At 41.7% G+C, this 115,343-nt stretch carries 97 protein-coding genes and 7 pseudogenes; 56 read left to right on the top strand and 48 right to left on the bottom strand.

Annotated features, from left to right (window positions below):
- Positions 1–6 precede the first annotated feature (6 nt).
- Positions 7–966 carry a ribonuclease Z gene (locus V7K56_RS06680; protein ID WP_334908787.1) on the bottom strand — a complete coding sequence of 320 codons (960 nt, stop codon included), beginning with the start codon at positions 964–966 and terminating at the stop codon, positions 7–9.
- 480 nt (positions 967–1,446) lie between these two features.
- Between V7K56_RS06680 and V7K56_RS06675 the strand changes: the two genes are divergently transcribed.
- From V7K56_RS06675 to V7K56_RS06660, 4 genes are all read left to right on the top strand, one after another.
- Positions 1,447–1,758: a hypothetical protein gene (locus V7K56_RS06675; protein ID WP_334908785.1), complete on the top strand. Its 312-nt coding sequence runs from the start codon at positions 1,447–1,449 to the stop codon at positions 1,756–1,758.
- Between the two features lie 499 nt (positions 1,759–2,257).
- Positions 2,258–2,596: a hypothetical protein gene (locus tag V7K56_RS06670; protein ID WP_334908783.1), complete on the top strand. Its 339-nt coding sequence runs from the start codon at positions 2,258–2,260 to the stop codon at positions 2,594–2,596.
- A gap of 387 nt (positions 2,597–2,983) precedes the next feature.
- Positions 2,984–5,341, top strand: coding sequence for a two-partner secretion domain-containing protein (locus V7K56_RS06665; RefSeq protein WP_334908781.1), 2,358 nt, complete (start codon positions 2,984–2,986; stop codon positions 5,339–5,341).
- Positions 5,342–5,477: 136 nt separating this feature from the next.
- Complete coding sequence (locus tag V7K56_RS06660; RefSeq protein ID WP_322729880.1) at positions 5,478–5,708, top strand: hypothetical protein; 231 nt, start codon at positions 5,478–5,480, stop codon at positions 5,706–5,708.
- Positions 5,709–6,024: 316 nt separating this feature from the next.
- Here V7K56_RS06660 and V7K56_RS06655 read toward each other — a convergent pair whose 3' ends face one another.
- Entirely contained in the window at positions 6,025–6,741 is a 717-nt protein-coding gene (locus V7K56_RS06655) for a Uma2 family endonuclease (protein WP_334908778.1), read from the bottom strand.
- Between the two features lie 60 nt (positions 6,742–6,801).
- Positions 6,802–7,833, bottom strand: coding sequence for a hypothetical protein (locus V7K56_RS06650; RefSeq protein ID WP_334908776.1), 1,032 nt, complete (start codon positions 7,831–7,833; stop codon positions 6,802–6,804).
- Positions 7,834–7,995: 162 nt separating this feature from the next.
- Here V7K56_RS06650 and moaA point away from each other — a divergent pair, with 162 nt between their 5' ends.
- Entirely contained in the window at positions 7,996–8,982 is a 987-nt protein-coding gene (gene moaA / locus V7K56_RS06645) for a GTP 3',8-cyclase MoaA (RefSeq protein WP_334908774.1), read from the top strand.
- A 597-nt stretch (positions 8,983–9,579) separates the two neighbouring features.
- Here the strand turns inward: moaA and V7K56_RS06640 are convergent.
- Positions 9,580–10,374 (bottom strand): annotated as a pseudogene (locus tag V7K56_RS06640) (IS5 family transposase).
- A gap of 287 nt (positions 10,375–10,661) precedes the next feature.
- Entirely contained in the window at positions 10,662–11,270 is a 609-nt protein-coding gene (gene rpsD, locus V7K56_RS06635; RefSeq protein ID WP_323203028.1) for a 30S ribosomal protein S4, read from the bottom strand.
- Positions 11,271–11,737: 467 nt separating this feature from the next.
- Between rpsD and V7K56_RS06630 the strand changes: the two genes are divergently transcribed.
- From V7K56_RS06630 to V7K56_RS06610, 5 genes and pseudogenes are all read left to right on the top strand, one after another.
- Positions 11,738–12,421, top strand: coding sequence for a hypothetical protein (locus V7K56_RS06630; RefSeq protein ID WP_334908770.1), 684 nt, complete (start codon positions 11,738–11,740; stop codon positions 12,419–12,421).
- A gap of 316 nt (positions 12,422–12,737) precedes the next feature.
- Positions 12,738–12,905 (top strand): annotated as a pseudogene (locus tag V7K56_RS06625) (IS982 family transposase); the annotation flags it as partial.
- Complete coding sequence (locus V7K56_RS06620) at positions 12,901–13,233, top strand: hypothetical protein (RefSeq protein WP_334908768.1); 333 nt, start codon at positions 12,901–12,903, stop codon at positions 13,231–13,233. The pseudogene V7K56_RS06625 and the gene V7K56_RS06620, both read left to right, overlap by 5 nt.
- A 218-nt stretch (positions 13,234–13,451) precedes the next feature.
- Complete coding sequence (locus V7K56_RS06615) at positions 13,452–14,381, top strand: nucleoside hydrolase (protein WP_334908766.1); 930 nt, start codon at positions 13,452–13,454, stop codon at positions 14,379–14,381.
- Positions 14,382–14,641: 260 nt separating this feature from the next.
- The gene (locus V7K56_RS06610; RefSeq protein WP_334908765.1) at positions 14,642–14,980 is read left to right on the top strand and encodes a helix-turn-helix domain-containing protein; all 339 of its coding nucleotides are present in this window, start codon (positions 14,642–14,644) and stop codon (positions 14,978–14,980) included.
- Positions 14,981–15,233: 253 nt separating this feature from the next.
- On the opposite strand, the gene hetR is transcribed toward V7K56_RS06610, so the two are convergent.
- Positions 15,234–16,133, bottom strand: coding sequence for a heterocyst differentiation master regulator HetR (gene hetR, locus V7K56_RS06605; protein ID WP_334908763.1), 900 nt, complete (start codon positions 16,131–16,133; stop codon positions 15,234–15,236).
- 1,978 nt (positions 16,134–18,111) lie between these two features.
- Between hetR and V7K56_RS06600 the strand changes: the two genes are divergently transcribed.
- Positions 18,112–18,234: a hypothetical protein gene (locus V7K56_RS06600; protein ID WP_334908761.1), complete on the top strand. Its 123-nt coding sequence runs from the start codon at positions 18,112–18,114 to the stop codon at positions 18,232–18,234.
- Here V7K56_RS06600 and V7K56_RS06595 read toward each other — a convergent pair.
- The 4 genes from V7K56_RS06595 to V7K56_RS06580 form a co-directional block, all read right to left on the bottom strand.
- Complete coding sequence (locus V7K56_RS06595) at positions 18,231–20,567, bottom strand: EamA family transporter (RefSeq protein ID WP_334908759.1); 2,337 nt, start codon at positions 20,565–20,567, stop codon at positions 18,231–18,233. The two genes, V7K56_RS06600 and V7K56_RS06595, sit on opposite strands and share 4 nt — an antisense overlap.
- Before the next feature lie 478 nt (positions 20,568–21,045).
- Positions 21,046–21,213 carry a hypothetical protein gene (locus V7K56_RS06590; RefSeq protein ID WP_334908757.1) on the bottom strand — a complete coding sequence of 56 codons (168 nt, stop codon included), beginning with the start codon at positions 21,211–21,213 and terminating at the stop codon, positions 21,046–21,048.
- A 438-nt stretch (positions 21,214–21,651) separates the two neighbouring features.
- Positions 21,652–22,932 carry an inorganic phosphate transporter gene (locus tag V7K56_RS06585; RefSeq protein WP_334908755.1) on the bottom strand — a complete coding sequence of 427 codons (1,281 nt, stop codon included), beginning with the start codon at positions 22,930–22,932 and terminating at the stop codon, positions 21,652–21,654.
- Positions 22,933–23,077: 145 nt separating this feature from the next.
- Entirely contained in the window at positions 23,078–24,124 is a 1,047-nt protein-coding gene (locus tag V7K56_RS06580) for a zinc-dependent dehydrogenase (RefSeq protein ID WP_334908754.1), read from the bottom strand.
- A 577-nt stretch (positions 24,125–24,701) separates the two neighbouring features.
- On the opposite strand from V7K56_RS06580, the gene V7K56_RS06575 reads away from it, so the two are divergent.
- The 4 genes from V7K56_RS06575 to patX all read left to right on the top strand — a co-directional run bounded on the left by V7K56_RS06575 (position 24,702) and on the right by patX (position 28,358).
- Positions 24,702–25,433 carry an alpha/beta fold hydrolase gene (locus V7K56_RS06575; protein ID WP_334908752.1) on the top strand — a complete coding sequence of 244 codons (732 nt, stop codon included), beginning with the start codon at positions 24,702–24,704 and terminating at the stop codon, positions 25,431–25,433.
- Positions 25,434–25,530: 97 nt separating this feature from the next.
- On the top strand, positions 25,531–26,109 hold the full coding sequence (locus V7K56_RS06570) for a hemerythrin HHE cation-binding protein (protein WP_334908750.1): 579 nt from the start codon (positions 25,531–25,533) through the stop codon (positions 26,107–26,109).
- Between the two features lie 174 nt (positions 26,110–26,283).
- Positions 26,284–28,053, top strand: coding sequence for an FAD-dependent oxidoreductase (locus V7K56_RS06565; protein ID WP_334908748.1), 1,770 nt, complete (start codon positions 26,284–26,286; stop codon positions 28,051–28,053).
- Positions 28,054–28,160: 107 nt separating this feature from the next.
- Positions 28,161–28,358 (top strand): heterocyst-inhibiting protein PatX, encoded by a 198-nt coding sequence (patX, locus tag V7K56_RS06560; RefSeq protein WP_334908746.1) that lies wholly within the window; start codon positions 28,161–28,163, stop codon positions 28,356–28,358.
- Positions 28,359–28,987: 629 nt separating this feature from the next.
- Here the strand turns inward: patX and V7K56_RS06555 are convergent.
- On the bottom strand, positions 28,988–30,046 hold the full coding sequence (locus V7K56_RS06555) for a class I SAM-dependent methyltransferase (protein WP_334908744.1): 1,059 nt from the start codon (positions 30,044–30,046) through the stop codon (positions 28,988–28,990).
- Positions 30,047–30,345: 299 nt separating this feature from the next.
- On the opposite strand from V7K56_RS06555, the gene V7K56_RS06550 reads away from it, so the two are divergent.
- Entirely contained in the window at positions 30,346–30,546 is a 201-nt protein-coding gene (locus V7K56_RS06550) for a hypothetical protein (protein WP_298911897.1), read from the top strand.
- Positions 30,547–30,669: 123 nt separating this feature from the next.
- On the opposite strand, the gene glnA is transcribed toward V7K56_RS06550, so the two are convergent.
- Positions 30,670–32,094, bottom strand: coding sequence for a type I glutamate--ammonia ligase (glnA, locus tag V7K56_RS06545; RefSeq protein ID WP_334908742.1), 1,425 nt, complete (start codon positions 32,092–32,094; stop codon positions 30,670–30,672).
- A gap of 358 nt (positions 32,095–32,452) precedes the next feature.
- Between glnA and apcB the strand changes: the two genes are divergently transcribed.
- The 5 genes from apcB to V7K56_RS06520 all read left to right on the top strand — a co-directional run bounded on the left by apcB (position 32,453) and on the right by V7K56_RS06520 (position 35,249).
- A complete protein-coding gene (gene apcB, locus V7K56_RS06540) occupies positions 32,453–32,962 on the top strand; it encodes an allophycocyanin subunit beta (protein ID WP_334908740.1) in 510 nt (169 codons plus the stop codon).
- 151 nt (positions 32,963–33,113) lie between these two features.
- On the top strand, positions 33,114–33,533 hold the full coding sequence (locus V7K56_RS06535; RefSeq protein ID WP_334908738.1) for an element excision factor XisH family protein: 420 nt from the start codon (positions 33,114–33,116) through the stop codon (positions 33,531–33,533).
- Complete coding sequence (locus V7K56_RS06530; RefSeq protein WP_334908736.1) at positions 33,521–33,856, top strand: XisI protein; 336 nt, start codon at positions 33,521–33,523, stop codon at positions 33,854–33,856. Before V7K56_RS06535 ends, V7K56_RS06530 begins: the two co-directional genes overlap by 13 nt.
- Positions 33,857–33,995: 139 nt before the next feature.
- Positions 33,996–34,430 carry a DUF29 family protein gene (locus V7K56_RS06525; protein WP_334908935.1) on the top strand — a complete coding sequence of 145 codons (435 nt, stop codon included), beginning with the start codon at positions 33,996–33,998 and terminating at the stop codon, positions 34,428–34,430.
- Complete coding sequence (locus V7K56_RS06520) at positions 34,431–35,249, top strand: TlyA family RNA methyltransferase (RefSeq protein WP_334908734.1); 819 nt, start codon at positions 34,431–34,433, stop codon at positions 35,247–35,249.
- Here V7K56_RS06520 and V7K56_RS06515 read toward each other — a convergent pair.
- Complete coding sequence (locus tag V7K56_RS06515; RefSeq protein WP_334908732.1) at positions 35,246–35,503, bottom strand: Calvin cycle protein CP12; 258 nt, start codon at positions 35,501–35,503, stop codon at positions 35,246–35,248. The genes V7K56_RS06520 and V7K56_RS06515 overlap by 4 nt on opposite strands.
- Before the next feature lie 542 nt (positions 35,504–36,045).
- Between V7K56_RS06515 and V7K56_RS06510 the strand changes: the two genes are divergently transcribed.
- A complete protein-coding gene (locus V7K56_RS06510) occupies positions 36,046–37,290 on the top strand; it encodes a DUF3466 family protein (RefSeq protein WP_334908730.1) in 1,245 nt (414 codons plus the stop codon).
- 167 nt (positions 37,291–37,457) lie between these two features.
- On the opposite strand, the gene V7K56_RS06505 is transcribed toward V7K56_RS06510, so the two are convergent.
- Entirely contained in the window at positions 37,458–38,813 is a 1,356-nt protein-coding gene (locus V7K56_RS06505) for a GTP-binding protein (RefSeq protein ID WP_334908728.1), read from the bottom strand.
- Between the two features lie 870 nt (positions 38,814–39,683).
- On the opposite strand from V7K56_RS06505, the gene V7K56_RS06500 reads away from it, so the two are divergent.
- The 6 genes from V7K56_RS06500 to V7K56_RS06475 all read left to right on the top strand — a co-directional run bounded on the left by V7K56_RS06500 (position 39,684) and on the right by V7K56_RS06475 (position 46,780).
- Entirely contained in the window at positions 39,684–42,320 is a 2,637-nt protein-coding gene (locus V7K56_RS06500) for an EAL domain-containing protein (RefSeq protein ID WP_334908726.1), read from the top strand.
- A gap of 73 nt (positions 42,321–42,393) precedes the next feature.
- Positions 42,394–43,314, top strand: a complete 921-nt coding sequence (locus V7K56_RS06495; RefSeq protein ID WP_334908724.1) for a histone deacetylase family protein — start codon at positions 42,394–42,396, stop codon at positions 43,312–43,314.
- A 689-nt stretch (positions 43,315–44,003) separates the two neighbouring features.
- Entirely contained in the window at positions 44,004–44,141 is a 138-nt protein-coding gene (locus V7K56_RS06490) for a hypothetical protein (RefSeq protein WP_334908722.1), read from the top strand.
- Between the two features lie 177 nt (positions 44,142–44,318).
- Positions 44,319–44,765, top strand: a complete 447-nt coding sequence (locus tag V7K56_RS06485; RefSeq protein WP_334908720.1) for a tellurite resistance TerB family protein — start codon at positions 44,319–44,321, stop codon at positions 44,763–44,765.
- Positions 44,766–45,010: 245 nt separating this feature from the next.
- Positions 45,011–45,172: a hypothetical protein gene (locus V7K56_RS06480; protein WP_334908718.1), complete on the top strand. Its 162-nt coding sequence runs from the start codon at positions 45,011–45,013 to the stop codon at positions 45,170–45,172.
- A gap of 453 nt (positions 45,173–45,625) precedes the next feature.
- The gene (locus tag V7K56_RS06475) at positions 45,626–46,780 is read left to right on the top strand and encodes a pyridoxal-phosphate-dependent aminotransferase family protein (RefSeq protein ID WP_334908716.1); all 1,155 of its coding nucleotides are present in this window, start codon (positions 45,626–45,628) and stop codon (positions 46,778–46,780) included.
- A 341-nt stretch (positions 46,781–47,121) separates the two neighbouring features.
- On the opposite strand, the gene V7K56_RS06470 is transcribed toward V7K56_RS06475, so the two are convergent.
- From V7K56_RS06470 to petM, 6 genes are all read right to left on the bottom strand, one after another.
- Entirely contained in the window at positions 47,122–47,349 is a 228-nt protein-coding gene (locus V7K56_RS06470; protein ID WP_190633019.1) for a DUF2949 domain-containing protein, read from the bottom strand.
- A 510-nt stretch (positions 47,350–47,859) separates the two neighbouring features.
- Positions 47,860–48,366, bottom strand: coding sequence for a DUF192 domain-containing protein (locus V7K56_RS06465; RefSeq protein ID WP_334908714.1), 507 nt, complete (start codon positions 48,364–48,366; stop codon positions 47,860–47,862).
- A 259-nt stretch (positions 48,367–48,625) separates the two neighbouring features.
- Positions 48,626–49,312 carry a response regulator transcription factor NblR gene (nblR, locus tag V7K56_RS06460; RefSeq protein ID WP_334908712.1) on the bottom strand — a complete coding sequence of 229 codons (687 nt, stop codon included), beginning with the start codon at positions 49,310–49,312 and terminating at the stop codon, positions 48,626–48,628.
- A 351-nt stretch (positions 49,313–49,663) separates the two neighbouring features.
- A complete protein-coding gene (locus V7K56_RS06455; protein WP_334908710.1) occupies positions 49,664–50,581 on the bottom strand; it encodes an NAD(+) kinase in 918 nt (305 codons plus the stop codon).
- A 127-nt stretch (positions 50,582–50,708) separates the two neighbouring features.
- Complete coding sequence (locus V7K56_RS06450) at positions 50,709–51,707, bottom strand: SDR family oxidoreductase (protein WP_334908708.1); 999 nt, start codon at positions 51,705–51,707, stop codon at positions 50,709–50,711.
- Between the two features lie 277 nt (positions 51,708–51,984).
- Positions 51,985–52,089 (bottom strand): cytochrome b6-f complex subunit PetM, encoded by a 105-nt coding sequence (gene petM / locus V7K56_RS06445; protein ID WP_094344256.1) that lies wholly within the window; start codon positions 52,087–52,089, stop codon positions 51,985–51,987.
- Positions 52,090–52,293: 204 nt separating this feature from the next.
- Here petM and pdxA point away from each other — a divergent pair, with 204 nt between their 5' ends.
- Entirely contained in the window at positions 52,294–53,385 is a 1,092-nt protein-coding gene (gene pdxA, locus V7K56_RS06440) for a 4-hydroxythreonine-4-phosphate dehydrogenase PdxA (protein WP_334908706.1), read from the top strand.
- A gap of 106 nt (positions 53,386–53,491) precedes the next feature.
- Here the strand turns inward: pdxA and V7K56_RS06435 are convergent, their stop codons facing one another.
- Together V7K56_RS06435 and V7K56_RS06430 are read right to left on the bottom strand one after the other, a co-directional pair.
- Positions 53,492–54,598 (bottom strand): protein rep, encoded by a 1,107-nt coding sequence (locus V7K56_RS06435; protein WP_334908704.1) that lies wholly within the window; start codon positions 54,596–54,598, stop codon positions 53,492–53,494.
- A gap of 148 nt (positions 54,599–54,746) precedes the next feature.
- Positions 54,747–55,466 carry a response regulator transcription factor gene (locus V7K56_RS06430; protein ID WP_334908702.1) on the bottom strand — a complete coding sequence of 240 codons (720 nt, stop codon included), beginning with the start codon at positions 55,464–55,466 and terminating at the stop codon, positions 54,747–54,749.
- Between the two features lie 857 nt (positions 55,467–56,323).
- On the opposite strand from V7K56_RS06430, the gene V7K56_RS06425 reads away from it, so the two are divergent.
- Both V7K56_RS06425 and V7K56_RS06420 read left to right on the top strand, forming a co-directional pair.
- A complete protein-coding gene (locus V7K56_RS06425) occupies positions 56,324–56,656 on the top strand; it encodes a hypothetical protein (protein WP_334908700.1) in 333 nt (110 codons plus the stop codon).
- Positions 56,657–56,915: 259 nt separating this feature from the next.
- A pseudogene (locus V7K56_RS06420) lies at positions 56,916–57,362 on the top strand (rhodanese-like domain-containing protein); the annotation flags it as partial.
- Between the two features lie 536 nt (positions 57,363–57,898).
- Here the strand turns inward: V7K56_RS06420 and V7K56_RS06415 are convergent.
- From V7K56_RS06415 to trpB, 6 genes are all read right to left on the bottom strand, one after another.
- Positions 57,899–58,528, bottom strand: a complete 630-nt coding sequence (locus V7K56_RS06415) for a ribonuclease H-like domain-containing protein (protein WP_334908698.1) — start codon at positions 58,526–58,528, stop codon at positions 57,899–57,901.
- An 86-nt stretch (positions 58,529–58,614) separates the two neighbouring features.
- Positions 58,615–59,163 carry a CAP domain-containing protein gene (locus tag V7K56_RS06410; RefSeq protein ID WP_334908697.1) on the bottom strand — a complete coding sequence of 183 codons (549 nt, stop codon included), beginning with the start codon at positions 59,161–59,163 and terminating at the stop codon, positions 58,615–58,617.
- Between the two features lie 411 nt (positions 59,164–59,574).
- Entirely contained in the window at positions 59,575–60,105 is a 531-nt protein-coding gene (locus V7K56_RS06405; RefSeq protein WP_334908695.1) for a CAP domain-containing protein, read from the bottom strand.
- A 430-nt stretch (positions 60,106–60,535) separates the two neighbouring features.
- A complete protein-coding gene (locus V7K56_RS06400) occupies positions 60,536–60,823 on the bottom strand; it encodes a hypothetical protein (RefSeq protein WP_334908693.1) in 288 nt (95 codons plus the stop codon).
- Between the two features lie 100 nt (positions 60,824–60,923).
- Complete coding sequence (locus tag V7K56_RS06395; RefSeq protein WP_334908691.1) at positions 60,924–62,081, bottom strand: class I SAM-dependent methyltransferase; 1,158 nt, start codon at positions 62,079–62,081, stop codon at positions 60,924–60,926.
- Between the two features lie 28 nt (positions 62,082–62,109).
- The gene (gene trpB, locus V7K56_RS06390; protein WP_334908689.1) at positions 62,110–63,345 is read right to left on the bottom strand and encodes a tryptophan synthase subunit beta; all 1,236 of its coding nucleotides are present in this window, start codon (positions 63,343–63,345) and stop codon (positions 62,110–62,112) included.
- Positions 63,346–63,408: 63 nt separating this feature from the next.
- Here trpB and V7K56_RS06385 point away from each other — a divergent pair, with 63 nt between their 5' ends.
- Positions 63,409–63,546 (top strand): hypothetical protein, encoded by a 138-nt coding sequence (locus V7K56_RS06385; RefSeq protein WP_334908687.1) that lies wholly within the window; start codon positions 63,409–63,411, stop codon positions 63,544–63,546.
- A gap of 229 nt (positions 63,547–63,775) precedes the next feature.
- On the opposite strand, the gene alaS is transcribed toward V7K56_RS06385, so the two are convergent.
- A complete protein-coding gene (gene alaS / locus V7K56_RS06380) occupies positions 63,776–66,418 on the bottom strand; it encodes an alanine--tRNA ligase (protein ID WP_334908685.1) in 2,643 nt (880 codons plus the stop codon).
- 325 nt (positions 66,419–66,743) lie between these two features.
- Between alaS and V7K56_RS06375 the strand changes: the two are divergent.
- The 6 genes and pseudogenes from V7K56_RS06375 (at position 66,744) to V7K56_RS06350 (ending at position 70,489) form a co-directional block, all read left to right on the top strand.
- Positions 66,744–66,924 (top strand): annotated as a pseudogene (locus tag V7K56_RS06375) (heavy-metal-associated domain-containing protein).
- Between the two features lie 945 nt (positions 66,925–67,869).
- Complete coding sequence (locus tag V7K56_RS06370; protein WP_334908683.1) at positions 67,870–68,895, top strand: GGDEF domain-containing protein; 1,026 nt, start codon at positions 67,870–67,872, stop codon at positions 68,893–68,895.
- A 219-nt stretch (positions 68,896–69,114) separates the two neighbouring features.
- Positions 69,115–69,426: a hypothetical protein gene (locus V7K56_RS06365; RefSeq protein WP_334908681.1), complete on the top strand. Its 312-nt coding sequence runs from the start codon at positions 69,115–69,117 to the stop codon at positions 69,424–69,426.
- Positions 69,365–69,727 (top strand): tetratricopeptide repeat protein, encoded by a 363-nt coding sequence (locus V7K56_RS06360; RefSeq protein ID WP_334908679.1) that lies wholly within the window; start codon positions 69,365–69,367, stop codon positions 69,725–69,727. Before V7K56_RS06365 ends, V7K56_RS06360 begins: the two co-directional genes overlap by 62 nt.
- A gap of 131 nt (positions 69,728–69,858) precedes the next feature.
- On the top strand, positions 69,859–70,077 hold the full coding sequence (locus V7K56_RS06355) for a hypothetical protein (protein ID WP_334908678.1): 219 nt from the start codon (positions 69,859–69,861) through the stop codon (positions 70,075–70,077).
- Positions 70,070–70,489 (top strand): hypothetical protein, encoded by a 420-nt coding sequence (locus tag V7K56_RS06350; RefSeq protein WP_334908676.1) that lies wholly within the window; start codon positions 70,070–70,072, stop codon positions 70,487–70,489. The genes V7K56_RS06355 and V7K56_RS06350 overlap by 8 nt, the downstream gene beginning before the upstream one ends.
- Positions 70,490–70,542: 53 nt before the next feature.
- Here V7K56_RS06350 and V7K56_RS06345 read toward each other — a convergent pair whose 3' ends face one another.
- Positions 70,543–71,280: a Ycf66 family protein gene (locus V7K56_RS06345; protein ID WP_334908674.1), complete on the bottom strand. Its 738-nt coding sequence runs from the start codon at positions 71,278–71,280 to the stop codon at positions 70,543–70,545.
- A gap of 216 nt (positions 71,281–71,496) precedes the next feature.
- Here V7K56_RS06345 and gndA point away from each other — a divergent pair, with 216 nt between their 5' ends.
- A complete protein-coding gene (gene gndA / locus V7K56_RS06340) occupies positions 71,497–72,981 on the top strand; it encodes an NADP-dependent phosphogluconate dehydrogenase (RefSeq protein WP_334908672.1) in 1,485 nt (494 codons plus the stop codon).
- 154 nt (positions 72,982–73,135) lie between these two features.
- Here gndA and V7K56_RS06335 read toward each other — a convergent pair whose 3' ends face one another.
- The 3 genes from V7K56_RS06335 to cax all read right to left on the bottom strand — a co-directional run bounded on the left by V7K56_RS06335 (position 73,136) and on the right by cax (position 76,770).
- Complete coding sequence (locus V7K56_RS06335; protein WP_334908670.1) at positions 73,136–74,308, bottom strand: DarT ssDNA thymidine ADP-ribosyltransferase family protein; 1,173 nt, start codon at positions 74,306–74,308, stop codon at positions 73,136–73,138.
- Positions 74,305–75,453 carry a serine/threonine-protein kinase gene (locus tag V7K56_RS06330; protein ID WP_334908668.1) on the bottom strand — a complete coding sequence of 383 codons (1,149 nt, stop codon included), beginning with the start codon at positions 75,451–75,453 and terminating at the stop codon, positions 74,305–74,307. The genes V7K56_RS06335 and V7K56_RS06330 overlap by 4 nt, the downstream gene beginning before the upstream one ends.
- Positions 75,454–75,672: 219 nt before the next feature.
- Positions 75,673–76,770 (bottom strand): calcium/proton exchanger, encoded by a 1,098-nt coding sequence (gene cax, locus V7K56_RS06325; protein ID WP_334908666.1) that lies wholly within the window; start codon positions 76,768–76,770, stop codon positions 75,673–75,675.
- Positions 76,771–77,343: 573 nt separating this feature from the next.
- Here cax and V7K56_RS06320 point away from each other — a divergent pair.
- The 3 genes from V7K56_RS06320 (at position 77,344) to V7K56_RS06310 (ending at position 82,356) form a co-directional block, all read left to right on the top strand.
- On the top strand, positions 77,344–80,061 hold the full coding sequence (locus V7K56_RS06320) for a DUF3536 domain-containing protein (protein WP_334908664.1): 2,718 nt from the start codon (positions 77,344–77,346) through the stop codon (positions 80,059–80,061).
- Between the two features lie 605 nt (positions 80,062–80,666).
- Complete coding sequence (locus V7K56_RS06315) at positions 80,667–81,650, top strand: DUF1517 domain-containing protein (protein ID WP_334908662.1); 984 nt, start codon at positions 80,667–80,669, stop codon at positions 81,648–81,650.
- 325 nt (positions 81,651–81,975) lie between these two features.
- Complete coding sequence (locus tag V7K56_RS06310; protein WP_334908660.1) at positions 81,976–82,356, top strand: calcium-binding protein; 381 nt, start codon at positions 81,976–81,978, stop codon at positions 82,354–82,356.
- Between the two features lie 3 nt (positions 82,357–82,359).
- On the opposite strand, the pseudogene V7K56_RS06305 reads toward V7K56_RS06310, so the two are convergent.
- From V7K56_RS06305 to folB, 3 genes and pseudogenes are all read right to left on the bottom strand, one after another.
- Positions 82,360–82,925 (bottom strand): annotated as a pseudogene (locus V7K56_RS06305) (sugar O-acetyltransferase).
- 69 nt (positions 82,926–82,994) lie between these two features.
- A complete protein-coding gene (locus V7K56_RS06300; protein WP_334908658.1) occupies positions 82,995–84,278 on the bottom strand; it encodes a diguanylate cyclase domain-containing protein in 1,284 nt (427 codons plus the stop codon).
- Positions 84,279–85,630: 1,352 nt separating this feature from the next.
- A complete protein-coding gene (gene folB, locus V7K56_RS06295) occupies positions 85,631–85,999 on the bottom strand; it encodes a dihydroneopterin aldolase (protein WP_334908656.1) in 369 nt (122 codons plus the stop codon).
- A 167-nt stretch (positions 86,000–86,166) separates the two neighbouring features.
- Between folB and menD the strand changes: the two genes are divergently transcribed.
- The gene (menD, locus tag V7K56_RS06290) at positions 86,167–87,966 is read left to right on the top strand and encodes a 2-succinyl-5-enolpyruvyl-6-hydroxy-3-cyclohexene-1-carboxylic-acid synthase (protein WP_334908654.1); all 1,800 of its coding nucleotides are present in this window, start codon (positions 86,167–86,169) and stop codon (positions 87,964–87,966) included.
- A 66-nt stretch (positions 87,967–88,032) separates the two neighbouring features.
- Here the strand turns inward: menD and V7K56_RS06285 are convergent, their stop codons facing one another.
- Positions 88,033–88,683 carry a DUF6615 family protein gene (locus V7K56_RS06285; RefSeq protein ID WP_334908933.1) on the bottom strand — a complete coding sequence of 217 codons (651 nt, stop codon included), beginning with the start codon at positions 88,681–88,683 and terminating at the stop codon, positions 88,033–88,035.
- Between the two features lie 129 nt (positions 88,684–88,812).
- On the opposite strand from V7K56_RS06285, the gene V7K56_RS06280 reads away from it, so the two are divergent.
- The gene (locus tag V7K56_RS06280) at positions 88,813–89,163 is read left to right on the top strand and encodes a hypothetical protein (RefSeq protein ID WP_334908652.1); all 351 of its coding nucleotides are present in this window, start codon (positions 88,813–88,815) and stop codon (positions 89,161–89,163) included.
- On the opposite strand, the gene V7K56_RS06275 is transcribed toward V7K56_RS06280, so the two are convergent.
- Positions 89,114–89,938, bottom strand: a complete 825-nt coding sequence (locus tag V7K56_RS06275; protein WP_334908650.1) for a DUF2887 domain-containing protein — start codon at positions 89,936–89,938, stop codon at positions 89,114–89,116. The two genes, V7K56_RS06280 and V7K56_RS06275, sit on opposite strands and share 50 nt — an antisense overlap.
- Positions 89,939–90,078: 140 nt before the next feature.
- On the opposite strand from V7K56_RS06275, the gene menB reads away from it, so the two are divergent.
- Entirely contained in the window at positions 90,079–90,912 is an 834-nt protein-coding gene (gene menB / locus V7K56_RS06270) for a 1,4-dihydroxy-2-naphthoyl-CoA synthase (protein ID WP_334908648.1), read from the top strand.
- A gap of 127 nt (positions 90,913–91,039) precedes the next feature.
- On the opposite strand, the gene V7K56_RS06265 is transcribed toward menB, so the two are convergent.
- Together V7K56_RS06265 and V7K56_RS06260 are read right to left on the bottom strand one after the other, a co-directional pair.
- Positions 91,040–91,354, bottom strand: coding sequence for a hypothetical protein (locus V7K56_RS06265; protein ID WP_334908646.1), 315 nt, complete (start codon positions 91,352–91,354; stop codon positions 91,040–91,042).
- 425 nt (positions 91,355–91,779) lie between these two features.
- Positions 91,780–92,334, bottom strand: a complete 555-nt coding sequence (locus V7K56_RS06260) for a DUF721 domain-containing protein (RefSeq protein ID WP_334908644.1) — start codon at positions 92,332–92,334, stop codon at positions 91,780–91,782.
- A gap of 206 nt (positions 92,335–92,540) precedes the next feature.
- Here V7K56_RS06260 and V7K56_RS06255 point away from each other — a divergent pair, with 206 nt between their 5' ends.
- The 7 genes from V7K56_RS06255 (at position 92,541) to V7K56_RS06225 (ending at position 100,674) form a co-directional block, all read left to right on the top strand.
- Complete coding sequence (locus tag V7K56_RS06255; RefSeq protein WP_334908642.1) at positions 92,541–93,905, top strand: hypothetical protein; 1,365 nt, start codon at positions 92,541–92,543, stop codon at positions 93,903–93,905.
- 228 nt (positions 93,906–94,133) lie between these two features.
- The gene (locus tag V7K56_RS06250; protein WP_334908640.1) at positions 94,134–94,886 is read left to right on the top strand and encodes a PspA/IM30 family protein; all 753 of its coding nucleotides are present in this window, start codon (positions 94,134–94,136) and stop codon (positions 94,884–94,886) included.
- 162 nt (positions 94,887–95,048) lie between these two features.
- Positions 95,049–95,825: a PspA/IM30 family protein gene (locus V7K56_RS06245; protein ID WP_334908638.1), complete on the top strand. Its 777-nt coding sequence runs from the start codon at positions 95,049–95,051 to the stop codon at positions 95,823–95,825.
- A 175-nt stretch (positions 95,826–96,000) separates the two neighbouring features.
- Positions 96,001–96,336 (top strand): thioredoxin family protein, encoded by a 336-nt coding sequence (locus V7K56_RS06240; RefSeq protein ID WP_334908636.1) that lies wholly within the window; start codon positions 96,001–96,003, stop codon positions 96,334–96,336.
- A gap of 51 nt (positions 96,337–96,387) precedes the next feature.
- On the top strand, positions 96,388–97,641 hold the full coding sequence (locus V7K56_RS06235; RefSeq protein WP_334908634.1) for an LL-diaminopimelate aminotransferase: 1,254 nt from the start codon (positions 96,388–96,390) through the stop codon (positions 97,639–97,641).
- Positions 97,642–98,051: 410 nt separating this feature from the next.
- The gene (locus tag V7K56_RS06230) at positions 98,052–99,680 is read left to right on the top strand and encodes an NF038130 family PEP-CTERM protein (protein ID WP_334908632.1); all 1,629 of its coding nucleotides are present in this window, start codon (positions 98,052–98,054) and stop codon (positions 99,678–99,680) included.
- Positions 99,681–100,251: 571 nt separating this feature from the next.
- On the top strand, positions 100,252–100,674 hold the full coding sequence (locus V7K56_RS06225) for a response regulator (RefSeq protein WP_334908630.1): 423 nt from the start codon (positions 100,252–100,254) through the stop codon (positions 100,672–100,674).
- Positions 100,675–100,695: 21 nt separating this feature from the next.
- On the opposite strand, the gene V7K56_RS06220 is transcribed toward V7K56_RS06225, so the two are convergent.
- On the bottom strand, positions 100,696–100,875 hold the full coding sequence (locus V7K56_RS06220) for a hypothetical protein (RefSeq protein ID WP_334908629.1): 180 nt from the start codon (positions 100,873–100,875) through the stop codon (positions 100,696–100,698).
- Positions 100,876–101,629: 754 nt separating this feature from the next.
- Between V7K56_RS06220 and uvrC the strand changes: the two genes are divergently transcribed.
- Positions 101,630–103,507, top strand: coding sequence for an excinuclease ABC subunit UvrC (gene uvrC / locus V7K56_RS06215; RefSeq protein WP_334908627.1), 1,878 nt, complete (start codon positions 101,630–101,632; stop codon positions 103,505–103,507).
- 898 nt (positions 103,508–104,405) lie between these two features.
- On the opposite strand, the gene V7K56_RS06210 is transcribed toward uvrC, so the two are convergent.
- Positions 104,406–104,588, bottom strand: coding sequence for a hypothetical protein (locus V7K56_RS06210; protein ID WP_334908625.1), 183 nt, complete (start codon positions 104,586–104,588; stop codon positions 104,406–104,408).
- 459 nt (positions 104,589–105,047) lie between these two features.
- Here V7K56_RS06210 and V7K56_RS06205 point away from each other — a divergent pair, with 459 nt between their 5' ends.
- Positions 105,048–105,860, top strand: a complete 813-nt coding sequence (locus V7K56_RS06205) for an SDR family NAD(P)-dependent oxidoreductase (RefSeq protein WP_334908623.1) — start codon at positions 105,048–105,050, stop codon at positions 105,858–105,860.
- Positions 105,861–106,423: 563 nt separating this feature from the next.
- Here V7K56_RS06205 and V7K56_RS06200 read toward each other — a convergent pair.
- The 3 genes from V7K56_RS06200 to V7K56_RS06190 all read right to left on the bottom strand — a co-directional run bounded on the left by V7K56_RS06200 (position 106,424) and on the right by V7K56_RS06190 (position 110,023).
- Entirely contained in the window at positions 106,424–107,503 is a 1,080-nt protein-coding gene (locus tag V7K56_RS06200; RefSeq protein WP_334908621.1) for an L-dopachrome tautomerase-related protein, read from the bottom strand.
- Between the two features lie 582 nt (positions 107,504–108,085).
- Positions 108,086–109,597, bottom strand: coding sequence for a reverse transcriptase domain-containing protein (locus V7K56_RS06195; RefSeq protein ID WP_334908619.1), 1,512 nt, complete (start codon positions 109,595–109,597; stop codon positions 108,086–108,088).
- 198 nt (positions 109,598–109,795) lie between these two features.
- A complete protein-coding gene (locus tag V7K56_RS06190; RefSeq protein ID WP_334908617.1) occupies positions 109,796–110,023 on the bottom strand; it encodes a hypothetical protein in 228 nt (75 codons plus the stop codon).
- Between the two features lie 830 nt (positions 110,024–110,853).
- On the opposite strand from V7K56_RS06190, the gene V7K56_RS06185 reads away from it, so the two are divergent.
- Entirely contained in the window at positions 110,854–111,033 is a 180-nt protein-coding gene (locus V7K56_RS06185; RefSeq protein ID WP_334908615.1) for a replication restart DNA helicase PriA, read from the top strand.
- Between the two features lie 558 nt (positions 111,034–111,591).
- On the opposite strand, the pseudogene V7K56_RS06180 reads toward V7K56_RS06185, so the two are convergent.
- Positions 111,592–111,947 (bottom strand): annotated as a pseudogene (locus V7K56_RS06180) (transposase); the annotation flags it as partial.
- A gap of 149 nt (positions 111,948–112,096) precedes the next feature.
- Between V7K56_RS06180 and V7K56_RS06175 the strand changes: the two are divergent.
- Positions 112,097–112,465, top strand: a complete 369-nt coding sequence (locus V7K56_RS06175) for a transposase (protein ID WP_334908613.1) — start codon at positions 112,097–112,099, stop codon at positions 112,463–112,465.
- On the opposite strand, the gene V7K56_RS06170 is transcribed toward V7K56_RS06175, so the two are convergent.
- On the bottom strand, positions 112,404–113,516 hold the full coding sequence (locus tag V7K56_RS06170; RefSeq protein WP_334908611.1) for a ShlB/FhaC/HecB family hemolysin secretion/activation protein: 1,113 nt from the start codon (positions 113,514–113,516) through the stop codon (positions 112,404–112,406). The genes V7K56_RS06175 and V7K56_RS06170 overlap by 62 nt on opposite strands.
- Positions 113,506–115,343 (bottom strand): annotated as a pseudogene (locus tag V7K56_RS06165) (S-layer family protein); the annotation flags it as partial. The pseudogene V7K56_RS06165 and the gene V7K56_RS06170, both read right to left, overlap by 11 nt.

The following is a 115,343-nucleotide window of genomic DNA, read 5'->3' as shown; positions in this document are numbered from 1 at the left end:
CAAAATTTAAACGCCTACCTTGGTTAACTCTACTTCCCGCCGTCTGGGTACTTCATGAATCATAAAATCGTAAGCCATATCAGTACAGGGAAAAATAGCACGAGCTTCTTTGAGGAGATCCTTCAACTCCAAAGTATTTCCGGGAGCATAGCGAGGACTGAAATGACTCATAATCAGTCGATGCGCCCCAGCGGCTAAGGCTGTTTGCGCTGCCATTGTGGTTGTGGAATGCAACCGCTGGAAAGCCATATCTGCATCTTGATGGGCAAAGGTTGCTTCGTGAATTAATACATCAACATCACGAGCTAATTCCACTGCACCATCACAATAAATTGTATCTGTACAATAGGCAATCTTTCGACCAATTTCTGTAGGACCACACAATTGGGTGCCATCAATCACCCGTCCGTCCGCAAGGGTAACTGTTTCACCGCGCTTGAGTTGACCGTAAACCCGACCAGGAGGAATTTGCAACGCCTTGGCTTTTTCCACATCAAAACGTCCGGCTCGGTCTTTTTCGGCTACGCGGTAGCCGAAAGCTGTAATCCGATGATGCAAATTACCGCAGCTAACGGTAAAGTCATCGTCTTCATAAATTATCCCTGGACGGATGGCGTGAACTTTGATTGGGTAAGAAAAGTGCGTGTAGGAATAACGTGAAGCGGATTGAATGTAATCATTTAATCCAGGTGGGCCATAGATATCAATTCGTTCCACATTACCAGCCAAGCCGCAAGTAGCAAGAAGTCCCATCAAGCCAAAGATGTGGTCGCCGTGCATGTGGGTGATAAAAATTCGAGAGACTTGACTGATTTTCAGTTCACTCCGCATAATTTGATGCTGAGTACCTTCGCCACAGTCGAATAACCACAGTTGTGCCCTTTGGGGTAATCTCAGAGCGACACTGGAAACATTGCGCGATCGCGTGGGTACACCGGAACTCGTCCCTAAGAATGTTATCTGCACAGTGTTCTTTAGTCTTCCTATTGCTCAATTTGCAGCTCTATTTTCTATAGTGGCACGGTTAATGAGCAAAATATTTCGGATTTTGGGGATTGGGCATTGAGCATGGGGCATAGTTAGCGATCGCCTTAATAAAGCTTCTAAGTTTATCCAAACCGTAAGCAGAGTGTGAGACTTGAGGGGATATCAATTACTCAATTCTCTTGAGTAATCAACGGTGAGTAGCCAGATTCATGAATGCTTTAAACAAATCCGGCAGAAATATATGAAGTTTTGTAACACAGTGCGTAATTATAACTAGCCAAGCTGAATTCATAATTATCGGAGTTCACAAGAGCGTTAGAAACTTAATGCTTTCGTACCACTCTAGACTTTGTATTATTGATTTCCTCGTTGTCAAACTGTACTAATCAAACTCACGTTTATTTAGTACATCACAAGATAAGTTTATACATTTACCAATCTACAAGGAGAGTAAAATTTATGGCATCTCAAAATTCACAGGAAGCAGTCGTTGATTCTGAAAATTTAGAGCAGTTAGAAGAAAAAATTCAACAGGAAATTATAGAAATTTTGAAAAACTCTAATTTCCGAACGCTACTCGAAGAAAACGGTATATCAAAAGATAGAGTTCTGAAAATTAAGCTTGAGTGCCATATCGAACTAACTCCAACTTCATCTAATGATGCTGTTGATAATAAGCAACCCCAGGGATTTTTGCCACCAGATTTAGGTCCTGTTGTCTTAAAATTGCAATGCTGCGAGGACTGGAAGGGATATTGCGTTGCCTGCTAGAAAACCGTAGCGGTATTGTTAACTTAACACTTAATCTCGATTAATTGAGAATAAAGGTAAGGAACTTCCAAATAAAAAAATATCTGTAGGGTGGGTGTCTCGCCCGCCCGTAACCAAGGGCAGACAAGATGTCCATCTCACAATATTGGATAATTTGTTTCTGGGTAATCCCTAATAGCGTTGCTCTAAAAAGCCAGTTTTTTTTTGTTGGTAATGTTATAAAACTTCTTTGTTATGCACAATAAGCAACGGGTTCATCTGTAAGCTTACAATAGATACCGTTGCGAATAATAGCAATTTTGAATTAACTGGAATACAGGTTTTTCGGGTAGCTAGCATCGTTGTAATCTTAATTGTGTATTCTTTGCAATGTAAAATACTTAAATTTTTATAAAGAACGAAATATATCTTACAGATTTCAATGTAACCTAATTAAAATTGTTACAGCTTCACGGTTGTTCAATAACTATCTCTTTTATGGAAAGGTGCAATACTAAGTATGAGTAATTTTTTGTGCTCTGTTAAAGCTTTAGGATTTGCAATAGTTGGTGCAATAGCTTTTTCTGGAACTTCTGCTATTGCCCAAATTAACCAAGATAGTACTCTACTTAATAAGTCTTGCATTGCACAAGAAAATAACAGTGAAAGCCAATTTTTAAACAAGAAGCCTGAAAATGATGGTATCTCTGGAAACAATAATCGGAAATTTAATTTCACTATCAACCAAACTAAAGTTAAATTTAGTAATACTGTTGATAGCCAGCAACCAAAGAAGTTTTTGCCAGCAGCGGGCTTGAAGTGCTGCCTAGACTGGCAAGGACGTTGCATTCAATGCTAGAAAACTGTAACACTATATCAACTTAATATCTGTGATTCTAGCTTCTTGAGAATAAAAGTAATAATATTACTATAAAAAACCAAATTAATTTTTAGTAATATCACAAAATTACGTTTTTATTCTTAATCAACAAGCTTGTTGGTAGTTAAGTTAACAATATTGCTTTTAGACAGTTAGAATTAGAAGTTTTTGTAGAGGCATAACATTGTTGTGCCTCTACTAGTATTATTTTTAACAATGAAAATTATCATATTTAGGGAATAGCAAAACGTATATTAACGATTTCAATATTGTACTTGATTGAGATAAATATATTTTACTGAATAGAGGTGCAGTATCACCATTATTTAGCAAATGGTACCTTTTTAGAGGAGTTTATTATTCGTTATGAGTATTTTATATGGCTGGTTTCAAGGGTTAGGAATTGTAATAGGTGGTGCAATAGCTTTCTCTGCTAATTGTGCTTTTGCCCAAATCACCCCGGATGGTACTCTACCTAATAATTCTCAAGTTACAACACAGGGTAATATCACAATTATTGAAGGTGGAACCCAAGTAAAAAGCAACTTGTTCCACAGTTTTAAAGAGTTTTCTGTACTCAATGGGACTACAGCTGAGTTTAAAAATACTGATGGTATTCAGAACATTATTAGCCGGGTAACAGGTAATTCTATTTCTAAGATTGATGGTATCCTTAAAGCTAACGCCCCAGCTAACCTGTTTTTGATCAATCCCAATGGGATTATTTTTGGTACTGATGCTTCTTTAAACATCGGCGGTTCATTTATTGCAAGTACAGCGAGTAGTCTGAACTTTGCCGATGGTACAAAGTTTAGCGCCACAAATCCCCAAACCACAACCCTGCTAACAGTAAGTGTTCCCATTGGCTTACAATTTGGAGCCACTGCGGCTCCTATCTATAATCAATCCCAAGCAAGCCCAGATGGTGCAGTCAATAGTTTGGGTGAACCTGTTGGTTTACAGGTGCCGATAGGCCAAACCTTGGCACTTATAGGCGGTGATCTTTTACTGCAAGGCGGAAGTTTAACAGCAGTATCAGGACGAATTGAGTTAGGAAGCGTTGCTGACAATAGTCTGGTCAGTCTGAACTCAAACAACCAAAATTGGGTCTTGGGATATGAAGGCGTCCAGAATTTCCAGAAAATTCAACTAATCCAGCGAACTGTTGACGGTTCTGGAATTCCATCTCAGGTAGATGTTACTGGCGTGGGTGGTGGTAATATCAAGGTGCAGGGCAAAAGTGTGGAACTAATTGGTCCTTTTGTGATCTTGAAAAATCGGAATAATGGTGTTGGAAATGGTGGAGAATTAAGGATTACTACCAGGAAATTAATTGTTCGAGATGCTGCACAAGTATTGACTTCTACTCGAGGCAGTGGTGCAGGGGGAAATTTGATCGTTAATGCCTTCGACTCAGTAGAGTTAACTGGTGCTTTTACTACGTCCGATAATAGGGTTCTACTTAGTACACTTTCTGGCATAACTATATCTGATGGAAAGGCAGGTGACCTGACACTCAATACTAAGAAATTGCTTATCCAAGGTGGAGCACAAATTTCAACAGAGTCTAGTGGAGCATATCGAACTCAACAAGAATTTGTACCAGCCGTTGGACCAGGAGGGAATTTGACCGTCAATGCCTCAGAGTCTATAAATCTAATTGGAACCGCAGCAAATGGTTCGCCTAGCGGCTTGCTTGCTAGGACTCTAGGCTCTGGAGAAGCTGGAAAAGTGACAATCGCCACAGGACAATTGATTATCTCGGATGGGGCTGCAATAACTGTGAGCAGTCAACTTCCAAAGCTTTCACCAAATGCAATCTCCACAGGAGATGTAAATAATTTAGGATCAGCAGGGGAAATAAATATAACTGCTCGCTCCATCCTGCTCGACAATAAAGGAAAACTCACATCTAATAGTGAATCAGGTCGGGGTGGTGATATTTTGCTACAGGTACGGGACTTATTACTAATGCGCCGCAACAGCCAAATCTCTACTAATGGAGGGGGTGATAAAACTGGCGGTAATATCACCATCAAAGCACCTAATGGCTTCCTAGTCGCCACTCCCTTCGGAAACAACGATATCACCGCCAACGGCTTCTCTGGCTCTGGTGGTAAAATCACAATCACCGCTAAGAATCTCTTTGGTTTTGTGCCTCGCACAGGTGCAGACGTAGAAAGACTCGATCCAACAGGCGAAACAAACCCGAATAATCTCCAAACAAGTGATATCACGGCATTTTCTCAGCAAAACCCTTCATTAAATGGCACTGTACAAATCAACTCACCAGATGCTGACCCCAGTAAAGGATTAGTGGAATTGCCCGTAAATCTGGTTGATCCTTCGCGGCAAATTGTTGCTAGTTGTAGTTCTGGTGGAAAAATAGCAAGAAATTCATTTATTACCACTGGACGTGGAGGACTAATAGCCGATCCCACCCAGCCATTGATAGCTGATGATGCAGTGATGGCAGATTGGATCGCGCTCCCTCCAGAGAGTCAGAATCGTGGTGATGGTATTCAGAAAAGAGCCGTTGTTCAGGCGCAGCGAAACACAGAACAAAAATCACAGAAAGTTAATTCTGTCACTGAACCTACTCAAATTGTAGAAGCCCAAGGCTGGGTAATGGATGCCAATGGGAACGTAGTTCTGGTTGCTCAAGTACCCACACAATCGCCCCATAACTCCTCACTCACCGCTACATCTTGTGCTGCTCATTAAAATTTGAAATATGGCGATATTTCGTAACTTTGTGGTCATGCACAATGCCTTCGGCGGGCTATGCCTACGCAATTGCTGCAATTGCTGCTCTTGTTGCGATCGCTCTGCTTTCCACAAATCATGATGCAATGAGATTATGAAGAATTCACAGGCTTCTGAATTCTGCAACAACGCAGATGATGACTTGCTTCCAGAGTATAACTTTGACTATCACAAAGCCTTACCCAACCGTTTTGCTAGTCAGCAAGAAAAAGCTCCTTTGACAGTTACTCTTGATGCTGATGTCGCTGAGATATTCAAAACATCAGAAGCTGTTAACAACGCTCTCCGTGCCTTACTCTCAGCAATTCCAAAGATTGAAAGATAAACTGCGTACGCCGAAATAGCAAATGCGTACACCGAAATAACAAATGCGTTCGCCGAAATAACAAATGCGTTCGCCGAAATAACAAATGAGTTCGCCGAAATAACAAATGAGTTCGCCGAAATAACAAATGCGTTCGCCGAAATAACAAATGCGTTCGCCGAAATAACAAATGAGTTCGCCGAAATAACAAATGCGTTCGCCAAAGTAACAAATGCGTTCGCAGAAGTAACAAATAAAACCATAGGATAGGGACGCATAGCTAGCTGTGTGCCCCTAGAGGAGATTGTGGTTCAAAAAGAGCATAAAAGGCTATAAGTTAAACTGTCTCTGGATCAATGTTTAATTCTCGTAACTTTGCAGCCATAAGCGATCGCAATTGCTGCTCTTGTTGTAAGCGTTCTGCTCCCCACAGCAGCAATTGACCGGTTTCATCCCACCAGCGCAACCAATATCCAGTCCGATTTACTTTCGCACCCTGCCAAATTCCTAAAAACAGTCCAATGTTAGCAATCCAATACAGTCTATCCTGATTCGGTTGCTGGAGTTCGTATTGCCCTGAAGCACTAAGTTGATAGACTTCCACCCACCCCGCCTCTGGTTCAAAAATTACATAGATGGGGACTTGGAGAATGCGCTCATAGTAGTACCACTTACCAGGTGGGTACTTAGCTTTAATTGAGTATTCACTACCTTCTGTCTCTGACAAAAATTCCATGACGATCGCCGGAATTTCTCCTTCTAGCTTCGGGGTATAACTACGACGGTTTTGGTTTAGTGGAACTGTCGGTAACACAGAAGGGACATAGAACCAATCCGGGGCTTTAATTACCAACTTGCCATCTACAGTTGCACAAATCCCAAAATTTGTACCAATGAGTATCTGAGGCTGAATTAAAAGAGCCAGTTCCAAGCTTTCAGTTAAGGCAAATGCGATCGCTGGCTGACTAATATTATCCACAGGCTCATCGGGTAAAGGAAAGTCATCAGGTAACTTTTCCCAAGTGACAATGGGTTCAATGATAGTTGTTGACATAGAAACCTGGAGTCAGGTAGTTATTGCTATTATGTCGCACAACTCTTAATTCCCCACTCTCTAATTCGTCTCCTGAATTTGCAAACGAACAGTGTGTTCAGTCGCACCACTAAGTTGCAATTCCATGATTTCACCACCCAGAGGTTCCAAGCAAGTGAGGAGCGATCGCAAGTTGGGTGTACTTGCACCAGTATCTACATATAATCGATCTGCTAAATTACCGATTCGTTTCCAAGTCATGTACAGTTTAGCGATCGTTTGTTCAATTTGGGATGCTTGATTTACCAAGTCAGCAGCAATGCTCAAACAGCCGACTCTTTGGGCTTCTTCTAAGGCTATTTCAATGTCAATATTTTCCTGTGTCAGCGCCTGAACTTGAGCCGCTCCTTTAAGATACTTAGCCAAGTTACGCGCTTCGGTAGTTACCTGTTTGAGGGTATCCACATCAGGATTGGCAGCTATTTCCTTTTGGATAAACTTTTGATGCGATTCTGGCAGTTTTTCCATTTCCTTCACCAGTGGGGCGATGTAGCGCGGGGGAAGGGTGTTATCTGCTGCTTTTTCTTTGACTGCTTCAGGTAATAAATCTGAGGACATGGCTGTCCATTCATCATTGAGTTGACGCACTTCCCGCCTAGTGATGCGATCGCCTTTTTGGGCAGCTTCACTCACCATCTGTTGCACTTCTGGGACTGCTTTGGAGGTTTCGACAAATGCCCGTTTGCTGAAGTTGTTCACAGAGCTTGGGTCAAGTTTACCGTCTTCAATCAGAGTATCGGCACTATTTGCCAATTGTATCCAAGAGTATGCTTGACTTTTGCTGATTTCCCGCTCTTTTAGCCATCGCAGAAAGCCAGTACCGCGTCCGTCACCACCCACTTTTTCTCTGTCGCGGATCGCCCGTAAAATTCGCCCCCGCCAGATTTCAGTTTGCAAATCAAAGCGATCGCATACCTGCCAGGCTACTTCTAGCTGCTGTTGAAAATCTGACTCTAGAATCTGTTCATCTTCTGGATCGGGCAGTTCAAAGCTGATATCAGCTGGCTGTTGTAAGGCAGCAGCAAGGTCGTTGATGGAGTCGGTGTCTTGCACGATTGATGACTAACTAGTGGATGCGATCGGCTTATTATGCCATAATCTGTGGACTCTCACTTAAGGGGGAGTACGGTATTTTGAGTTACAACAAAGATAGTAAGAAGGGGTAAACCACCTTTGTAAAGTCTTTAATTAATCTGAAACAATAAAAATAAAACGATGAACCAGGTAGACTACCTCCGGATTAGCTTAATTGATCGCTGCAATTTTCGTTGTCAGTACTGTATGCCAGAGGGAGTAGAACTGGATTATATTCTCAAGCAACAGCTGTTAACTGATGAGGAATTGCTCACCTTAATTCAAGAAGTATTTATTCCAGTAGGCTTTAGCCGATTTCGGTTGACTGGGGGTGAACCTTTATTGCGTCCGCGTGTGGTGGATTTAGTCAGGGCGATCGCAACTCTCCCCCAAACTCAAGACCTCTCAATGACCACCAACGGTTTTTTGCTGGCTCCGATGGCACAAAACCTCTACAATGCTGGTCTGCGACGAATTAATATTAGTCTGGACTCTCTCGATCCCGACATTTTTGATCAAATTATTGGTAATCAGGGGCGTTCTCGTTGGCAACAAGTTTGGCATGGAATTCAAGCTGCCCATCAAGTCGGATTCGACCCCCTGAAGCTGAATGTAGTGGTGATTCCCGGCGTTAACGACCATGAAGTTTTAGATTTAGCTGCCCTGACAATCGATAAACAGTGGCACGTTCGATTTATTGAATTTATGCCCATTGGGAATGTGCATTTGTTTGGTGATCGCGGTTGGGTATCTTCAGCCGAGTTACGAGGACAGATTCGTGATCGCTGGGGCTTGACAGAATCACAAGTTCGTGGTTTTGGTCCTGCTGATGTCTTTCAAATTCCCGGTGCGAAGGGGACACTGGGATTTATTAGTCAAATGTCAGAATGTTTTTGCGATCGTTGTAACCGGATGCGCCTGAGTGCTGATGGTTGGCTGCGTCCGTGTTTATTGAATGAAACAGGTGAACTCGACTTAAAAACCGCTTTGCGTTCTGGCACTAGTACTGCTCACCTACAAGAGCAAGTGAGGCGTTTACTAGCAATCAAGCCAGAAATTAACTTTAAAGCACGCGATTCTGGTAATAAGGGTGTATACACCCGCACGATGTCGCAAATTGGCGGATAGTCATTGGTCATACTGAATCAAAGGCTGAAACTCTCTTCCTGTATGGAATGTCAACCCCTTCTCTGCGAGACGCTACGCGAACGGGGAATTCAAAATTCAAAATTCAAAATTCAAAAATTAGAACCACCAAAATAAATTTAGCGCAAAGTCGAGCCAGTAGCACAGTCAGGGTTTCCCGACTTGGGCGAAGTGGCGTTGAGCGGAGGTTTCCGACGCTCGCGGACTCGCTCTAAGCGAAGCCATGCCGAAGGCTTTACGCTGCGCTATCCGTTGGCGCAGCCCGCCGCAGGCATCAGACGGCAGTTCCTTTAAGCGGGGGAACCCCGCCAACGGACTGCCTCAACTTTGTAAGAGAGGGGCTTGAGTCGACTGACGTAGTATTTCTTGTACTGCGTATCTCGAAATACATTTTTTTTATTTTCCATAAATAAATTTAGGGGCTTGTATCATAAGTCTTTTTTGGTCAATATTGCCAGAATTATTGTTAAAAAAATTTAACTTCTTTGCACAAAGTATAGAAGAGAAAGTACCAACACACGATTTATCCTGTGGTCAGAATGTGAAAGTAATAAATGGTTCTACAGTGACATCTTTACACTAGGGTGTGTCATCAGTTGAGCAAACTACCGTAGCAGCAAGGTAAATTGCACTGAGAAAATTGACTTTGAGTTTGTCGTAGCGGGTGGCGTAGGCGTAGCCCGCCGTAGGCATCGCACGGTACTGCTTGAGTTTGGCAAAGAAGTTTTCAATTAAGTGACGGGCTTTGTACAAGTGTTTGTCATAATCGCGCTTAGTGGTGCGGTTACACTTGGAGGGAATGACAGCAGTCTTGTCTTGTGCTTGGAGAACATTGATTACCCGTGCATCAGCATCGTATCCTTTATCTGCTAACACAGTGTCCGTTCTCAGGTCAGGCAACAGCACATCCGCACCATCTAGAACAGGCTTGTCCAGGTGTGAGGTGAAAGCTGACCGGATTCCCCAACGCATCTACCACCGTATGGAACTTGGTACTCAACCCACCTTTGCTACGTCCAATCGCTTCGCTGTTTGCATCCCCCCCTTTACACCCGCACTGTGTTGATGGGCGCGGACAATCGTGGAATCAATCATTGCGTACTCGTTGTCTGCCTCTTGGTCTAACACTTGAAATACCCCTTGCCACACCCCAGTTTTGCTCCATCGACTGAAGCGGGTGTGTACGATTCGGAAGTCCCCAAACCTTTCGGGTAAGTCCCGCCACGGGATACCGGCTCGATAGCGGTACAACACTGCTTCCACGAACAGCCTATTATCCTTGGCTGTCCCCCCGACATAACCGTCTCGTCCTGGCAACAGGTCTTTGATCCTTTCCCACTGGTCATCCCTTAGAGCATAACGACGGCTTGTCATCGCGAGCAAATCCTTGTAGCTTGGTCATTTCTACTTTATCTTTCTTTACATCAACTGATGACACGCCCTAAATAGCCAACCTCAAAAAAAATAAGGGGTGTGCTTAAACACAGACCCCCATACTAATTATTCTCAATTAAAAAGTGTGAGCAGAGGTTTCGTTTCTTCTGCTCACACTTTGGGACTTGGTCTTTGCAAATAACTAAGAGAAAAGTCTGAGTGGAGGCTTCCTCCGTTCGCGTAGCGTCTCGTAGAGAAGGCATCAAAACTTCAAAGACAAATGACTATTACGCTTGTCGTGAGTAATATTCCACCACAAGTAGTTCGTTAACTTGTAGTGCCACCCATTCCCGCTCAACAACGCCGTTGACTTTACCAACCAACTTATTTTTGTCAAACTCCAAATGACTAGGGAGGTTTGCCAAACCAGGATATTGCAAGTTAGCTTCTACCAACTTCCGTGATTGTGCCCGATCCCTGACTGCAATTACTTCACCAGGACGGCATTGGTAGCTGGCAATATTCACCACACGACCGTTAACAGTTACGTGACCGTGATTTACTAGTTGACGAGCTGCTGGGATAGTCGGGGCTATACCCAAGCGAAAAACGGTATTATCCAAGCGCATTTCTAGCAATTGTAGCAGCACTTGTCCGGTAGAACCAGTAACACGTCTAGCTTTCCGCACATAGCGCAGCAATTGCTTTTCTGTCAAACCGTAGTTGAAGCGGAGCTTTTGCTTTTCCTCTAGACGGATAGCATATTCAGAGCGCTTCTTGCGATTTTGACCATGCTGCCCAGGTGGGTAAGCGCGTCTGGCACTTTTACGAGTTAATCCTGGTAAGTCGCCCAAGCGGCGGACAATTCTGAGGCGGGGCCCTCTATATCGGGACATGAGTTTCCTTAATCTAATCCTGTTTAAACTTTACCCAAACATTCCATTTTGACATTCCACTGAAGATAAATCAGCGGATTCTTGGTTTTTTGAGGGTGCTTACATTGGTATGATGTATCCTACCAATGTAGAGTCATCTTCTTTATGCCAGTTGCTTTAAGTCGGTTTAGCCGACATACTAGCTTCCAAGCTTGAATTCCGACGTGCCCCGTCGTACTAGTGCCAATAGGTTTTTTGTGTTTATTTAGTTTCGTAGGCTACTCAATCATTAGATTGGTTTACGCAGTATTCTTACTCTGAAATACTTTTTACGTTGCCTACTTATCTTTCAAACAGCTATATTAACACAATTTTCGACATAATTAATTATATCTGTACTTTACTACCTCTGAAATTCTTAGATTACAGAGGATTTTTAAGATATTTGAGTTAGCATAACTTTGGGTGTTTGGAGAATGGCAATGTCAATGAGCAAAAAAGTGGTTAGCAGAGTTAAGAACAAACAAGGCAGTTCCACCTCCAGGATTTTAACATTACCAGTTTTGGCTATAGCTGGATGTTTAACAATCTTGCCTAATGTGACTGTTGCTGCTTCCTACAGCAATGATTATAGTGTCTGTGCGGGTCGCCTCTTGAGTGTGGGTGTAAAAGCAGAAGCGGCATCAGAAGGTTGTGCAGCAGCACTGCGTCCAAAAGATTTGGCTGCTTGTGTGGTGAAAATTGATAAGGAAACTCAAATTGCTGCAACGGATGCGCTTTTTTCTTGTGGGAAGGCCCGGCGTCCTGAAGAGTTAGCAACCTGTGTAGTTGGCGTCAGCTTAAGTACTAAGGAAGAAGCTAATCCGACAGTTTTAGATTATTGTGGACGCAGTTTGTTACCCGTGCGCTTTGGCCAATGTGTGGTTGGCTTGCGTAGTCAAATCGACTTTCCTGCTACTCAAGCACTAAATACTTGTATCAGTGCTGATGATAGTGTTATCGGTGCTTCATCTTCGTCCACACCGCCAACAATAATTCCTGCGGGTTCAAGTCCAAGTTTAGAAACTACCCCATTTCCAACCCAACCAATTGTTCCAACCCAACCAGTTATTCCAACCCAACCAGTTGTTCCAACTCAACCAGTTGTTCCAACTCAACCGGGCACTAATTAGATTACAGTGCTTTGTATAATTGATTGAAAATACAGGTTGAATAGAGAGTGGCTATTTGCCAACCTGATTCAGGGACTACCAAAAAATAAATCATCCGATTTTAATTTGTAGGTTGGGTTGAGCAACAGCGAAACCCAACCTTATATATTACAATGCTTCAACCTGACTGGATAATTTCTGTTTGCTGACTATATAACGCGATGTACAACTTATTGTTTCGTTACATAAGGCGGATGTATGAACGATAGAAAAGAAAATTCCCACAATCCTCATCTGGAGAGAGAAAATCGTCACCAGTGACTGAAATGAGGGAAAAATGTTTTCTATTGAAGAGTTTATCATTGCCGTATTTTGTTGTGTTAACGACTTGTTGATTGAAATCACACATACCTACCCGAGCAAGAGACGAGGTTTTGCTCCAAGCTTAAGGGGGAGCGAAGTTTTAACAATGGAAATAGTGGCAGAGTTTTTGGGAATGGATGCAAGAAATTATTGATAAGGAAATAAAAAATCATTGGAATTATATGCAAATTGAATATATAGCTCAAGTAAAATACAGAATTTATGGCTCAAGTTTTCAAGATTTAACGTTTAAACAAAGAGCATATTTTAACGCTATTACAGATGATATAAATTTAGTTAGAAATGAAAAATCAGTAAGACTTTATTATTCATATACAGCAAGATATGTTAATTCAGCTAAAGATATATTAGGAAGCGGCTGTCTCAATTTTTATGCTGATGCTTCTTCAATTTTCATCCGAGTGAAGGACATATTTTTGACAAAAATAGAGCTAGTTTTTAGAAAATAAATATTGATGAAATTTCTGAAATGACAATTCTATTGAGAAGAATTACTAAACAAGAAATCTTTGATATGTTTGGCAAATATGACTCACTTACAAATGACGATATTAGGAACTTAGTGATGAAAAATTCTGAAGCTATTTTGCGATCTAGAGAGTCTGAGCCAAATACGTAAATATCCGATTTATTTTGTTCTTTGACTACAAAAGACGTTACACTTTTTATGCGTAAACTACTAATTGATACAGATACTGCTTCTGATGATGCTGTAGCAATTATGATGGCCCATTCTTGGACAGATGTACAAGTTGTTGCAATAACAATTGTTAATGGAAATGTGTCTGTTGAACAGGGTTTGAAAAATGCACTGTACACTTTAGAAACTTGTAAGGCTACTACACCTGTGTATGTTGGATGTAAAAAACCAATTTTAAGAAAAAGTAATTATGCTGAATGGTTTCATGGCAAAGATGGTATGGGAAATATGTACTATCCCAATTCACATATCAAACCCAAAATGTCACATGCAACTGATGCAATCATAGATTTACTAAAAACTTATCCTGATGAAATTACCCTCGTCACCTTGGGTCCTCTTACAAATATTGCTATTGCATTAAGCCGTGCTCCTGAAATTGCTTCCCTAGTTCCTCGCTGTGTAGTAATGGGTGGATCTGCTAATACAGTTGGTAATGTTACACCTGCTGCTGAATACAATATTTGGGTAGATCCAGAAGCAGCAAAGGTTGTTTTTCATAGTGAAATGCCAATTGAAATGGTTGGTTGGGAACTCAGTCGATATACTGCCGCATTGAGCTCTACTGAAATCGACATGATTGAGGCTTTCGGAACAGATAAATCGCTTTTAGCAGTGAATAGCAATCGATTTTCTTTTGAAGCTTCTAGAAAACTACAAGGAGCTATTGGATTAACACTAGCAGATCCAGTAGCGATGGCAGTTGCGCTTGATCCTACGATTGTAACCCGTAAAGGCAAATATTTTGTAGATATAGAAATAACAAGTGATCTAACTCGCGGTATGACAGTTATTGATGAATTAGATGTCCTTCATAAAGAACCAAACATAACTGTAGTTCGAGAAATTGACATACCAAAATGGAAAGAGATTTTATATAGTTGCTTAAGAAAATAAGCGATTAGTATTGCAGATCGCTACATTTAACTCTCCAATGGCTAGAAGCTGAAATCTAATAGCAAAATAGTTTCCCTAACCCAACACCTTACCAGTTTGGGAAAATGTCGTGAAATAGTAGTTAGGTGACATTGAGGCAGAAGAGGCAGGGAGGAAGCTAACAGCACCAAAATAGCGATCGCCCTCACCCATCCTGACCAATATCGTCAAATGCCGCCACACTGTATGCTAGGATGACGGCGAGATTTGGCGGGAATCCGATGAACAAACTCCAAGCAGCAGACTTTCTTGGCGTGAGTGTCCAGGCGCTTGAGCAGTATGTACAACAGGGGCGAATCAGTGTTAAATACGAAAAAGGCAAAATTCGCCCGACTGCCAACTTTGACTTTTCTGAACTGGAAGCATTCAAGGAAGAATTCAACCAACCGATCGTAAAACCTGCCTTTGAATCTCGTCAAATAACGACAGAGCAACAGCCACTGACAAATAAATTAGTGCATCAATCTGGTGAGGTTACGGAGTTTGACGAGATTGGAGTTAATTTAGAATTTTGCACAGTTTGCACAGTTAGTTGTACTAGTACAGTACGGCGTAAATAAACCACCCCTACCCTTCGGGAACGCCAAGGGCGAACGGGTGACGCTCTCTACGAGACGCTACGCGAACGCAGGCTCGCTAACGCTGCGCTAACAGCAGTTCCTCATGGGGAGCCAGTGCGTTGGGCGGCTCTGCCGACTTGAAGCAACTGGCGTGGAAACCCCCTTTCTGCGGACTGCCTCACCATTCAAAACCAATGAAATGCTTACGCTGTATTAATTTTGAATTTTGAATTTTGAATTCCGCCTTGCGGTACTAGTCTTCTTTTTCACCAAAAGCTGTCTGTAAAATCACTGCAATACCACCGTCTTGGTGATATTTGTCTGCCCAGGCACGGATAACTTCATCTAATTCTTCCATAGCCTGATCTATTTTTTCTGGCAGTATGTCAAGTTCTTCCAGCAAGCGCATGGCGTTTCGTCGCCGTTCTGCCCAATTTTTCATCATGCGGAAATACCGAGCGGTATCTTCCACGGTGATGTGTGTACGTTCTTCATCGTCTGTTGGGGTATAAGAAAGACGAGTAAGCGCGTAGAAGGGCATTCCCCAAGGAGAATCAATCCGTGTCACCGTTCCTGAGTAAAGCAGACGACGCTTGATATGCTCACCCAAAGCTTCACTCAAAGGCATTTGGTGTTCGGGTGGTAAGTCTTCTTGCGATCGCTTGTGTAAAAACTCGATCAAATCCAGAAACTCAAAGGAGCTAACTAACTGAGCATCAGGTAAATTACTGGGCAGTTTCTGCTCAATTTGTCTTTTTTCTTCACTTGTCAGACTGGTACCAGGAACGCGCGATCGCCCCGGTTGCCAAGGATATTTTTCTAGCCAGACATAAGGCAATTGAATTAAATAGCGAGGTTCCTGAGAACCCAGCATTTTTAACAGTTTGCCTTCTGTTAGTGCCTGTCTGACTTCTTCTACAATAATTTTTACTCGTTTCGGCTCCAAGTGATGCAAATGCCCTGTCATTCGCAGGTTTTGTCCCTGCTCTAGATAGGTCATGTAAATTGCACACTTTGCTGCTGTTGCGGCTGCATCTAAAAATGCCCCATGCCTGTGCCCACTCGTCCGCATCGCACTAAAAGCCAGATAAAGCATGATCTGATCCATCGCACTGGGGTCAAGACGTTTGATCAGATCTATGTCGTTACTCATATTACAGACAATTGAATAGCACGTTTACACAGTTTTTAATCGAGTGAAAATAGGTAGTATACACCTGGCTAAAGGCTGTCTTTACTTCAAACTATATTAGTATGCGATAACGATGATATCGGTGGTAGCGCAAACTACCATTTTCGCATAATATTTCCTGGTACAAAAGCAGAGTCGGTAGTTGTGACTATAACTGTCTGAAGCATCTAACCAGAAAATTAGAGACCCACCGAATCCAGCTTAACGGCGGTTTTTGTCCCAACAGTCAACTATGCTGCAATTAATCTACAAAGCCTTTCAGTTTTCTGGTTTTTTTCATCTTTACAAGAGCAACAACGTCAAGCTGCTTACACACTCAGAGTAAAAACTAGTTTGCGCCGTTAATCTGGGATATCTGTTACTAGAAAAGGATGCTTTTTTTCAGCTTTGGCGAATTATTTGTAGTACACAAGTGACTAGAAATAATTGGGAATAGTCTCAAAACAAATCGCTTACCAGGTGTAGCCACATTTAGAGGTTGAGCTATACAGCTCGTTGTGAACTATCATTCCGTTCACAACCTCCAGTGATGTCTCGGCAGTATCAGCCGTTGGCTTGAGAAAAGATCGTAGACATCAAGTAGAGCAAATAATTCCAATTTCAAAATACCTGTTGTTTTTCAAATATTGTTCCTTATCATATCACTATTTTTTAGGTTTTAAATAAAATTATGCATTTTAAATTTTCTAAATTATGAATATTTAAATATTTTATATTCTGCTTAAATCAAGGTTTGATGATATTTTTATATCTACTTCTAAATCCAAGTTTTATTTATGATTTTATATTAATACCTGGACACAAAAAGCCGCGATTACTTCTAACTAAATCGCGTATCTATAAGGCTTTGGCGCTCATGCTAATAACCGAAAGATTAGTTAATAGCCATAAATATAATAAAACATCTTAGATTCCATCCGATGATTGTTTAGAGGTTTTTTTGCTATAAATTTATATTTATTTCATGAAAAAGTTTTAAATTTTCATGATTGAACTAATTTCTTGGCTACTTTCAAGTATGTTTTTACCTCGCTATTTTATATATTTGAGAGACTTAAATTACATAGATGGTTTGTTGCTATAAAAGGATAATAATCCGCAACAAGCTACGATATCAGCTTTTTTTCTGGGTGTCTTGGCGATCGCAGATTAAGTTGACTGGTATAAAACGACAGAAATAAAGATACCATCTTACGAAACACAATTAGCAAGTGGGTGTGAATAATTAAAGATTTATGGTGACTTAGCACCGTCTAGGGTCTTTTCCATAAGCGACAAAGAAAACCGAACTATAAGGGTTTTAGCCCTCACTATAAGGCAATTTGACAAATTTACAGTATTTAACATAAGTTAGTTTATTCTTGCCCACTTATTTAGCTTCCCACACGGAAAAACAAGCAGTCCGGCTGCTTAATATCAACAAAGAGATTATATTCTCAATAAATTCCAAATTAGTCGCATTAAAAACTGCTTATTGATACAGATTTCGCGTAGGTGCAGTCTACCGTAGACATCGCTTTGAGTTTTGGAAACTACCAAACCTAACGAGAAATGCTGATTTTGTCGTTAGTTCTTAACATTGGTTGCGATCAAAAGTAATTAATTTAGATGCGCTTGCCTCAAAAAAACGAGTTACTGTAAACATTTCTGTGACTTCTCCATCTCTTAGTTCCAAAATGTGCTGCAATGGTCTTAACTCCTTGTGAATCTTTTCTTTGAGCAAGTACTCGTGCTCAATTGCTGGAGTCAGTACTACTCATCTTGCTTACATATACGTGTTTTCCCTACCTGTATCAGGTTAAATCTCTAAAAATATATTACAAGTCGATTTCTTCTGAATACTGTTTGCCGATCTATTAAGTGTGATCTGCACCTATACAGCATTCTGAAATCATTCGTAAAAACATAAATCCCCGACTTCCTTGAGAAGTCGGGGATCTTGTTTGTCACAGATGATTTAGAGAAGTTACAAGTGGGTGTATTAGCGTCAAGATTGATGCTGAGAGTGATGGGAGGTAAAGTAGCTCCCATCACACTGAAGCTGATTGAACTCGCCATTTAATTCGTGGGATTAGAGGTTTTAACCTGATTTCGCATTGTTTCAAAGCTGAAAGCAGCCGCGCCAAAAGTTACAAATAACACTCCCAGAATTTGCACAATATCCAAATTTTCTTGAATTATTAACCCAGCAAAAATCACGGTTAAAACTGGGATGCTACCACCGATGAGCGCCGATCGCGAGGCTCCTAGTTTACTAATACCAACATTATTGAGCAAATAGCCAGCAAGAGTCAGCACACCCAAAATAAACGCGCTTAAAACCAGTTCCAGCATTTTAGAGGGGTCAACTATTACCAAGTTCCAGCTGCTTGGCAAAGGTAGCATCAAACAAATAAAGCTCAACAACAACATCGTAGTGAAGTTAATTAAAGTAAAAGTCACCGGATGTAGTTTGCTAGCACAGACTCGCGTCAGAATTATGTAGGCAGCAAAAGCCACACCCGAAAGAATGGCAGTGCTGCTTCCCATTGAAGTATTACCGATACCGATGCTGGGAGAACCCCCTAAAACTAACAATTCACCGCAGCAAATCGCGGCGATCGCACCGATGCGGAATAGAGTGGGGCGATCGCGAAACAGAAACCACGAAAACAGACCACTAACCATTGGATAGATAAAGAACAGTGCGATCGCCATTCCAGTTGTGACTTGAGCGATCGCAATATAGATTAGTACCTGAGATAAAAACAAAAAGCACCCACTCACAATTGACAACACCAAAATCTGCTTGGTAGCTGCATTGGCAGGTGTAGCATTTCCTCGGACTGAAGCAGACAAGTTTTCCAAGTCTTGCCATAGTCTTGGATGCAATATCGGAGATAAAAGTACCATCAATGGTACGACTACCATAAACCGTAGCGTCAAAATTAACAGAGTATTGCCCAAAGTCGGCGGTAGCAACTGCTCTACCTCTAATACTCCAAAAATCTGGGAACCTTCGTGGAAAATCACCTTGATGGCTACGTTGTAAAGCGACGATACCACCGCCGATAAGACGATCAACAAAAAACCGATTTGGAGTGTTGAGAAGCTAGAGGAATTAGGCGATCGCGATTCTAGGGGTTTTGCTTTTGTTTGCGGTTCTAGCGCAGTGGTAGATGAGGATTCAGCTTTGGTTTGCGATACGTTCTTGCGGCGGACAACAATTGGTTCATTAGGATCTTTTGGAGAAGGTCGGATCATTCTCGGTTGTAGCAAAGATCCGAGCAAAGCCTCTGATTTCGTTTCGTTTTCCGGCGATTCCTGATTGAGAACAGAAATTCCTTCAGTGGTATTGTCCTTTGATGGCGGAACTACAGCCGCAGTAGGTTCTGATGGCGTTTCCGTTGACGACAAATCTTTGCTGGGTACAGAAATTGGATTCGTAACGTTTTCTCTAGTAATTGGCGGCTTTGATGTTGTTTCCCTTGGCGACAAATCCTTGCTGGGGACAGAAGAAATTGGATTCGTGAGGTTTTCTATAGTAATTGGCGGCTTTGATGTTGTTTCCCTTGGCGACAAATCCTTGCTGGGGACAGAAATTGGATTCGCGACGCTTTCTCTAGTAATCGGCGGCTCTGATGTTGTTTCCCTTGGTGAAAATTTATTAGAGATCGGGGAAATTGGCTCAAGGGAATTTCTTACTACTTCCTCAAACTCTGGTAAGGATGTTTCAACAGAACTGTTTTTTTCTGGCTCCGTAAACTGCAAAACAGTAGGTCCACCTACTGTTGCTGATTTGTGTGAAGTTTCTTCTATAGTTTTTTCTAGTTCTCCATGCAGGCGATTAACAAACTCCGCCAAAATCGTTTCCCCTTGCTGCTGCTGGCTATACATCCGTGACAGCTGTTGGGAAAGATTACTTTGATAGTTCTTTAGCTCCTGTTGTAAGGAATTAAAAGTAACAGTAACGGTGTCATCCAGACTGTCAAACATGTGTTCGACTTTTTCATTGATTTCACCGACTACATTGCTGCTCACTTCAGCAGACTTCAGCGCAGCTTGTTCGTAAGATTTGCCCTCTATGCTTTGATTCGCTAAAGTTACTAGAGAGGATTGCAGTTGTGAAGATATATGCTTTGCCAGAACTTCTGCCAGTTGCCGAATTAACACTTGCTGCTCGGTGATTTGGCGCACTTGTTGTAAATGCTCTTTTTCCTCTACCAAGCTTTGAATCTCATCAGATAACCGATTTTTTTCTGACTGAAGCCGCTTTACGTCTTCCTGCAAAGCTCTCAGGACATTCTGCTGAAGATTTTCTAAGTCTTCAACTACAGCCCAAAGAGCATTTTCTGCTGCTCTAGATAGCTCCCCTCTGACTCTTGGGTTTTCTGGTTGCTTCTCGAATCGCCCCATTAGCTTCTAACCTCTAACACTTTGACGATAAAGCTGCTTCCGGTACGCTTTATTGGCGGTCATCCTAATTTCCTGTATTTTGCCAGATAAATTAAAAAGTTTAACAGTACTTCCGCATTTCAACGTAATTCTGTCATAGTAGACACAAGTTAGCAAAGCATCTAAGTTTGCCACACAGCTTACTACACCGTGTTCTCTTCAGCATTGATAAGTATTAAACCATTAGATTTTGAATTTTGGTGAGGTAGCAGCACCCGTCTTGGTGAGTCCACTTGCCGTCTTGGCGCTTTGCGTCCTTAGCGCAGCGTAAAGCCTTCTCTTCTCCCAAGGGGAGACGCTACGCGAACGAGAGGCTTCTCTTTCAGAGACGAAGACAGCGAACGCCAACGGCATGGCAACTCTTAGAGACGCTACGCGAACGCTTAGAGCGAGTCTTCTCCCTTGGCGCTAGCCTCTCCCTTTGGGAGAAGGGGAGACGCTAAGAGCGAACGAGCGTCTGGCAAAGTGGCGTTAGCGTAGCGTTAGCGAGCTTGCGTTCGCGTAGCGTCTCGTAGAGAGCGTCACCCGAAGGGCGATTTCCATCGTTAGCAACACCAGATCGTCTGCGGGATTGCCTAACCCGAAGGGATTTTGGATTGATCGCCACGCCTGAAAGCCCCTTATATAGAGACTTTTTGATTTTTGGTCAGTTTAATTTTCATAAATTATTTGCCAATGAAATTTTTACTTTTAAAAAAATCTCACTCCAAATAAATATTTATTGTTTTGCTGCCAATAATAATTGTCAAAGATTTACAGATGCGTGTGCGTAGGCGACTCGTCGCTAGATATCCCCACCAAATTGTCTGACTTGCGAAACTAGCTGTAAATTTGTGTGGAATGTAACTGGTGTGACAGTTTATATCTCTAAATGGAGATTAAAGTATCCTTCTGTGGAAATTCAAAGTTACGCTATCCCCTGCACAACATTCTAATGAATGAGCAGCAATTCTGCAAAAGCACGCTTTTTTTGGCGTTGTTGCAGTCTGGGTTTTGCTTTGAGTAAATTCCAATAGAGGAAAAGTTTGGAAAATATTAATAATTCTTAGAAGAATAAAATCTGGGCAATGCTGAAAATAGCAGTACTAAGGGCAGCACTGACAGGGATTGTAATTAGCCATGCCGCAGCAATACCTTTTAGTGTTTGAAACTTAATTGACTTGAGATTTTGCACTAGTCCAATACCAACTACACCACCGACGAGAGCGTGGGAGGTGGAGACTGGTAAACCTAGCCGGGAAGCAATGAGGATGGTGGTAGCAGTTGCCAGTTCGGCACAAAATCCACTACTGGGTTGCAAGGTAATGATGTTTTCGCCAATGGTGGCAATGACTTTTTTTCCCCAGATAGCTAAACCACCAACAATACCAGCACCACCAAGGATTAAAATCCAAAGGGGGATAGTTATACCATCGGTAGGTACGCTACCAGTGCGATTGATGTAAACGATCGCAGCTAAAGGAGCGATCGCATTTCCCACATCATTAGAACCATGAGCAAAGGCGACGAAGCAAGCACTTAGCAATTGGAATCGGCCGAATAATCTTTCTACAGAATTGGGCATGGGGGATTGAGTAGACTCTTGTGTTTGCCCTGTTGTCCCCAAATCTCTCAATTGTCGCCAACTAATTATTGTGAGTCCAACTGCTGCTACTGCAGCAGTTAACAGAGGAATGTCGTAAGCAGGGACCGTAAAACCAACTTGCTCAATTACAAAATCGGTTAGCGGTTGTGTGAGTGATGGTAAGACAATCACGCCGAAGACACCTAGCAGCGCAGTACTCAACCAGGGAATCCACTCTTGTAACTGTACTACTTGATTGGGTTGATCTAAAATCCAGTGCTTGATTTGACTGTAGAATAAAGCGGCGATCGCACCACTAATTAACGGCGTTAAAATCCAGCCAATGGTAATGAAGCCAATTGATGACCAATCAATTGCATTTACTCCTAAAGCTACCCAACTAAATCCAGCGATCGCACCTACAACCGCATGAGAAGATGACACTGGTAAACCACGTGATGTGGCAATTTGTAACCATATACCACACGATATTAGTACCGTTACCATCCCAGTAACTAATATTTGGGGTGTAGCTGCGAATAAGGCGGGATTAGCAATTTTTGTGGCTAGAGTTTCCGTTACTTCATGTCCAAACAACACAGCACCCGTAAACTCTAAAACCCCAGCAATTATTAGCGCTTGTTTGAGGGTGACAGCTTTGGAACCTACAGAGGTTCCCATCGCGTTAGCGACATCGTTTGCTCCGAGATTCCAGGCGACGTAGAAAGCTAGTAGAGCGACGAAAAGTAGAGTAATAAGCATTTTGTTGGGGACAAACGGAAAGTGAGAGAGATGAGGAGCAAACTTGAGCTTTTAAGGGTGAACTTTGAACCTCTGAGCTTCGTCGTTGAACCTCAGAACTTTAAATTTCTAGTTTTAACACTCTCCCATCTCCTTAATCTTCCTTTTACGGATAAATTAAGATTTTATAAGTATCCGGTGTGGGTGCGATCGCAACTTCCACAGCTGCTGATAAATCTTTTAATGGATAGCGATCGCTAATCAATGCTTGTACGTCAATCCACTGATTAAATACAATATCGGCTGATAGATTCTGAAGTCGATAAGATGAGCTATAACTGCCGATCAAGTCAATTTCCCGACGGTAGAGGATATTGGGGTTGATGGGAATTTCCACCTCATCAGGGAATTCGGCGAAAAACAAGATTTTGCCACCTTTGCGGGTACTATCAAGTGCTTGAAAGAAGGCTTTCTCACTAGGAACAGCCAGCAGGGTAACATCAACACCTAGTCCACCAGTTAGGGCATGAATTTTGGCAGATAAATCGGGATCGCGAGCATCAAAAGCAGCCTCTGCACCGACACTCAAGGCTTTATCAATTCTAGAGGGTAGTAAATCGGTAGCGATCGCTTTTGCTCCGAAATACTTCACCAACATGATAAACATTAACCCAATAGGCCCAGCACCAGTAACTAACACAGTTTGTCCTGGAGCAATTTGGGCTTTTTTCACAGCTTTCAAGCAGCAGTTAGTTGGTTCTACAAAACTGGCTTCTTCAAAACTGATGTTATCTGGGATGGGAATCAACCCACCATTTTCCACAATATGTCCAGGAACCTTGACATAATCAGCAAAACCGCCGCCACTGGCGTTAAAGCCTGCGGTAGTGGAGATGTTCTTGTAAACATCGCACATAGAGAAATTATCATTTAGACAGTAAGTGCAATGCATACAAGGGATGTGGTGCATCACTGCTACACGTTGTCCAACTTGCCAACCTTTGACATTATTGCCTAGTGCTGCGATCGTGCCGGCAGTTTCATGTCCAAAAATGCGCGGCGGTTCATACAGCGGATAACGAATTTTTTTTATATCTGACTGACACAACCCCACAACCCGCACCTGTACCAGAACTTCATCTGGTTCCAGATTTGGAACTGGGATATCTTCGTAAGACAGTTGATTAACGCCTCTAAATACCTGTGCTTTCACGTTGGTTTTTTCCTACTCAACGATACTAGATGTAACATTAGCAGTCAACGTTAAGCTATCAAATTTGAGATTTCTGTGTTTTAGCTTGTTTAAATATAGTGTATGCACAAGTCTTAAAATCCTTGCTTGGTAAAATACAAGCCTTAGTAGGCAAGGTTTTGAGTTTACCAAGAATATTGTCAATAGTGTCAGCTTGTTGATAAAGATTTCAGGTCAAATTAAGGATTTTAAACAAATTTTCCGTTCTTTTCTGTCCATTTAATTCTTAACTCTACTTGTGTGTACACCGTAGCCTTACAAAGAGGAAGACGCTGATCGGCGAGGAAAATTTGTGTAACTTCACAGAGAAACAGTAGTAATACACTAACAAGAATTATTTGCAATAATTTTCTTAATGCTGTAAGCTTTTCTAAAATATATTGAATATTTTTATCAACAAACTTTCACAAGAGGTTTGAACACTGGTAAGCCTAACTGGAAAAATAAGCTGGAATCAGATATAGCAACTTGTAATTATTATTTATAAAAATTCTTAATTAGCAAATTGAGAGTTTATTCTATTTACAGGAAAATCAGGATGTCTAAACTGCCGGATGTTCTTTGGTTAAATACAAGCCCTAGTTTGCAATACTTTGCTCAACCACTACTTCGTTACCTGTCCGATCTAGTGACAATCCAAGAGTGGAAATATCGCCAAAGCCAAGATGAAGTAAGTTCACTAGATATTGCTGTTGTTCTGCTTCATGACTACCTCAAATCTTGCAATCGACCTGTTCACCTCATTGGTCATAGTACAGGAGGATTACTAGGGCTACTCTATAGCCGTCGCTATCCAGAAACAGTCAAGTCTTTGACGTTATTAGCCGTGGGTGTTGATACAGCGGTTGATTGGCAAGCTCATTACTATATTCACCGTCAGTTTTTAAGTCGCCAAAAGCTTTTGACTGATATGGTTTACAACTTGTTTGGTTATCAGGATAAACGTACTCTCAAAAGTTTGACACATCTGCTGGAGCAAGACTTAGATTGTTCGCTTTCTCCTCATTCTCTGTTTGAGAGGGTGAGTATAAAGGCAAACGGAGTTACAGTACCTTTGATGGTTTGTGGTAGTTTAAACGATATTGTTGTAGAACCAGAGGCACTGCAAGGATGGCGATCGCATTTGAAGGAGGGTGATCGCCTCTGGTCTTGTTTAGAAGGAGGGCATTTTTTTCACTTTTCCCAGTATCAGCTTGTAGGAGAACAGCTACTCGACTTCTGGAAGTTTATCCGGGTGTCAGATTCGCTGTATTCCTGTTTGCGACTTTAGACATAAATAAATGATAATAAATCTCAAGAATGATTTGTTGAGCAAAACAAATGTGAGAGGTTAATAGTATCCTAAATTATTTAAGGCAAGTCTAGAAATGGTTGTGGCTTTAGATGATACCAAGCGTAGCGCGATCGCTACAGAGCTAGCAGATTTGAAAGCTATACAAGAGTTGCTAATTTCTAATCAACGAAAAGTACTACCTGTTGTAAGCAACGATCAAGAAATTAGCCAACGCCTAAACGACTTTCTCAAAGATGACCAAGAAAACCTCACAGTGATCGAGGGAGTTATTTCAAAATTTGGTGGTGGTTCAGCCCAACCTAGAGACACTATACGGCAGTACATTGAGCAAGTAAACCGGATAATAGATGGAGATGAGCTAACACTATACCAAAAGTTTTCTATTCACGAAAGGATTAAGCACCAAGCCGTAATGACTGGTTTAATTATCCATAAGGCTTCTCAGGTGGTAGGTGATGACGTGAAAGAAGCTATTGGACCGCTCAATCAAGTGAACTTTCAAAATCGCGCTCATCAAGAACAGTTGAAAGGTGTGTTAGAAGTTTTGGGTACAAGAGAACTTACAGGTCAAGACCCAGATCAAGGAGTTTGGGCGCGGACTCAAGATGCTGTTGCAGCTTTGAGCGGTGTGTTTGAGGGTTTGACAAAGTAAATCTAACTCAACACTGCCTTGACTTTTAGTAGGGTAAGTACTAATTGAGAAATAATCCTAATAATTTCTGTTGATTTCAGGAATCCGATCGCGATCGCACTCAGTTTGAGATAAAAACTGGAATGCAATCGCTTTTTTTAGGAAAATATGTCGGAACTCCAGTGAGGTTAAAGGATGGTTAATCAAACATACACGGCTGATGTCTTAGTTGTTGGTGGTGGAACCGGAGGGACTGCGGCTGCTATCCAAGCGGCGCGACGGGGAGCCAAAACGATTCTGGTGAGTGAATTTTCTTGGTTGGGGGGAATGTTAACTTCAGCTGGAGTATCTGCACCCGATGGCAATGAATTAGAAGCCTTTCAAACAGGGTTATGGGGCGCATTTTTGCAGGAATTGCGACAACGACAGCTCGGAGGATTAGATAACAGCTGGGTAAGCTTTTTTAGTTACGATCCCCGGATTGGGGCAGAGATTTTTGCTGATTGGGTGCAGGAATTGCCGAATCTGCACTGGATTTCTGGACAAGTGCCAATGGAGGTTTACCGCCAAGGTGATTCGATTACTGGTGTGCGCTTTGCTGATTTTGCTGTCACAGCCAAGATTATTCTCGACGCCACAGAATTAGGAGATTTATTACCTTTAGCTGATATACCTTACCGTTGGGGCTGGGAATTGCAATCGGAGTGGGGAGAACCCAGCGCCTCGGTGACTTTTAACTCTTTAACCCAGAAATATCCTGTGCAAGCGCCCACTTATGTAGTGATTATGCAAGACTTTGGTGAATCAATTGCACCAAAGATTCCGGCTGCCCCTAACTATAATCCATCACAGTTTACAGGTGCTTGGCATGGCTATGCAGCAGAAACATTTTTAAATTATGGACGTTTGCCTGATGGCTTGTTTATGATGAATTGGCCAATCTGTGGCAATGACTACGGCGAAGGGGTAGAGCGGTTGATAGAGTCAGATTTATCCAGAAGTGAATTCATCCAAGAATCTTGCTGGCATAGCCAAAATTTTGCTCATTTTATCCAAAAACAACTTGGTAGTCGCTATGGTTTAGCAAAAAAAGTATTTCCTCACACCTCTACAGCTTTTGCACTGCATCCCTATTACCGAGAAAGCCGCCGCTTGGTGGGGCTAACTACTGTCCGAGAACAGGATATTTTGCCGATCGCCAAAGGTAGAGTTGCATCTATATTTAATGATGCGTTCGCCCTTGGCGTTTGCGAAGCAATCGCAGTTGGTAACTACGCTAATGACCATCATTATCCTGGCGTTCAATTCCCATTACAACCAAAATCTATCCGCTGGGGAGGACGTTGGACGGGGACTCCCTTTACAATTCCCTACAGTTGTCTGATTCCAGCCACAACAGATGGTTTTTTGGTCTGTGAAAAGAATATTTCTGTTTCTCATATTGCCAATGGCGCTACCAGATTACAACCTGTGGTTATGGGAATTGGTCAAGCAGCAGGAATGGCAGCAGCAATATGTGTTGAGTTAAACTGCCAGCCAAGAGATTTACCTGTTAGGACGTTGCAAACGGCTTTATTAGAAGATAATCGCTCAAAAGCGCTAATTATTCCTTTTTTTAATCTTCCTTCCAATCGTTCGGATTGGCGTTACTGGCAACTGTATTACTTAGATAACCCACAAGCCTATCCAGTTAGTGGCGATTGCCCTGACTCTGCTTTTGACAAAGCATTAATTCAGGAGAGTAACTGTTTCAAAGGGATTTTTTACCGCTTGGAACAGCAGGAATACAAATTCACTGTCATAGCCCCAGCCGCATATCAAGGGCAAAGTTGGCAGCTTGTGACTTTGCGATCGCATATCAACGAGCAACTACGCGCTTATCCCCATGAACAATTAGTTACATTGTGGGGTCGTTACAATCACTCTGGTAATTGGTTATTAGTCGAATATTTAAACAGAGGATAAGAAGAGTTTATTTTCAGTAAAGCAGAATACTTTTTGATTAATTGTCCGGATATTCATTAAAAAGCTAAGTATCAGTGAAAAGGAGAGTTCCAAAATAGACATCTGCTATGCGTGCTGCCATTTCACTTTTAGTCTCGAGTCTGGTGTTCGGCCCCTTAGCTTTTAATTGCCAAGCAATGGTCAATCACTTATCAACAGGGCTGCCTTCCACGCCTACTTCAGAACAGTGGCACTCGGCGGCATCTGAACAAGCTTCAGATGATGCGCCACGTCATCGCGGTAGTGGGCGCAGAGAAGTGACATAAAAAGCCCGAAATATCTATGCTGTGGTTTAACTACTGTAGGGTAATGCCTCTTTTCCCAAAGGAACAAAATTACCAGAAAACAGGATGTTGTGCTAACATCTGTTACACAGTTTTTCTGGCAGAGATATATACAGTTGACACACGAAAGTCTTCAGCGATCGCTTAGTATTTCAACTGCAAACTTTGTATATATATAGTTGGTCTCAATCTTGCCGCTCAAAAAGCAAATCAAATTAAGTGCTTTGCTCGATAGCATTACCAACTTTTCAAAAGCTCTACAACTGTTGCTCATATTCGCTGGAAAGCTTTGCATCTCAATCCTCAACGGCATTAGAAATAGATGTTACTTAGGCTATCAGTTAATTTAAAGCACATCTAATTCAGACATTTTGCTTGTTGAGGAAATAGTCTTAAGGCAACTTCACTTTATTCTTCAATAGGTTTTCTTTTCATACATTGAGTAGTTGGTTTCTATATCAGCAAGTAATTTATCTTCGCTTTGACGCTTATTTAGCGTTCTTTGCCGAAGCATAAAATCCCTTTCGTTTCATCTCACTCAGCCTCATAACGTACCTCGTTTGAGTTAGGGTTTAAATCCCTAACTCAAATTTTGATGACTATTCACTCATTTAGGCTGGCTTATGAGCAATAAAATACTTGCTCATAAAATGGACTTGGATTTCAACATTCTCAAAGCCTGCTTTCTCTAAACGTTCTACCAAATCATCAGTGGTGTAATGCTTGTAGTAAGGTTCATGGTATGTTGTATGGAAAAAGTCCATTATATGCTCTAACTCAGGTGAATCACTCAACTGAATTGAGTCACAAATAATAAAGACTCCCCCTGGTTTTGTCACTCGGAAGCATTGCTCAATGATACTTTGACGTGCGATCGCTGGTAACTCATGGAAGAGAAAAACAGAAAGTAAAGCATGAAAATAGTTATCTAGATATGGTAACTCTTCGGCATTCGCTTGTAAAAGTTGCGGCAATTCTCCTGGAATTTTAGATAATAGTTCGTTTGCTTTACGCAAATAAGCTGGTGACAAATCTGTACCAAATAAAGATACTTGAGGCAATGCTGCCCGAATTAACTTCAGAGTACGCCCAGTTCCACAAGCTACATCCAAAATACGAACTTGCCTTGGTGATACAGATTCAAAAACTTTCAACCCTTGCTTGAGGGGAGCGAGAATCCGCCGCCGCATCACATCAGCTGCTCCACCAAAAAGAATTTCCACCTGTAAGTCATATAAATTGGCTGACTTATCGCTTAAGTAGCCATTACTTTGATGATGGAAGTTCTGTATATAGTAGCTGGGATAACCGTCTATATCTATCTCAGGCGAAAAATCTTGATAATTCAGTCGTTCTGTGCGCTCCCATATTAGAGGAGAATCTAGCCATACCAGTGGATAATACCGAAAAAAGTCTTCCCAAGGATTGTCAAACAGCAAGCTTTCGGGATATACACCTTGGTGGGCATCTTGCCAGTCAGTTTCCAGCACCTGATTATATCTTTCTTGAAGTTTGAGTACAACCTCCTTCGGTATTGGTTTGGTCTTTTGTTCAAGCGTTGGATACATCAGCTTCCTCAACTGTGAACTTAATATTTTGTGAGCTAGACCAAAGTAATTTTTGCCCTGTTGAAAAGTCTGATAAGTCAGCTTAGTTAATGTGTCAGGCATGAAAATAGCTCAAGTTTTGATTACTTATATTTTTTTAGATAAACAATTGTAACAAATAAATTATCTATATGTTGGAAAAGTAAAGGCTCCCAAGTGAGACAAATCTGAAGCCAGATGATTTTAGCCATTAACGGTAGATTAAGGAAGATTTTTCCAGCTTTGGGGAAAAATAGCTGACATTGTCAGTAAAAGCAAATATAAATTTATATAAAAAGTAGCTTATGTTACAGAAAATTTGCTATATTAGTCTTGTAAAGAAAGGAAAATTATATATTCACGAAATAGAGAGGACTATGATTATGTCTATCGCAGATAAATCTCGTGCGTTAATGGTGCGCGAACATCAGCAAGTCAAGAATCGCCAACAATCAATACTAATGCGGGCGGCACAAGAGCTTGGTCTTCCTGAAGAAGCATCTCACTACTGGAACCCGATTCAAGGGAAGGTAGATGCTAATACTCGAATGATTTATGGGTCCAGTCATGCTTCCATGAGCTAAATTTCAGGAATTCTAAACTGGATTTTTTGAGTGAATGTCTCAACTGACAAATCTGGAAAAAAAAGCCACCCTCTACTTTAGGGTGGTAAAATTTATTACTTTTTAGTTAGATACGACTCTTCATTAAGTATCGTAGTAGAGGTAAAACTCGTAGGGATGAGGACGCAGCTGCAGCTGTTTAACTTCGTTACCTAGCTTGTAATCAATCCAATTTTCGATAAAGTCTTCCGTGAAGACGCCTGATTCTGTCAAAAAGGCGTGATCTTTTTCCAGTGCTTGCAACGCCAGTTCTAAAGAACCTGGAGTTGAAGGAACTTTTGCTAGTTCTTCTGGAGAGAGTTCATAGATATTCTTATCTAAAGGTTCACCAGGATGGATTTTGTTCTTGATGCCATCGATACCAGCACAAAGCATTGCAGCAAATGCCAAATAGGGGTTAGATGTAGCATCTGGACAACGGAATTCCAAACGTTTGGCTTTAGGGTTAGTGCCAGATAAAGGAATACGGATAGAAGCAGAACGGTTCCCTTGGGAGTAAGCCAAGTTAACAGGAGCTTCATAACCAGGTACTAGGCGCTTGTATGAGTTGGTGCTGGGGTTGGTAATTGCCAACAGGGCTGGTGCGTGTTTGAGAAGACCACCAATGTAGTACAATCCCATATCGCTCAAACCAGCATACTTATCACCAGCAAACAAAGGTTTGCCATCCTTCCAAATAGATTGGTGAGTGTGCATCCCGGAACCGTTATCGCCAAACAGCGGCTTGGGCATAAAGGTGACGGTTTTGCCGTATTTCTTGGCAACGTTCTTGATCACATATTTGTAAATCATCAACCAGTCAGCTGCTTCGATCAACTTACCAAAGCGGAAACCCAGTTCGCACTGACCACCAGTGGCAACTTCGTGGTGATGCTTTTCAATGGGCACACCTAATTGTGCCATTGTCAACAGCATCTCTGTACGGATATCTTGCAAAGAATCCGTTGGTGAAACTGGGAAGTAACCTTCTTTGAAGCGTGGTTTGTAAGCCAAATTGGGTTTTTCATCTGTACCGACTTTGCCGGAATTCCAAGTACCTTCTTGGGAATCTATAAAGTAGTAGCCTTCATTGGCAGTTTGGGCAAACCTAGCACTGTCAAAGATAAAGAACTCAGCTTCAGGACCAAAGAAGGCAGTATCACCAAGACCAGTGGAAACCAGGTAATCTATTGCTTTTTGGGCAATAACGCGTGGGCAACGATTGTACCATTCACCCGTGCGGGGTTCTTTAATGCTACAAATTATACTTAGCGTTGGCACTTCCATGAATGGGTCGATCCAAGCAGTGTTGGCGTCGAGTACCATCGTCATGTCCGATTCGTTGATCGCTTTCCAACCCCGAATGCTGGAACCGTCAAAAGGCACGCCATCAGTGAATGCAGTCTCATCGATTTGGTTTTGGTACACTGTGAGGTGCTGCCAAGTCCCTACTGTATCGATGAATTTGAGATCAATCAGTTGAATTTGTTGGTCTCGGATCAATTCCAAGACTTCTTGTGGTGTTGTCATTGTTACTCCTTCTTTACCAATTTCCTAAAGTAATACCAGAATCTTCCAAAGCATCGTAACCTTGCTGATCTCAATCAGACCGTGACACACCTGAAATATCTTAAATAGGAGACATTAAGGGATTTTGTAGCTTATGTTACAGATATCTGGATTATCAGGTTATATTAACCTTTCGGCAATCATCTGTACAAAACTGGAAAGTTCATCATATAGGGGTCAACTTTGGCATAGAATCCATAGATAGTGGATAGATTGTTTTTGTGCCGAATCTATTTTTAATAGCACAAAACTTTACTGGTGCATAAGTGCAGCCAAATAAATATCAAACCATAAATAGCAATGATTGGGAGAAGAAGGAATGCGCGATGCGGTAACAAGTTTAATTAAGAATTATGACCTAGCTGGTCGGTATTTTGACCGGAATGCGATCGATAGCCTAAAGTCTTACTTTGATAGTGGTACAGCAAGAGTACAAGCGGCGGCGGCAATCAATTCTAATGCGGCTGCACTTGTCAAGCAAGCTGGTTTAAAGTTATATGAAGAGCTGCCAGAATTGATTCGTCCTGGTGGAAATTCTTATACGACTCGTCGTTATGCGGCTTGTTTGCGGGATTTAGATTACTACTTGCGTTACGCCACCTATGCGCTGGTTGCTGGGAACACAAATGTATTGGATGAACGGGTGCTGCAAGGGCTGCGGGAAACTTACAATTCTCTAGGAGTGCCTATTGGGCCTACGGTTCGCGGTATCCAAATTCTCAAGGATCTGATTAAGGAACAAGTAGTAGCAGCAGGTGTGGTTAATACTGCTTTTGTAGATGAACCATTCGATCACATCGCACGCGAGTTGAGCGAAATAGATATTTAGATTTTAAGTGGGCAAGGTGTCTGCGCCGACATAAACATAAATAGCGATCGCACTTTGGTTTAATGGAGCGATCGCTTTTCTATCAAAATAACGCTTCTCTAAAATAACTTTGCTAGATTAAAGCTGTGTTTTTGCAGCTATCTTTCGACTAATGCCAGCCAGAGACATCTACCATGCCGCAGTCATTAAAGCACTTATAGCAGATGGTTGGACAATAACCAACGATCCCTTATACCTGGCATACGGAGGTAGAGAACTTTACGTAGATATTGGAGCAGAAAGAGTTACTATTGCTGCTGAGAGAGACGATCAAAAAATAGCTGTTGAAATCAAAAGTTTTCTGAGTCCTTCCCCCGTGAATGATCTCCAGGAAGCTGTAGGACAGTATGAAGTTTATCGTAGCGTGCTTAAAGAACTACAACCAAAACGCCAACTTTATTTAGCAGTTCCCAAGCGGGTTTACGAAGGTATCTTTTCCGAACGCTTTGGTCAGCTAATTCTTAATAGTATAGGAATAAGGGTAATTGTCTTTGACGAGCAACTAGAAAGGATTATCAGATGGATAAACTAGCTCGGTATCGTAAAATTATTCGTCAGTTGATATTTGACTATGCTAGTCACAAGCCTGCTAACGGTCAAATAGAGACAGAAGCAGTCATTGATTCGGAGCGAGACCACTACGAAGTGTTACACATTGGCTGGGATGGAGTGCGCCGTGTACATGGTTCGGTGGTACATATAGATATTATTAATGATAAAGTGTGGATTCAATATGATGGTACTTCCGAGCCAATCGCAGAGGCATTATTAGAAGCGGGTATTTTGCGCGAAGATATTGTCTTGGGTTTCCATCCCACTGAACTACGGCAATACACGGATTTTGCTGTATCTTAATTATTTTGATGTCGTGTATTCCAAAAGAATAATACATTTAAGTAGCGATCGCTCATAGATTAAATGCATTAATTTATGTTATCTGTACTAAAACCGTCATCAGCCACAATAGAAGTTGCCGATGTTTGAGGCACTGACTATGGAAGAATTATTAACCCTAAAAGACTTGCTTGTTAAGGGGGATGTTCAAGGAGCATTGATTATAGTTGAAGAATTAGAGGAAATGAGCCGAAATGACATAATCAAGACGATTCGTAACTATGCAGTGATTTTATTGTTGTATCTGATTAAACAACAAGCTGAAAATCGCACGACTCGCTCTTGGGAAGTCTTAATTCGGAATTCAGTTCGGGAAATTCAGCGAGAAAATAAGCGGCGCAAAGCTGGTAACTATTATCTCACGCCAGAAGAATTGTTAGAAATTTTAGCAGAAGCTTATTTAAATGCCATTGATGAGGCTTCTCTAGAAGTAGAAGAAGGTCGTTATGAAGTCCAAGAATTAGAAAAGCTGGTTAACCAAGAAGAAATTATCAATCGTGCTTTGGTTTTAATCTTACCAGGAGAGTCTAGTTAATTGGCTAAACAGCGACTCGATACACTATTAGTAGAGTTAAATTTATGTTCTTCTCGCGCCTTAGCACAACGGTTAATTCAGGCGGGAGAAGTTACTGTTAATCAGCAGTTAGTTGATAAACCTGGTACTGAAGTTGATATTTCGGCTCAAATAAATATTAAAGAGCGATCGCCTTTTGTTTCTAGAGGCGGTGAAAAACTCTCCAAAGCTTTGTCAGTATTTGCCATTCCTGTAGCAGAGCGCGTTTGTCTAGATGGTGGGATTTCTACTGGTGGTTTTACTGATTGTCTTTTGCAAGCTGGAGCAAAACAAGTTTACGGTATTGATGTCGGTTACGGACAAGTTGACTGGCTCTTAAGAAACGATTCGCGGGTAATTTTGCGGGAACGCACCAATTTACGGCAACTACGACCAGATGAGTTATATGGCGACGATGACCCGATTCCTGATTTGGCAGTGGTCGATGTATCGTTTATTTCTTTAACCAAAATTCTCCCTGCTTTGTGGCAACTAACTCAAGCGAACCGAGAAGTTGTGTTGTTAGTCAAGCCACAGTTTGAAGTTGGCAAATCCCGTGTGGGTAAAAAAGGTGTTGTACGCGATCCAAACGACCAAGCTAATGCCATTTTTCAGGTGTTGCAAACAGCCCACGAATTAGGGTGGAAATATAAAGGCTTAACTTGGTCGCCGATCACTGGCCCTGCTGGGAATATCGAATATCTGTTGTGGTTGGGAATGGAAAGTGAAACACCACCACTTGATTTAGAGGCAATTAAGCAAATAACGCAATCAGCAATAACTGATTTACGGAAGAGTTAAAGGTCATAGATTAGACACTCTACGGAATTTGGATGGTGATCGCAGTAATTTTCCAAAGAGGTTTTCTTTGATTTTGCTTGGTGTTGGTGGGCTTTCTCAGCTTGCAATTCTTCTACAATATCCCAAGCTACGGCACAACCAGCAGAATTGCTGCCATTTAGATCGCAAGTTGTCCGGGCTTCAGTAATGGCGTTAACAATGGCTTCTTCAAGATTTGCCGCCCCAGCAGTTTCAAATTTTAAGGTAGTTGTCATGATACTTTCACCTTTAATTTACAGACAGAGTTATTAACTGCGAGCTTTTAATGACCTCAATAAGCTCACATTTCTAGTTTAGATAGGCTTCCTACAAGAAGTAGTGGTAAACACCGCCATCTTTTTAGCAAATTTGAGTGAGATTACCCTCTTGTCATCTTTAGATTCAAAAAGGTATGGGAATTCTACTAGTTGCGATCGCTAGTAGAGATGGTCATGTTCTCAATCTTGCATCCCAAATTGGGAATGTCAGCCAATTGTCAGAAGATATTGATAGAAGTTGATAAACACTTATAAATGGTAAGAAAGGCGAAACAATTTTTATTTATTCTCAACACTTGTGTCTGTAGTAACTCAAAATTTTTTAAATAACTATTCATCTATATAACTAACTATCCAATTCATGAGGTTGTACTGTCTCTAAGCAGCTACGCTTACATTAAGTACCAATACGAATATTCCTTAAAAAAAGTATATTTTTTGATTATTAAATGTAGAGCAAATACTGATAAAACCTAGAAAGGTAAAGTTTTAATAAAAATATGTCGAAGTATACTCTGGGCGCTACTGGTATCGGGCTGATCGCCTTAATCATAGGAGAAGTTACAATTCCCCAGCAGGCTGCTGCTGGGGAATTGTACTCTATTACCAATCTTGGTTCCTTAAACCCTACTGCTACTGGCTTTGATGCTTATAGTCCAGGATATGGTATTAACAATGCTGGTCAAGTGGTTGGTAGCTCAATTCTTTCTAGTACTGATGTTTTCCGCTCTCACGCCTTTCGCACGGCTCCTAACAGTGCAATTAATCCAACAACTGACGACTTAGGTACTTTAGGTGGTAATTCAAGCACTGGCTACGCAATCAATGATTTTGGTCAAGTAGTTGGTGAATCAAACAAGTCTGTATATGGATCTGATTATGCTTTTCTCTGGAGTGATGCTACTGGAATGCAAAATCTCGGAACCCTTGGGGGGGAATCCAGCGTCGCTAATGCTATTAATAACTTAGGACAGGTCGTTGGCTCGGCAGAAACGAAGGAAGGAGAATTCCACGCCTTTTTCTACAGTGGGAGTGGAGTATTACAAGACCTGACCACCGTTGGGGGATTAAGCTCTGCAAATGATATTAACGACTCAGGACAAATAGTTGGCTCTAAACAAATTCAGTTAGGACAAAATCACCCTTTCCTCTACAGCAGCAGTGGAGCATTACAAGACTTAGGCACACTTGGCGGTGAGGAAGGTGTAGCTTCTGCTATCAATAACTTCGGACAGGTCGTTGGTAGCGCAGACACTGGAGCAACTTTTGAACCAGACGATCCAAAAGAATGCCCTTGTAATGTTAGCCACGCCTTCTTCTACAGTGGGAGTGGAACACTACAAGACTTAGGCACACTTGGAGGACCAAACAGCGACGCTACTGATATTAATGATTTTGGGCAGGTAGTTGGTAATGCAGGCTATATCAAGGGGTCTAAAGTCACTGCTCCCTTCTTGTATAGTAACGGTAAAATAAGTAATTTAAACGACCTCATCCCTGCTAATTCTGGTTGGGTTCTGGAAAACGCAGATGGGATCAACAACTCTGGACAAATTGTAGGTACTGGTACTATTCAAGACCCTGGACGTAATTATCCTGTTCATGCTTTTCTTTTGACACCTGTTTTGAAACCTACTTCTGTTCCAGAACCCTCAATCATATTCGGTTCATTGACGGCTAGTGCTTTTGGTATATTCTTGGGCAAAAAATCTAAGCAGCAAGGCAAAGCTAAAGGTTTAGTCTAGTACCGCAAGTCAAAGTTTCTCTAAGCCACCATGAACCTGTAAATTTGACCGTGCTTATTCTTCTGTGTGAATTGAGGTAGCAGTTGTCTCGTTTTTCCAAAGTTAAATATTTTACTTCCTGGTTAATTTGAGTCAACAGAAACTTTTCGGAACACAACTCAAAAATCTTAATACTTTATACCTAACTCTTGTCGCAGACGATACATAATTGTGTTTTGGTCAACTTGAGAAAGAATTTCTTGAATGATACTGCTAGCGCCCAATTCTCCCCAAGTGCAGCCTTTTTCGAGATAGACTTGGGCGGCTTTGCCAACAGAATACGCACCATAACCGGCGATACCAGCTTGAGCGATCGCACTGCCAGCAAAAGCAGTAATATTGCTAGGATTTTCACCACTGGTTATTGCAGCCGTACTTTTACCTAAACCCAAAATAAAACTACTACCTAATTCTCCAAGTAGCAAGCCACCAGAACTAAATATAATTGTTTTTAAAATTTTCCCGGCTTCGTAGCTAGTCATCGGCAAACCATACAATCTAGCAAGAGCGCGAATTAAAGCTAAATCAGCAACAGTTCCGCCAAGGATATCTAAGAAGGCGATGGGATTGAGCATTACTGCCAAAGCTTTGTATTTGGTAAATTGCCAAATAATTTCTTCGGCTTCCTTTTCGCGTAAATCGATAGTTTTTTGAGCGATCGCGGCTTCTGCATCCCGTGCTTGGATCAGTGCATTTAAAGCCAGAAGCGATCGTCCTTCCCGATTAAGAATATTCAGAATTGTCTCTTTGAGTTCGTCTACTTGCGGTGGTGGTGTTTCCCATTCATAACTGACACGCCCATCGGGCCACTCAACCCGTACTTCCATTGCTGCTGGTTCCGCCGCCACCATCACAATTTCATCCGGGAGTAGAGGCTTCGCTTGGGGATTCCCAGCACCCAGTTGTTGCAAATTTTGGTAAATCACTCCGCGATCAGTATCTGGGTATAAATCTATCTTGTTAAACACTAAAATCAGAGGTTTTTGTGATTGTCGCAATTCTAGCAGTGCTTGATACTCAGTACGTGTGATATCACCAGACACAACAAACAAAATCAAATCCGCCTGATGTACTACTTCTCGTGCCATATCTGCCCGTGACTCACCCGCAATTTCGTCTAATCCGGGAGTATCAATTAACTCTACTAGTACCTTATCACTGGGCTGCCATCGCACGGAACGCGGCCATTGGGTGACACCATTTAAGGGCCCAGTTTGCAGAATTTTGTCTCCCAGTAAAGCATTTAAAACTGCTGACTTTCCTCGACTCACCAAACCGAAGACAGCTATTCTAATAACGTTTGAATCTAGTTTGTTGAGTGTGGCTCTCAAAGCTTCCAATTCTGGTTTCACCAAACCTACCAATTCTGGGTTAGATGAATGCTGTCCTGACTTGCGAAGATATCCATACCAAGAAAGCGCTTGTCTGAGACTGGCGCGGGCACGATTTAAGTGAGTTTCTTGCAGATTACGATAAACCGACATAATATCAAAACTTCAGCCTTCACTCTCTAAAATGCTCATCCAATACTCAAAACACTGACTTTCAGCATTTGCTCGTAAATAACAGGTATGAATTTGTACTCATTAACCATATTTAACTAATGCTCATTTTTTCAACCCCATTATTAGGGGAAGGAAAAGTTAAACATACTTCTCTATCTTATATCCCTAAGTTGTTGAACTAATACTCTATATAGGACATCAAAAGTTCTAACTTTTTCAGGTCGGAGATTAAGTGTTTTATAAATCTTAAGTAAAGATGTGACTAATGGATAGCTAGCTTCCAAAGAGAGACGCTAACGCCAACGTCTAAACTTAGCTTGGAGGCAATTGGCTTCGACTTTGTTCAGTTATAGTCGGGGTTAAAATTCCCTTATGTAACTTTCTTCTCGACAAGAGGCTGTGCCAAAGTGACGCTACGCTTAGCTTGCTTCCCTGTAAGGGTACAATTTTGAAATTTTCATTTTGAATTCTTAATCTGGGTATCCTAAGAAAGACAAGGTTAGATGATATAGACGAAGGAACAAAGTTTATAAATTATGTGTGAGTAAAGAAAAAAGCTATAATTTCTACCAAAAAAACCGATTGTAACAATTAGCCATCTCAATCAATAAAAAGAAGAGTATTGAGTTCTGTTAGCGCTGAGTGCAGTCAATCGATGAAGAGAAAGGCTGGTTTACACCCTCATATTTTGCGATGCCTGGGGCAGGCTACGCCTACGCAAAATATGAGAACTTTGATTGAGCAAATTTTACCATAAGTGCAGCCTGGAATTCTGGACTTATAGGAGAGGAACAGTCTTTTTTAGACTAAGACATAAATATTAATTATATGAGAAATTGAGGAACAGCCATGCGAGGAAATGAGCGGGAAAAAATACGCCATCTGTTGGTCATCCAAGACCTGGAAGGGCGGCGAACTGTCCCCTTACGAGAGACTACTTATTCTCTGGGGCGGCATTCTGCAAACACTATTGTCTTGGCTTCCCGGTCAGTATCAATGCAACATGCAATTTTATTGCGAGTAACTGTTCCAGAAACTGACCAATACGGCTTCCAAATTATTGATGGCAACTATAAGGGTAAAGGAAGTACTAATGGCTTATTTGTAAATGGGAATAAATGCTTTTCTCATAATCTTAGGCATGGAGATATCATTGCTTTTGGCAGTAATAAAGCTCAGGCTAAATATTATGCTATTTCCAATATTTCAGAACAAGTATTTTCTGAATCTTTTGATGTTGAAGACTTATCTGGTTTCTTATCAGAGCAATCCAGTCCTGCCAATCCTTTTCAAACCTTAGCCATCGATCCTAGCTTTGAAGCAGCTAGTGAGTCCGCCCTAGCTCGTCTAGCATCCTTCCCTGAACTCATCCCCAATCCAATTATTGAGATGGATTTCGAGGGAAGAATTACTTATATCAATCCAGCCGCAGCTATCAAGTTTCCCAATCTTAGGGAAGTTGGGACAGAACACCCAATCTTAACGGAACTCTTAATTGGAGTTAAAAATCTAGAAAACAATTCTTTTGTGCGGGAGGTGGAAGTCGGTACAGAAGTTTTTGAACAATCCGTTCTTTATCTTCCTGAAAGTGATTTAATTAGAAGTTTTATTATTAGAGATATTACAGAGCAAAAGCAAGCTACAGCCGAACTACGGCAGCGCGATCGCTTGTTACAAGCAGTTGTAGAAGCTGCCAATTATTTGCTAAAAGAAATGAATTACGAAACTGGTATCGATCAAGCTCTAGCTGTACTGGGCGAAGCTGCCAAGGCAGATCGTGTCTATCTCTTTGAGAACCATCCCCATCCTCTTACAGAAGAAATGGCAGTCAGCCTACGGTTTGAATGGACACAATCTTGTATTGAATCTACCCACCACCATTGGCAGAATCAATCTTATCAAGCTCCTGGATTAGCCCGTTGGTACACAGTTCTCTCTAGCGGTCAGTCGATTAGCGGTATCACTCAAAAATTTCCTGTCGTTGAACAAGAATTCTTGATTCGAGATGGCATTCAATCTCTTCTGTTAGTGCCTCTTCGCTTGGATAATGATTTCTGGGGGTATCTTGGCTTGGCAGACTGCACCTTTGAGCGTCATTGGTCAAAGCACGAAGAATCTACTCTTTTGACGATGGCCGCTAGTATCATTGGTGCACGGCAGCGTCAGCAAGTAGAAGAAAAGATTCGCTATCAAGCCCTCCATGACTTGCTGACAGGGTTGCCCAATCGTCTACTATTTAATGAGCTGCTCAGTAAAACTCTGCCCAACGCCACTCGAAATGACGAAAGTTTAGCTGTAATCTTCCTCGATCTAGATCGTTTCAAGGTCATTAATGATACTCTGGGACACACTCTGGGAGACCAATTGTTACAAAGCGTCTCTCAAAGATTAAAAGACTCGCTTAGAGGCGGAGATACTGTAGCTCGTTGGGGAGGCGATGAGTTTACTATTTTAGTCCCACGAGTTAATGATATTAAAGAGGTAACTTTGGTGGCGCAGAGAATCTTACAAGCCTTTGAGGATGCTTTTCATCTCCAAGAGCATGAACTTTATGTGACTGCCAGCCTCGGTATTGCTTTACTTGATAATAACAGCCCTGACGCCGAAACACTAATCCAGCACGCAGATACCGCTTTGTACTACGCCAAAGACAAAGGACGGAATAACTACCAATTCTATAGTGTTTCCCTGAGTGCTAAAAATCCTGAACTCCTGACTTTAGAAAAGAGCTTGCGCTATGCCCTAGAACGGAATGAATTTAAGTTGTACTATCAACCTCGTGTGAACATTGCCACCGGAGAAATTACTAGTATGGAGGCTCTGTTGCGTTGGGAGCACCCAGAGATGGGATTGGTCGCTCCCAGTGTGTTCATTCCTCTGGTCGAAGAAAGTGGATTAATTGTCCCCATCGGCGAATGGACGCTACAGACCGCCTGTAGCCAAAATAAAGCATGGCAAGATGCTGGATTGCCACCAATTACGATCGCCGTCAATCTTTCTCTCAAGCAGTTCCGCCAACCCAAATTGGTAGAGACTATAGCCAAGATTTTAGAACAAACAGGTTTGGAGCCGCGCTTTTTAGAACTAGAAATTGTGGAAACCACAGCAATTGAGGACTTGGATTATACCACAAAGGTGTTAGAGGAGCTACAGCAGATGGGTGTTTACATCTCTATTGATGACTTTGGTACAGGTCATTCCTCGCTCTCACGCCTACAGCTTTTGCCACTCCACAATCTGAAAATAGATAAATCTTTCATTCAATATTTGACGCAAGATGCCAAAGTAGCTCATATTATCCAGGCTATAGTTACCTTGGGACACAGCTTGGGATTAAAGTTAACAGCCGAAGGGGTAGAGAAGGAAGAAGAATTGGAATTCTTGAAATCTATCAACTGCGAGGAGGTACAAGGCTTTTTATTCTACCGCCCACTTTCTGAACACAAAGCAACAGAAGTCCTCGAAAATAAACGACCAACAATCTAGTACGAGGGAAAACTGTTTGTACCAGTGAGGATACAATAAAATTCATTGTCCTGCTGCCGACCTTTTTCGTCCTATGCTGCCAGTCATTTATTCCGACGAATTTTTAGATCACAAGACTGGAAAATACCATCCCGAAAAACCAGAACGCTTGAGTGCGATCGCCAATGCCCTAAAAGCAGCTACATTCGCAGATAAAATTAGCTGGAAATCGCCTACACCAGCATCAGAACAGCCATCACTGATGTCTTCGTTGGTTAGAGCACATAGCCCAGCCTATATCAAAAAACTGTGGCAAATCGCCTCTAGTGGCGGCGGTCCTTTGGATGGAGATACACCAGTTTCCCCGCGCAGTTATGATGTGGCATTGTTGGCAGTCAGTGCATGGTTAGATGGAGTTGAGGTTGTGTTAGGGTCGGATAATCCAGCTTTTGTACTAGCGCGTCCCCCAGGACACCATGCTGAAAGTGATGCGGGGATGGGATTTTGTCTATTTTCTAATGCCGCGATCGCTGCTTTATTTGCTCTAGAACAACCTGGAATTAACCGCGTCGCCATCCTCGATTGGGATGTGCATCATGGTAATGGTACTCAGGCGATCGTTGAAACAGAAGCATGCATCGCCTATTGTTCCCTACATCAGTATCCATGCTATCCCGGTACGGGAAGATCGACAGAACGCGGCTTTCACAATAATGTATTAAATTTACCAGTACCGCCTGGTAGTGATATTGCATTATATCAGTCACTATTTGAAAAACAGGTAATACCATTTTTAGTTAACTTTCAAGCGGATTTACTGATTGTGAGTGCTGGTTATGATGGCAATGCCGCAGATCCTTTGGCAAGCATTAATTTGCAGCCAGAAGACTATGCTTTATTTACTGATTATTGTCTAGGGGTAACTCGTAAAATTCTGTTTGGCTTAGAAGGTGGTTACGATTTTGATTCTCTTTCTCAATCAGTTGTAGCGACGATTGAACGCTGTTTACTTTAAGCTTGTCTTGTTTATCCCATTTCACAAAATACCTGAATAGATACCTACGTCGCAGTTACCAAGGGTAATAGCCTCAATTCTCTGCAAAGATTTGGGAACACTGAATACTGACGCCGTTATAGCTGACATACAGTTATGAAAATTTCTCACAAACTGGTTGCAAGCTTTGTTGGTGTTTCCTTATTAAGGAGTGTAGTTGGTGCGGTTGCGATCGCCTAAAGCCAGAAAATTGGTGAAACTCTGGCAATCGCGGAAGCTAGTCATAGAAAAACATCATGGCAAGATATGGTGTGATTCCACACTAGGAAAGGGCAGCAAATTTGTGATTGAAATACTAGTTCATCAATCTGAACCAATACCGAGTTGAGACTTTAGGGAAGCAGGGGACAAGGGGACAAGGGGGAACTATTGAACAAATCTCTCTCCGAAGTTCTGATGCCTACGGCGGGCTGCGCCAACGCCGGAAGCCGGCGCTCAGATTTCTCTCCTTGTCTCTTCTTCATGCCCAATCCCCAATGCCCTTTTTTATAAACTTTATAGAATCTTCAAAAAGAAAAATTTTCAGCGGGGTTCTGAAAGAGCTAAAGTTTTGTTAAGATGCAATTGCTAGCAGTTTCTCAGCGGAATTCACCTATCAAGGTGTGGAGAAATAAAAAGCACAAGCAGCACAAATTTCAAAAGGTGAATCAATGACCACCTATATTTTTTTCGATGAAGCCCTACGAATGCTGACCAACGCCTATTTGATATCAGTAGTACTGTTAATGGCAGCTTCTGGTATAGGTTTAGCAGTAATTGAGACAATAGAAAAGACAGGAGACCGCTAAGTTTATAGATGGCAATGTAGTTCTTGCCAAAAACCTTTGGATACAAGTGTTCGCCGTGAATAAATCCTGGGAACACTAAAGGATGAAAGTCTTATAGCGTTATAGTCTTACCTGTAAATCTACCAAATATACAGGTAATAGTAACGCTATTGGGACTCTAACCAAGGAGCTACTACAATGGGTCTATTCGACGCTGTGTTGGGTACAGAAAGCCAAACCCAAGCAGCACTCAATCCAGCGGAAGCTTTTGCCGTGATTATATTGACGGCAACGGCTTCAGACGGTTATCTTTCTGTTGAGCAAGCAAATTCTATCATTTCTGTGCTGTCTCGGATGAAACTTTTTAAAAGTTATCCTAATGAAATGATGAACAGGCTGTTTGACAAAATCTTGGGCATTCTCCAGGGTGATGACTTTAATGCTTTGTTTAATGCAGCAAAAGATTCTCTATCTCAAGACTTGCGGGAAGCAGCCTTTGCAGTAGCCACCGATTTAGTCCTAGCTGAAGGTATTATACCTGAAGAAGAAAAAAACTTCTTAAATGATTTATATCAAGCTTTGGGGGTTTCGAGGGAGATAGCAATAGGAATTGTAGAAGTAGTGTTGATTAAAAATCGCGCATAGGATGATCGAACATAACTTGTTATACCCATTGTCCTTAGCTGATTATAACTGTAACTGTATAAGTAGCTTATAAACAAAGCGTGGCACGGAAGTTAAGCTTCTTTGCCACTATTTTTTGCTGTTCTTTGATTATTTCTTTGCGATAATTCAACATCATTTAGAGGATGTCTGAGAAGTAAGAAAGCCCACGTAACGGTATCCTGTCAGTAGAAAAAATACTTAAGTATGACAGCGTTACCAAAGCTATGAATCCATCGTATCCAAGTAATCTGACTTTACAACAGTGGGAACTACTATCAGGACTAATTCCTCAGCCAAAAACTGGTGGTCGAAAACGTAGTGTTGATATGCAGGCGATGTCTGACGACAAGCCGCTTCTCTTCGAGAGGCTACGCCAAATAGTGTAGGGGGTTATTTCTTTCGTGGAAGCAAAACACAACTTTTTCACCGACAATTACCGTGATGTTCAAAATGATTTCGCGTTTTTCTATCAAAACAACTGAGGTAAATTATGGGTAGATTTTAAGAATTTATCGTAACCTATGCCTCATCTAGATAGATGTTTCATCTTTGGCTAAAATAGCCGTTCGCCTACGAGCAGACACCTTAACCTGGCGTCTAGGTGTGGTAAGATTGCCTGGAACAAAGGTTTTATTATCCGAGTTTGAGTCTGGTATAAATTGCAAAGGTCAAGCTGACCGATCATTAACTCCCACGATACTTTTCCTATGAATTTGGAAAGTATACAACAATGCTGATGACAATCTGAGTGGAATTAGTAAATAAATATCTAAGATTTGCGATCAGACTTAACCAACTTCCCACAATTTTGACTTTTATTTGACTTTTAGGATAGACACATGAACGATAAGCTGATGCTGATGATTCCAGGCCCTACACCGGTGCCAGAAGCTGCCTTACTGGCATTAGCCAAGCATCCGATTGGGCACCGTACTAGTGAATTTAGCAATATCTTGGCAGAGGTGACAGAAAACCTCAAGTGGCTGCACCAAACTCAAAGTGATGTGCTGATGCTGAATGTCAGTGGTACGGGTGCTGTAGAAGCAGGAATAATTAATTTTCTCTCTCCAGGCGATCGCATTTTAGTTGGTTCTAATGGTAAATTTGGCGAACGCTGGGTAGAAGTTGGTCAAGCCTACGGTTTGAATGTAGAAGAAGTTAAGGTGGAATGGGGAAAACCCTTAGACCCCGCAGTATTTGCCGAAAAACTCCAAGCAGATACCCAAAAGCAAATCAAAGCCGTAATCATTACCCACAGCGAAACCTCGACGGGTGTGTTGAATGACCTAGAAACCATCAACCGCCACGTTAAAGAACACGGTGAAGCTTTAATTATCGTTGATGCCGTCACGAGCTTGGGTGCATTCAATCTACCTGTGGATGCTTGGGGTTTGGATATCGTCGCCTCCGGTTCTCAAAAAGCTTATATGATTCCGCCGGGATTGGGTTTTGTCTCTGTTAGTCCCAAGGCTTGGGAAGCTTACAAAACTGCGAAGCTACCGAAATATTATTTGGATTTAGGCAAATATCGCAAAGCCACAGCCAAAAATACAACTCCATTTACTCCGCCTGTGAACTTAATCGTAGCATTACACACTACGTTGCGAATCATGAAAGAAGAAGGCTTAGAATCAATATTTGCTCGACATGAACGGCTGAAAAATGCTACCCGCGCCGCCATTAAAGGATTAAATTTACCCTTGCTTGCAGCAGATAATTCCGCTAGTCCGGCGATTACGGCTGTTGCACCACAGGGAATCGAACCGGATAAGATTCGGTCATTGATGAAAAAACGCTTTGATATTGCTTTAGCTGGTGGTCAAGATCATTTGAGCAATAAAATTTTCCGTATTGGTCATTTGGGTTTTGTGAGCGATCGCGATATCCTTAGCTGTATAGCATCCTTAGAAGTTACCCTAACAGAACTTGGCTACGAAGATTTCAAGCCTGGTTCTGGCGTAGCAGCAGCAGTTAAAGTGTTTAGTCAGTCCTGAGTAATAAATCAAAAAAGCGAGTTAAATTATCAACTCGCTCTTTTAATTTGTATATAGAGTAGAAACCGTCAAAGTCAAGAGAGCTATATATCAATCTTTGCATAAGGTAGAGTTGATGTGACATACCTCAATTCTCCTACATGACACCAAGTTGCCCTAGATAGTATTATTTGCTTTGAAGAAAGTCGTACTGTATCTTTGACACCAAACAAGACTAACTTTGGCAACTTAGTATCATACAAAATTGGCATTAATAGTATTGTTTGAGATTCTGCTAATAGGCATTTGGTAGGAACTTCTAAGCCAAAGTCTAAAATCTACAATCCAAAATTAGGTATAACCTACGCTGTCTCCAGCCAATCATAAATTTTTTCTAATTGCTCTAGAGTAATCAACCCATATTGCCAAAGAATCATTGCTAAAGGGCCTGGGTCTTGCTCCCGATGCCGAAGCGCCACCGCTAGTGATGCTGTGGAAATTGCCAAATCTTCTTGCAAAAAATGAATCAGTCGAGAATATTTTGATGGTGACATTTGTATCTCACCTCCTTGTGCAGAATGTATTGTCATATATCAGTTCACCATTACTCGGTAGACAGTAGCCAGTATTTCATCTGTCACTGTGCCGTTCTCGGCCATACACCTCAGCACAGTTTTTGTTAATCTGCCTTCAACAGAGGCTTTCCATAAAGGGTCTGAGAAATAAAAATTCTCACACAAATCATCTGCTAGATTCTTAAGCAGTATTTTTACCTAATTAAATTGGCTTCATTTTATTTACCTTTGTGTTTTATTTAATTACACAGGTAGTAATAAAGATTCCATAGCCTATACTCTCTTATTGGCGACTATTTACACTTGCGCCCAAGGGAATATTTTTGAGACCAAACCTGAAGACTATGATTTTAGGTTTGAGACAGTAGAATTTTAAATTATTACCACAGTTTTTAAATAGTAGCGTTACAAGTGCTGTTTGACCACATAAAGTGACATTTTTTACAAAAAAAACATATATTTCAACCGTATAGGCTCTCAACCGAGTAATTACTTAAGTTTTTATCCGTGCAAAGCACTGGAGTTTCAAAGCTCAATTTTGATTGTATCGCCCACTTTCAACTTCAATTCGGTAGCTCTTCCAGAGCGAAGTTCAATCACCTTATCAATTGGTGTATTAGGTCCATAGGTAGGACAAGGCTCACTTGCACAAGGAGGTGCAGCAACCTGAATATATTTAACTACACCTTTATGTAGAAATACCATGTCCAGGGCTACAGGTACATTCTTCATCCAGAAACGGACTGGTTGTGCTGAAGGAAACCCAAACAGCATCCCTCGGTCATCTGGCAAAGCTGGGCGATACATCAACCCCATCGCTTGCTGTTGTGGCGTCTGTGCTACCTCTAATTGAATCGTTGTACCATTAGGCACAATGGCTTTAGCAGAAATTGGTAGTTTTTGACCTAAACTCTCTGGTGCTGGAGTTTTAGAATTAGAGGTGAGGCTAGGAGATTTAGCTGTTGTTGGCACAGAACAACCCATTAGAAATATACTCAGCATTATCGAGAGCAAACTTAGCCGACGAGTCATATAGCTTTTCGATTTTGTAATTTAGACTTCAATTTTACAGTGTTGTATGCAGAAAAATCCTTTAGGTGGGAAGCAGCAGCACCCAAAGAAAGCATTCCCAATCTGAAACTGGGAATGAGGCAAGGAGATAGGCAAACTTCCGCTACAGTATACTAGTACAGTTCGGCGTAAATAAACCACCCATTCAAAATCAATGAAACGCTTGCGCTGTATTAATTTTGAATTTTGAATTTTGAATTTTGAATTCCGCCTTGCGGTACTAGGATTCTCTTAAAACGTACCCTACGCCTCGCACTGTTTGAATGAGGCGCTTTTGACCTTCATCTTCGATTTTTAACCGCAAGTAACGGATGTACACTTCAATTACATTCGACTCACCCAGAAAGTCGTAACCCCAAACATTTTCTAAAATTTGTTCGCGAGTTAACACCTCACGGGGATGTTCCATTAAGAATTTTAATAGTTCAAATTCCTTCATTGTCAAGTCAATTGGTCGCCCGTTGTGTATGGCACGGCGAGTTGCTATGTCTAAAATTAAATCCCCAAAGCGTAATTGCTCAGTGGTATCCACATCGGGTTTTAAGTAGAGGCGAATCAACTTTAAAAAATCTTCTGAGCGGTAAGGTTTGAGGATGTAATCATCCGCTCCAGCTTCTAGACAAGCTACACGATCATCAACTGTATCCCTTGCCATTAAAATCAATACAGGCGATCGCATACCAGTGCTTCTCAGATTTTTGCACAATGAGAGTCCTGACTCTCCTGCTAGCATCCGGTCTAAAACAATTAAAGCAGGTTGGCGATCGCGACAATGTTGTAAACCACTCGTCGTATCATGAGCCAAAATTGATTCATAGCCGGCTTCTTGCAAATCACAAGAAAGCTGATTTGCAAGGCTGTCATCGGTTTCAATCACCAAAACACAGGGACTTTGAGCAACTGTCATAACAATTTTGGATATTGGATTTGGGATTGTAAAGATATTCTAGAAAAAATCTTTACATCAGTTATTAAAGTGCAATTACCAGTTTTGAGTGATGTAACAATCCTGATTTGACGTGCTGCTAAAGAATGTTTTAGCACGTTCAGGTGTCAGCTATCGAATTCTTGGATGCAATCTTAATGACTAACTCCAAATACCATCTCTATACCAGTAATTCTGGAAGGAAATTATTAAGTTGGGCATCGGGCATGGAGAATAGGGCATGGGAACAGAGGAGAAGTTACTGTAAGTTTTTCCCTTCTGCTTCTTGTGCCCATGCCCAATGCCCAATGCCCAATGCCTAATGCCTAATGCTTATGGCAATTCTACCGAAGTTGGTTTAGCGATATGTGGCAAACCCCAACCTAATTTTTCTCGCAAAATTCGGAAAAACTCAGGCGGTTGTAGGCGAATAAATCGGGCACTATATTGCGATCGCTTCATATATACTCGATCTTCTGGTAAGATATAGCACCCTCCATTACCATCTACTACCATTACCAGCCGAGGGATATTGACTGGGTAGATATTGACCGATTCAGTATCTGGAAATACCAATGCTCTAGAAGCTAGGGAATGGGGACAAATGGGTACTAGCTGTAAAACAGGTACGCCAGGAGCTACCACTGGACCACCAGCACTCAATGAGTAAGCTGTAGAACCAGTGGGCGTAGAAACAATCACACCATCTGCGGCAATATCTACTCGCGCATGATGTCCTATGGCAATTTCAAAATGGCACATAGAGGTCAAAGGTTCTCGGTGTAGCACCATTTCATTTAGGCATAGGGCTTCCCATAGCACTGAATCATCCCGAAACACTTTGACATTGAGCATAGCTCGTTCTTCAATTTCATACTCACCTGCCATCACCTGTTCTAGTGCTTGGGGCAATTGATTCAGGAAAGTTTCCGTCAAAAATCCCATGTGGCCGGTATTCACTGTTAGCAGTGGAATACCACAAGGGGCTACTTGACGAGACGCTGCCAGAACAGTGCCGTCTCCCCCTAATACCACTGCAAACTCCATATCTGAGTCAAAACCAGGGGGTGTCAGACCGTCAATGGGGGTGTGGCACACAGGACTCTCAGGGTTAGGGTAGCCCAGTATGCCACCAATACTCGATGTGATACATACATTCCAACCGGCTGCGGTTAGCTTGTCTTTCAACTCGATAGCGACACGGCCCGCTATCGGTTTAACGTCATTGTAGATAATGCCTGCTTTCGGCACACTCAAATATCCAAGTTTAGGCGATGCTCTATATTATGTAATCGTTACACATTTTTGGTCATGTAGTCATTAATCTAGAGTCAAATATCCATCTAGAGTTTTACGACTAATGTCTGTTTTGTAATGACTATTGACTATTGGCTTTTGAAGACTCTTTAAAAGGAGTTTTTTTAGGTTTCTGCTTTTTATTTTTATTTTTTTGGTAGTCTACCTCTTTGAGCTTCTTCATTATTCGGCTGAAGTACTCTTGTAGATAGCTTTCTAGGGTTGTGGTTTCTTGCGGATCTAAACCAAACACTGTGTATACTTCATCCATTGAGGCATTTAACTGTTTACCACTAGCTAATACTTCTGTAAATGCTAGCCTGTCTGCAATGTTCCATCCCCACTGAAAGAATCGCATAATACCCCGCACAGCACGTAGTAAGTTTATTGGCATTCGCGTTACTCTGGCATCTTTTCCAGATAAGCGTTCGCATAAGTTGATAATTTCTTCTGCACTCCATGCACGAGTACCGACTACAGGAAAAGCTTGGTTTTCCGTTTCTGGTACACTCAATGCTCGGATCGCAAACTTAGCAATGTCCTGAGTGTCCATATAGGCGATGGGAGAAGAATTACCTGTTACCCAAACTGGCTGTCCTTCCAAAATGGGAATCCCATACTGACCGATTAATCCTTGCATAAACCCAGCTAGTCGCAAGATGGTATAATTCAAGCCTGACTCAGCCAAAAATAGTTCTGTACACCGCTTAATTTCCATTAGCGGCACTTCTGGATATTTATCAGCATCTAAAATCGAAAAGAAGATAAAACGCTCTACACCTGCTGCAATTGCTGCTTGAATCAATGCTACTTTGCCTTCCCAGTCCACTTGTTTGATACTTAGTGAATCTGTAGGGCGAGATGTTGAGGCATCAATAACTTGGGTTACACCTTCCAATGCTTCCGCTAGGGTATCGGAATAACGCAAATTTCCGGGTATGAGTTCTGCACCCCACTCTTTGAGAAAAGCTGCTTTTTTACTGCTGCGGACAAGACAGCGTACTTTATACCCCTCATCGATAGCACGACGAGCCACTTGTCTTCCTAAGGTGCCAGTGGCACCGACGATTAATAATGTCATGAGGGTTGTAATAAATTTTAATGTTTTATGAAAAGAATGTTATCAGAATAACCTATGCAAACAAAAGTTTACATCTTTTCTCAGAAAATCAATTTATTTGGATAGACTCATGAAGAAATAGCTGTCCGATTAACGCACAAGCTTTTTTCTCACTTCGATGAAAAAGAGAGTAGGGAATAGGGAGAATAATAACTTTTGTACAGACGCGATTAATCGCGTCTGTACTACTCCTAACTCAGCACGGGCTAAACCTTAGCTATCCGCTAACAGCACTCAATTATTCTTCTGTGCCCTGAATTTTCAGTAATAATGCGCCTAAGCCCCAGCCTACGAAGATTAAACCGAAAGACAATAGAGCTGCATTCAAAATTTCGCCGCCCATTGGTGTGATTCTCCTTATGCAATTTGATGTGTAAACTAGGTCTACTAAAAGCTTTTCAATAGTTGCTAGGATTAGACCTGTGTAAATAATTTTAAACTAGTTTAGCAGGTAATCCCTACTGGCTTGGGGGGCAATCCCTACTGTTGGGAGAAAGGATATGGGTAAATTGAGAAAATTTAATGATAATAATTATGAATAGATTTTATGTATCAAAATAATCAAGGTAATTTAATAAGTTTTGTAAAAAAAAATCGCCCGCGTTTGGCGCTGACGCTGGGAGATCCAGCGGGGATTGGGTCGGAGGTGATTTTGAAAGCTTTAACTGATTCAGAAATTTGTAAAAAATATGACGTTACAGTAGTGGGTAACGGAGATTTGCTCGCACAAATTTATTACAAACTGAATTTAACTGAGAATTTAGTAGCTTTGGCAAATCCAGATGAGTTGTCAGTCAGCGATGTGCAGTTGGATGGAAAAGTTAAAGATCAAATTACTTCAGGAATAGGTAATGCAGCCAGTGGTGCGGCTAGTTTTGCATATATGGAATATGCGATCGCTCAAACACTGGCTGGTAAATTTGATGGTATTGTCACAGGGCCGATCGCTAAATCTGCTTGGAAAGCCGCAGGATATAATTATCTAGGGCAAACGGAACTTTTGGCACAAAAATCAGGTGTTGACCGTTTTGGGATGTTATTCGTAGCGCGATCGCCTCATACTGATTGGACACTCCGCGCTTTACTTGCAACCACACATATTCCCCTACGTCAAGTAGCCGATGTGTTGACACCGCAGTTGTTGACACAAAAACTGGATTTGCTGGTGGAGTGCTTGGAGAAAGATTTTGGTATATATAGAGGAAGAATTGCGATCGCCGGGTTAAATCCCCACAGTGGGGAACAGGGACAACTTGGACATGAAGAACAAGATTGGTTAATTCCCTGGTTAGAGCAAGAGCGGCAAAATCGTCCACAATTGCAACTAGATGGCCCAATACCGCCAGATACAATGTGGGTTAAACCTGGTCAAGCTTGGTATGGAAATTCTTTAGTACAAAATCCAGCTGATGCTTACTTGGCACTTTACCACGACCAAGGCTTAATTCCGGTGAAGCTGATGGCATTTGATCGGGCAGTTAATACTTCTATTGGTCTTCCTTTCGTTCGGACTTCACCCGATCATGGGACAGCGTTTGATATTGCGGGTAAGGGAATTGCTGATGCTACGAGTATGAAAGCAGCAATACATTTAGCGGCTGAGTTAGTTAGTCAAAGATTGGCGGTGGGTTGTGGTTAAAAGTTCTTTATTGCAATATTTACTAAAAGTAATGTTTATTTGAATTTTGAAATTATCGGAGACATCACCAATGTTGAACTCGGTCAAAAATAACTTTGCAACGTTGCTAAAATCCCTCTTGTTGAGCTTTCCATTGAGCTTTTTTTTCTGACCACTGAATATCAAAGAATATTCTTCCCCGACCAACTGTGCGAATAGGCTTTGGATCAGTCATTGTTATTTTTATCCGTAACTTGTGCTCCCATCGGAAATACAAACTTTCTCTATCCACCTCATCTATCTCTTCACTTTCATCAATGAGGTCTTGGTTTTTCTCCTCTAATTCGCGCATATCCTCTAATTCGCGCATATATTGTCTGAGTATACCCCCAACAGCGATCGCTCTAGTTTTATGTAGTTGACGGGTTAACTCTAAAAACCATTCTCTATCAGCCACCAAATCTGATTCTTTCACCTGATACTTGAGAATTTCTGGAATAAGTAGTGACAGGTTATGATGTTTAGCGATCGCGCTAATATGAATAATTGGCTGGTAATCAATTCGTAAGCACTGCTGCCACAACGCTACCCATTTAGCATGAGAAAGATAGCCATGACTGAAATACGAAGGCGGCACCATTGCCAAAATATGTAAATGCGGGTGTGCTGAGACTCTATCTCTACCTTTAGTTATTTCTGTGGACTTTACCCAACTTTTCGCAGGCCATGCTTTCAATTCAGTAAATCGCTTAAAAGCTTTATTCATCGAATCCAAGTTTTCCCTGAGTTCTTTAATCTGGCAATTCCTTACAGTCAAAGTAACAAATAGCCAACGGTACTTGGGGTAATCAGTGACAACCTGTGGGAGAATTTTATAAGCTTTTGCTTTCCACATGAGCGATCGCCGCCACTGACAAACTGGACAATGACGAACCCTACAGAATCGGGCATCTGATAGTTTTAACTTGAGAATAGCTTCCAATTCATCTGGTACTAATTGAAATTTCAGCAACTCGGAACAGATTCTCATCCGCCAAGCATACTGCTGTAAATAATGTTCGTCTGCTTTGGCGTAATAATGCAGGACTTTATCAGTATTAGCTCTGTGCTTGTCCCAAATTTTACCTATAGGTGAAACTTCGGTTAAGCTCTGTACATTTTGATTTTGTTGGAACTTATCTTCAGACGATATATTAAAAGCAATAAAGTTACTGTCTGAGGCTTGAGCAGACACGAAATCACCAAATCAGTTTGTATCAACGTCCCAAATTAACGCAAGTTATACGGTCAAGCCTCAGTAAAACTATTTAGGTAAACAATAAAACTAATGCTGACTCATCTGAGTCATTCTTGGTTATGAAGTACTCCTGAAATCGGAAAGCTTAGGAATTAATATTTTCATCAGGTGCTTCAAACTTGTAACCATAGCCCCGCACAGTTTTAATAAACTCCGGTATGCTGGGATCGACTTCCATCTTTTTGCGAAGCTGACCAATATGCACATCAACCACCCGGCCATCTCCTACGTAGTCGCAACCCCAGATTTGTTGGATTAGTTGTGGACGACTCCAAGCCTGATTAGGATGACTTGCCAAAAAATGTAAGATATTAAATTCCAGCGCTGTTAAGGCAAGAGTTTTATCGTTAAGTGTTACCTCCCGGCCCTCTGGATTAATTACTAGCTGCTTGAAAACGATACGTTGTGTTGGAGAGGGATTGATGTAGCGTATCCGCCTCAAAAGAGCTTCTACTCTAACTTCAACTTCTGCAAGACTAAATGGTTTAGTCATGAAATCATCAGCACCTGCGCTTAAGATTTTAATTTTATCAGCCTCGTCAGTTCTACTAGTCAGTATCAACACTAAAACATTAGTACGACTCTGCATTTCTTGGCAAAGGCTATAACCTGTAACATCCGGCAAATTCCAATCCAGAATTACTAAAGCTGGGTTGAATTGCTCAAACAACGATAAGGCAGTCCTACCATCTGCTGCCGACTCTATTTGATATTTCCGGCTTAAAAAACGATAGACGAGATTTCGGACGCCGAAGTCGTCATCAACGATCAGAATTTTGGGAGTTGTAGCAGTAACGATAACCATAATGCTATTTATTGTAGATTGGGCGATTTACTGTTGCGCCAGTTTTACTTTACGTGTTTCTATTGAGAGTTTATTTACGCGCTTCTCTGCTGACTGAGTACCATAGCTACTGTAGTACTTGTATACATTTAATTTCCATGAAGATTATGACAACCTCAGCCATTGTCATGCCGATAAAATTTATAATTATCGCATGATTCTTGCATAATTTTAAATTTATATTGTAGAATATTAAATTTTTACCTTTTGGATAAGTGTAATTAAAACCCATCTCCGTAACCGCAAATAGTCAAAAGACACATCCAGAAGCGACGGCAATTGCTACAACTTTAAAACAGCAACACACTCCCTGATTCATTAGGTCTTTACAAAAGCTGACAAACTAACTTATCAGCCAATCTAGATTCTCAACTTCTACTTACTCGACTGTACCCTAGCCAATAGGTATGTTCTCTTGAAGAAGGTCTACGAAAATCTACCCTAGTGCATTTACATGTAGCTGCCCTCTTAAGCATATACTATACTACAAGTTTCAGCCTGAGACTATGACAAGCCAAGGACTGAAAGCATCGCCAAAAGGTATATATGGCGGCAAAACCAGATTTAACAGACAAAAGCAACAGCAAAAAGAATTGCTCTAGCAATATATATGATGTCAATAAATTGCTGGTAGCTTGCCTCAATAGTGCTGCTGATAAGTAGTAAGACAAAATTAATTACACAAATTTCGACCTGAAACCCTTATGTAGCCTAAAACCTAATATGTAAATATTTCTGTCCGATTACTTACCATTTATTTGTAAGGCTGCGCCAAATTTTCTTTCTTCCTTTGTGTTCTCCCTGCGGGAAGCCACTTCGTGTCTATGCGCCCTTTGCGGTTTGTTCCTTATATAATTTGGCGCATCTTTATACAGAATTGGTATGACAGCAAAATTCAGAAAGGGCTACGCCCCGCTGCGCTAACAGAAGTAAAACATCCTTTATATCTGGTTAACAGATTTAGCTTGTGTACCTCACAAACTTCTAATCTGCTGTATATAACTCTACAAGTGTGGCAGGAGATTGAGGAGACATTATTATTAGCGATGCCTGCGGTGGGCTACGCCTACGCTGAGATTAAAAAGGTATCAATTACTATATTCATCAATAAATATTTTTTATTTTCAACTAATGTTTTTCTCGATTTATAAAGGATTTAGTAAAATGAAAAATATCTAAATTACTAAAATATCAAAAACATAAACTTTAAATTATCCAATTAGATTTATAAGGCAAATTACTGCGTATACTCTCAAATGGCATTATTTGCAATTTATGAATTGGTAGAAATCCTGGAAATAACTCAGTCTATCTGAGGAGAGAGTTTGAGGATATTCATACCAGAGAAAGATTCAATTAAATATCTTCAGTTTGCTAAATTACTGTTAATATCGTCAGTAAGGAAAAATTATGGTTAATAATTTAGTAGGCGGCATCGTTCCCCCACAACCACCAATAGAATCACAAACTGATGCTCATACCCTAAAGACTCGTTTGGAATGGGGCGAACCGGCTTTTACAATCCTGGATGTGCGCGATCGCATCACTTTCAATAAAGGTCACATTATGGGAGCAATGCCAATGCCAGCAGATGAGTTGGTAGAGCGTGCAGTACCTTCTTTGGATAAGAGCCGTGATATTTACATTTACGGTGCCAACGAAGAAGAAACTGCCAAAGCAGCACAAGAACTGCGTTCCAATGGATTTGAACACGTCTCCCAACTCAAAGGTGGTCTTGATGCATGGAAGGCAATCGGTGGACCAACAGAAGGAATCGTTGAGTCACAAACTCCCGCAGGTGCAGACGACTACAATGTGGTAGATCGGCTAAAAAATCACCAAGAAAATCTGCAAAAGGGTGGTAGTAGCGCGACGGAATCTATTAAAGAGGGAGCCACTAACCTTAAGGAAGGCATTAAAGAAGGAGCTAGTAACCTCAAAGAAAACGTTCAAGAAGGAGCTAGTAACCTCAAAGAAAACGTTCAAGAGGGAGCTAGTAACCTCAAAGAAAACGTTCAAGAAGGAGCTAGTAACCTCAAAGAAGGCATTAGTGAATCTAAAACTCCTAGAGACACTGAATAATTCCAATGTTGGATCTTAGGCAAAAAATAACTTAAAAAGTTAGTGAATAGACCTCTTGTATAAATCAAGCATAAGAACCCCACTCTGCCTTTGACTAACGTCAAAGTTTCTCCTCTTTGATAGCGAAGAGAGGTTAAGGGTGGGTGTTAGAAAGTTTTCCAAGAGGTCTAATCTCGATTTTTCATGAGCAGAAAAGTCACAATTAGTAAAGGAGCCGGAGACTCCGAAGCTCCGAATCAGAAGACAGAATATTCTGTCTAGTGATATTTGTCCTCCAGAGCAATAACTTTTGCAATAGGTTTACGGTTTGATTAGTGTTCAAACAAATCCTTAAATTGCAATAAATCTAAAGAAACTATCGTTGGTAGGAATTCAAAACATTCTTGAGCAATTTGCCAGCGTTCTTCTCGTTTGAGCATTTGTATTAGCTTCTGCTGCACACTAAGCAAGTAGCGTACATCATTGGCAGCATAACTTAGTTGAGCTTCAGATAAACTAACAGCGTTGCCCCAATCGGAACTTTGAGAGCTTTTATCTAGTTCCACTTGTTCTAACTCTTGTACCACATCTTTGAGTCCGTGTCGATTTGTGTAAGTACGGGCTAATTTACTGGCAATTTTGGTGCAAAAAATCGGCTTTACCTGAATACCCAGATTGGCTCGCAAAGTGGCAAGGTCAAATCGAGCAAAGTGAAACACTTTCATAACATTGACTGCTTCCAAAAGTTTTTTTAAGTTGGGAGCATCAGCTTGTCCTTTGGCTATACGGATTGCAGTCACTTTCCCTTCAAGATTGCATAGTTGGACGAGACACAAACGATCGCGCAACGGCAACAATCCCATCGTTTCTGTATCAACTGCGATCGCTGTAGATTTTAAATACTGGCTAAGGGCTGCGTCACTGAGGTCGCGATCGCTCACCTGAAAATCTGGTAATGTCATCAATCGTTCAAAAATAATAGCAGTGTCCAGCAGACAAAAGTCTTGTCAGACACTACATTATTGTGCAAAAAAATCAGAAATTAAATCTACCTAGTGCGAAAAAACATTTGTGTCAGGTAGACTTCACCTTGATTATTAGTAGCAACACCAATTCCAGTCAGGTTGTATTTTCCTTTAAGATTCTTTAGGTGTCCGGGACTGTTGATCCAGCCAGTAACAGCTTCCTCTACGGGGTTGCTATATCCCCGGTTGAAAGCAACATTTTCCGCTGCACTGTTGTAGCGAATCGGAATAGCTTTGACTCGCCCTTCAAATCCCTGATGGCTAAATGGGGTTTTGCCTTTAGCCATATTTTGACTATGAATTCTTGCCTGTCGAGTTAAATTTGCATTTAAGGTCAACTTTGGCAGCCCTTTAGAAACCCGATATCGATTAATTTGCTCAAATACTGATTTTTCTAGCTCAGTAGTTTTAAAAGTTGGAGTTGATATTGCAACCTGACTAGAAAAAAGCGACAACAGCTTATTACGGGTGGATGTATTTGTAGAAGTATGATTTGGTATCGGAGCAGTCGTTAATCCACTAGCAAGGACAAGCGCACTTAAAGCGATGCCAAAAGCAGTTTGTCGGAACATGGAGAATTGCGTAATGTGTAGAGATATAAGACTTCTACTTTACCCTATTGTTCCGAGAATATATACCACAATACTGTTAAGTAATGATGAATTTCGGCAATTTGGCTACATCCTTTACAAGTAACACAAACAATCATTTCCAATTGTCAGTATTTCAATAGGTCAGCTTCATGAAAATCACGGTTAATTTTGCTGATAATTTAAGATTTTCATGAAATATCTCGCAAAAGCTTTGCTGACAGGTTGAAGTCTAGGGAATTTGAGAAAAAGCCTAAATTTTCTCAAATTGAACGCTACGTGCAACTTTTACTCAAACTTCATTTCTCAGCCCCTTGCTTTCAAAGCCTTTCTCTTTACCGGAGAGAAGAATGGAAGTGAGGTCAGAATATTAAATTGCACATTGCGTCAAACCTATGAGCGAATGAACATTTGTGTGAAGTAGATTGCACCTTGACTGTTTTTGGCAACACCAATCCCCGTCAGATTATAATTACCTCTGATATTGGCAAGGTGCCCTGAACTTTTGAGCCAGCCTTGAACAGCTATTGTGGCAGGATCGCTATATCCCTGGTTGTAAGCGACATTTTCACCAGCTGCTCTGTAAGAAATACGGGTTGCTTTAACACGTTCTGAAAATCCAGTATGTCCAAAGGGAACAGTACCATTAGCCATATTCTGACTGTGAATCCTTACTTGATTATCGATGGCAGCATTACGAGTCAGTGCTGGTAGCCCTTGGGAAATTCTGTAGTTATTAATTTGGTTAAAAATCGACTGTTCTAGAGCGGCAGTGTCGATGCTATTTGCTGCAATTTTTGCAGTATGATTTGATACATTTGAAGATTTTGGCATAAACGCTGGATTTGTTACAGGAGTAGCGATCGCTCCACTACCGAGAATAATAGTGCCTAAAGCAACGCTGTAAATTATTGGTTTAATCATTTGCTAGAAGTAAAGTTTTAGACAATGTAACCAACTAATATCAATGTGACAAATTGCTTATAGGTCTATATAGCTTTATTTGTAGGCTTTTTTGTTCAAAAACTACCAGCAAACGTTTAAATTCATGATTTTACGGGAAAATAGTGCTGTTTAATCAATAATCGTCTTCTACCACTAGTATGATTATTTGTATCTACATTCTGTACTTAGCTGTCATATAGTAGTGTAATTACTAGGTTTTTTGGAGTTATTTAGTTTTATATTATGCTTACTTACTTTTAAAATTCAGTTATTTTACTGCTTTTAAGTATATTTGATAGCTTTAATAATGTACAAAAAAACAGTAAAAACCGATTTTTACTGTTGAAGATACGGAATATATAATATAAATAGGCTAGATTTATTCAGCAAAATATCTGCGTGATTTCAACTAGGTTTTATTGAGGGTTTCTAACTCTTCCTGTACCACACGCAATACCCTTGCAATATATTCTGCACGCCACTGTTCCCGTTCCTTAGTTACTTTGACATCTGGCTCGTAAGCTTCAATCTCACTAGCTGATAAAATACCTTTCACCTCTAGCAACCGTTCAATCGTGTCTAACCGCTCATGCAGCACGGACACCTCACCAGTCAAAGCCATTATGATCGCTAATAATTTATCAGTTTGCGGATTTTCTAAATAAACAGGTCGTTTACCTTTGGCTATTTTTGTCATCCTAATACCAATTCTCCAAAAATAAGACTAGACATAAAAAACGAGGAAAGCCAGATAAAATCTGACTTTCTCAATTACGAATTGCTATAACTTCCTCAGCTTACTTAGTTGCAGCAACCAGAAACCAAGTGCCTTGGGTGGCTGAGTTCCGATTTTGAAACATAGCATTAGTTTCTTTTGCTTTCCATGCCCCATTGGGGACAAATTTCTCAAATGTCTTATCTGCTGCAAAACCAGCCTCAGTAACTAGCGGCACCAAATCTAAATCGCGTACAGCACTCCAGAAGGGTTCGTTGTTGTTAGCAGTTTCCCAATCAGAAATAAACTGTCTATAAATATCCATGTGACGATACAGAGGTGCTTCTAGATGGATCATCATGCCGCCAGGAGCCAGTAGACGATAAGACTCTTGCATAACTTTACGCACAGATGGCGGGGGAATTTCATGCAGCAAAATGTGAGAAACCACTAAGTCAAATGATTCATCGGGGAAGTTAGTGTGTTCGGCATTTTGCTGAGAGAAGTGTACCCGTTTTCCCAAGGCTTCGGCTCTTGCATGAGCATAACGCAGCATGGGTGCACCTACATCTATGGCATGGACTTCTGCATCTGGGAAAACATCGACATAAGGTAATGTACTATTTCCAATAGAACATCCCATATCAAGAATTTTTCTCGGTCGAAAGTCGGGAAACTCTGCTAAAAGGTAGTTTTGGACTATAGATAGCCCCATATCATCATTGAGCGGTCCCAACCAACCCATTCCATAAACGTAAGCGCCGCGATCGTAGGTTGCGCCGGCTGCGACATCATCAGCAGTGAATTCACTATAATATCCTCCAGGCATACAGTGAATGTCTACAGCCTTTTGATGAGTGGGTATTTGAAAATTTGGGTCGAGTGTTAAAGTACCCAGTTCACCACCCTTGTCTTTGGCGCGCTCAATCAACTCTGGCAGTTGTCTGTCAATATTGGCATTTACAGAATCCCATAACATTTCCTGGTTGATGCGCTTGAGGGCACTAGTCCAGTAGTAATAGGGTTCGTGCTGCATTACTTCCCGAATTTCATAACGATTTTGGGGAGGACGTTGATGTGCTTGTTCAAACTTCGGCTTGCCTAGTTTTTCATAAACTTCTTTATTAGCAGGAAGGATATTCTTGAAAATGTGCATTTTCATTGTTTGCACAAAGTTTTGGCGTGCCAACTCGTCGTGAGTGGGTTGCGGTAGCATAGCGTGTTGGAATTGTTGATCCATGATTTCCTCCGAAGAATTTGAGGTATATTTACGCAGGATTTAATAACTTGGCTACTGTTTGTACATCCTTATCACCACGTCCAGAGCAGTTAATTACAATCCGAGGACTGTCGGTTAGTTGGGGACAGAGGGTTTCGAGATAGGCGATCGCATGGGCTGTTTCCAATGCTGGGATAATCCCCTCCAATTTCGATAATCGCTGAAATGCCGCCAATGCCTCTGCATCTGTCACACTATAGTATTCAGCGCGACCAGTATCCTTTAAATAGCTATGTTCTGGCCCCACGCCGGGATAATCTAACCCCGCACTAATTGAGTGTGCCTCAATGATTTGCCCATCTTCATCTTGCAGTAGGTAGCTCATGGCTCCGTGCAATACACCAATTCGTCCTTTTGTCAATGTAGCTGCGTGTTTTTCGGTATTAACACCTTCTCCAGCTGCTTCAATCCCAATCAAGCGTATAGAACGCTCATTCATAAACTCATAGAATAGTCCCATTGCATTGGAACCACCACCTACACAAGCCAAGAGAATATCAGGTAATCCACCCCACTTTTCCATTGCTTGAGCGCGGGTTTCTTCGCCGATTACTGCATGGAAATCACGTACCATCATTGGGTAAGGATGAGGCCCTGCTACCGAACCCAGGATGTAGTGAGTAGTTTCCACATTTGTCACCCAATCTCTGATTGCTTCGGAAGTAGCATCCTTCAAAGTTCCGGTTCCCGCGTCCACAGGTCGCACTTCTGCCCCCATCAGCCGCATTCTAAAAACATTCAAAGCTTGGCGTTCCATGTCCTGAACACCCATGTAAATTACACATTCCAGCCCAAAACGAGCGCAAACGGTGGCTGTAGCAACTCCATGTTGTCCGGCACCCGTTTCCGCAATAATCCGCTGCTTACCCATGCGTTTCGCCAACAATACCTGACCAAGGGCATTATTGATTTTGTGAGCGCCAGTATGATTTAAATCTTCACGTTTTAAATAAATTTGTGGCCCGGTGCGATCGGGTCGGGCATAATGAGCAGTCAGGCGTTCAGCAAAATACAATGGTGTAGCACGTCCTACATAGTCTCGTAACAACTGCTGTAGTTCTGCTTGAAAACCAGGGTCATTGCGGTATTGCTGATAAGCTGTTTCTAATTCAGCTAGGGCAGGCATGAGCGTTTCAGGTACATACTTACCGCCAAAGCGTCCAAAGCGGCCTAGCGTATCTGGAACCTGAGCAGTTGAAGTAGGAGATAGGGGAGTGGTAGTCACAGGCTATTTATGATGACGGGAATCACTTAATTATTATAGAAAAGTCTGAAGCATATCTGGGGAATGGGGAATGGGGAATGGGCATTGGGCATTGGGCATTGGGAATTGGGCATTGGAACTTCTTCCCCATGCCCCAAGCGACGGGGCGACTATCCCTCTCCATGCCACTTGCAGGATGGAGTTTCCCGTCGCTTTCAATGAATTGCCCCTGAGCGCGTGTGTGTAAGTTCTATAGAAAATGGGGCTTGGAGATTAGGTTTTGCGTTAGAGGATGTCTGAGAAGTCAAAAATGTCATGCTGAACGTAGCGCCAGCGAAGTGAAGCATTTCACAAATTAACGAAAAATCGAGATTCTTCGTTCCGCTTCGCTTCACTTAGAATGACAAAATATACCTTGCCAAAACTTTTCAGACATCCTCTTAGCAGCTTGTTAACCTAACGTCGACTTTAACTCACTTTCCGCTTGTGCCAACGCATCTGGTAATTTACTTGCATCGCGTCCGCCGGCTTGGGCTAAGTTCGGTCTTCCACCACCGCCGCCGCCGCAAATTTTAGCGATCGCACCCACAAATTTACCAGCTTGCAAACCTTTTTTGTTCACTTCTGGACTAAAAGCTGCAACTATACTAACTTTCCCAACTTCTGGAACAGAACCCAGTACAACTCCACCATTACCAATTTTTTGCAACAAGCGTTCGGCTGCGGTTTTCAATGATTCTGGATCGACCTCTTCTAATTGGGCGACAATAATTTTATGATCGCCTACGGTTTGGGCTGTTTGTAGCAAGCTGTCTGATTTAGCGATCGCTAACTGTACCTTTAAGGTTTCTAATTCCTTCTGGCTATTCTTCAGTTCGCTTTGCAGACTTGTGATTCTGTCTGGTAATTCTTCGGGTTTAACTTTAAAGCGATCGCTCAAATCTTTAACTACTTTATCGCGCAGATTGAGATAATCTAGGATTGCGGGCCCCGAAACAGCTTCAATCCGCCGCACCCCAGAAGCTACACCAGCTTCTGAGATAATCTTGAACACGCCAATTTCAGCAGTATTACTCACATGAGTCCCACCGCATAATTCCATTGATACGCTAGGAAAGTCAATCACGCGCACTTCCTCACCGTATTTTTCCCCGAACATAGCGACAGCACCCCTAGCTTTCGCCTCTGCTAAAGGTAATACTTCCACTTTTGCAGCATGAGCCTCAGCAATCCAAGTGTTCACCTGTTCTTCAATTTGTTGAACTTCCTCTGCTGTCAAAGCGCGGGGACAGTTGAAGTCGAAGCGCAACCTATCAAAGGAAACCAGAGAACCTGCTTGAGATATGCCCTCATCAACAATTTTTTTCAATGCCGCTTGCAATAGGTGCGTTGCGGTATGGTTAGCTTGAGCGCGACGGCGACAAGCCGGATCGATTTGAGTAGTGACGCGATCGCCTACGCGCAGTGTACCGCGTTCGATGCGTCCGAAGTGAACAAAGAAATCAGATTCTTTCTTCACGTCTTCTACCCGAATTACGATCCCATCACCAGAGATATAACCGCGATCGCCGATTTGTCCGCCGGATTCAGCATAAAATGGCGTTTTGTCAAGGACAATTTGCACCTGTGTCCCGGCTTCTGCTTCTTGTTGGGGAACACCTTCTACCAAAATTGCTTCGACTTTCGCAGTTGCCGCAGGTTGGGTATAGCCGATAAATTCGGTAGCATGGATGTGTTCTGCTAATTTGTCGAGAGAACCTTGTACAGTTAAATCGATGGTTTCGTGTGCTGCTTTGGCACGTTCTACCTGCTTTTGCATTTCGGCATCAAATCCCGCGTCATCTACTGTCAGATTATTTTCCTCGGCAATTTCTTGAGTAAGTTCGAGGGGAAATCCGTAGGTGTCATAAAGGATAAATGCACTTTCACCGCTAATTTGAGTTTCTTCTCGCTGTTTCACCTCTTGAATGATTTCTTCTAGGAGTTTTTCGCCTCTATCCAGAGTTCTGAGGAAATTAGATTCTTCCCGTTGCAACTCAGCTTTAATTGCTGCTTCCTGTTGGCGCACATTAGGGTAAGCTGATTCGGAAAGAGCGATCGCTGTTTCAGCAACTTGGGTAGTAAATTCGCCAGAAATCCCAATTAATCGACCATGACGTACCATCCGCCGAATTAACCGCCGCAGTACATAACCGCGTCCGACGTTGGAAGCGCGAATTTCATCAGCAATCATGTGCACAACAGAACGAACATGATCGCCAATGACTTTTAAGGAGACTTTGGTTTTTTCATCGCTGCTGTGGTAGTCAATGCCAGCAATTTTGGCAGCTGTTTGAATAATTGGGAAAATCAGGTCAGTTTCGTAGTTATTCGGCACTTTTTGGAGAATTTGCGCCATTCTTTCCAAACCCATGCCGGTGTCGATGTTCTTGTTTTGCAGTGGCGTTAAATTTCCGTCAGCATCCCGGTTATATTGCATAAACACGAGGTTATAAAACTCAATGAACCGGGAATCGTCTTCTAAATCTATATTTTCGTCACCGCGTTCCGGGTGGAAGTCGTAATAAATTTCGGAACAAGGGCCACAAGGGCCAGTCGGGCCAGATACCCAAAAGTTATCGTCTTCGCCCAAGCGTTTAATTCTCGCTATCGGCACACCAATTTGATCGCGCCAAATTGCAAAGGCTTCATCATCATCTTCAAAAACGCTAACGACGAGATTTTTAGGGGAAAAGCCAAAGACTTGTGTAGATATTTCCCAACCCCAAGCGATCGCTTGTTCTTTAAAATAATCACCAAAGCTGAAGTTACCCAGCATCTCAAAAAAGGTGTGATGCCGTTTGGTGCGTCCGACATTTTCGATGTCGTTGGTGCGGATACACTTTTGCGAAGTCGTAGCCCGTTTAAATTCTGGTGTGCGCTGTCCCAAGAATATTGGCTTAAATGGTAGCATCCCCGCGATCGTCAGCAGCACGGTTGGGTCTTCTGGCACGAGGGAGGCACTTGGGAGAATTTGGTGTTCCCGTTGAGCAAAGAAGTCGAGAAATATGTTGCGAATTTCGTTACCGCTTAGGTACTGGGGATTTGAAGACATAGGTGTTTTTAACTTTAGACTTTAGACTTTCGACTTGGGCGTAGCGGCACTAGATAGGTGTATTTTCATAAATAGCTTTATATATTCTTGCATTTTGTTTCATATTACTGCCAGCGAATTCTGCCAGTGGGTGAGCAAAATGCATTGATTAGGACGCTTTTACAATATAATCCGACTCTGGCAAGATGCGTGTAGGCTCCCGCCAGCACTTCTCTACGAGAGGCTGCGCCAGCGATAAAGCTCAGTGACCGTCGTAGACATCGCATTTCCATGCTTAAAATTAATCATTAAGAAATACTTTAAAATTCCCATACCCAGGTAACAAATGGCACTAAAACTGAAAGTATCAAATATTGCTTGTGAGGGATGTGCAGAAATAATTACTGAGTCTATCCACGTTATAGAACCTTAAGGTCAAAGTGGATGTTGATATTAACGCTAAAACTGTTACGGTGGAGTCCGAAACTTCTGAGGAGTCAATCAAACAGGTAATTGTTGCTGGTTAGGCTGTAGAAGGTTATCGATCGGATTCCAGCTATTCACAGAAGAAGTTTAGACTTTAATATCTCAAGCGACGCTAACAAAATTTTTTACATTTTCCGCCTATAGAAGAGCGGAATAGAAATAATTTCCCAAAATTAGGGACAGGTTTTGACATAATTTTTTTTATTTAGCTTTATTTTCTAAACTTATGCTGTAACAGCAAATAAAAAAGACGTAAATTAAGTAAATAGACAAATCAAGATAAAGTGTAGGCAAAAATATTTTATTTCTCCTGCTAATGCATTGTTTGTTTTTTTTTGTGAAGTTTAACTGAAATTAGAATTTTTTACCCGACAACTTATGTCTTTTTTAGATGGTATGTAAGCCACAAAAAGCTACTGTATATAGCAGGAGGTAGTTTTGCTGTATATTTTATATATAATAACTTAAATAATTTATTAATATTTAAATAAAGCCTAGCTTATAAATAAAAAGCTAAAGATTTTTATGGAAAGTAATATTTTTAATTACATAAGAAAATTTTGGATTTAATGATTCGATGCAAAAACTTTATATTTCCTTTTTCCTACTTAGGAATAAATTTAGCTGACCAATACAATGGTTATTACAAACTATTTATTTCGGTAATTCTATCAGGTAAATAGTACTTAAGAAATTACAGCAATAGTTTTTATGTATTGAGATAATATTCAGTATTTTTACTGTTTTAAAAATAAACTGTAAAGAAGACATTAGTTATTAGAAATGAATATTTCCAAAATTTTAGTAGGAAATATAAAATCTTAAAATGAGATTAAATTTGAAAGTTGCTATCTAATCAATGCTCAAAAAACAAGATTTCAAAAAATATAATTTAGCCTAGAACATCATATTTAGTATTAGACGACAAGAGCAGTAGTTACCCAAGTGAATTTATTTAAAATTTAAATAGGATAAAAAATAAAGCAATGAATATTTCTATTCTGATCTTTGGAAAAAATAATTTTATCGCTACACTTCCAGATCAGATCCGTTATGCGACTGCTTTTAGTGTAGAAGTTATAGACAATTTGGATCAAGCAGTGTCGCGGATTAAAACAACACCCCCTGATATAATCCTGGTGCAAGCTAGCGTAGATGGCAGTATGGAACTCTGCGGTTGGTTGAAAGATCAGACAAAACTATCGTGGATATATTGTATTCTCTTCGAGGATCGTTCCCAGCAGCTGACTGATAGAAATAAGGGTTGGCATAGGGAATTGGAGATGAGTGCTGCGGCCTTAAAGCAAGGAGCCGATGCATATATTTGGCATCTTATTGAAGAAAAAACAGATTATAGCTTGGCAGAGTTAACTGCTAATCATGGACTAATACTTGCTCAATTGACAGTTGGTTTGCGGAAAGCACAAAAATACCGAGATTTGATTCGGACAAATGATATGTTATCTGCGATCGCCTTAGCCGATTCGTTGACAGAATTAAATAATCGTCGTGCTTTAGAATGGGACTTACCCAGGCAAATTCAAAGAGCCAGGACTCAAAAAACTTCGCTGAGTTTGATTATTCTGGATGTAGATCATTTCAAGAAAGTTAACGATACTTATGGGCATTTAGTAGGCGATCGCATTTTGCAAGTATTATGTCAGCGTTTGCGCCATAATCTGCGCTGTCAAGATACAGCATTCCGCTATGGCGGCGAAGAATTTGTGATTCTTCTGGCTAACACTACTGATGAGGAAGCACTAGTAGTGGCCCGTCGTCTCAATCGCGTAGTCAGCGATGAACCATTTGCACTCAACAATAAGCTGACAATTAATATCACTATTAGCCTGGGTACAGCTTCTCTGCAAGCTGAGGATGATGAGAAAGGAGAGAGTCTGCTGCATCGTGCCGATCAATGTTTGTTACAGGCTAAAACTTCTGGGCGTAATCGAGTGATTAACTCGAACTACTTATCTCATCATGGCTCACATTTGAAAGCTGTTTCTTCGTGAAAGTAAGAAGTGGGGAGGATATACGTGTCAATTTCAGCTAAAACTCCTTTAAAACCTGGCTCATAAAAGTGCGATCCTGAAAGGAGCAGATTTAGCATTAAAAATTACAATGGTTAAATCTAATTTTTATAAAATTCCTTGAAATAAGCAATTTGGGGTGTTGAATTAAAGTAGCAGTCGCTAAAATCTATACATCTGACCAAGTATTTTCATTGCCAGATGACAACTTCAATAGCTTATTACATCTCTCGCAAACAGGCTCAGGACTTTCTAGCTAAATTTGCCCAAGCACTGTTATCTCCAGAATCTACCCCACTGCTGTTTCAGATTTATGGGTTCGGCGGAGTTGGTAAAACTACCCTTACCCAAAAACTAAAAGAGACGCATGAGTTGCAAGCTGACTTTGCAGAGGTGTCCTTTGGGCTTACAGCAGGTATTGAAACGCCACTAAAGCTAATGGAAAAGCTTTATGAGCTATTACCAAAACCTACCGGACTCTGGCGAAGGGATTTATTACCTAATTCAAGATGACAATCCCATAATTTATTACTGCCAGGGCAATGTCTTGCGAGAATTAGGTCGTTATGAAGAGGCGCTCACTAGCTACGATAAAACCTTGCAAATTAAAGATGACTATGGCGAGGCTTGGAACAACCAAGGTTTGGTACTGGCAGAATTAGAGCATTATCAAGAAGCACTTGCTAGTTTGTATAAAGCTTTAGCAATTAGAGATAAGTTTCTTCTTCCCATTCCTGATAACCCTTCTCCCACTCTTCCTCAATTTCAATGCTTTAGCAATCACAATCTTCAGCATTTTCATATCTACCTATAGCAATTCGGGTTTGTATAAATTGCTAGTATTTTGTTTGAAGTTGGATGTTCATAATTTTTATACCTAATTAGTTAAGAGCGTTCCCCAAACTATGCTCTAAAATTTATCTAAATTCATTAAAGCCTTAACTTATGCTTCTTACCGAACTCATACCGCTAGTTAAAGAATTATCCCACACTGATAAACTCTTACTAATGCATTTCCTGGCAGCCGAATTGTTGAAGGAATCAAGTTTAGTTCCATTGGATGCTCAGGACAAAGTAGCTAGTCTTGGCTTATATGATTCTTTTGAAGCTGCTGCTGTTTTAGTGAAGGCATTAGCAGAAGAAAAAGCGGCAATAAATGGTTGATAAAGTTAGATTTGCATTTACTGAGGTAAATCCAGAACTTGGTGCATTAAGTACGCTGCCTTCTCTACCACTAATTCTCACTTATCAAAATCGTTCTGTAACTGTATCAGGCTTACTAGATACTGGTTCTACTGTTAACGTATTGCCCTACGAAAGAGGGTTAAGGCTGGGAGCGGTTTGGGAACGTCAAAGACTATCTGTTCCATTAGGTGGTAATTTGGCTAGGTTTGAGGCGAGGGCATTAGTGTTGATGGCGAATGTTGAACAATTTCCGACAGTAGAGCTAGCTTTTGCTTGGACAAGAGATAGAAACGCCCCATTGATTTTAGGACACATGAATTTCTTTGTAGCGTTTGATGTCTGCTTCTATCGTTCTGAATTAGTATTTGAAATTAGCCCTAAAATAACCTGATGGAAATAGTGAAACCCAACATTATATTAGATTAACGCTGGGTTTCACAGAATTCAACTACCTTGATTAGGCGGTATTTGTTCCGGTGGCGTTTCCTCTGGGGGAGCGAGTTCCGCATCCGGCGCTATTTCTTCTACGGTAATCGGTTGCTTATCCTCAATTTCAAAATCTGCTTGCGCTGCTTCCACCAATTCAGGAGATGGAGGATGTGGTGGAATCGCTTCCGGTACACTCTCGGTTTTTGCTTCGGTGTCGGTAGTAACTGTCTTTTCTGGTGGTTGTTCTGGTGTGACAATGGTTTTGTCAATAATCTCAATAGCAGGTTTCTCTGACAGTACAGAAGTAATATCTTCAGGTTTGGAGGTTGTGGGTGTCTTTTTGCTCACAGTCTGCTGCACCTTGTCTTTCGCGCCACTGAAGGTACTACCCAGACCTTTTTGCAACTGGCCCAGCCGTTCCTGAAGGGACAACTTATTCACCTGTTCTTGAATGCCAGTTTTTACCGTCTCAGCACTGGGTACTTGAGTTTGTTGTGCCTGCGGGGTCAATTGCCGACGTAATGATAGAGTTTGCCAGCCAAACCAGACCAAAAGAGCCACACTAGCCACATGACCCAGCAACAACCCCCCAGTAATGCGTGGTGCAAACACCCATAAGACCAAAGCATAGAACAATCCTACGCCACTCCAAATAAAGTCATTCTTGCGGTGGATTTCTGGAAAAAAGAAAGCTGCTATATAAATGGCTAAACTACCAAGACCCACTACCAAAGCTAGGACAAATGCCAGCATTGTTTGGTTACTCCTTACTGCGTCCTTTGACTATTTCAATTTTGCAAATTTTGCCAGTCAATTGTTGATTTAGATACAATTTAAAATTAATTATCCATGTTACTTGTGGATTTTTGTCGTTTAGATTAAGTCTTAAGGTCTTCTTTAGGGGAGAAGGGAAAATATCGGACTACCCTTAAAGTAAAAGGATCTGCAAGAGTTAGCCAGAAATTTTTTATGACACTACAAAGCTTTGGTGTGATTGGATTAGCCGTTATGGGTGAGAACATCGCTCTAAACGTGGAACGTAATGGCTTTCCAATCGCAGTATACAACCGCTCGCGCGATAAAACCGACAAATTCATGGCAGAGCGTGCACCAGGACGGAAGGTCAAAGCCGCATTTACCCTGGAAGAATTTGTTGCTGCATTGGAACGTCCTCGCAAAATCCTAGTGATGGTGCAAGCTGGTAAGCCAGTAGACGCGGTGATTTCTCAACTGAAACCTTTGCTAGATGAAGGCGACATCATTATCGACGGTGGCAACTCTTGGTTTGAAGATACAGAACGACGCACTCAGGAATTAGAACCCGCTGGACTTCGGTTTATCGGTATGGGTGTTAGTGGTGGTGAAGAAGGTGCGCTAAATGGCCCTTCACTGATGCCTGGAGGTACAGAAAGCTCCTACGAATATCTGTCACCAATTTTTAATAAAATTGCTGCCCAAGTTGATGATGGCCCTTGCGTAACCTATTGCGGTCCTGGTGGTGCCGGCCACTACGTCAAAATGGTACACAACGGCATTGAATACGGCGATATGCAGCTGATTGCAGAAGCATACGACTTGCTGAAAAATGCTGCTGGATTAGACCATAATCAGCTACACGAAGTTTTTGCCGAATGGAACACCACCGACGAACTCAATTCGTTTTTGATTGAAATTACGTCAAAGATTTTCCCCTACATTGACCCAGAAACAAATCTACCCTTGGTCGATTTGATTGTTGATGCCGCAGGGCAAAAGGGAACCGGACGCTGGACAGTGCAGACTGCAATGGATTTGGGGGTTGCTGTACCGACAATGATTGCAGCGGTGAACGCGCGGATTATGTCTTCTTTCAAAAAAGAGCGGGTAGCAGCATCCAAGATACTTACAGGCCCTTCTGGCAAGTATGAAGGAGATACCAAAGCTTTTATCAATATGGTGCGAGATGCTCTGTATTGCTCGAAAATCTGTTCTTACGCTCAGGGCATGGCACTGTTAGCTACAGCTTCAAAAACCTACAACTATAACTTGCATTTAGGTGAATTGGCGCGGATTTGGAAGGGTGGCTGTATTATTCGTGCTGGATTTTTGAATAAGATTAAGAACGCATTTAACGAAAATCCAGCGCCACCTAACCTGCTATTAGCTCCAGAATTCAAGCAGACAATTCTCGATAGACAAACAGCTTGGCGAGAAGTGTTGGTAACATCAGCAAAACTGGGAATTCCAGTGCCAGCATTCAGTGCGTCATTAGATTATTTTGACAGCTATCGACGCGATCGCTTGCCCCAAAACCTCACTCAAGCCCAACGCGACTACTTCGGAGCGCACACCTACGAGCGACTTGATAAGCCCGGAGTCTTCCACACCGAATGGACACCGATTTCTGAAGCATCAGTGCAAACTTCCACACCAAGAGAGCTGCAAACTTCAGAACCAACTACACCTACAAATTAGAGAGTCTTAAATTGTAAATTTGAAAGTGGCTCTTTGAGAGTCACTTTTTTGTCAATTATCACTGTTAATTGTTAATTATTCATTGTTAAGCTAATACACATTTAACTTGTATATTTTTCATTTTAGAGAAAAGCCATCTACGGTAACGTATGAATCAAGAGTGATTTAGCAAGTAATCATTAGTTAAGTATTTGGAATCAATTTGGTGTTCTCGTGGAAGATAAATCGCAACCGGAATTCCTATATTATGCAAATAACGACACATTAGCGGCCCGACTTCAGCCCAATTTAAGTTGCCCAAACCACAACCCAAAGCTGGCATTGCCAAAGACTGAATACCAATTTCATGACAATTGTTTCTAACCCAGTCTAAGCCACCTTCAATGTCCTCTAAACGAGAGTTATCTCGCCATTGTCTTTTAGTAGCAAACAACAAGAACCACTTTACAGCATTAGAGGTCACAAGCGGAAGGCTAAGATCAGCTAGTTCTTGGTCTAAAGAAGCTTCCCGTTTATAGAGATAGGGTTTTGTGGCAGTAAGCTGTTGATTCCGGCAAGCATCTTGATAAACTACATATACGTCAGGAAACTGATATTTTGCCCGTGATGCTAATCCTTTGCCCATTATCCCTTGAAGATTAACACTAATCGTCAAAGTTTGCATATTTGAAAAAAACATATCCCCATCAATCAAGGAAATATTAGTCCCAATACGGGCAGCAGATATGGGTTGGAAAAACATATTTGGTTCAGGAACAACAGGTATTTTAGCTGAACCAATAATTGTTTCGACTCGCTCTTTAGCCTTATAGTCTGCTACAAAAACTGAATGAACAAGTTCTGGGCTGATTTGCTCAGGAACCAAGCACTCAGCCATTATCTTTCGTTTGGAACCATCAAGTTCATTCCACCATTCATTTTGAATAATTTTCCATTGTTTCTGAAGTGTTTCTATTCCTTCCTTAATAGCAAAAAATTGAGTTGGTTCATTGGCAGCATTTCCATCTGTAATTAGTCCTCCTGTTGCTGCAAGTACATCGGGTTTGACTGCAATAACAGCAATGTCTCTTTTATCTTTTTCATGAACTACCCGATACATCATTGGGTTACGTGGCTGAAAGTATAAGTTAGCGTACTCCCACAAACTACTCCTTGCAGGTGTAGACTTGTCTTTTCGCTTGCTAACAATCTCACTATCGTAGATTGGTGTATATGAAACTCCTAGTTCCTCAACTTTTTTGTGGGATAAGATACCTCTTTTAAGTATTGAGGGCAGATTTTCAATGTGTGTAATGTAATAGAGACTTTTGATATCAGGCTTTCTCATTGATTTGGTGTGTTATTCTTCCCAAGATATTTGGCTTTTAATTCTTCTAATTCTTCATCTATTTGGCTTTTATTAGTAGGCCCAGATGTAGGATTTGGTGATTGTATTTTATTTATCTGAGGTTTGTTGCCACCCAAAAATTGAGTTTTCATTTCCTCTAATTCTCGATCAATTTGACTAGGAGATTTCGATACAAAAGTGGGTGGAGAATTTGGTGGTGATTGAAGGATAGGTTTTGGCGGGTTCGCTGGTGCTGCTACTTGCGACCGTTGATTTAAGTCTTTGAGAACTTCGTCTACTGTTTGATAACGCCGAATCGGAATACTTTCTAGCATTTTGTTGAGAATGCGACTCAGCTGATTACTGACGGGAGTTTGCAAGTATTGCTGCCATACCCAAGTATCGTTGTTGGTATCATAAGAATCGAAAGGCGATCGCCCAGTTAATAAATTAATACAAGTTGCACCCAAACTATAAATATCGCTGGCAAAAATAGCCCTACCTCTCATTTGTTCAGGGGCAACATATTCTGGACTGCCAATACTAGTACCAGTTTTATTTAAAGCAGCGCCAGTAGCAGATTTAGCAGCACCAAAATCTACTAATACTAGTTTGCCTTGAGCATTGCTTTCACGAATAATATTTTCTGGCTTGATATCGCGGTGAATTACGTGTCTAGTATGACAAAATTGCAAAACTGACAATAAATCGTTTAATAGTTGCCAAATTTGCGTTTCACTAAAAGCACCTCTATGTGCTAATTCCTGCGCTAAGTTTTGCCCGTCAATAAATTCTTGTACAAGATACTGCCGATTTTCTTGGGTAAAATATGCTAGTAGTTCGGGAATTTGGGGATGTTTGCCTAATTCATCTAACTGCACCGCTTCTTGGTTAAATAACTCTACGGCTTTGGCAAGTGTATTAGTGCCTTGGGATTGGGGATAAAATTGCTTAATTACGCAGCGTGGTTTTGAGGGTTTATCCTCATCCACAGCTAAGAAGGTTTTGCCAAAACCACCTTGTCCGATTGGTTTGATAGCACGGTAACGTTCTTTGAGGAGTAACTTGGAACCGCAAGTCACGCAAAACTTCACATGATCGGGATTTCCAGGCTTGGGACAATGGGGATTAAGGCAGTAGCTCATATAGGCGATCGCTCTTATATCTCTTTATTTTACTGGCGTTAAGGGTGGAGACTTTTGCGAATCCGTTAAAATATGAGCAATCTCTACGACGGGCTACGCCTACGCACTACTAACTAGTACAGCGTGGCGGAAATCAAGCCACCATTTTAAAAAAGCAAAAGCCTTGATATACAAACTTTTGACTTTTGACTTTTGACTTTTGACTTCCGCTTTGCGGTACTACCCCATACCTTCCATAACTGGATGAAAGTAGAAGGCGAATCCCAACACTGTATAAGCAGCTAATAATAAAGTGCCTTCCAGCCAATTAGATCTACCATCGGAACTAATAGTGTTTGCAATCAACACTGACACAACCACAGCGACTAATTCAAAGGGTTTGAAATCTAAATCCATTGGTTGATCCAATACCCGCCCTGCTATAACTAACACAGGCGCAACAAAGAGAGCAATCTGCATACTCGATCCCACAGCTACCGACAGGGAAAGATCCATCTTATCTTTCATCGCCACGGTGACTGCTGTGGCGTGTTCAGCCGCATTACCGACGATGGGAACCAAAATTACTCCTGTAAACAGCGCCGTTAAACCTAGCTTAGATGTAGCCACTTCCAGAGAATCGACTAACATTTCTGATTCAATTGCCACTAGCAAGGTACATACTAGCAGCACGCCAACCCATAAAGCCGTATTTGGTTTACCATGAGATATTTCCTCAACTTCTGCTTCTGCCTCTGCTACACCTACATCATAAAGATAGGAGTGAGTTTTCATCGAAAATAGCAGTGTTAGGGCATAAACCAAGATTAATACTCCAGCAACAGCAATAGAAAGATTTTGCAGTGTTTGTTGGTTAGTACCAAGAGAAGTGTAATTCATCGCCGTTGGCATCAAAATGGCAATCACTGCCAAATTCATCGAAGCAGCATTCACCCGCGCCACAATTGGCTGAAATGTCTGTTCTTTGTAGCGCAGTCCTCCCAAAAGCATGGAAAAACCCATTACCAGTAGTAAGTTGCTAATAATTGATCCCGTGATACTAGCTTTGACTATATCTATAAACCCAGCGTTCAACGCCACTAAGGCTATGATTAATTCTGTAGCATTGCCAAAGGTGGCGTTTAACAAGCCCCCCAATGATGGGCCGACTACGACAGCAATTTCTTCTGTGGCTGTACCCATCCAAGCTGCTAAGGGCAGAATTGCTAATCCAGCTGTAATGAAAACTATCAATTCTCCCCATTCCAGAAAGTGGGCTGCTACAGAAACCGGGATAAACAGTAGTAAAGCGAAAAGAATAATGTTTTTGGTTGACATTTGTTGTTTTGGGTTGAGGGTCTCATTCACAGCGAGCAATCCTAAATTTTAAATTTGGAGTGTTGAATCAACAATCACTTTCACTCAGCACTCCGACATAATACTCTCAACCGCTTGTACAGCAATTCAGAAATTTTACTGTTTTCAGTTCACTACTGTGTATGTGAAATTAGATTACGATATAATGAGTTATTGTAATCTTTTGTTGCAAAACTATGAATTTGAGCCAAAACATTACACTAAAAATGGGGTTTAATATATTAAAAGACAATTAAATTTTGATTGGCGCCCAAGAAGAGAAAACCCCTAACTGAGGCCTTGTTCAATGGCTAATTACTTTGAGCCTTTAGGGAAAGGGCTGTCTTGCAAAGTTCCTTTAAGTCGGCAGAGCCACCTAACGGATTTTGCACTATGCGATAACGCAGATTTCCCACTACAATAAAACCGCTTTGTCAAAAATTTAGTTGGATTCCATAGTTGTTTATACCGGATTTTGTGTGAAAACTATTGTATAAAGGTTTACGCACAGTAGTTTTGCTGCAACTGCAAGTTTTTTGTTTTGGATAAATATACATGACTTCTGCTGACCAAATGCCAGCTAGCTCTGGCTCAACGTTAACATTACATTCAGATCCCAATAACACCAAACAAACTGATCCCCTGAGAAAAGCTAATGGTGTTTATGTGACGGTGCATGGTCATTTTTACCAGCCACCAAGGGAAAACCCTTATCTGGACGCAATTGAACGCCAACCGAGCGCTGCACCTTTCCATGATTGGAATGAGCGGATTCATTGGGAATGCTATCGCCCGAATGCCTTTGCCAGAGTCTTAAATGACCGAGGTGAAGTAGTGGGGATCGTCAACAATTATGAGTATTTCAGTTTTAATATTGGCCCAACGCTGATGTCGTGGCTAGAACGCTACGATGTGGAGGTTTATCAGCGAATTTTAGAGGCGGATGCCAAGAGTAGCCAACGTTTGCATGGTCACGGCAATGCGATCGCGCAAGTATACAATCACATCATCATGCCTCTGGCAAACGAACGCGACAAATATACCCAAATTCGCTGGGGTAAAGAAGACTTCCGCTCTCGTTTTGGACGCGATCCCGAAGGGATGTGGCTAGCAGAAACCGGTGTGGATTATCCCACCCTAGAAGCTCTTGTTGCTGAGGGTATTCGCTTCATTATCCTTGCACCATCTCAAGCACTGCGTTGCCGTCCCTTCCCCACCGAAGATCATCCCCATCCAGAATGGCTCGAAGTCGGTGGTAGTCAGATCGATCCCACCCGTCCCTATCGTTGTTATTTGCAGCCCACACTAGACACTTCATCTTCATCTTTGAGTGCGATCGCTACTAAATCCAAAGAAGATAGAAAAGAAGAATTACCCTACATTGATATCTTCTTCTACGATGGCCCGATATCGCGGGATATGGGTTTTAGTGATGTCGTTTATAATTCCAGTCGCTTTGGCGGACGTATCGGTTCAGCGGTGCGTGGGGATCATCGTCCAGCACAGTTAATTTCTGTGGCAACGGATGGGGAAACTTTTGGACATCACAAGAAGGGAACTGAGAAAACTTTAGCTTATGCCTTTAGTAAAGAGTTTCCTCAACAGGGTTGGACGGTGACGAACTTCGCCCACTACCTGAGCTTAAATTCTCCTAGTTGGGAAGTGGAATTAAAGTCAGTCACAGCCTGGAGTTGCGCCCACGGTGTCGGCCGATGGCAGGATGACTGTGGTTGTGGCGGGGAAGGCAGTGTTTGGCATCAGAAATGGCGTCGCCCCCTGCGGGATGCCCTAAATTGGCTGCGGGATCAGCTAATTGAAGTGTATACAGAACATGGTAGACAGTTATTTCGCGATCCCTGGCTAGCGCGAGACGAATATATCCAAGTAATGCGCGATCGCTCTGCTAGCAATGTCAACCGTTTCCTCGCCCGTCATCAAACCCACAAACTAACCGCAGCCGAACAAGTAGACGCCTTGCGCCTGTTAGAAATGCAGCGTCACGCTTTATTAATGTTCACTAGTTGCGGCTGGTTTTTTGAAGAAATTTCTCGTCCAGAAGGGACACAAATTCTGCGCTATGCCGCCCGTGCTTTGGAATTGGCAGGGGAAGTAGCAGGTGTGCAGTTGGAAAAAGGCTTCGTCAAACGTCTTGGTTTAGCTCCTAGTAATGTGGATGACTTCAAACACGGTGCAGAAATTTATCGGCAACTCGTGTTAACTGCCCAACTTGGCTTTAAGCAAGTAGCAGCCCATTACGCCATTACTTCTTTGTTTACCAATCAGAAACCAGCAGAAACGCACAATTCTCTACCGAGAAAAGATGCTGCTGCCAAACAGTCTCAGCGTTACCATAAGCGGGTTTATTGCTACAGTGCCAATGAGCTAGATTACCAACTGCAACGCATGGGAGCGCTAACTCTGGCTGTGGGAAATTTAAAGCTAGTATCAGAGATTACTTGGGAAAGTGAGCATTTGGTATTTGCAGTTTTGCATTTGGGAGGCTGGGATTTCCACTGCTGTATTCAGCAATTTACTGGGCGGCGTGACTACAGCCAATTAAAAGAAAAGCTGTTTGGGGCACTAAAACAAGCTAGTGCGGCTCATACTATTTTGGCGATGACACAGCTATTTGGAGAAGAAGCTTTTAGCTTGCAAAATCTATTTGCTGAAGAACGCCACCGGATTATGGGGCTGCTGAGTCAGGAAACACTGGCACGTTTAGGGCAGTTGTATACCCAAGCTTACCGTGATAATTATGGAGTACTGATGGCGTTTCATCGTGATGAAATTGCAGTACCGCAAGAATTGCAGGTAGCAGCTGATATTGCTTTAGGGCATCGCTGTCTGATGACATTACGATCGCTTGAGCAAGAGATTGCTGATCCCCAAAAGAGTTGGAGTTACATATTAGAATTGGAGGCGATCGCTACTGAAGCAAAACATCTGCGTTGTCGGCTGAATATTCCCGACGGGAAGCAGATGTTAGAACAGTTAATTGCGCGATCGCTCTGGCAACTGTTGTACGATGCCAATGGTAGTTTTAATGCAGATATCCAACTATTGGAGCGATTGATTGATGTCGGGGATCAACTGAATATTGATATTTCCCTACAGCGATCGCAAGAATTATATTTTAGTTGTCTGCACAGTCAGATAGCGCCAGTGTGTATCACTAGCCTTGGTAATGAAGCAGATAATCAGTGTCTTCAGTTGCTCAAGTTGGGTAAAAAATTAGCCGTTGATGTTAGCTCGATCTCAAATCAGTTGGGATAGATGTAGGGACTCACAGCGCTACATTAGCATCAACTTAAGTCAAAACCTCGTTCTTAGCTAAAGACTGGGAACGAGGTCACGTCGCTTCTCTACGAGACGCTACGCGAACGCTCCGAATTCAAAATCCAAAATTCAAAATTAATACCCATAAATAAATTTAGAATAAATTTAGCGCAAAGTCTGAGCGGAGGTTTCCTCCGCTCAGAACTTTGTAAGAGAGGGGCTTGTATCATGAGTGTTCTTCGGTAAATTTTTGGATAAAAAATTTCATACACAGATAATTGGTATAATTATCCCCTTTTCTTTTGACAGTGAAACTGCTAGTCCAAGGCATAGCAAACAATTGCCCGTAGACGTAGCCCATCGTAGACATCGCAAATTTCTGTAATCAGAAACATGTCTTCAGGTACGGTTCCCCTGTCGAGAAATCCCCCCTGCGATCGCTGCTTACCCAAGATAAGACGCGGTAAATTGAATATGTAGCCTTTAAAAGGGAATGCTACAAACTTGCTTGTTATGGGCTGGCGTTAGCGACATCCTGCAACACTACTCCCAAAATGGGAAAAAATCATAAATAATAATTCCGTTTTTCAAGCGATTGTCTTATGCGTAAAAAACTACAACAAACCATCAAACCACTGTTAAAAGCCTTCTTAGCCCTAAGCTTGGTGTTAGCTTTGGCTCTTGGTCATGCCGACGGCGCATTAGCAGCCCGCAGTGGGGGTCGTATCGGTGGTGGCTCCTTTAGAGCGCCTTCCAGCCGCACCTATACACCACGCACTTATGCACCTCCAGGCGGGGGCGGATACTATCCTGGTGGTGGTTTTGGTGGCGGCTTTGGCTTTCCCTTCCTACTTCCCTTCTGGGGTATTGGAGGAGGATTTGGTGGTATATTTACCATCTTAATTTTCTTGGCGATCGCTAATTTCTTATTGCAAACTTTCCGCCGCGTCTCTAGTGGTGAAACTGGAGAAGCAGATTACAGCAGTAACTCTGCTGTTTCTGTAACTCGTTTGCAAGTAGGTTTGTTAGCTCAAGCCCGTGAATTGCAAAATGAACTCAACCAGATTGCTGAAACTGCTGATACTAACACCCCAGAGGGTAGAGCAGAAATTCTTCAAGAAGCCAGCCTCGCTTTACTCCGCCATCCCGAATACTTTGTATATGCAGGTGGTGGCACTCAACAAGCCAGTTTGAATTCAGCTGAAGGTCAGTTTAATCGGCTGTCACTGGCAGAACGCAGCAAGTTTAGCGAAGAAACTCTTTCTAACGTTAACAACCAGCTAAAAGCAGCCCTTACCAAAGATGCTTTACCTCCGGCTGGTGAACTCGACAACCCCACCCGCCTAGTTACCGAAGGCCCTGGTGAATATATTATCGTCACCTTGTTAACGGCGACACTAGGTAAGTTTGAAATCCCCACAGCGATTAATAGTGGTGATGATTTGCGTCAAGCTTTGCGGCAAATTGGTAGTATCCCTAGCGACAAGCTTCTGGCAATTGAAGTTCTTTGGACTCCTCAAGCTGAAAATGATACTCTCACATCTGATGATGTGTTAGCAAATTATCCTGATTTGAGACTTGTTTAATCTGTAAAAATTTTGCGCTTGAGCGCTAAGAAAAACTTTGCATCTTAATGCAACGAATAAGTTCCCCTTAAGAACAATAACTAGAAAACCGTTTGTCATTGACAAGCGGTTTTTTGTAGAGTTTATATCATTTCCAGATAATTAGTGATGATTGCCACAGTCATTTCACCCCACCTTGCCCTAAGAGTTTCCAAAGAGAAGATTAAGGGGTGGGGTTCTGGGAGGTGAATAAGTAATTAAGTGGACATAATAGATATATTTAACTATGCTTTTAGAAACATTTTGGTAGTATTATCAAAATGAATTATACGCAAAGTGTTATCTTATGCCTAGTGTTGAAGCCGACGAAAACCGAGAGCATCGCATTAAAACGGAGATCGTTGTAGATGCTGAAGACAAAGAAGACCGGGCTATGGGTTGGTACTACTACCTCGAAGAGGCTCTGAATTTTCCCTTTTTGGCTACATGGACTAAGAAGGGACGCAAATCAGGTGCTGTCGAAGAGAAACAAGTAGAAGTACTGGGAATGGCCCCAGATGATGAGTGCTTAAAAGATATGTTTGTCGAAGTGGCTTATATTAATGGTAAGGATGAAGATGTCTATTCTGCAAAATTATCTGAAATAGCAGCTATTGATGCTGACAGTGAAACTCAAGAAGCGATCGCAGACTGGCTCTATTGGATTGCTAGAGGTTATAAATTTTAAACTCTAGAATAAATACCGAATGACGCGGCAGGGATTGCCAGCAGCGACAACATTCTCAGGTATATCTTTGACAACTACACTACTAGCACCAATGGTTGTGTTATCACCAATAGTTACACCTGGACAAATAATTGCATTGCCACCAATCCAGACATTATTACCAATGTTAACTGGGGCAGCTAATTCTCTACCAGAAAGACGAATATCTGGCTCTGTTCGGTGATAAGCAGTATAAATTTGTACATAAGGAGCGCACAAAACATTTTCACCAATGTGAACTGTATTACAGTCTAAAATTACACAGCCATAGTTTATATACAATTTGTCGCTAGTAAAGCAAAAATATTAATGCCATAGTCACAGTGAAAGGGTGGCACAATTGCTACTTTTTGAGCGATTTTTCCAAATAATTCTTGCAAAATTTGCTGCCGTTGCTCTTGCTGTTCTTCAGTTGGAGAATTGTACTTTCGCAACAAACGACTGGTTAGCTTCTTTTCGGCAGCCAATTCTGGATCTTCGACCAAATATAATTCGCCTGCGAGCATTTTCTGTTTTTCGGTTTTTTCCATAACAGATTCATCGGGCTTCTCGGTTGTGTATGATAACCTTAGTAGCGGCTAGAGTATTATATTCCATCCTTAACTAAATATGGCATAAGTAGCTTTTCCCTGTCGTTTAGCTCGGTACATAGCAATATCAGCATCTTGTAGCACAGTTGCAGGCTCCTCATAACTACTAAAATTCCAAGTAATACCAATGCTAACTGTAGTAGATAATTGATATCCATTCAGGTTAACTGGCAATCTTAAAGAGTCTTGAATACGTTTGGCAACATTGGTAGCGTCGGTAATGTCTTTAATATCCTCCAAAAGAACAGTAAACTCATCACCACCAAATCGTGCTACAGTATCGCCACCACGCAAGCACGACTCTAGACTTCTAGCGATCGCTACTAAAAAATCATCCCCTATTCCATGCCCAAAGCGATCGTTAATCTCTTTGAAGCTATCTAAATCCAAAAATAAAACTGCAAAATAATAATCGCTTCTGCGTTTGCTACGTTCAATGGTTTGTCTAAGCCGATCTAAAAATAAAATACGATTCGGTAATTCTGTTAGCCCATCATAAAATGCATTGCGGGTCAGTTGCGCCTCTGTCTGCTTACGTTTAGTGATGTCTTGAAAAATTAAAACCGCGCCAGTAATATTGCCATCTCGATCGTGGATAGGTGCAACATTATCTCCAATCGCTATTTCTTTGCCGTCTTTGGTAATCAATGTACAGTTTTCTGGTAAATTGAAAACTTCACCTGCTTCGATTACATAAGTGGCCAAATTTTCAATTTTTTCTCCCACATCTTTATTAACTAAGTTAACCACTTCTATTAAATCTTTCCCTAATGCTTCACTTTGTTTCCAACCAGTGATTAGTTCTGCTATGGGATTCATCATTTCAATACAACCATTTGCATACGTCACAATCACTGCACAACCCATACTATTAATAATTGCTATCAACCTCTCTTTTTCTTCATATAATATTTTTTTACTCTCATGTTTGTGCAGGGTCATTTCAATCACAAAATGTAAATCACTTTCGATAAATGGTTTGACTATGTAACTAAAAGGCTCACTTAGCTGATTTTTATGTAATGTTTTATATTCCGAACACTCCGTTAGATATACTACAGGCACATGAAAGTGATTCTGGATAATATCCGCTACATAGAGACCATCTATTTCTCCAGCTAGACAGATATCAATTAATACTAAATGTGGATGAGTTTCTGCTACCTTTTTTATTATCTCCTCACCATATTCAGTTACTTCTGATACTAAATAACCTAATCTTTGTAAACTTTTTCTAATATTTGAGGCTATATTTTTTTCATCCTCAACAACTAGGATTTTGCGGGCCAACATGTTACAATAACTTGTTTGCTAAGGTTCAGATTTTTGTTGTCAGTGTCAACTCAAGTTAAAAGTGCTTATCTTATCATAAACAATTTTTAACTACCCTGTATTCTTGCCTGATATTAATACTGACTAATGAGTAAATAGCATCATGTTATTAATCTCCGGAAATTTCTATGCTTGTCAAAGCTAATTTTGATTAATTCATGTAGCTAATATGATGCTACTAACATCAACTTAAAATTTTAAAATGTATATAATAATTTTCTATGGAAAAAGTATAAACACTAAGTATAATATCTATATAAAAATTAATCAAGAATAAAATTTCATAAGATCTCAGTATATTACTTTAATATAAGTTAAAAAATCTAGAGTGTGTTGTATGTAATATAATATATACTCACTAAATTATCAAAACAGAATTCAGGAGTCAGTCGCTAGAATAAGAAATTGAATTGGAGTGTGACTGGTGAGGCAGTCGCTTAGAGGCGGTTTCCCTCATGAGCGACTGCCGTTAGCGTAGCGTTAGCGAGGTACGAGCGTCACCCGAAGGGCGGATGAATAACTGGGTTTAAGAAAAGAGCTAAATCTTCTCTTTCTCCAGACGCTGCGCCAAGCTTGCTTCCCCGTTCGCGGAGCGTTCCGTAGGAAAGGGGTACGATTTAGCGGTCTACAATCACCTGTAAGGGTCCCAATCCCCTACTGATAGCGAAGCTCCTTCGAGTCATCGAGCGTCTTGATTCTGACGCCAAGCCACAGAGCTTTCCAAGGCTCCGCTCCTGAATTCTGACGAATGTATTCTTCTTCAAGAATAATAATTAATCTTTATCTGTAATTAAAGAGTTTAATGCTGCTTTACCTACAAATAGCTTTTATATCCGATTAGGTCTAGATTCTGATCTAAAAATGTCTGAAATCTTAAATGATAAGGGAATTCGTATTACTTAGAAATATTTAGATAAAAATCGTAGATTGTTTTTTCAAAAATTTCAGTAGTCTTGTAATAGCCTGGCAAGCCTAAATGTGTGCAATAGAAAAATTAGTTATGTTTCTCAAATCTCAATAATTGATACATTTTTAATGCACTATTTTAGCCTTGACACGCTACTACGCATATTTTACAAATCCAATACTAGCCCTATAGCTTCTGGTTAATACTTAATCACAATTCCTGTCCTCTGAAAATATGCAAGTTAAATGCTCATCAGCAGATCGTGGTATTTTTTAGCTTTTTGATAGTCAGCAGGTGCTGGGGGCAATGGCAGGAAAGATTCTCATTGTGAGACATTCCCAAGCTCCACGTAAACCCTCTGTTCTTTGCTAGCTGATAGATATTGAAAAAAAACACATTTTGTGAATTAAATGTTGGATTTGATTTTAGTCAGTTCAATGCTAATTTTGCCACCAAAGTCTGGAATAGGTGCGGCAGGTTTGCTGAGAGTGACTTGGACTTTTGTTACACGATCGCATTCTTGGAGAATAGAATCTGCGATCATTGTTACCAATTTCTCCACTAAAGCAAACTTAGACGTTTTGATCAGATGTTGTATCAAGCTAATGACGCTGCGATAATCTAAAGTGTCTTCGATCGCGTCAGTCTTGGCCGCTGTGGAGATATCCAACCATAACCTCACATCCACCTCAAACCATTGTCCTAGCACCTGTTCTTCTGGTAGATACCCAGTGTAGCCATAGCCGCGAATTCCCGTTAAATGAATGCAGTCCATAAAAGTTTGAGAGCAAATTGTGCATTTTGTAGAAAGTGGAGCAAGTTTGCTTGGAGATTTTCTTTCTCAGAAACTCGCGTGGCGGTGTTGGATTCTATCACCGCATTGATGGATTTTAAATTGAATTTCCTTAGACAAAATCTCAAAATTAAGATTGTTTTATAGCTATGTTTGATTTAATGCCGATCGCTTATAGGAATGTTAATCAACTTTGGGCTTATATTTTAACAGAGACCCTAAAGCAATTGGGATTAACTTGTGCCATCATTTGTCCTGGATCGCGCTCTACACCCTTAGCGATTGCCTTTGCTCAACAAGCACCTGAGATTGAAGCAATTTCCATTCTCGATGAACGTTCTGCCGCCTTTTTTGCTTTGGGACAAGCTAAAGCAACCGGACGTCCAGTGGTACTAGTTTGCACCTCTGGTACAGCAGGAGCAAATTTTTATTCAGCAGTCATTGAAGCCTCATATAGTCGCGTACCACTGTTGATATTGACCACCGATAGACCTCCAGAATTGCGAGATTGTCACTCTGGGCAAACTGTAGATCAATTGAGATTATATGGAAACTACCCAAATTGGCAAACAGAGTTAGCCTTACCCTGTGCCGATCTGAGAATGCTAGCTTACCTGCGACAAACGGTAATTCATAGCTGGGAAAGAGCGCAAACTCCTACAAATGGGCCAGTACACTTGAATATTCCCTTTCGCGATCCCTTAGCACCTCTTCCTGATGGAACGGACTTGAGTTATTTGCAATCACAATTTCAACCAGAAGAGTTTTTCGCAGGAATAGCAAACCCATGCCCCATGACGCCACTTGCTCCACTTGGGGAGACCCCAAGACCGCAGTGGCTCCTCTATGCCCCATGCCCCATGCCCAAAGAATGGAAAGAATGCGATCGCGGCATTATTATCGCAGGTGTTGCCCAACCACAGCAACCACGGGAATATTGTAAGGCGATCGCGCAACTTTCCCAAACTCTCAAATGGCCTGTGCTAGCTGAGGGACTCTCCCCAGTGAGAAATTATGCCGAACTCAACCCTTATTTGATTTCTACTTATGATCTAATTTTGCGAAATCAGCAATTAGCAAAGCAGTTAGCGCCCGAAATGGTGATTCAGGTGGGTGAAATGCCTACAAGTAAAGAGCTACGTACCTGGATAGATGCAACCCAGCCGCGACGCTGGGTAATTGACAAGAGTGACCAAAACCTCGACCCTTTGCACGGGAGGACGACGCATTTACGGATATCTGTAGAAGATATAAAGGCAGACGAGAGAAATTTATCTTTCTCCTCAGACTATGGAAAGCAATGGTGTGATGCGGAAGCTAAAGTCAGGTTAGTTGTTGACCAGACGATGGGGAAAATAGATGAAATAATTGAGAGTAAAGCAGCTTGGTTAATTTCTCAGATTTTACCGCCAGGAACGCCACTGTTTATTGCCAATAGTATGCCTGTGCGAGATGTGGAATATTTTTGGAAACCGAATAATTTAGAAGTGCGATCGCACTTTAACCGGGGTGCAAATGGCATTGACGGCACATTATCCACAGCATTAGGAATTGCCCATCGCCAGCAAAGTAGTGTGATGTTAACGGGAGATTTAGCCCTGTTGCATGACACTAATGGTTTTTTAATCCGTAATAAGTTTGTCGGACATCTGACGATTGTGTTAATCAATAACAATGGCGGTGGTATTTTTGAAATGTTACCCATTGCCAAATTTGATCCGCCATTTGAAGAGTTTTTTGGCACTCCCCAGGATATTGATTTTGCCCAATTGTGCGCTACTTATAATGTTGAGCATGAATTGATTACTTCTTGGCAGTATTTACAGCAAAAATTAAACCCGCTTCCAAATAAGGGAGTTCGACTTTTGGAGTTGCAGACAAATCGCAAAGCTGATGCTAAGTGGCGACAGGATAATTTAAGGGAGTTTGCTGCCAATATTGACATTTAAGTTTTTATTGCTGAATAGCAGAATTCAATATAGCGATTAGGTTAAACGCTGATGCCTCGTAGTTCATTAAAAACGTATGTCTTGCTCATCAGAGCTTTGCTGACGAAAATCGTAGACTAAAAGAGCATTGAAATCACTTATTTCAAACTTAAATTCGTTTTCCCACCATTCAGGAACACCAACCTGCACCTTGTCCATAAATGACAACAAATACTGTGGAAGTTCATCATGAAGACCTCTAAAGTTATTGGATTTTGGTGATCCTGATGTCATTTCAAGTTGAAAATATTGTTTTAAATAGTGCTGTAATCCACTACTGTTTGTTGTAATTAAGGGACAACAAGCAAAACAAGAAAATGGTCTACAGAGCTTGAGAATATCATTAGCTGTGATTTTCAGGGGATAACCTAAAATAAAAGTATTATGGATTTGCTGACCACCTGCAAGAAAAACTCCATCATTTTGATTACTCAGTTGATTATTGCACATCTTATAGTTAATAGCTGGACTATAGAATGCATAAAGAGAAATTGCATTAGCTCGTTTAGAGTCTTCTAAAAATTTATTAATTTGTAGACCATACTTATTAATATAGGCTAATTTTTTATAGTTATCATAAGTTGATAATTTCTTTGCTTGAACGCAGAAACGTACATAGTTATCAGTAAATAAAATCCACCATTCCCAATCTGCTCCAGTTTGACAAGCCTCTTCAATCCTAGTAAAAGTATAATATAGGATATTTGGTACTTTAGTAGATATATGAAATAACAGCTAATCAGTCAGTGACTCTTCATTTACATTAGGCTGCTTAGTAAGCCAGAAACTAACATATTTAGAAGATTGATGAATTTGTTGGCAAATATTTTCCATATTCAACGAATTTTATGTGTGAGATTTACCCTTTTGGTAATCTTGTTTGTAACTACCCTTCTAAGTCAGCGATCGCAATCTCAATTCCAACAACGCCAAAGCCAACGCTTCCAACGTTCCTCAGCAATTTCACTAAATAGCCGTTTTAACAGTCGCAGGACGAGCGATCGCACTCCTTCTTCCACCGCTTCCTATGCTGATTCACTTTGGGAAACTTTATTTGTAACCATAATTATTTTACGGAGTGCGATCGCCCTTCTCCTCTACGTGAAACTTACCCGCTTACTTCACCTTGTAACCACCCTGACAAATCAGCAAGAGTAGAGAAATCCAACAAAGCATCACCTAAAGCTTCCAACTGTTCCACCGATAACTGTTGAATCTGGGACAGCAGCGCATCAGGAATATTACCCACGCGCCGATTTAATTGTCGTAAAATGATTTTTCTTTCTCCTTCTTCCTGTGCTTCCCGAATCGCCCGTGGTTCTTCCAAATTCAGTCCTAACATCGCTTGAATCTCCTCTCGACTAAGGTTAGAAAACTTGTAGACGATAATCGTCGTTATTAAATCAATTATCGCTTGCTCCGATTGTTGCCGTGCTTGTTGTAGTAAAAACCGCGCCCCTTCCACTGCTTCCGTTTTTGAAGTAACATTTGTCAACAACATCAACCCCAATCCCAAAGGTTGTTGTCGCAAATCCCCCAACTCATCCAGATAAACCCGCGTGACTTGACCACTTTCTAACAAAGCGCGGTGAATTGAAGAGGAAGAAGGTTCAAGACTACGAGAAGCAAAGATTAACACTCCGAACCAGTCATCGTAACGGATAGAGTTGCGGTAGAGAAACAAAAACAATTTGCTAAAGAAGCGGTGATATAAGTCTTCGTCCTTCTGAAACTGGACTTCTGCAAAAAAGACGGTTTTGGAAACTGCATTAGCGGGAGGTAAAAACACTCCATCAATCCGAAACGCCGTTTCTTTGACCTCAACTGATTCAAACTGGTAGTTTTCCGCTTCTGGAGGTGGTTTATCTACTAATTCAAACAGCAAACCGGGAAATTGCTTAAATAATTTGTAGAAGATGGTGTCACGTCGCATTTTTATTCCTCAACACCCAGACAATTACCAGATCGTAAAGGCTTGAGACACCAATTTTAGCGTAGACGTAGCCCACCGCAGGTATCGCTTGTCCCTACGTCCGCGATAAAATTCTCGAAGCAACAGCGCACTCCATACCAATGCAAATTAACTGGCAAACTGCCAAAACCTACGAAGATATTCTGTATCAAAAAACTGATGGCATTGCAAAAATCACCATCAACCGTCCCCATAAACGTAATGCTTTCCGTCCTGAAACCGTCTTTGAACTGTACGACGCTTTCTGTAATGCTCGTGAAGATACCACTATTGGTGTTATCCTATTTACTGGTTATGGTCCACACACTGATGGAAAATATGCCTTCTGTTCTGGTGGCGATCAAAGCGTGCGCGGACATGCGGGTTATGTGGATGATACTGGCATCCCTCGGTTGAATGTGCTGGACTTACAACGGCTGATTCGTTCCATGCCGAAAGTGGTGATTGCCCTAGTCGCCGGATATGCGATCGGTGGTGGACATGTCCTACACTTGATTTGCGACCTTACCATTGCTGCCGATAACGCCATTTTTGGACAGACTGGCCCGAAAGTCGGCAGTTTCGATGGTGGTTTTGGAGCCAGCTATCTCGCCCGCATCGTGGGGCAAAAAAAAGCTAGAGAAATTTGGTTTCTCTGCCGCCAATATGATGCACAACAAGCTTTAGAAATGGGCTTAATTAATTGCGTTGTCCCAGTGGAACAACTAGAAACTGAAGGGATTCAATGGGCGCAGGAGATTTTAGAAAAAAGTCCGATCGCAATTCGATGTCTTAAAGCTGCCTTTAACGCTGATTGTGACGGACAAGCTGGTTTACAAGAACTTGCTGGCAACGCCACCCTACTTTATTACATGACAGAAGAAGGATCTGAGGGAAAACAAGCCTTTCTCGAAAAGCGTCCACCAGATTTTCGTTCTTTTCCTTGGCTACCTTAGAATTACAAAAATCGCACCTCACTAAAGGGTGCGATTTTTGTATATATCAACTTTTACAGCACTAAAAATCTTAAAAACAAATCTTATTTTAAGTAGACTACAAACTTAGTCCAGTAATAATGGATGACTAAATAACCACTGCTTTAGTCTTTACCTGTTCGGGTATAGAAGCAGTTATTTCCTCTAGAGGGGCAAGAGCAGTATTGTCTAAATCTGAGGCTAGAGATTGACAAGATGTTAAAACTGAGGCTGCATCTGGCAATCCCCAAGCATCCTCTAAAGTTTCCCAAGAAGGTGCAAAAGGTGGGAGCGCCAAAGAGCAAGCCTTCCAAGTCGCTTGAACTGGTGCGCCCAACTGCTGGCACGTTCCACCACGGCGACCTTCTGGCTGGTAATGACGGCAATATTTACAGGCAGATGCTAGAAATTTAATAGGTTTCATTTGGATTCATCTTTAGTGCCGTTTCTGGCTGAATTTCATCTTTATATTTTGCTTCTACATATAAAGACGGATAAGAGCCAAAAAGTCATTATTTTATATAGGTTTCAGCGATCCCAAGGAAAAAACAAACTTTAGGATATTTTTATAATCTTGTTATATATTTAAATAATCTTGATAGTGCTTCCCTATAGATTTGGGCTAAAACTTATTAGGGATCAAGACTAAAACTAAAGCTTTTGATTTATCCAACCTTTTAACTTCCTCCTTAAATCATCCTTAAGGCATAGAATTCCAAATAAATAGTCTGCGTATATACCACATTCGGCATATTTGAGCAGTAAAATATGTTTTTTCTCAAGAATCAAAACTATTTTATGTGATAGTAGCAAGTTTGTCAGGAGAAATTCTGCTTAATGAATAATCGCTCAACTATTTTGCTTAGAAAACTGTTTAGCAGCACAGACAGAACAGACTTGCCAGCGTTGGAGTTCACCGTGTGGGGTAGGAGATTGACACTGGGGACAAAGGGGTAGTCCATGCGATCGCGATCGCACAATCTGCGTCCAATGTCCAAAAGCGGCATTTACATCTTTAGTGGGTGTAGCATCAGGGCGGTTAATCTCATCACCAAGGTAACTGGGATGCTCATGAGGCGAAACCGATTGTTGCTGTTTTATCTCCACCGACGGATTCTGCCAGCCAGCAGTAGAGAAGCGAATATCAACCAAAGGCGCTGGCAGCTTTTTATTCAACTTTAAAAGTAGAGATGTGCGACCAAAAGTCAGGTTTTGCGCCCAAGCAGCACTAGAAGTTGCTACTGATAAAACATCGCGCTGAATCGACAATGGTCGAGTATTTGCAGCAACTACTGGGCTAACAACTTCTGCCCAACACTTGAGCAGGCGTTGAAATGGTTGCTCCTGCCATTTAGCCTGCTTTTCCAGAATCCTTAAAACATCATTAATTGATTTCAACGACATTATTCAAAGTGGGGAGCTGAGGGGACAAGGGAACAAGGGGGACAAGGAGGAATTATTGAACAAGTCTCTCCCTTGTCTCCCCCTCTTCTTCGTCTACCTTGTCTCTTCTTTGTCCACTCTATCTATTTAAATAATTTCCGCTACTATTGTCACAAAATATATTTAAAAATTGATTCTAGTAATCTACAGTTTGAGGCACAAAAGCAATGACTCAAAAACCCCTGAACGACTCCAGTACTCATCAATCATCTAAAACACCTGGGTTGAAACCAGTACTAGCAGCAGCACTAGCAAGTTTAGAAGTGCTGCTAGATCAAGAGTTAGCTAGATACCGACGCACGCGAACTGGTTTGGTGTCATCTAATCAATCCCGTGTTGCAAGTTACATGAACGGACAACCCCAACCGTTAACTGCTATTCCGACAACATTGGGCGCAACTCAGTCATCAGCAACGGAAATTAAAACCAACATACCGCCTGCATCTGTACCTGTGAATTCTGAGATGAACTCAGCACCAGCTACGGCAAAAACTGATGTACCACCTGCATCTGTAGCTGTGAATCCTGAGATGAACCCAGCACCAGTTACGGCAAAAATTGAGGAACTGAATAATCTTAATGTGTCCTCCACATCCAATGCAGCTAAAACAGAAACTCAACTTCCACCACCTCCACCTAACTTTAGTAGAAGCATCGTGCCAGCAATCGTTAAAAATACTAAAAGCGAAAATCACTTGCAGCCAGATGATAGTCCTAAGCACCCAGATGACTATTTAGAATCTAGTGAAGCACTGCTGCGAAGTCTGACAGAAGAACAACCAGAAACCAAGAAACCAAGCAATTCTAGCGACAGTCTGCTATCACCTTTGGGTATTGGCTCTATGTTGCTGCTATTGGTAGCGAGTCTTACCTTGGGTTATGTAGTCTTCAATCCTAAAAGCTTGCCACAATGGAATTTAGGCAAGTTGTTTAACGGCAACTCGTCTCCCACACCAGAAAATACTGAGGAAGTTGGGAGTAATGTCCAACCTCAAAACCAGCCACCAAGCACATCTATACCCAAGTATCCCAATCTAGCTACTGAAGAGTTTCCTGAGGTGAGAGATGCCAATGATGTAGTTGGCTTAAAACCCAAAGTCCAACCAACTCCCGCAGTAGTACCTAATCCAGTTGTTCCCCAAAACCCCGCAAATCCTCAAGCAGCATTGCCTGACTTTAATACAGCCCGAAAACCGACCAACCCAATCGCTTTAGCACCAGTACCAACCCTAAAATCCTTGCCTCCCCTAAATTTACCTTCTACTTCACCAACAAAAACCTTGCCCAAGCCAATTGCAATCTCAGCAAAACCAGATGCAGAAATCAAACCAGGAACAGATGGGTTCTATCATGTAGTTATAGATAATAAAGGAGCGGCTTTTGCCTCAGCACGGCAAGTAATTCCTGATGCTTATTTATCGCCCAACAAAGAATTGATTTATCTGGGTGCTTTTAAAACTAAAGAGCAAGTAAAACAACAGATGCAATTGTTACAAGCGAAGGGAATCAAGGCACGAATTCAGCAGCCATAAATTGCAAAAATCTACGATACCATGAGATAACAGTCTTAAGTATTTGTTAGCGTTAGCAGGGCATTGAGCCAGTGCTGAGTTTTGTTAGCAATAGCGGGGCATTGAGCTAGTGCTGAGTCCTGAGTATTAGAGACAAAATCTTGCTTGTTTACGCCCCTACGATAAAAATTTTATACTTAGGACTTTAACTAGGCACTCAGAACTGGGTTTCGTGAATGGAGAGCCGACATGGAATTAATCAAACGTATCCTGCGGGTAATTCGCGCTAATCTCAATAGTTTAGTCGGTGGTGCAGAAGATCCAGAAAAGATTTTGGAGCAAGCTGTCTTGGAGATGCAGGAAAATCTGGTGCAGTTGCGGCAGGGAGTGGCACAAGCGATCGCCACCCAGAAACGCACTGAACGACAAGCAGCGGCCGCTCAGTCTCAAATGGAAGAATGGTATCACCGCGCCCAATTGGCGCTGCAACAAGGCAATGAACCTCTAGCACGTGAAGCTTTGACTAAGCGCCAAGCCTATAAAGAAACCACTACAGCCCTCTTTTCGCAGATAGAGCAGCAAAACGAGATAGTTGCTAGGCTAAAAAAGGATATGCGATCGCTAGAGTTAAAAATTTCCGAGGCGAAAACTAAAAAAGATATGTATATTGCCCGCGCCCGTTCTGCTGAAGCGTCTTATCGCCTCCAAGAAATGCTCGGCGGAGTTTCTACTAATAACAGTCTAAGTGCCTTTGAGCGCATGGAAGAAAAAGTTTCACAGATAGAAGCTCAATCAGAAGCCATAGCTCAACTTAGTAGCGACGACTTGGAAACACAATTTACTTCTTTGGAATCTAATGATGTAGATACCGAATTGGCAGCGATGAAGGTGCAGGTTTTCAAGCAGTCAGAAAACACACAGCACAATAGTCTCCTAACTGAGGAGAGCCAAAAGACAGGACAGCCTCCCCAACAGCAGTTACCCAAAACTCAGGATTCTTGAAGTTCAACTAATTAGCCCAGTTTGACGATATCTTAACAATTAAGAGTTGTTAGGAGGTACTGATTCAAACTGGAAAGATTACATTGAAATAGGTAGCTATAAAAAAGTAAAAAAGCTAACTGTCCAAGAAAAAGCGTAAATCACACAAGGAAAAACAAAGTTATGGGATTATTTGATCGCATTAAGCGAGTAGTTAGTTCTAACCTCAACGACCTAGTTAACAAAGCCGAAGACCCCGAAAAAATGCTAGAGCAAGCCATCCTGGAAATGCAGGAAGACTTGGTACAGCTGCGTCAGGGAGTAGCCCAGACGATCGCTGCCCAAAAACGCAGTGAGAAACAGTATAATGATGCCCAAAATGAAATCAATAAGTGGCAACGCAATGCCCAACTGGCTTTGCAAAAAGGTGATGAAAACTTAGCACGACAAGCTCTAGAGCGCAAGAAAACTTATACGGATACCAGTACAGCCCTCAAAGCTAGTTTAGATACACAAAGCACCCAAGTTGACACCCTCAAGCGTAACTTAATCCAGCTGGAAAGCAAAATTTCTGAGGCTAAAACCAAGAAAGAAATGCTCAGAGCTAGAATCACTACTGCTAAAGCCCAAGAGCAACTTCAAGGCATGGTGCGTGGGATGAATACTAGCAGTGCAATGTCTGCCTTCGAGCGGATGGAAGAAAAAGTCTTGATGCAAGAATCACGGGCCCAAGCACTAGGAGAGTTAGCAGGTGCAGATTTAGAAACCCAATTTGCCCAGTTGGAAGGTAGTAGCGATGTTGATGATGAATTAGCAGCTTTGAAAGCGCAAATGCTACCATCTGCCACTCCACAAAATCAACCCCAACTGCCACCGCAACAAGAAACCACTACTCCTAAGTCTAATGAGGTGGTTGATGCCGAATTAGATTCCCTACGCAAGCAATTGGATCAACTGTAAAATTGACAGAAAACTTATTTAAGCTAGTCCCACACCTGTTGGCTGTGGGATTTTACGTCATTGAGTCAATAGTTAACAATCCTAATAACTATGAATTATTGATTATGGACTATTGACGACTTTGGGATAAAGTATTGTGTGTGCCAACTTTGATCGCCACCTGATGGAGACTGCAATGAGTAAGGCTGTAATCACCATAACCGATGCTGAGTTTGAAACCGAAGTGTTAAAAGCCGAGCAGCCTGTATTGATTTATTTTTGGGCTTCTTGGTGTGGGCCTTGTCAATTGATGTCGCCCGCGATTAACTCAGCTGCCAGCAAATATAGCGATCGCCTCAAAGTCGTTAAGATGGAAATCGACCCCAACCCACTCACTGTTAAGCAGTACCAAGTGGAAGGTGTACCCGCCCTCAGACTATTTCAAGGCCAGGAAGTTTTGATATCCACCGAGGGAGTCATCGGCAAAGAGAAATTATTTGCTCTCCTAGATACCCACTTAAATAGTAATTAGTCATAGTTCATAGTTCATAGCAAATGACCAATGACCAATGACTAATGACTAATGACTAACATACAGTTTGCAAAACGTTTACAACCCCTAAAATCGAATGTATTTGCTGATATGGACAGAGCCAAGGCAATCGCTTTGGCCACTGGACGAGAGGTAATTGATTTATCGTTGGGGTCTTCTGATTTACCAGCCGAGGCACACGTTATTGAGGCGATCACCCAGTCTCTTGGTGATCGCACTACCCACGGCTATCTGTTGTTTAACGGTACCCAAGGATTCCGCGAAGCCGCGGCCAACTGGTACGAACAAAAATTTGGTATAAAAGTCGAGCCTCAAACTGAGGTACTACCTCTAATTGGTTCTCAAGAAGGCACAGCCCATTTACCCCTAGCAATACTCAACCCAGGAGATTTTGCCCTGTTGCTCGATCCAGGCTATCCCTCCCATGCCGGGGGAGTCTACCTAGCCAGTGGTCAAATCTACCCGATGCCACTACTGGCAGAAAATGGTTTTTTACCAGTGTTTGCTGATATTCCCGCCCCAGTCTTGGCTCAGTCGCGGATGATGGTCTTAAGTTATCCTCATAATCCCACCGCTGCGATCGCACCTTTATCTTTTTTCCAAGAAGCTGTCGCCTTCTGTCAACAACACAATCTCGTACTGGTTCACGATTTCCCTTACGTAGATTTGGTATTTGAGGAAACTGGGGACTGGGGAAAAGGCAGCAGAGGAGCAGAGGAGCAGCAAAGCAGGGGAAAATCACTAATGCCCCATGCCCCATCCCTAGTCCCCTCAATTCTGCAAGCCGATCCAAAGAAAAGCGTCTCGATTGAATTTTTCAGCCTTTCCAAGTCCTACAATATGGGCGGCTTCCGCATTGGCTATGCCATTGGTAATGCCCAGTTAATTAACGCCTTACGCCAGGTAAAAGCCGCCGTTGATTTTAATCAATATCGGGGAATTTTGAATGGTGCGATTGCTGCCCTAACTGGCCCTCAAGCTGGCGTAAAATCTGCTGTCACCACCTTCCAGGCGCGGCGTGATGCTTTTATCAGTGCTTTACACCGCATTGGTTGGAATGTTCCTACTCCCCAAGCCACAATGTACATCTGGGCAAAATTACCTTCACCTTGGAGTGAAAACTCTGTAGAATTTTGTACCCAGCTAGTCAAACAAACTGGTGTAGCAGTATCTCCAGGTGCTGGCTTTGGCAAATCTGGAGAAGGGTATGTCCGTTTTGCCTTGGTGCATGAGCCACCTTTGTTAGAAATTGCTGTAGAAAGAATGGCTGAGTTTCTTCATTAAATTTCTTCTCAAGCTGAACGCTAAAGATTTTTGGTGGCAAAGTTTACCAATAGAACACGCGGTAGGGCCGCATATTTGTGCATCCCTACCAATTACCGCATTGTACAGAAATTAAAATTGTTTAAATGTAGCTTTTGTAACTACTATTTTTATCTAAAATACGTAATTAAACTTATAAAAATATCAAAACATTTTTCATCTTTTTATTGATAATCAGCAGTAACTTTACCCAATCAGGTCTCCCCGTTTCTTAAACTGGGTTTGTATGTTGAGATACCATAGACGGCTAACAATGCAGGTCGTGCTTTTAAACAACTGTATTGCCAAAAAGCCTGTAGTCAAGACAGCCCAAGCCTAAAAACGGCAGTAGTTTAAAACTTAACTTCCAAACTGACAGAGACTTGAAAACAATGAAAAAGACTTTTCATAAACTTGTAATTGGTGCCTCAATGGCCGTTGGTGTGAGCGCTCTTGCCACTACTCCAGCACACGCTACATCTTTTAGCTTCGATAATACAGGAGAAATTAATACTTACACTGGTGGCTCAAATGGTACTTTCATTAAAGGGAATGCACAAGATGGTACTAAAGCTGCCATCAAAGCTTTGACAGATAACGACCCCAGCTCTAATGTCGAGCTTTGGTATAGTGATGAAACCCCAGATTCTAATGTTGGCTTCACTGCTACAAAAGGAAGCTACAAAGCCACCGTTAGCAGTGTCACTGCTGATGACTGGAATAATTTTGGTTCGCAATGGTTAGGCGATTTATTGAGTAGCTACACACCATTTCAACCAGTATGGAACGGGTTTTCAGCTGAGACCAAATCACTAGTAACTAGTTATTTTCCTTACTTGGGAATGGGAGATCCTAACATTGGTGGTTTCCAATTCGGTCAGAATGGCGGTGTGGAACTGAAGTTGGTTGGTCACTTGGATGTAAAGACTAAACTTGCAACAACTATTTCTACTAAGGTTGATGAAAATTGGAATGCAATTAAATCACAGTTTCCTCAACAAACAACTTCACCAACCCTTTCACAAGTTGAAAGTTTAATTCCACAGCTACAAACACAACTGAACGCAATTCCCGGACTAATTGCACCACTGCAAACAAAACTGGATGCAATTCCCGGACTAATTGCACCACTGCAAACACAACTGGACAAAATTCCCGGACAGATTACCACACTGCAAACACAACTGGACACAACTGTTGGACAAATTGCACCACTGCAAACACAACTGGACAAAATCCCCGGACAAATTGCACCACTGCAAACACAACTGGACACAACTGTTGGACAAATTGCACCACTGCAAAAACAACTGGACACAACTGTTGCACAAATTGCATCACTGCAAAAACAACTGGATACAACTCCTAACACTCCAGCCAATTTAGTAAAAAGGCAAACACTGACGAGTCAAATCACTGTACTAAATACCAGCAAAACTCAACTGACGAATCAAATCACTCCACTAAATACCAGCAAAACTCAACTTACGGGTCAAATCACTGTACTAAATACCAGCAAAACTCAACTTACGGGTCAAATCACTGTACTAAATACCAGCAAAACTCAACTGACGAGTCAAATCTCTCAACTGAATACCACTAAAACTCAACTGACGGGTCAAATTTCTGACTTGAATACTTTCAAAAATGTGACACTGCCAGGTCAAATCTCTCAACTAAATACTCTCAAAAATCAACTACCGGGTCAAATTTCTCAACTCACATCATTTAAAGACGTACTGACACTGCAAGCTGCATTAAACGTATACCAAGGTGAAATCGCAGCTAGTGAAATTGCCAAGGTAGTTACTGGTGGTCAAACTTACTATGCCTATAGCTTTAATCCCACTGCATCCGGTATTACTGCTTCTGATGATGGTGTTTCTTACAGTGCGATTTATACTTGGAGAACACCTAAGTATGTCCCTCATACAGTACCAGAACCCTCAGTAGTATTTGGTATTTTAGGTGTTGCTGGTATCTTTTTTACACAACGCAAGTTAAAAAAAGTCTCTGGTTGAAACTGTGGTTTCCATTCCAAAAATATTTAAAACTACAAATAAGTAAGGGAGCTGTTAGCTCCCTTTTTTGATGAATATTTTATTGCAGCTAGAAAATAGTTTAATCTTCTAGGTTATACTGTTTCTAAAAATACTTGCAGCAAATAAATCAGTTGCAAGATTTTATATCTGTATACCTCTACCAACTTTATTTGTTTGCAATATGGATCTCGTACAGTGGTATTACTGACCCTCACATCTTTAATAAAGGCAATTCCCATAATATTAGTTTCAGTATTACTTAAGTAGTTTTACTTATAAAGTTTAGATAATTAAATTTATAAAACAGATATTAACTTAATAAATACTCAAAATTATAAAAATTTTGTAAAACAAGCTTAGTTTTTATTGAATTATACTTAAAAAGACTATCATTAAAGTATTGTAATGCGGCAAAATTTAATTTATTCAAATATTTGATTAGATTACATAAGTACATTTTTTAGTTGTTTCACTGTTTAAATGCACTACTGTTTTAGTTTATAGTAATAATTGTTGATTTTTCATCAAGATCATCAGATAATAGGTAGCAATGACAGTACAATTATTCAATATAAATCAGCGATTGCAGTTACACAAAGCTAGACGAATTTTGCTAGTTGAAGACCATTACCTCAATCGGATGTTACTTAGTGACTATCTAAGTTACTGTGGGTATGAAGTGCAAAGTTTATCAGAAGGCTCTGCTTTTTTCTCAACCATAGAGAAATTCAAGCCAGATTTAATGTTATTGGACTTGAAATTGCCAGATATTGACGGTTATTCACTCTTAAAACAAGTCCAGCAAAAACCTGATTTGTCAAAAATACCTATCATTGTGGTTTCAGCCTTTGCTTTTAAAGCAGATCAAGAACTAGCTCTGAGTTTGGGTGCACGTAACTATTTTGTCAAACCTTTAAAACTCAAGGATCTCATCCTTGCAATTGAAGAACAATTTACTTGTCGTCACAGATAAACTTTTTTGCTGGGCGTATATTTATTCTGCTTTTTGGTCAACAATAAACTCTTCAACACACTCACTAAGAGTTTGTACAGAACTGCCAATTGTTAAAATTTTCTGTTGTACTTGCGCTAATAACAAAACTGCTGTTTGCAGTTCATTGAGAGTTTCAGCCATAGCCTCACGATACTGGATTTCAAAATCTTGTAAATTCATAATTTAGTTCTTGTCTGAAATCATCATAATAAATATATTCTTAATCATAATCGTAAACTTAACTGACTAAATCCGTTAATGTGCTTAATCTTATGAATTCAATAAATAAATACAAATATCATCAATAGATAAAAGTTTTATATGATATTTATATAAGCAATATATAAGTATGTTATTTATTAATAAAAGTATTAGTCAATCCAAAAGTATTAAGCTAATTGTCATTCATTTTTCTAGACTGATTCGGTTTTACTAAGGGCTTTAGCCTTAATTTTATGCAATTTAAATGCTGATTAGCTTATCATCTACTCTAAAATATAAAATTTCAAATAATAAAATATTATCAATTTAAAAATATTAATTATAAAATCAAAAAGCAAAGTTTTTATTCTGACAGTAGTAGCCAATAACTAAGGTCGCAGCTAGACAAACTCTTGTCGGCTCCAAAGTTTTAATGCTTGCAGTAAGTTTTCTAGCGAGCCTCTAGCTTGAAAGCCTAATAAGTGACTATAGTAGACTTCTCTTTGTGCAGACTAAGCCTACCTGAATTGATGCTGTTAGCAGATAGCTAGGGCTTGTCCCCCCGTGCTGAGTTAGGAGTTATTATTCTTCCCCAGTTCCCAGCACCTCTTTCATCTGTTCTGGTATATGCCACTTATGACTGCTACTTTATATTTACTTGATAAATAATTTATTAAATCGGCACGAAAAAATAATTTTTCTTAAAATAGAGAAAGATTACTTAATTTTGGTTGTGACAATATCTACTCAAATATTATCACTGGTTAAAGAGCCAGAACGACTAGAAAACCGTCTAGCCGAAATTCCACCGGAACCGGGGGTTTATTTCATGCGGGACGCGGGCGATCGCATTATATATATAGGTAAATCGCGTAAATTGCGATTGCGTGTCCGTTCCTATTTCCGGGATGGCTACAACAAAAGTGAACGTATCGCCACGATGGTCAAGTTGGTGACAGAAATTGAATTCATCGTCACTGATACTGAAGCCGAAGCTTTAGCGCTAGAAGCCAATTTGATCAAGCAGCACCAACCATACTTTAACGTGCTGCTCAAAGATGATAAAAAATATCCCTATCTCTGCATTACTTGGTCAGAAGATTATCCGCGAATTTTTATAACTCGTAAGCGCCAATTCGGCAAAGAAAAGGATAAATTTTACGGACCTTATACTGATGCTGGTTTATTGCGAGAAATTCTCCGCATCTGCAAGCGCATCTTCCCACAGCGACAACGACCTCAACCACTTTTCAAAGACCGTCCTTGCTTGAATTTTGATTTAGGGCGTTGTCCTGGTGTGTGTCAACAGATGATTTCACCAGAAGAATATCGCAAAATTGTCCAAAAAATAGCGATGGTTTTTCAAGGTCGAACTCAGGAACTGATTGATATTTTGACCCAACAGATGAATGCAGCCGCTGAAAACTTGAATTTTGAGTCAGCGGCGCGGATTCGCGATCAAATTTCTGGGTTAAAGTCGCTGACAGCTGACCAAAAAGTTTCTTTACCAGATGATACAGTTTCACGGGATGCGATCGCACTGGCAGCCGACGAACAGCACGCCTGCATTCAACTATTCCAGATTCGCGCTGGACAATTGGTAGGACGTTTAGCCTTTGTGGCTGATGCTCATGCAGAACCAGGAGCTATTTTACAACGAGCTTTAGAGGAACATTACCAAACTGCTGATTCCGTAGAAATACCCACAGAGATTTTGGTACAGCATGATTTACCAGATGTGGAGATATTGGGGGATGTGTTAACTCAACGTAAAGGCAAAAAAGTCACAATATTGACTCCTTTGCGCCAAACTAAGGCAGAATTAATTGAGATGGTAGAGCGAAATGCTCAGTATGAATTGCAAAGAATGCAGAAGTTTGGCGATCGCAATCACCAAGCAATGCAAGATTTAGCCGCCATTCTCGATTTACCAGATGTACCTCACCGCATTGAAGGTTACGACATTTCCCATATTCAAGGGTCAAATGCTGTAGCTTCGCAAGTCGTGTTTATCGACGGATTACCCGCAAAACAGCACTATCGCCACTACAAAATTAAAAATCCCACGGTGACAGCAGGACACTCAGATGATTTTGCTAGTCTTGCTGAAGTCATCCAACGGCGGTTCCGTAAATATGGGGAAGATCAGCAATTAACACGTTTGGGTAATCTTGACTGGCCTGATTTAATCATGATTGATGGTGGTAAAGGTCAGTTATCATCGGTTATCGCCGTTTTGCAAGAGATGAATTTATTAGAAGACTTGCGAGTTGTAAGTTTAGCAAAGCAGCGAGAAGAGATTTTTTTACCGGGAGAATCTAAACCTTTGACAACTGATGCCGAACAACCAGGGGTACAGCTATTGCGGCGGCTGAGGGATGAAGCGCATCGGTTTGCAGTGAGTTTCCATCGTCAGCAACGCAGTGATAAATTGAAGCGATCGCGTTTAGATGAAATTCCTGGTTTAGGACATCATCGCCAAAAGCTGCTACTAGGGCATTTTCGCTCAGTTGATTATATTCGGCAAGCAACAACCACACAACTTGCTGAAGTAGCAGGAATTGGGCCGCGTTTGGCTCAAGAAATTTACGATTATTTTCATCCTGCTTGAAGTGGCAACTCCCATTGTCACTTTGAACTAGGGATTGGGGATTAGTACCGCAAGGCGGAATTAAAAATGAATACAGCGTAAGCGTTTCATTGATTTATAATCGATGGTTTATTTACGCTGTGTTGTACTAACGGGACTTAAACATTTTTGAGGCAGAAACAAGCCTCAAACCTATACAGGATAAGGGAAATACACCGAAAGCTCAAAAACGCTTGAAACCCAGATATATCAAGAAAACAGGTAAAACGATGTCAAAGTCACTCTGTATATAGGTTTGATGGTTTTTTAAGGCTACTTTTTGTCTAAGTCCCACTAACCCAAGTTGCTAGTTATCAAAAAGTGCCTTTACTTAAGTACAACATTTTATTTTTTAGTATTTAGCAGTACTTAAAAACTGTCTTTTTGTATCAAATTTAATACAGTTTATGGACACTAACTAGCAACTTACGTTACTAGGGACTAAGTAATGGGGAGGTAGTGAGCCTTTATAACGGTTCTCGTTTACGTGAGGTACACCCGTAAACGAGAATTACTTTAGTACGTACTCAAACGGATATATTCCCATAAGTTCTCTCTAAGATGTCAAAAACAGACCAGTTATCAAAAGGATATTAAATTTTGCTCTACTAGGTATTGAGCCGAGATCCTTATAAACTTATGCAAGATAGTCTGAAAACTACTGCTGTGTCTAGCTTTTAGCCATTATTTAAAAATTTGTGCTACACCAAAAAGCATGAATATACGGTTGACAGGGGATAGGATTAAGCAACTTCTGTTCAAAGAAAGAAATCAACCGAAACAATCTTAGAAAGCTCCTTTCCAACTGGGATTGATTAATGTCACCCAGAAAAAATCCCGTCGCTGAACCAGTGTTGCATTACGATACGCGTGTCTGTCGCTATACTTTTTGATGGCTTTCATCATCGCGTCCACTTCTTCGGGTAACAAATAATTCCCGCGATCGCACATCCTCATATTTGCGTTGATTCGGAGACTTGCGTCTGGAGACAACAAACTCACTTTTTTGCGTTTTACCAACTTTTGATGATTGGCTATCTGGCAAGGTATCCAGCGCAGACATACGGCGAAACTCAATGAAGCAAGGATTAGCGTTCCCGCGAGTATGCCGGATTGATGCAGTTTTACCAGCTTTCGGTTAAAAGTTGGTATTGGTATTACAAAGGATCTGTCCCACTCTAGGCGTGTATTCCACAAAATAGCCCCTTCGTTTAATGCTGCATGAATCACGAGCTAAAACGATAAGCCAACTATAAAATTTACGGACTTTGGAAGTATTTTATTTGCACTGATATTCAAAAATTTTCCGCAAAAGATTCTACGCAGAGGATGTTATGTGGAAAAATTCTATATAATCAGCTAATTTTAGGTAGTTACACAGAAAAATTCCCTATAATACCCTTAGATGAATGTTATATATAAAAATTCTCTATAATCACTCGCCTAAGGGGTAGTTATATAGAAGTTTCCGCATAATAACGCATAATAAATAGTTCGGCGAGGGAGTACCGACGGAGGTATCATGGATCTTCAACTGGTCGGCAAGCGTGCCTTGATTACGGGCAGTAGCAGCGGGATCGGGTCGGCGATCGCACGGAGGCTTGCACGCGAAGGAGCATCTGTCGCCGTCCACGGGCGTGACGCGGCCCGGGCCGGCGAGGTCGCCGAGTCGATCCGCTCTACCGGAGGGCAGGCCGTCGTGGTGATCGGGGACTTGGTTCGTGCCGACGAGGCCGTCCGTGTGGCAGACAACGCGTCGCGGCTGCTCGGCGGTGTTGTCGATGTGTTGGTCAATAATGCCGGCGGTGGCGGTGGGGCGGGGCAATCGTGGGAGGCGGCAAACGCCGACGACTGGGCGGACGTGTACGCTCGGAATGCACTCGCCATCGTGCGGCTCGCGGCCCGCTTGTTACCCGCGATGCGTGCCCAGAGGTGGGGCCGGGTAGTCAACATCTCCAGCGGGGCCGGCGAGTTGCCGGGTTCGTCCGCCGGCGCGTACGCGGCCGCGAAAGCCGCGGTGAACAACCTGACGGTTTCCATGTCGCGGGAGGTCGGGCGGGACGGCGTGACGGTCAACGCCGTCTCACCCGGTCCGATCCGGACCCCGGCCTTAGAAAGAAGCTTCGCGGCGTTCGCACAACAGCGGGGGCTTCACGGGACGCGCGAGGAGGTCGAGCGGGCAGTGCTCGACGCGCGGGGGTTCGGGCTGGCCGTGCCCCGCGTCGGCGAGCCGGAGGAGATCGCCGACGCGGTCACGTTCCTTTGCAGCCCACTCGCAGGGTTCATCACTGGAGCAAACCTGCGGGTTGACGGGGGGCTTGTCCCGACCGTTTGACCGCCCAACGCATCAAAGGCACGCCGAACCAGGCGCAGCACCTGACGGCCGCCCAAAGCCGCGGCCGCAGGTGAGCTGGGTCGTTAGCCTGCTTAAGTTATCGAAGGTTTTATCGCTTGGGTTTGAAAGCTATGTCACTTATACAGCAAGCTCTTTAGCTCCCCTATCGCCCCCTGAAATTCAAACCTCAATAAACCAAAAACCTCAAACAAGATACCCGATCATCTTGTTGAATCTTTAGCCCGAGATGTTGAGGATCAATAGACAATTTGATGAGAGCCATTAGCGTTCTTCAGCTTTGAAATTTATCGGTGAGGGTTTTGTTTTGAGATTATTTGGTGGGGCGATCGCAAAGATCATCGAGTTGAGTTATTAAGCTAGCCAGCAAAAAAAATTCAATGTCACGTCTAGACTGCTGTATGTGATTGCTGGCTAACATCAGCATTCAGCCGCGCCCTGCGGTGCTGATTTTTAGCAGTCTCGCCGATCGGGCGTCGGCTGCAATGCTTTGTTCGGCGCGGTATTGATGAAGCTAGATTCTGCATCAACCGCAAAGGCGTCGCTTACCTGCGAACCGGTTTCGCCCCGATCGCCATCAAGTAGATGTTAAGCGGCTTGACTACCTTATCGACGCCTCCATTGAAGGCGGCTCTCCGGTTCAACTGCGCGGCCGGCATCAGCAGGTTACCATTGTCATCAATCCACATCGCGTCCACCCAGGTCAATCTCTCGTCGCTGACGAGTGTGGAAATGTCGCCACTGGGAGAGATTTTCAGAATCTTCAGATGATCAATGTCGCTCAGGTAGATGGTGCCATCGGCGGCGATCGCCGTCCCGCCGGTCGAAGGCGTGTCAGCGAAATGTTCAATGTGCTTCGCAATCTTGGCGTCACTAAGCGAGGGATCGTCCAGGTAGCGAGTCTCAATGCGCGACATGCCTCCACTGCAAGGCTGGTAATAGAACCAGCGACCATCTGGCGAGACTTCCAATTGATCCGCATTAATAACTGTCGGGCGATTCTTCGGGTCGCGCAGTTCACGGCCCTCGGCCATGAGCTTTGAATGCGCGACCGTAGAGGAATGCCCGTCCAGCACGCGCCGCCCTTTGCCACTCTCCAGATCGAGGACAATTAGACCCGGTTTCCCAGCGTCTGTCAGATATGCATACCGGCCATTAAAGCGAATATCATCGATAAACGTTGTCGGCGTCGTTGCGTCCGCCAACTCATAAGTCCGAACGACCTTGTCGGTTTTTAGATCAATTCGCACAACCTTCTGACCACCTGGAACGTGCGGCTCATCCACTCCGGTTGATCCCTTATCGACAATCCATAGGTTGCCATCAGGTCCGACGCGCAAAGCATTGACGCCTACAAAGACCCCGTGCCCATCGTTGTTTGGTTTCCAGTTGTTCCACGCCGCATCTGGATAAGGAGTCGCCCGGCCATCACGGACTTCCACAACTTCAGGGCCCTCGCCAGGTTTCTCAGGCTGGATCGGCAGGAACATCCTGCCCCCGGGCGTTGTGGCAACACCATTGGCGGCGAGATTCGAGCTAAAAATAGTTTTCAACACATGACCTCCAGCTTTCCCCAACGATGGCGTGATCGCCGCGGCAATGGCAACCACCACGATGACATTCATTATGTGCATAAGTGCCCCAATAGGTTTGTTAGCAAGCGGAGCAAACTGATTGTACCAAGACCATGAAGCGCCGAACTATTTATTATACGGAAATTTCCCGTGTGCGACTCGTTTCTAGGTGAATTAACAGCCTAGAGTATGTATTGAAAAGTGACTTTCAATATATATAACTGTTCTATTGATGTAGGTGAAAACCCTACCTTTGAGGAGACAAATGACTCCCTATCTGCCCACAGTGAGCATACTCGGAATTATGCAGGCTGAAGCTGGGAACATAGAATCTTTCCACATAACATCCTCAATTAGAATCTTTTGCGGAAAATTTTTGAATATCAGTGCAAATAAAATACTTCTAAAGTCCGTAAATTTTATAGTTGGCTTATCGTTTTGGCTCGTGATTCATGCAACATTCTACGTTAGAGCCATTACGTAGAATGGGTGGCTGAAAGTATTCATTACTCGTGGTTGTAAGCGGTGTCACTACATAAGTGTATTTTGGTTGAGTCGATGGGTGGTATTATCCACCGCACCTCTCAGTTAGATCCGTACGTGCCACTTTCGCGGCATACGGCTCCCGATATTCTAGGGTTTCCCCTTGCTTATGTGGATGTAGTCATGACAACTCTCATGTACAGCTAGAAGGTTTTTCATCTTCCAGTTATTATGGTTGCCATCTATGTGGTGTAAATGTACACGTTCTTCACTGAACATCCTTAGATCGCAGTGTCCACAGGTATGGTTTTGCCGTTTTAAGGCAAAAGAGGTTTCACTATCGTAGAGCTTGCTGTTACGCTCGCTCCAATAGGTTGTATCTCCATCAAAGGGTGATTTATTTCCTCTGACGTTGACATGTTTGTTTTCGGAGTAGGGAATCGCTGGGAATGCCTTGTCTAGTAATTGCTTGCTAGAGTATCGGGTATTCTTTGCTTCCTTATTGAACACCTCAAACGCTCGTTTTTGGACGAAGTGCAGCGAGTTTCGCGTCCCATCCATCTTGCAGAACTTGTGGTAATTCCTCCATCCTCTAAACAAAGGGGCTAATTTCTCAGCTTTAACCTTGGAGCCATAATTCGAGTTGTTGACGATGGCTTTTACTTTCTGGCTAAAAGCTTTGAAATTGTCCACTGAGGAAACACATCTAAACTTTCCGTTGCTTTGCACTTTGAAGTGCCAGCCGAGGAAATCAAATCCATCTGTCGCAGCGGTAATCTTGGTCTTTTTTTCACTTACGTTCATACCTCGGAGTTCTAGAAAAATCTTGATTTTCCGAAGTATTCTATCTGGTGAATCTTCTGGCTTGAGAATGAACACCATATCGTCAGCGTACCTAACCGATTGGTGGATGTTCTCAATGCCATTGAGGGCAATATTGGCTAATAACGGACTTACCACACCACCTTGGGGGGTTCCTTGTTCAGGAAAGTCGGGATGTATTCCTGCTTTTAGGCATCGGAAGATACCGATTTTCAATCCTTTTGGTGCTATCAATCTATCCATGATAGTTGTGTGATAAATCCTGTCGAAGCATTTTTCAATATCGAGTTCTATTACTCGTTTATCTATTCCATTGCAGTAGGAGCGTAGGTTATTGAACAGAATTTTCTGTGCATCATGAGCACTTCTGCCTGGTCTGAAACCGTAACTTTTCTCATGGAAAGTTGCTTCGTGTGCTGGTTCTAATGCATATTTCGCGAGCGCTTGCCATGCTCTATCTGCAATAGTTGGGACTTTTAGGATACGTGTCTTTCCGTCCTTTTTCGGTATTGGAATCTCACGCAGTTTGTTATGATGCCAATTATAATAATTGAGTTTGAGAAGTTTCTCAAGTGCAAAGCGTTCTTCAAAAGTGAGGGACGTTTTACCATCAATACCCGCAGTCTTTTTACCAGCATTTAGCTGTGTTACCTGCCTGATGGCTAGTAACCTTGCCGCTCTAGATTTCAGAATAAGTTTCTGTAAAAACCGTGCTTTGCGCTTGTCTCCAACTCGAACTGCTTTAAACACCCTTCTTTGTAGGCGGAATAAATCTTTGCGGAATTTCTTCCAGGTTAGATTTACCCAGGATTCACTAATATTTCTATCGTGTCTAATCATGCTCTGCTCCAAATGAGTGTTTTCTGAATACCTTGCAGCAATTACGCTGCATCCTACCCGAATTGAGAGGTTTCCGTATCTCGTCATACCTACTTGAGTTTCGACCGTCTCAAGACTCTTAATTCGTTTTTCTTCGTTCCCCAGATGAGATTGTTTGTACCGTTAAGTGTAACCAATTCAACCGTCAGAATCCCTTACTCAAGCCACTCGCGTTGGTGAACGTTGGCGGGGTTTTGTCTCTGACGAAGTCAAGGTTTTGATGTTATGCCTTGCTTCCCAATAGGTTGCTTTTCTAGGTTCTATTTCACCGTGGGTACTCCCTGTTAACACCAGTGTCAGCCCATAACGACCGTCTGATTGCGTCCTGTTCCCAGCTTCACTCTGTAGAATTCCGAGTCCACTCGGTGTGGGCAGGTAAGGAGTCACCTCTGAGTTTGAAGGGGAGGGCTTGCACCTCCATCCTGTCTGGAGTTCAACCATTTCTGGTTGGATTACCTATTTACGGGCTGGTTACCGAGATTCAGTAATCAACGAATCGCACACCAACTTAGGGTCATTAGTTGGTATTTAAGTTTTAACTGTCTTAATTAGTTCCCATCTCCTGTCAACCGTATATTTATGATTTTTGGTGTAGCATAAGTTTTTCAAAAATGGCTAAAAGCTAGACATAGCAGTAGTTTTTAGACCATGTTGCATAATTTTACAAGGATCTCGGCTCAATACTTACTATGATTCGGGTTTAATTACTGCTATTGGAGAGAACTTTAAGCGGCTCCCGAAGTTTTGACCAAAGAAAGCCGCTCCCCATAAAGTTTGGTAGTTTTATTTAAATTATTTCATTAGAATTTGATCTCATAAATTTTGTCAGCAAATATTAACTAAATCTTAAGATAGTTATTTTGTTACAAAATATACAGTAATTTTTGTAATTTAATTTTTGAATACAAGAACGGCTTTTTTGTCTTCGTCTGAAATGGCTATAAACAAGGCTCTCTCAAGGCATTAACTATAGGGATCAGTAAATCTCTAATCAGTATTTAATTAAAAAACGATTTATGTATCTAAAGTAGGAGGGTAAAATCACTTAAGTTTTAGGATAATACAATAAAGATATCGAAAAGTCTTCAAACCTGAAATTTTGTTTAAAATAATTAGCCAATATTACAGAGTTTGTTAAGTTGGATCGAACCAAAATTTTTCATGGTTAACTTTGTAACTTTACCAAATAAAAAATAATTACAACTAGGGGTTCTAAAATGCAGACAGTACAAAAGATTTACTGCCCAAATTGTGGTAGTCATGCAGAGCGTTATTATATTTATGATAGTCAATTAACTCGGACACAATGCCCAAGTTGTGACTATTTGATGATTAGTTGCACTCGCACTGGCAAAGTAATTGAAGCGTATGCTCCTGGAATTCTTGCACACCGATAGCTAATAAGAAAAAATTAAAACTTGGAGAGGGTTTTCTCTAATTTTTAAGAAAAAAGTTATTTATCAAAACAGAATTCAGTGGGAATTGGAGTCTGACTGGCGCGCAACAGTAGTGAGTCTATGTACCTTTATGGGGAAGCAAGTTACGCGCATCGTCTTGTAAAGAACTTCTGAAGAAATATGTTTAATAAATACGCTAAGTCGTCCTTTCCACGTTTCTGAAAAAGAAGATTTAGCGGTTTACATAGGAGCATTCCACTTTTTTACATGTCATTGCGTTTGCGTAGCGTCTCGTAGAGAGCGTTCGCATTAGCGTTGCGTAGCAAAGAGAAGCGAAGCAATCGCAAAATCCCCTTTTCTCAGAGCGAGTCAATGCGATTGCTTGTCTGCGACACACTGCGCGAACCTCGTTCCTCCTCTCTACGAGACGCTATGCGAACGCAATAATAATTAGGGTTTGCTGAAAAAGTCATAAAAAAGCAATCTTAAGAGGTGACTAGTTATTTAAGCAAGGTCAAAGATAAGTTTTTGTTGCCTATAGCTTGCAAAAGCATAACGCTAAATTATGTCAATCTTTAAAAAAGGTCTATTTTTGAAAAATAGACATAAAAAGGCACAAAAAACCTGTGACAGGTAAGTAGAAAGATTCATTACTAAAAAAGTAATAGCAATTGCTGTTAGAGAAGTATGAGACAGTTTCGCCATCACTCTACCCAGGCTAAATCTTCTTTTACCTTGTCCCTTACGGGTTCGCCAGTTGCTTCAAGTCGGGGAACCCGCCCAACGCACTGGCTCACCAAACTTTCCCTCAATAGAATTACGAATCCTTTCATCTGACAAAGCTTGCTTCTTTTTTTCTTTACTCACATTGACTGGAGGTCTACTTAAAGGGAACCACTAATTCTAATACCTCGGACAGTCCGCTCAAGTCGGGGAACCCGCCCACGCGGCTGTCCTCTTCTTTGCACCAAGCTCGGTTCTAAGAGGATGTTTGGAAAGTAAAAAAAGGCTCGCATAACGGTACTCTGTCAGTAGAAACAAATGCGACAGTATTACACGAGCTATGTCTAAATCTTACCCAAGTGACCTGACATTGGAACAGTGGGAATTATTATCGACCTTAATTCCAGCTCAAAATCTAAATTGTCGCCCACGTCAAGTTGACTTACGTGTGGTAGTTAATGGCATTTTCTATGTTTTGTGTGCAGCTTCGAGGTGGCGAATGCTGCCTCACAACTTTCCCAATTGGCAAACAGTGTACTATTACTTCCGCAAGTGGAGAATTGATGGTACGTGGGAACGTATAAACCATAAACTTCAACAGTGGGTGCGAGTTATCGAAAACCGAGAACCGAACCCAAGTGCAGCAATTATTGATAGCCATCACTTTCTCTGCGAAAAGCGGTTATCCCAAGAGCGAATTCTTGGTTAGGAGTTTGCACTAGAGGCTGGCGGAATGTCAGTTCGTAATATTGGGAAGCTGATTCAATATCTAATTTATTGAAGGGATGTTCAATGACATTGGCTGATATAGTACCATAACTGAAAGTAAAACTACCATTGTGGGGATTGAGAGGTAAGCTGTAGCTAGTATCTATAGTGTTACTGCCGTCGGTATTGCTATATGTTAACGATATACTATCTCCGAATCCGAGTAAGTTAGCTTCGTTTATTTGCAGTTGGCGTCGGAAACTACCAACACTAGGTGAACGACCATTATCTAGGACTGCTTGTATATTGAATGAATCAGCCTCTGTTATCTTAATAGCGAGTAAATTAGCACCAGTACGTGAGCCAGCAGACAGTTCAGCAGAGAGGTTTTGAATTAAAGGATTGAGTTGCAATAATTGTAGTGACTGTAATAAGCGTTTTTGATTCAAAGGAGTGGATGTGCCCAAGGCTATACGGCTGCGGATATAATTTGGGTTGAGTCGCTTAGTCCCAGTTATTTGGATATCTTCTAATTTCCCTTCTATTACCTGAATTTGCACAACACCGTTGTTATCAAAAGTTTGTTCAGGAATGTAAGCCCCAGACGTAAAGTATCCCTCTTGAATATAAAGTTCGGTAATTTTGGAACGAGCTTTTAACAATTGTACAAATGTTATTGGCTTGTTTGTAAACGGAGCAAGTACCTCAGTCAACTTTTTTCGACTGAATACTGTACTACCAATGACTTCAAACTGTTTAACTGTGAAGATTTGCGATCTTTCCAGGAATGGTTCATCTGGTTTAAGTAGTGGTTGTCCAGGTTGAAGTAATTCGGATGGAGGTGGAAGTTGGGGTGGTGTTGGTAGTGTTGGTGTTTTGGGTGAGGGTGGTTGGACATCCTGCGGTGGCGGAAGTTGGGGAAGCGAGGGAGAATTGTTTTGGGATGGTTGTACGCGATTGAGTGTCTGTACCCTGCTGGGTGTAGTTATCAGGCTGTTGAACAACATCAGTAAGCAGGACACTATCAAAATATGAGTAACTTTAGCGACCATGACACTGAATAGGGTTGTGTCTGAAAGTGTAGGGTGCGGCAGATGAATTAGCACTCAAGACTATTTGTCCTTTGGCGTTTAGCGTTGCACCTGTGGCTTCAATAATGCGTTTGGGAGTGGAGGTAGTTGGTTTACTCGTAACAGGTGGTATGGAACGATTGTTGTGAGTGGGTTTAACAGATACCCAATCGATTTGAGGCGCATCAGGAGTGAGAATGTCTTGGGGATTGGGTGGCAAACCGCCGCGTCCGGTAATCACAAATCGGTTTTGGGCATAATCTGGACTATAGCAGCCTTGAGCTACTTGGGTGTCAACTGGTATTGTTGGCAATTGCACTAAGCCACTGTCAAGGTCAGTATCTGGGGTGTTGAGTTCTACAGTGCCTTGTGTACCAAATTCTGAACTAGCAGTGATGTCACTCAAGGGAGTTGGACTTTCACGGAACTCGATACCATAAATGCCAGTGGCTTGAATATCCACTCTGCCACCACTGCCTGTAAAAGCATTGGCAGTGATATCACTATTTTCGCTGGGGACAGCGAGGATGAAGCCATTGGGGGCAGTGATTTTGATGTTGCCACCATTACCACCAAATTGATCAACGCCAGCATTGGTGGTGATTTGACTGCGATCGCGTAATAATAACTCTTGCAGATTGAGAGTGATATTACCACCTGTGTTACTACGAGTTGCGGCAGAGATTGTACCTCGCTCTAGTGTGAGGAAGTCTGCGGTCAGTTGGATATCACCGCCAATACCTTCTCCCTGACTGTCAACGGCAATTGCAGCACCATCTCGAATTGTTATGATTCTGGGGTCGATGATGATACTACCGCCATTACCAATAGAACCTTCACTGGTACTGGCAAATAGACCAGTTTTTGAACCAGAGAGGGTAATGTTGTCTTTGACGTGGAATGTAATATTACCAGCGTCGGATTCACCAGAAGTGATGGTGGATACTTGACCACCATTACTAGCTTCAAAAGTGTTAGCAGTAATGCTGACACTGCCTGCATCCCCTTTTTCAAACGTACTGGCATCAAGTCGCGCACCATTGGTAACTGCTAATGAGCCTGTGATAATTAATATACCTCCGGCATTGCCCTGTGCTCCAGAGATGACTCGGCTGTATACCCCAGAGTTGACTGGGCTGTATGTCCCACCATCATAAGCTCCTTCACCATCAAACTTGATAGCATCTGTGGCAGTAATCCTGACAATGCCTGCATCCCCTTTTCCAAGCGTACTGGCACTCACTTGGGCACCATTGGTTACTTCTAGTGAGCCAGTAGTAATTAATACACCTTTGGCGTTGCCCTCTGCTCCATGCTTGACTTCGCTGTATGCCCCACTGTCAGATCCATTGTTAGCTTCACCATCAAACTTGATAGTATCTCTAGCAGTAATGTTGACACTGCCTGCATCCCCTTTTCCAAAGGTACTGGCACTCACTTGGGCACCATTGATAACTGCTAATGAGCCAGTGGTAATCGATACACCTCCGGCATTGCCCTGTGCTCCAGACTTGACTTCGCTGAATGCACCACTGTTAAATTTATCCTTGCCTTCACCATCAAACTTGATAGCATCTCTAGCAGTAATGTTGACACTGCCTGCATCCCCTTTTCCAAAGGTACTGGCACTCAGTACGGCACCATTGATAACTTCTAGTGAGCCTGTATTCATCGATACACCCCCGGCTTTCCCCTCTGCTCCAGAGTTGACTCGGCTGTATGCCCCACTGTCAGATCCATTGTTAGCTTCACCATCAAACTTGATAGTATCTCTAGCAGTAATGTTGACACTGCCTGCATCCCCTTTTC

This window comes from Nostoc sp., assembly GCF_036917535.1.
GTDB lineage: Bacteria > Cyanobacteriota > Cyanobacteriia > Cyanobacteriales > Nostocaceae > Nostoc.
The sequence above is the reverse complement of the archived record's forward strand: the minus strand, read 5'-3'. Positions and strand labels throughout refer to the sequence as shown.

Bases quoted from the DNA above. Each gene is read 5' to 3' on its own strand.
- V7K56_RS06485 (WP_334908720.1), top strand. From the start codon at position 44,319: ATGGGTCTATTCGACGCTGTGTTGGGTACAGAAAGCCAAACCCAAGCA.
- V7K56_RS06430 (WP_334908702.1), bottom strand. From the start codon at position 55,466: ATGGTTATCGTTACTGCTACAACTCCCAAAATTCTGATCGTTGATGAC.
- V7K56_RS06385 (WP_334908687.1), top strand. From the start codon at position 63,409: ATGGGGAATGGGGAATGGGCATTGGGCATTGGGCATTGGGAATTGGGC.
- V7K56_RS06405 (WP_334908695.1), bottom strand. From the start codon at position 60,105: ATGATTAAACCAATAATTTACAGCGTTGCTTTAGGCACTATTATTCTC.
- V7K56_RS06205 (WP_334908623.1), top strand. From the start codon at position 105,048: ATGGATCTTCAACTGGTCGGCAAGCGTGCCTTGATTACGGGCAGTAGC.
- V7K56_RS06610 (WP_334908765.1), top strand. From the start codon at position 14,642: ATGAACAAACTCCAAGCAGCAGACTTTCTTGGCGTGAGTGTCCAGGCG.
- petM (WP_094344256.1), bottom strand. From the start codon at position 52,089: ATGGGCGGCGAAATTTTGAATGCAGCTCTATTGTCTTTCGGTTTAATC.
- V7K56_RS06470 (WP_190633019.1), bottom strand. From the start codon at position 47,349: ATGACAATACATTCTGCACAAGGAGGTGAGATACAAATGTCACCATCA.
- V7K56_RS06250 (WP_334908640.1), top strand. From the start codon at position 94,134: ATGGAATTAATCAAACGTATCCTGCGGGTAATTCGCGCTAATCTCAAT.
- V7K56_RS06515 (WP_334908732.1), bottom strand. From the start codon at position 35,503: ATGACAACTACCTTAAAATTTGAAACTGCTGGGGCGGCAAATCTTGAA.
- V7K56_RS06495 (WP_334908724.1), top strand. From the start codon at position 42,394: ATGCTGCCAGTCATTTATTCCGACGAATTTTTAGATCACAAGACTGGA.
- V7K56_RS06280 (WP_334908652.1), top strand. From the start codon at position 88,813: ATGAATTTGTTGGCAAATATTTTCCATATTCAACGAATTTTATGTGTG.
- V7K56_RS06370 (WP_334908683.1), top strand. From the start codon at position 67,870: ATGAATATTTCTATTCTGATCTTTGGAAAAAATAATTTTATCGCTACA.
- V7K56_RS06505 (WP_334908728.1), bottom strand. From the start codon at position 38,813: ATGTCGGTTTATCGTAATCTGCAAGAAACTCACTTAAATCGTGCCCGC.
- V7K56_RS06490 (WP_334908722.1), top strand. From the start codon at position 44,004: ATGACCACCTATATTTTTTTCGATGAAGCCCTACGAATGCTGACCAAC.
- V7K56_RS06175 (WP_334908613.1), top strand. From the start codon at position 112,097: ATGTCTAAATCTTACCCAAGTGACCTGACATTGGAACAGTGGGAATTA.
- V7K56_RS06345 (WP_334908674.1), bottom strand. From the start codon at position 71,280: ATGCTGGCATTTGTCCTAGCTTTGGTAGTGGGTCTTGGTAGTTTAGCC.
- V7K56_RS06245 (WP_334908638.1), top strand. From the start codon at position 95,049: ATGGGATTATTTGATCGCATTAAGCGAGTAGTTAGTTCTAACCTCAAC.
- cax (WP_334908666.1), bottom strand. From the start codon at position 76,770: ATGTCAACCAAAAACATTATTCTTTTCGCTTTACTACTGTTTATCCCG.
- V7K56_RS06620 (WP_334908768.1), top strand. From the start codon at position 12,901: ATGCAAGAAATTATTGATAAGGAAATAAAAAATCATTGGAATTATATG.
- V7K56_RS06450 (WP_334908708.1), bottom strand. From the start codon at position 51,707: ATGACATTATTAATCGTCGGTGCCACTGGCACCTTAGGAAGACAAGTG.
- V7K56_RS06220 (WP_334908629.1), bottom strand. From the start codon at position 100,875: ATGAATTTACAAGATTTTGAAATCCAGTATCGTGAGGCTATGGCTGAA.
- V7K56_RS06400 (WP_334908693.1), bottom strand. From the start codon at position 60,823: ATGACAAAAATAGCCAAAGGTAAACGACCTGTTTATTTAGAAAATCCG.
- V7K56_RS06275 (WP_334908650.1), bottom strand. From the start codon at position 89,938: ATGCGACGTGACACCATCTTCTACAAATTATTTAAGCAATTTCCCGGT.
- V7K56_RS06350 (WP_334908676.1), top strand. From the start codon at position 70,070: ATGGTTGATAAAGTTAGATTTGCATTTACTGAGGTAAATCCAGAACTT.
- V7K56_RS06665 (WP_334908781.1), top strand. From the start codon at position 2,984: ATGAGTATTTTATATGGCTGGTTTCAAGGGTTAGGAATTGTAATAGGT.
- V7K56_RS06555 (WP_334908744.1), bottom strand. From the start codon at position 30,046: ATGCCTGACACATTAACTAAGCTGACTTATCAGACTTTTCAACAGGGC.
- V7K56_RS06550 (WP_298911897.1), top strand. From the start codon at position 30,346: ATGTCTATCGCAGATAAATCTCGTGCGTTAATGGTGCGCGAACATCAG.
- V7K56_RS06235 (WP_334908634.1), top strand. From the start codon at position 96,388: ATGACTAACATACAGTTTGCAAAACGTTTACAACCCCTAAAATCGAAT.
- V7K56_RS06575 (WP_334908752.1), top strand. From the start codon at position 24,702: ATGTCTAAACTGCCGGATGTTCTTTGGTTAAATACAAGCCCTAGTTTG.
- moaA (WP_334908774.1), top strand. From the start codon at position 7,996: ATGAACCAGGTAGACTACCTCCGGATTAGCTTAATTGATCGCTGCAAT.
- V7K56_RS06615 (WP_334908766.1), top strand. From the start codon at position 13,452: ATGCGTAAACTACTAATTGATACAGATACTGCTTCTGATGATGCTGTA.
- alaS (WP_334908685.1), bottom strand. From the start codon at position 66,418: ATGTCTTCAAATCCCCAGTACCTAAGCGGTAACGAAATTCGCAACATA.
- V7K56_RS06480 (WP_334908718.1), top strand. From the start codon at position 45,011: ATGAATCCATCGTATCCAAGTAATCTGACTTTACAACAGTGGGAACTA.
- V7K56_RS06225 (WP_334908630.1), top strand. From the start codon at position 100,252: ATGACAGTACAATTATTCAATATAAATCAGCGATTGCAGTTACACAAA.
- V7K56_RS06195 (WP_334908619.1), bottom strand. From the start codon at position 109,597: ATGATTAGACACGATAGAAATATTAGTGAATCCTGGGTAAATCTAACC.
- V7K56_RS06410 (WP_334908697.1), bottom strand. From the start codon at position 59,163: ATGTTCCGACAAACTGCTTTTGGCATCGCTTTAAGTGCGCTTGTCCTT.
- gndA (WP_334908672.1), top strand. From the start codon at position 71,497: ATGACACTACAAAGCTTTGGTGTGATTGGATTAGCCGTTATGGGTGAG.
- pdxA (WP_334908706.1), top strand. From the start codon at position 52,294: ATGTATCAAAATAATCAAGGTAATTTAATAAGTTTTGTAAAAAAAAAT.
- V7K56_RS06255 (WP_334908642.1), top strand. From the start codon at position 92,541: ATGACTCAAAAACCCCTGAACGACTCCAGTACTCATCAATCATCTAAA.
- hetR (WP_334908763.1), bottom strand. From the start codon at position 16,133: ATGAGTAACGACATAGATCTGATCAAACGTCTTGACCCCAGTGCGATG.
- menD (WP_334908654.1), top strand. From the start codon at position 86,167: ATGTTTGATTTAATGCCGATCGCTTATAGGAATGTTAATCAACTTTGG.
- V7K56_RS06355 (WP_334908678.1), top strand. From the start codon at position 69,859: ATGCTTCTTACCGAACTCATACCGCTAGTTAAAGAATTATCCCACACT.
- V7K56_RS06525 (WP_334908935.1), top strand. From the start codon at position 33,996: ATGGAAGAATTATTAACCCTAAAAGACTTGCTTGTTAAGGGGGATGTT.
- V7K56_RS06170 (WP_334908611.1), bottom strand. From the start codon at position 113,516: ATGGTCGCTAAAGTTACTCATATTTTGATAGTGTCCTGCTTACTGATG.
- V7K56_RS06595 (WP_334908759.1), bottom strand. From the start codon at position 20,567: ATGGGGCGATTCGAGAAGCAACCAGAAAACCCAAGAGTCAGAGGGGAG.
- V7K56_RS06570 (WP_334908750.1), top strand. From the start codon at position 25,531: ATGGTTGTGGCTTTAGATGATACCAAGCGTAGCGCGATCGCTACAGAG.
- V7K56_RS06510 (WP_334908730.1), top strand. From the start codon at position 36,046: ATGTCGAAGTATACTCTGGGCGCTACTGGTATCGGGCTGATCGCCTTA.
- patX (WP_334908746.1), top strand. From the start codon at position 28,161: ATGCGTGCTGCCATTTCACTTTTAGTCTCGAGTCTGGTGTTCGGCCCC.
- folB (WP_334908656.1), bottom strand. From the start codon at position 85,999: ATGGACTGCATTCATTTAACGGGAATTCGCGGCTATGGCTACACTGGG.
- V7K56_RS06260 (WP_334908644.1), bottom strand. From the start codon at position 92,334: ATGTCGTTGAAATCAATTAATGATGTTTTAAGGATTCTGGAAAAGCAG.
- rpsD (WP_323203028.1), bottom strand. From the start codon at position 11,270: ATGTCCCGATATAGAGGGCCCCGCCTCAGAATTGTCCGCCGCTTGGGC.
- V7K56_RS06360 (WP_334908679.1), top strand. From the start codon at position 69,365: ATGAGCTATTACCAAAACCTACCGGACTCTGGCGAAGGGATTTATTAC.
- V7K56_RS06500 (WP_334908726.1), top strand. From the start codon at position 39,684: ATGCGAGGAAATGAGCGGGAAAAAATACGCCATCTGTTGGTCATCCAA.
- V7K56_RS06230 (WP_334908632.1), top strand. From the start codon at position 98,052: ATGAAAAAGACTTTTCATAAACTTGTAATTGGTGCCTCAATGGCCGTT.
- V7K56_RS06465 (WP_334908714.1), bottom strand. From the start codon at position 48,366: ATGACTCGTCGGCTAAGTTTGCTCTCGATAATGCTGAGTATATTTCTA.
- V7K56_RS06315 (WP_334908662.1), top strand. From the start codon at position 80,667: ATGCGTAAAAAACTACAACAAACCATCAAACCACTGTTAAAAGCCTTC.
- V7K56_RS06675 (WP_334908785.1), top strand. From the start codon at position 1,447: ATGGCATCTCAAAATTCACAGGAAGCAGTCGTTGATTCTGAAAATTTA.
- V7K56_RS06565 (WP_334908748.1), top strand. From the start codon at position 26,284: ATGGTTAATCAAACATACACGGCTGATGTCTTAGTTGTTGGTGGTGGA.
- glnA (WP_334908742.1), bottom strand. From the start codon at position 32,094: ATGACAACACCACAAGAAGTCTTGGAATTGATCCGAGACCAACAAATT.
- V7K56_RS06660 (WP_322729880.1), top strand. From the start codon at position 5,478: ATGAAGAATTCACAGGCTTCTGAATTCTGCAACAACGCAGATGATGAC.
- V7K56_RS06330 (WP_334908668.1), bottom strand. From the start codon at position 75,453: ATGAGCTACTGCCTTAATCCCCATTGTCCCAAGCCTGGAAATCCCGAT.
- V7K56_RS06210 (WP_334908625.1), bottom strand. From the start codon at position 104,588: ATGTCTGCGCTGGATACCTTGCCAGATAGCCAATCATCAAAAGTTGGT.
- V7K56_RS06630 (WP_334908770.1), top strand. From the start codon at position 11,738: ATGAGCAAAAAAGTGGTTAGCAGAGTTAAGAACAAACAAGGCAGTTCC.
- nblR (WP_334908712.1), bottom strand. From the start codon at position 49,312: ATGACAGTTGCTCAAAGTCCCTGTGTTTTGGTGATTGAAACCGATGAC.
- V7K56_RS06365 (WP_334908681.1), top strand. From the start codon at position 69,115: ATGACAACTTCAATAGCTTATTACATCTCTCGCAAACAGGCTCAGGAC.
- apcB (WP_334908740.1), top strand. From the start codon at position 32,453: ATGCGCGATGCGGTAACAAGTTTAATTAAGAATTATGACCTAGCTGGT.
- V7K56_RS06240 (WP_334908636.1), top strand. From the start codon at position 96,001: ATGAGTAAGGCTGTAATCACCATAACCGATGCTGAGTTTGAAACCGAA.
- V7K56_RS06530 (WP_334908736.1), top strand. From the start codon at position 33,521: ATGGATAAACTAGCTCGGTATCGTAAAATTATTCGTCAGTTGATATTT.
- V7K56_RS06265 (WP_334908646.1), bottom strand. From the start codon at position 91,354: ATGAAACCTATTAAATTTCTAGCATCTGCCTGTAAATATTGCCGTCAT.
- V7K56_RS06320 (WP_334908664.1), top strand. From the start codon at position 77,344: ATGACTTCTGCTGACCAAATGCCAGCTAGCTCTGGCTCAACGTTAACA.
- V7K56_RS06395 (WP_334908691.1), bottom strand. From the start codon at position 62,081: ATGGATCAACAATTCCAACACGCTATGCTACCGCAACCCACTCACGAC.
- V7K56_RS06415 (WP_334908698.1), bottom strand. From the start codon at position 58,528: ATGACATTACCAGATTTTCAGGTGAGCGATCGCGACCTCAGTGACGCA.
- V7K56_RS06200 (WP_334908621.1), bottom strand. From the start codon at position 107,503: ATGAATGTCATCGTGGTGGTTGCCATTGCCGCGGCGATCACGCCATCG.
- V7K56_RS06475 (WP_334908716.1), top strand. From the start codon at position 45,626: ATGAACGATAAGCTGATGCTGATGATTCCAGGCCCTACACCGGTGCCA.
- V7K56_RS06185 (WP_334908615.1), top strand. From the start codon at position 110,854: ATGCAGACAGTACAAAAGATTTACTGCCCAAATTGTGGTAGTCATGCA.
- V7K56_RS06335 (WP_334908670.1), bottom strand. From the start codon at position 74,308: ATGAGAAAGCCTGATATCAAAAGTCTCTATTACATTACACACATTGAA.
- V7K56_RS06300 (WP_334908658.1), bottom strand. From the start codon at position 84,278: ATGTTGGCCCGCAAAATCCTAGTTGTTGAGGATGAAAAAAATATAGCC.
- V7K56_RS06655 (WP_334908778.1), bottom strand. From the start codon at position 6,741: ATGTCAACAACTATCATTGAACCCATTGTCACTTGGGAAAAGTTACCT.
- menB (WP_334908648.1), top strand. From the start codon at position 90,079: ATGCAAATTAACTGGCAAACTGCCAAAACCTACGAAGATATTCTGTAT.
- V7K56_RS06310 (WP_334908660.1), top strand. From the start codon at position 81,976: ATGCCTAGTGTTGAAGCCGACGAAAACCGAGAGCATCGCATTAAAACG.
- V7K56_RS06670 (WP_334908783.1), top strand. From the start codon at position 2,258: ATGAGTAATTTTTTGTGCTCTGTTAAAGCTTTAGGATTTGCAATAGTT.
- V7K56_RS06535 (WP_334908738.1), top strand. From the start codon at position 33,114: ATGCCAGCCAGAGACATCTACCATGCCGCAGTCATTAAAGCACTTATA.
- V7K56_RS06585 (WP_334908755.1), bottom strand. From the start codon at position 22,932: ATGCTTATTACTCTACTTTTCGTCGCTCTACTAGCTTTCTACGTCGCC.